Origin of the sequence: Saccharopolyspora sp. NPDC047091, assembly GCF_040643635.1 — a bacterium.
Lineage (GTDB): Bacteria > Actinomycetota > Actinomycetes > Mycobacteriales > Pseudonocardiaceae > Saccharopolyspora_C.
Genome location: NZ_JBEYUS010000001.1, coordinates 177457 through 284960, shown reverse-complemented (window position 1 = coordinate 284960; position 107504 = coordinate 177457). Strand labels below are relative to the sequence as shown.

At 71.5% G+C, this 107504-nt stretch carries 96 protein-coding genes and 1 pseudogene; 29 read left to right on the top strand and 68 right to left on the bottom strand.

Translation table 11 applies throughout. From position 1 onward, the window contains the following. The 10 genes and pseudogenes from ABZ805_RS01405 to ABZ805_RS01360 form a co-directional block, all read right to left on the bottom strand. Nucleotides 1-1392 (bottom strand): annotated as a pseudogene (locus ABZ805_RS01405) (TIGR02680 family protein); the annotation flags it as partial. Further along, nucleotides 1389-2591, bottom strand: coding sequence for a TIGR02678 family protein (locus ABZ805_RS01400; protein ID WP_358432701.1), 1203 nt, complete (start codon nucleotides 2589-2591; stop codon nucleotides 1389-1391). The pseudogene ABZ805_RS01405 and the gene ABZ805_RS01400, both read right to left, overlap by 4 nt. Further along, a complete protein-coding gene (locus ABZ805_RS01395; protein ID WP_358432699.1) occupies nucleotides 2588-4096 on the bottom strand; it encodes a TIGR02677 family protein in 1509 nt (502 codons plus the stop codon). The genes ABZ805_RS01400 and ABZ805_RS01395 overlap by 4 nt, the downstream gene beginning before the upstream one ends. A gap of 174 nt (nucleotides 4097-4270) precedes the next feature. After that, nucleotides 4271-4444 carry a hypothetical protein gene (locus ABZ805_RS01390; RefSeq protein ID WP_358432697.1) on the bottom strand — a complete coding sequence of 58 codons (174 nt, stop codon included), beginning with the start codon at nucleotides 4442-4444 and terminating at the stop codon, nucleotides 4271-4273. A gap of 404 nt (nucleotides 4445-4848) precedes the next feature. Beyond that, nucleotides 4849-5097 carry a hypothetical protein gene (locus ABZ805_RS01385; protein WP_358432695.1) on the bottom strand — a complete coding sequence of 83 codons (249 nt, stop codon included), beginning with the start codon at nucleotides 5095-5097 and terminating at the stop codon, nucleotides 4849-4851. Further along, nucleotides 5094-5561: a hypothetical protein gene (locus tag ABZ805_RS01380; RefSeq protein WP_358432693.1), complete on the bottom strand. Its 468-nt coding sequence runs from the start codon at nucleotides 5559-5561 to the stop codon at nucleotides 5094-5096. Before ABZ805_RS01380 ends, ABZ805_RS01385 begins: the two co-directional genes overlap by 4 nt. 1395 nt (nucleotides 5562-6956) lie before the next feature. Further along, complete coding sequence (locus ABZ805_RS01375; protein WP_358432691.1) at nucleotides 6957-7610, bottom strand: ATP/GTP-binding protein; 654 nt, start codon at nucleotides 7608-7610, stop codon at nucleotides 6957-6959. Further along, a complete protein-coding gene (locus tag ABZ805_RS01370; protein ID WP_358432689.1) occupies nucleotides 7591-8406 on the bottom strand; it encodes a DUF742 domain-containing protein in 816 nt (271 codons plus the stop codon). The genes ABZ805_RS01375 and ABZ805_RS01370 overlap by 20 nt, the downstream gene beginning before the upstream one ends. 4 nt (nucleotides 8407-8410) lie before the next feature. Next, nucleotides 8411-8857 (bottom strand): roadblock/LC7 domain-containing protein, encoded by a 447-nt coding sequence (locus ABZ805_RS01365; RefSeq protein ID WP_358432686.1) that lies wholly within the window; start codon nucleotides 8855-8857, stop codon nucleotides 8411-8413. A 168-nt stretch (nucleotides 8858-9025) separates the two neighbouring features. Continuing rightward, nucleotides 9026-12571: a nitrate- and nitrite sensing domain-containing protein gene (locus tag ABZ805_RS01360; protein ID WP_358432684.1), complete on the bottom strand. Its 3546-nt coding sequence runs from the start codon at nucleotides 12569-12571 to the stop codon at nucleotides 9026-9028. A 727-nt stretch (nucleotides 12572-13298) separates the two neighbouring features. Between ABZ805_RS01360 and ABZ805_RS01355 the strand changes: the two genes are divergently transcribed. The 3 genes from ABZ805_RS01355 (at nucleotide 13299) to ABZ805_RS01345 (ending at nucleotide 16397) form a co-directional block, all read left to right on the top strand. Continuing rightward, nucleotides 13299-13745, top strand: coding sequence for a DUF485 domain-containing protein (locus tag ABZ805_RS01355; RefSeq protein ID WP_358432682.1), 447 nt, complete (start codon nucleotides 13299-13301; stop codon nucleotides 13743-13745). Next, nucleotides 13742-15370: a cation acetate symporter gene (locus tag ABZ805_RS01350; RefSeq protein ID WP_358432680.1), complete on the top strand. Its 1629-nt coding sequence runs from the start codon at nucleotides 13742-13744 to the stop codon at nucleotides 15368-15370. Before ABZ805_RS01355 ends, ABZ805_RS01350 begins: the two co-directional genes overlap by 4 nt. 664 nt (nucleotides 15371-16034) lie before the next feature. Next, nucleotides 16035-16397, top strand: a complete 363-nt coding sequence (locus tag ABZ805_RS01345; RefSeq protein ID WP_358432678.1) for an SH3 domain-containing protein — start codon at nucleotides 16035-16037, stop codon at nucleotides 16395-16397. Nucleotides 16398-17029: 632 nt separating this feature from the next. On the opposite strand, the gene ABZ805_RS01340 is transcribed toward ABZ805_RS01345, so the two are convergent. Further along, entirely contained in the window at nucleotides 17030-18685 is a 1656-nt protein-coding gene (locus ABZ805_RS01340; protein ID WP_358432676.1) for an FAD-binding dehydrogenase, read from the bottom strand. Between the two features lie 246 nt (nucleotides 18686-18931). Here ABZ805_RS01340 and ABZ805_RS01335 point away from each other — a divergent pair, with 246 nt between their 5' ends. From ABZ805_RS01335 to ABZ805_RS01315, 5 genes are all read left to right on the top strand, one after another. Continuing rightward, nucleotides 18932-19960 (top strand): NAD(P)-dependent alcohol dehydrogenase, encoded by a 1029-nt coding sequence (locus ABZ805_RS01335; protein ID WP_258343508.1) that lies wholly within the window; start codon nucleotides 18932-18934, stop codon nucleotides 19958-19960. A gap of 24 nt (nucleotides 19961-19984) precedes the next feature. Then, on the top strand, nucleotides 19985-21037 hold the full coding sequence (locus tag ABZ805_RS01330; RefSeq protein WP_358432674.1) for an amidohydrolase family protein: 1053 nt from the start codon (nucleotides 19985-19987) through the stop codon (nucleotides 21035-21037). Beyond that, nucleotides 21034-21744: an iron-sulfur cluster assembly protein gene (locus ABZ805_RS01325; protein WP_358432672.1), complete on the top strand. Its 711-nt coding sequence runs from the start codon at nucleotides 21034-21036 to the stop codon at nucleotides 21742-21744. Before ABZ805_RS01330 ends, ABZ805_RS01325 begins: the two co-directional genes overlap by 4 nt. A 5-nt stretch (nucleotides 21745-21749) precedes the next feature. Continuing rightward, on the top strand, nucleotides 21750-22571 hold the full coding sequence (locus tag ABZ805_RS01320; protein WP_358432670.1) for an IclR family transcriptional regulator: 822 nt from the start codon (nucleotides 21750-21752) through the stop codon (nucleotides 22569-22571). Nucleotides 22572-22755: 184 nt separating this feature from the next. Continuing rightward, nucleotides 22756-23181, top strand: a complete 426-nt coding sequence (locus tag ABZ805_RS01315) for a peptidase inhibitor family I36 protein (RefSeq protein ID WP_358432668.1) — start codon at nucleotides 22756-22758, stop codon at nucleotides 23179-23181. Here ABZ805_RS01315 and ABZ805_RS01310 read toward each other — a convergent pair. The 5 genes from ABZ805_RS01310 to ABZ805_RS01290 form a co-directional block, all read right to left on the bottom strand. Continuing rightward, nucleotides 23173-24516, bottom strand: a complete 1344-nt coding sequence (locus ABZ805_RS01310) for a glycosyltransferase family 1 protein (protein ID WP_358432666.1) — start codon at nucleotides 24514-24516, stop codon at nucleotides 23173-23175. The genes ABZ805_RS01315 and ABZ805_RS01310 overlap by 9 nt on opposite strands. Beyond that, nucleotides 24513-25448 carry an alpha/beta hydrolase gene (locus tag ABZ805_RS01305; RefSeq protein WP_358432664.1) on the bottom strand — a complete coding sequence of 312 codons (936 nt, stop codon included), beginning with the start codon at nucleotides 25446-25448 and terminating at the stop codon, nucleotides 24513-24515. Before ABZ805_RS01305 ends, ABZ805_RS01310 begins: the two co-directional genes overlap by 4 nt. Nucleotides 25449-25523: 75 nt before the next feature. Then, nucleotides 25524-26762 carry a glycosyltransferase gene (locus tag ABZ805_RS01300; protein WP_358432662.1) on the bottom strand — a complete coding sequence of 413 codons (1239 nt, stop codon included), beginning with the start codon at nucleotides 26760-26762 and terminating at the stop codon, nucleotides 25524-25526. Continuing rightward, complete coding sequence (locus tag ABZ805_RS01295) at nucleotides 26759-27694, bottom strand: hypothetical protein (protein ID WP_358432660.1); 936 nt, start codon at nucleotides 27692-27694, stop codon at nucleotides 26759-26761. The genes ABZ805_RS01300 and ABZ805_RS01295 overlap by 4 nt, the downstream gene beginning before the upstream one ends. Then, nucleotides 27691-27879, bottom strand: a complete 189-nt coding sequence (locus tag ABZ805_RS01290; protein WP_358432658.1) for a hypothetical protein — start codon at nucleotides 27877-27879, stop codon at nucleotides 27691-27693. The genes ABZ805_RS01295 and ABZ805_RS01290 overlap by 4 nt, the downstream gene beginning before the upstream one ends. Before the next feature lie 811 nt (nucleotides 27880-28690). On the opposite strand from ABZ805_RS01290, the gene ABZ805_RS01285 reads away from it, so the two are divergent. After that, complete coding sequence (locus ABZ805_RS01285) at nucleotides 28691-29785, top strand: CopD family protein (RefSeq protein WP_358432656.1); 1095 nt, start codon at nucleotides 28691-28693, stop codon at nucleotides 29783-29785. A 68-nt stretch (nucleotides 29786-29853) separates the two neighbouring features. Here ABZ805_RS01285 and ABZ805_RS01280 read toward each other — a convergent pair whose 3' ends face one another. After that, entirely contained in the window at nucleotides 29854-30645 is a 792-nt protein-coding gene (locus ABZ805_RS01280) for a GH25 family lysozyme (protein ID WP_358432654.1), read from the bottom strand. Between the two features lie 485 nt (nucleotides 30646-31130). Between ABZ805_RS01280 and ABZ805_RS01275 the strand changes: the two genes are divergently transcribed. From ABZ805_RS01275 to ABZ805_RS01230, 10 genes are all read left to right on the top strand, one after another. After that, complete coding sequence (locus ABZ805_RS01275; RefSeq protein ID WP_358432652.1) at nucleotides 31131-31835, top strand: DUF4232 domain-containing protein; 705 nt, start codon at nucleotides 31131-31133, stop codon at nucleotides 31833-31835. 132 nt (nucleotides 31836-31967) lie between these two features. Continuing rightward, nucleotides 31968-32771 carry a lysophospholipase gene (locus ABZ805_RS01270; protein WP_358432650.1) on the top strand — a complete coding sequence of 268 codons (804 nt, stop codon included), beginning with the start codon at nucleotides 31968-31970 and terminating at the stop codon, nucleotides 32769-32771. 253 nt (nucleotides 32772-33024) lie between these two features. Further along, a complete protein-coding gene (locus ABZ805_RS01265; protein ID WP_358432648.1) occupies nucleotides 33025-34059 on the top strand; it encodes a PRC and DUF2382 domain-containing protein in 1035 nt (344 codons plus the stop codon). A gap of 216 nt (nucleotides 34060-34275) precedes the next feature. Beyond that, nucleotides 34276-35118 (top strand): hypothetical protein, encoded by an 843-nt coding sequence (locus ABZ805_RS01260; protein ID WP_358432646.1) that lies wholly within the window; start codon nucleotides 34276-34278, stop codon nucleotides 35116-35118. Nucleotides 35119-35296: 178 nt separating this feature from the next. Beyond that, nucleotides 35297-35557, top strand: coding sequence for a hypothetical protein (locus tag ABZ805_RS01255; RefSeq protein WP_224956612.1), 261 nt, complete (start codon nucleotides 35297-35299; stop codon nucleotides 35555-35557). Nucleotide 35558: 1 nt separating this feature from the next. Then, nucleotides 35559-35810: a hypothetical protein gene (locus ABZ805_RS01250; protein WP_358432644.1), complete on the top strand. Its 252-nt coding sequence runs from the start codon at nucleotides 35559-35561 to the stop codon at nucleotides 35808-35810. 138 nt (nucleotides 35811-35948) lie between these two features. Beyond that, nucleotides 35949-38741: an FtsK/SpoIIIE domain-containing protein gene (locus ABZ805_RS01245; protein ID WP_358432643.1), complete on the top strand. Its 2793-nt coding sequence runs from the start codon at nucleotides 35949-35951 to the stop codon at nucleotides 38739-38741. Further along, entirely contained in the window at nucleotides 38738-39124 is a 387-nt protein-coding gene (locus ABZ805_RS01240) for a hypothetical protein (protein ID WP_358432641.1), read from the top strand. Before ABZ805_RS01245 ends, ABZ805_RS01240 begins: the two co-directional genes overlap by 4 nt. Before the next feature lie 187 nt (nucleotides 39125-39311). Then, nucleotides 39312-40343: an NADP-dependent oxidoreductase gene (locus tag ABZ805_RS01235; RefSeq protein WP_358432639.1), complete on the top strand. Its 1032-nt coding sequence runs from the start codon at nucleotides 39312-39314 to the stop codon at nucleotides 40341-40343. 347 nt (nucleotides 40344-40690) lie between these two features. Continuing rightward, the gene (locus ABZ805_RS01230; RefSeq protein ID WP_358432637.1) at nucleotides 40691-41638 is read left to right on the top strand and encodes a zinc-binding dehydrogenase; all 948 of its coding nucleotides are present in this window, start codon (nucleotides 40691-40693) and stop codon (nucleotides 41636-41638) included. Nucleotides 41639-41653: 15 nt separating this feature from the next. On the opposite strand, the gene ABZ805_RS01225 is transcribed toward ABZ805_RS01230, so the two are convergent. Next, nucleotides 41654-43312, bottom strand: a complete 1659-nt coding sequence (locus ABZ805_RS01225) for an FAD-binding oxidoreductase (protein WP_358432635.1) — start codon at nucleotides 43310-43312, stop codon at nucleotides 41654-41656. A 16-nt stretch (nucleotides 43313-43328) separates the two neighbouring features. On the opposite strand from ABZ805_RS01225, the gene ABZ805_RS01220 reads away from it, so the two are divergent. The 4 genes from ABZ805_RS01220 to ABZ805_RS01205 all read left to right on the top strand — a co-directional run bounded on the left by ABZ805_RS01220 (nucleotide 43329) and on the right by ABZ805_RS01205 (nucleotide 47739). Next, on the top strand, nucleotides 43329-43985 hold the full coding sequence (locus ABZ805_RS01220) for a TetR/AcrR family transcriptional regulator (protein WP_358432633.1): 657 nt from the start codon (nucleotides 43329-43331) through the stop codon (nucleotides 43983-43985). Next, the gene (locus ABZ805_RS01215) at nucleotides 43982-45550 is read left to right on the top strand and encodes an FAD-dependent oxidoreductase (RefSeq protein WP_358432631.1); all 1569 of its coding nucleotides are present in this window, start codon (nucleotides 43982-43984) and stop codon (nucleotides 45548-45550) included. The genes ABZ805_RS01220 and ABZ805_RS01215 overlap by 4 nt, the downstream gene beginning before the upstream one ends. Before the next feature lie 93 nt (nucleotides 45551-45643). Then, nucleotides 45644-46555 carry an ATP-binding cassette domain-containing protein gene (locus ABZ805_RS01210; protein WP_358432629.1) on the top strand — a complete coding sequence of 304 codons (912 nt, stop codon included), beginning with the start codon at nucleotides 45644-45646 and terminating at the stop codon, nucleotides 46553-46555. Then, on the top strand, nucleotides 46552-47739 hold the full coding sequence (locus ABZ805_RS01205) for an ABC transporter permease (protein WP_358432627.1): 1188 nt from the start codon (nucleotides 46552-46554) through the stop codon (nucleotides 47737-47739). The genes ABZ805_RS01210 and ABZ805_RS01205 overlap by 4 nt, the downstream gene beginning before the upstream one ends. Before the next feature lie 67 nt (nucleotides 47740-47806). On the opposite strand, the gene ABZ805_RS01200 is transcribed toward ABZ805_RS01205, so the two are convergent. From ABZ805_RS01200 to infA, 8 genes are all read right to left on the bottom strand, one after another. Next, complete coding sequence (locus ABZ805_RS01200; protein ID WP_358432729.1) at nucleotides 47807-48637, bottom strand: tRNA pseudouridine synthase A; 831 nt, start codon at nucleotides 48635-48637, stop codon at nucleotides 47807-47809. A gap of 68 nt (nucleotides 48638-48705) precedes the next feature. Beyond that, on the bottom strand, nucleotides 48706-49251 hold the full coding sequence (gene rplQ / locus ABZ805_RS01195; protein WP_358432625.1) for a 50S ribosomal protein L17: 546 nt from the start codon (nucleotides 49249-49251) through the stop codon (nucleotides 48706-48708). A 50-nt stretch (nucleotides 49252-49301) separates the two neighbouring features. Then, entirely contained in the window at nucleotides 49302-50384 is a 1083-nt protein-coding gene (locus ABZ805_RS01190) for a DNA-directed RNA polymerase subunit alpha (RefSeq protein WP_224956624.1), read from the bottom strand. Between the two features lie 143 nt (nucleotides 50385-50527). Next, entirely contained in the window at nucleotides 50528-51133 is a 606-nt protein-coding gene (gene rpsD, locus ABZ805_RS01185; RefSeq protein ID WP_224956626.1) for a 30S ribosomal protein S4, read from the bottom strand. Between the two features lie 23 nt (nucleotides 51134-51156). After that, nucleotides 51157-51561: a 30S ribosomal protein S11 gene (gene rpsK / locus ABZ805_RS01180; RefSeq protein WP_224956627.1), complete on the bottom strand. Its 405-nt coding sequence runs from the start codon at nucleotides 51559-51561 to the stop codon at nucleotides 51157-51159. A gap of 25 nt (nucleotides 51562-51586) precedes the next feature. Continuing rightward, a complete protein-coding gene (rpsM, locus tag ABZ805_RS01175) occupies nucleotides 51587-51967 on the bottom strand; it encodes a 30S ribosomal protein S13 (protein WP_358432622.1) in 381 nt (126 codons plus the stop codon). A gap of 174 nt (nucleotides 51968-52141) precedes the next feature. Next, nucleotides 52142-52255 (bottom strand): 50S ribosomal protein L36, encoded by a 114-nt coding sequence (rpmJ, locus tag ABZ805_RS01170; protein ID WP_184476415.1) that lies wholly within the window; start codon nucleotides 52253-52255, stop codon nucleotides 52142-52144. Between the two features lie 53 nt (nucleotides 52256-52308). After that, nucleotides 52309-52530 (bottom strand): translation initiation factor IF-1, encoded by a 222-nt coding sequence (gene infA, locus ABZ805_RS01165; RefSeq protein WP_009948665.1) that lies wholly within the window; start codon nucleotides 52528-52530, stop codon nucleotides 52309-52311. A 564-nt stretch (nucleotides 52531-53094) separates the two neighbouring features. Between infA and ABZ805_RS01160 the strand changes: the two genes are divergently transcribed. After that, complete coding sequence (locus ABZ805_RS01160; RefSeq protein ID WP_358432619.1) at nucleotides 53095-53736, top strand: methyltransferase domain-containing protein; 642 nt, start codon at nucleotides 53095-53097, stop codon at nucleotides 53734-53736. Between the two features lie 115 nt (nucleotides 53737-53851). Continuing rightward, nucleotides 53852-54454, top strand: coding sequence for a methyltransferase domain-containing protein (locus tag ABZ805_RS01155; RefSeq protein ID WP_358432617.1), 603 nt, complete (start codon nucleotides 53852-53854; stop codon nucleotides 54452-54454). 103 nt (nucleotides 54455-54557) lie between these two features. On the opposite strand, the gene map is transcribed toward ABZ805_RS01155, so the two are convergent. The 38 genes from map to ABZ805_RS00965 all read right to left on the bottom strand — a co-directional run bounded on the left by map (nucleotide 54558) and on the right by ABZ805_RS00965 (nucleotide 90944). Beyond that, nucleotides 54558-55349 carry a type I methionyl aminopeptidase gene (map, locus tag ABZ805_RS01150; protein ID WP_358432615.1) on the bottom strand — a complete coding sequence of 264 codons (792 nt, stop codon included), beginning with the start codon at nucleotides 55347-55349 and terminating at the stop codon, nucleotides 54558-54560. A 33-nt stretch (nucleotides 55350-55382) separates the two neighbouring features. Further along, complete coding sequence (locus ABZ805_RS01145) at nucleotides 55383-55937, bottom strand: adenylate kinase (RefSeq protein ID WP_358432613.1); 555 nt, start codon at nucleotides 55935-55937, stop codon at nucleotides 55383-55385. Between the two features lie 258 nt (nucleotides 55938-56195). Continuing rightward, on the bottom strand, nucleotides 56196-57500 hold the full coding sequence (gene secY / locus ABZ805_RS01140) for a preprotein translocase subunit SecY (protein WP_358432611.1): 1305 nt from the start codon (nucleotides 57498-57500) through the stop codon (nucleotides 56196-56198). A 506-nt stretch (nucleotides 57501-58006) separates the two neighbouring features. Then, on the bottom strand, nucleotides 58007-58603 hold the full coding sequence (locus tag ABZ805_RS01135; RefSeq protein ID WP_358432609.1) for a hypothetical protein: 597 nt from the start codon (nucleotides 58601-58603) through the stop codon (nucleotides 58007-58009). A 214-nt stretch (nucleotides 58604-58817) separates the two neighbouring features. Next, a complete protein-coding gene (locus tag ABZ805_RS01130) occupies nucleotides 58818-59423 on the bottom strand; it encodes a hypothetical protein (protein ID WP_358432607.1) in 606 nt (201 codons plus the stop codon). A gap of 89 nt (nucleotides 59424-59512) precedes the next feature. Beyond that, entirely contained in the window at nucleotides 59513-60013 is a 501-nt protein-coding gene (locus ABZ805_RS01125) for a hypothetical protein (protein ID WP_358432605.1), read from the bottom strand. 548 nt (nucleotides 60014-60561) lie between these two features. Continuing rightward, the gene (rplO, locus tag ABZ805_RS01120; protein ID WP_358432603.1) at nucleotides 60562-61011 is read right to left on the bottom strand and encodes a 50S ribosomal protein L15; all 450 of its coding nucleotides are present in this window, start codon (nucleotides 61009-61011) and stop codon (nucleotides 60562-60564) included. A 2-nt stretch (nucleotides 61012-61013) separates the two neighbouring features. After that, a complete protein-coding gene (gene rpmD, locus ABZ805_RS01115; protein ID WP_224956643.1) occupies nucleotides 61014-61196 on the bottom strand; it encodes a 50S ribosomal protein L30 in 183 nt (60 codons plus the stop codon). Between the two features lies 1 nt (nucleotide 61197). Further along, the gene (gene rpsE, locus ABZ805_RS01110) at nucleotides 61198-61809 is read right to left on the bottom strand and encodes a 30S ribosomal protein S5 (protein ID WP_184476393.1); all 612 of its coding nucleotides are present in this window, start codon (nucleotides 61807-61809) and stop codon (nucleotides 61198-61200) included. Between the two features lie 42 nt (nucleotides 61810-61851). Beyond that, nucleotides 61852-62262, bottom strand: coding sequence for a 50S ribosomal protein L18 (rplR, locus tag ABZ805_RS01105; RefSeq protein ID WP_224956645.1), 411 nt, complete (start codon nucleotides 62260-62262; stop codon nucleotides 61852-61854). After that, nucleotides 62259-62798: a 50S ribosomal protein L6 gene (rplF, locus tag ABZ805_RS01100; protein WP_224956647.1), complete on the bottom strand. Its 540-nt coding sequence runs from the start codon at nucleotides 62796-62798 to the stop codon at nucleotides 62259-62261. Before rplF ends, rplR begins: the two co-directional genes overlap by 4 nt. A 12-nt stretch (nucleotides 62799-62810) precedes the next feature. Further along, nucleotides 62811-63209, bottom strand: coding sequence for a 30S ribosomal protein S8 (gene rpsH, locus ABZ805_RS01095; RefSeq protein WP_358432727.1), 399 nt, complete (start codon nucleotides 63207-63209; stop codon nucleotides 62811-62813). 221 nt (nucleotides 63210-63430) lie between these two features. Continuing rightward, nucleotides 63431-63616, bottom strand: a complete 186-nt coding sequence (locus tag ABZ805_RS01090; RefSeq protein ID WP_184476381.1) for a type Z 30S ribosomal protein S14 — start codon at nucleotides 63614-63616, stop codon at nucleotides 63431-63433. Between the two features lie 42 nt (nucleotides 63617-63658). Beyond that, entirely contained in the window at nucleotides 63659-64222 is a 564-nt protein-coding gene (gene rplE, locus ABZ805_RS01085) for a 50S ribosomal protein L5 (protein WP_224956649.1), read from the bottom strand. Nucleotides 64223-64224: 2 nt separating this feature from the next. Continuing rightward, nucleotides 64225-64539 carry a 50S ribosomal protein L24 gene (gene rplX / locus ABZ805_RS01080; RefSeq protein ID WP_224956651.1) on the bottom strand — a complete coding sequence of 105 codons (315 nt, stop codon included), beginning with the start codon at nucleotides 64537-64539 and terminating at the stop codon, nucleotides 64225-64227. After that, nucleotides 64539-64907 (bottom strand): 50S ribosomal protein L14, encoded by a 369-nt coding sequence (gene rplN, locus ABZ805_RS01075; RefSeq protein WP_224956653.1) that lies wholly within the window; start codon nucleotides 64905-64907, stop codon nucleotides 64539-64541. Before rplN ends, rplX begins: the two co-directional genes overlap by 1 nt. Before the next feature lie 140 nt (nucleotides 64908-65047). Further along, nucleotides 65048-65329 (bottom strand): 30S ribosomal protein S17, encoded by a 282-nt coding sequence (gene rpsQ / locus ABZ805_RS01070; RefSeq protein WP_358432598.1) that lies wholly within the window; start codon nucleotides 65327-65329, stop codon nucleotides 65048-65050. Continuing rightward, nucleotides 65326-65568, bottom strand: coding sequence for a 50S ribosomal protein L29 (gene rpmC / locus ABZ805_RS01065; RefSeq protein WP_358432596.1), 243 nt, complete (start codon nucleotides 65566-65568; stop codon nucleotides 65326-65328). The genes rpsQ and rpmC overlap by 4 nt, the downstream gene beginning before the upstream one ends. After that, nucleotides 65568-65987, bottom strand: a complete 420-nt coding sequence (rplP, locus tag ABZ805_RS01060; protein WP_224956659.1) for a 50S ribosomal protein L16 — start codon at nucleotides 65985-65987, stop codon at nucleotides 65568-65570. The genes rpmC and rplP overlap by 1 nt, the downstream gene beginning before the upstream one ends. Nucleotides 65988-65990: 3 nt before the next feature. After that, entirely contained in the window at nucleotides 65991-66890 is a 900-nt protein-coding gene (gene rpsC, locus ABZ805_RS01055; RefSeq protein WP_358432594.1) for a 30S ribosomal protein S3, read from the bottom strand. Then, complete coding sequence (gene rplV / locus ABZ805_RS01050) at nucleotides 66890-67303, bottom strand: 50S ribosomal protein L22 (RefSeq protein WP_224956661.1); 414 nt, start codon at nucleotides 67301-67303, stop codon at nucleotides 66890-66892. Before rplV ends, rpsC begins: the two co-directional genes overlap by 1 nt. Nucleotides 67304-67335: 32 nt before the next feature. Continuing rightward, a complete protein-coding gene (gene rpsS / locus ABZ805_RS01045) occupies nucleotides 67336-67617 on the bottom strand; it encodes a 30S ribosomal protein S19 (RefSeq protein WP_184476345.1) in 282 nt (93 codons plus the stop codon). Between the two features lie 18 nt (nucleotides 67618-67635). Further along, on the bottom strand, nucleotides 67636-68469 hold the full coding sequence (gene rplB / locus ABZ805_RS01040; RefSeq protein ID WP_224956663.1) for a 50S ribosomal protein L2: 834 nt from the start codon (nucleotides 68467-68469) through the stop codon (nucleotides 67636-67638). 32 nt (nucleotides 68470-68501) lie between these two features. Continuing rightward, nucleotides 68502-68801 carry a 50S ribosomal protein L23 gene (gene rplW / locus ABZ805_RS01035; RefSeq protein WP_358432591.1) on the bottom strand — a complete coding sequence of 100 codons (300 nt, stop codon included), beginning with the start codon at nucleotides 68799-68801 and terminating at the stop codon, nucleotides 68502-68504. Further along, entirely contained in the window at nucleotides 68798-69469 is a 672-nt protein-coding gene (gene rplD, locus ABZ805_RS01030) for a 50S ribosomal protein L4 (protein ID WP_358432589.1), read from the bottom strand. Before rplD ends, rplW begins: the two co-directional genes overlap by 4 nt. After that, nucleotides 69469-70119: a 50S ribosomal protein L3 gene (gene rplC / locus ABZ805_RS01025; protein ID WP_358432587.1), complete on the bottom strand. Its 651-nt coding sequence runs from the start codon at nucleotides 70117-70119 to the stop codon at nucleotides 69469-69471. The genes rplD and rplC overlap by 1 nt, the downstream gene beginning before the upstream one ends. A gap of 63 nt (nucleotides 70120-70182) precedes the next feature. Further along, nucleotides 70183-70488 (bottom strand): 30S ribosomal protein S10, encoded by a 306-nt coding sequence (gene rpsJ, locus ABZ805_RS01020; protein ID WP_009948626.1) that lies wholly within the window; start codon nucleotides 70486-70488, stop codon nucleotides 70183-70185. 614 nt (nucleotides 70489-71102) lie between these two features. Continuing rightward, nucleotides 71103-72296: an elongation factor Tu gene (gene tuf, locus ABZ805_RS01015; protein ID WP_358432585.1), complete on the bottom strand. Its 1194-nt coding sequence runs from the start codon at nucleotides 72294-72296 to the stop codon at nucleotides 71103-71105. Nucleotides 72297-72458: 162 nt separating this feature from the next. Beyond that, nucleotides 72459-74561 carry an elongation factor G gene (gene fusA / locus ABZ805_RS01010; protein ID WP_358432583.1) on the bottom strand — a complete coding sequence of 701 codons (2103 nt, stop codon included), beginning with the start codon at nucleotides 74559-74561 and terminating at the stop codon, nucleotides 72459-72461. 76 nt (nucleotides 74562-74637) lie between these two features. Next, the gene (rpsG, locus tag ABZ805_RS01005; RefSeq protein WP_358432581.1) at nucleotides 74638-75108 is read right to left on the bottom strand and encodes a 30S ribosomal protein S7; all 471 of its coding nucleotides are present in this window, start codon (nucleotides 75106-75108) and stop codon (nucleotides 74638-74640) included. Beyond that, nucleotides 75108-75482 carry a 30S ribosomal protein S12 gene (rpsL, locus tag ABZ805_RS01000; RefSeq protein ID WP_009948619.1) on the bottom strand — a complete coding sequence of 125 codons (375 nt, stop codon included), beginning with the start codon at nucleotides 75480-75482 and terminating at the stop codon, nucleotides 75108-75110. Before rpsL ends, rpsG begins: the two co-directional genes overlap by 1 nt. 525 nt (nucleotides 75483-76007) lie before the next feature. Next, the gene (locus ABZ805_RS00995; RefSeq protein WP_358432579.1) at nucleotides 76008-77636 is read right to left on the bottom strand and encodes a TNT domain-containing protein; all 1629 of its coding nucleotides are present in this window, start codon (nucleotides 77634-77636) and stop codon (nucleotides 76008-76010) included. A gap of 60 nt (nucleotides 77637-77696) precedes the next feature. After that, nucleotides 77697-78998: an ADP-ribosylglycohydrolase family protein gene (locus ABZ805_RS00990; RefSeq protein WP_358432577.1), complete on the bottom strand. Its 1302-nt coding sequence runs from the start codon at nucleotides 78996-78998 to the stop codon at nucleotides 77697-77699. A gap of 50 nt (nucleotides 78999-79048) precedes the next feature. Then, nucleotides 79049-84673: a hypothetical protein gene (locus ABZ805_RS00985; protein WP_358432575.1), complete on the bottom strand. Its 5625-nt coding sequence runs from the start codon at nucleotides 84671-84673 to the stop codon at nucleotides 79049-79051. After that, a complete protein-coding gene (locus ABZ805_RS00980) occupies nucleotides 84670-84978 on the bottom strand; it encodes a type VII secretion target (RefSeq protein ID WP_358432573.1) in 309 nt (102 codons plus the stop codon). Before ABZ805_RS00980 ends, ABZ805_RS00985 begins: the two co-directional genes overlap by 4 nt. 15 nt (nucleotides 84979-84993) lie before the next feature. Further along, nucleotides 84994-85533 (bottom strand): YbaB/EbfC family nucleoid-associated protein, encoded by a 540-nt coding sequence (locus ABZ805_RS00975; protein WP_358432571.1) that lies wholly within the window; start codon nucleotides 85531-85533, stop codon nucleotides 84994-84996. A gap of 141 nt (nucleotides 85534-85674) precedes the next feature. Beyond that, nucleotides 85675-89571: an ADP-ribosylglycohydrolase family protein gene (locus tag ABZ805_RS00970; protein ID WP_358432569.1), complete on the bottom strand. Its 3897-nt coding sequence runs from the start codon at nucleotides 89569-89571 to the stop codon at nucleotides 85675-85677. A gap of 272 nt (nucleotides 89572-89843) precedes the next feature. Beyond that, a complete protein-coding gene (locus ABZ805_RS00965; RefSeq protein WP_358432567.1) occupies nucleotides 89844-90944 on the bottom strand; it encodes an ADP-ribosylglycohydrolase family protein in 1101 nt (366 codons plus the stop codon). Between the two features lie 298 nt (nucleotides 90945-91242). Between ABZ805_RS00965 and ABZ805_RS00960 the strand changes: the two genes are divergently transcribed. After that, entirely contained in the window at nucleotides 91243-92646 is a 1404-nt protein-coding gene (locus tag ABZ805_RS00960; protein ID WP_358432565.1) for a PLP-dependent aminotransferase family protein, read from the top strand. 123 nt (nucleotides 92647-92769) lie between these two features. After that, nucleotides 92770-93273, top strand: coding sequence for a DUF6319 family protein (locus ABZ805_RS00955; protein WP_358432563.1), 504 nt, complete (start codon nucleotides 92770-92772; stop codon nucleotides 93271-93273). Nucleotides 93274-93364: 91 nt separating this feature from the next. Here ABZ805_RS00955 and ABZ805_RS00950 read toward each other — a convergent pair whose 3' ends face one another. Continuing rightward, the gene (locus ABZ805_RS00950) at nucleotides 93365-94303 is read right to left on the bottom strand and encodes an NADP-dependent oxidoreductase (RefSeq protein ID WP_358432561.1); all 939 of its coding nucleotides are present in this window, start codon (nucleotides 94301-94303) and stop codon (nucleotides 93365-93367) included. Nucleotides 94304-94400: 97 nt separating this feature from the next. On the opposite strand from ABZ805_RS00950, the gene ABZ805_RS00945 reads away from it, so the two are divergent. Then, nucleotides 94401-94892, top strand: coding sequence for a hypothetical protein (locus ABZ805_RS00945; protein ID WP_358432559.1), 492 nt, complete (start codon nucleotides 94401-94403; stop codon nucleotides 94890-94892). A gap of 161 nt (nucleotides 94893-95053) precedes the next feature. Here the strand turns inward: ABZ805_RS00945 and ABZ805_RS00940 are convergent, their stop codons facing one another. Together ABZ805_RS00940 and rpoB are read right to left on the bottom strand one after the other, a co-directional pair. After that, the gene (locus ABZ805_RS00940; protein WP_358432557.1) at nucleotides 95054-98965 is read right to left on the bottom strand and encodes a DNA-directed RNA polymerase subunit beta'; all 3912 of its coding nucleotides are present in this window, start codon (nucleotides 98963-98965) and stop codon (nucleotides 95054-95056) included. A gap of 111 nt (nucleotides 98966-99076) precedes the next feature. After that, the gene (gene rpoB, locus ABZ805_RS00935) at nucleotides 99077-102559 is read right to left on the bottom strand and encodes a DNA-directed RNA polymerase subunit beta (protein ID WP_358432555.1); all 3483 of its coding nucleotides are present in this window, start codon (nucleotides 102557-102559) and stop codon (nucleotides 99077-99079) included. 747 nt (nucleotides 102560-103306) lie between these two features. On the opposite strand from rpoB, the gene ABZ805_RS00930 reads away from it, so the two are divergent. Continuing rightward, nucleotides 103307-106534 (top strand): CHAT domain-containing protein, encoded by a 3228-nt coding sequence (locus ABZ805_RS00930; RefSeq protein ID WP_358432553.1) that lies wholly within the window; start codon nucleotides 103307-103309, stop codon nucleotides 106532-106534. 60 nt (nucleotides 106535-106594) lie between these two features. Here ABZ805_RS00930 and ABZ805_RS00925 read toward each other — a convergent pair. Next, nucleotides 106595-107504, bottom strand: a 910-nt coding sequence (locus ABZ805_RS00925; RefSeq protein WP_358432551.1) for a hypothetical protein, incomplete at its 5' end; no start/stop codon positions are given.

Genomic DNA, 107504 nt, shown 5'->3' with positions numbered 1-107504 from the left:
TTCGACACCGGCAGTGCGGAACCCGATGACGACATCGGCGTGGTCGGTGCCCTCGGCTCGCTGCCGCGCGAGGTGCTCGCCGCCTCCGTCGGCGTCGATGCGGTCGTGCTCGCTGCGCGCGGCGGCGCGCAGCAGGAGCCGGGCGCGCCGCCGGTCCGCGGTGCCCGCGGCCTCGTGGAACGCCCCGGCGAGGCCGACGGGTTCGGCGTGCCTGCGCGCGTCCCGCTCGGCGCGCACGGCCCGTTCGGCGGCCGCGGCGGCACGGGATTCGGCGGCGGCGCCGCGTTCCTCGTCCGCGTCGGCTTCGGCGGTGCGCCGGTCGGCCCGGTCGCGCACCGCGGCGGCGGTGCGCTCGGCGGCGGCGGTCTCGGCGCGCAGCCGGTCGAGCTCGGCGGCTTCGTGGTGGCCTTCGGCGAGCCCGGCGATGCGGGCCCGGGCGCGGGCGGCCTCCCGGTCCAGTTCACCGCGCTGCGCCAGGATCTCGTCCCGTTCGGCGGCGGCCTGCTCGTGGCGGCGCGCGCCGTCGGCCGCGGTGTCGGCGGCCCGGTCCAGTTCGGCGTTCGCCGCGAGCAGGTCGGTGGCGGCGGCCCGCAGCACCCGCTGCGCGTAGCCGCGCTGCCGGTCGGCGACGGTCTCCGCGGCCCGCACCTGCTCGTCGAGCCGCGCCAGCTGTTCGCGGCGCCGGTCGAGGCGTTCGAAACCCTCGGCCAGCTCGGAGATCTCGGCGGCACCCAGCGGCGGCAGCGCCCGGGACAGCAGGGTGGACAGCAGGTTCGGGTCCAGCCGTTCGGACAGCTTCGGCGTGCGCAGCTGCAGCAGCGCTGTGATGAGGGCTTCGTAGCGCGGTTCGCTGAACTCCGGGAACAGCGCCGCGCGCACCGCGTCCCGGTGCGCGGCGGGGGTGTCGTGCACGGTGCCGCGCTCGCCGAGCGCCTCCTCCAGCGCGGTCCTCGTCAGCGGCTGCCCGTTGCCGTTGACCAGCCGCAGGTCCGCGCCGACGCGCCGGGAGGTGGTGAAGAAGTCCGCGCGCACCTCGGCGGTGTGCCTGCTGGCCTGCAACCGGGCGCCGCAGGTGAACCACCCGTCGCCGCAGCGGAATTCCAGCCACGCGTAGCCGACGCGGGTGACCCCGGACGCGCCCGCTCCCATCAGGTTCCAGTGCATGGTGCGTTCCGCGCTGCCGAACGTGGACAGCCGGTTCGCCCGCAGGTCGGCGTCGAACAGGAACGGCAGCAGCAGCTCCAGCGCCTTCGACTTCCCGGTTCCGTTCGGGCCGCGGAGCAGCAACCGTCCGTTGTGGAATTCGAAGACCTCGTCGTAGTAGCGCCACACGTTGAGGATTCCGGCGCGCGACGGGCGCCAGCGGGCCGCGGCGGGTTCGAGGGCCGTCACGACGGGTTTCCTCCAGCGGAGTCGGGGGAACCGGACACGATGGTGTAGCGGGCGGCGGCGGGCAGCGCGACGATCCGCTCCCCGCTGCGGCGGGCCAGGCCGAAGTCCACGAGCACCGACACCGCATCCGCGACCAGCCGCGCCGGGCCGTCGGAATACCGGTAGGTGCGGGCCGATCCGGGCGAGCGGTCCAGCACCGATTCCGCGTCCTCCCGCAGCTGTTCGGCGGTGAGCCCCGCGCGGGAGGCGCCCAGCGAGTCCAGCAGGTGCAGCGCGGCGACCTTCGCGTTGTCCCCGTCGTCGGGGAACCTGCCGTCGGTGGCGAGGGATTCCGGGTCGACCAGCAGCATTCCCTCGGCGCGCTCCTCCAGCGCGAATCCGCCCTGTTCGGCGGCTTTCCGGATGATTCCGCGGCCGGTGCGGGAGGTCGCGTACCCGCGCTGCTCCGCGGTCAGGTCCGCCCAGTACACGACCGGGTCGTCGAACAGCTTGCGCAGCACCGAATGCCGCAGCCACAGCGCGCGCTGCACGTCGGTCCCGCCCGCACCGCCGTAGCGCGGTTCGGCGAGCAACCCGGCGAGCCGGTCCCCGTCCGGCGACCGCGAGGGCCCGTTCGGCGCGGCCAGCAGCCGCATCAGCAGCGCCGCGTCCACCCGGTACAGCACCTTCGCCCCGGCGGAGTCCGCGAAGTCCTCGGTGCTGCCGTCGACCGGTTCCAGCGCACCGAAGCCCTCCAGCGCGCGCAGCACGTCCACGAACGCCATCCGCTCGGCGCGCAGCGCCGGATCGAACCCGGGCAGCACCGGATCGGCCGCGGTGGCCTGCGCGACCCGGTCCGCGAGCAGCCCGACGGTGGTGGCGGGACCGGCGAGCAGTTCCGCCGCGGCCACGCAGAACAGCGCGTAGCGCCGCCGGTCGAACGGTGCCCTGCTGCCGCGGTCCCGCCGCGCCGGGCGGGAGGAGTCCGGGTCGGAGCGCACCTTCGCGAGCCGCGCGTAGCCGCGCCGCGGCTCCACCACCAGCGACCAGCCGCAGTGGTAGTCGAACCAGCCGGCGAGGGTGTCGGCGCGCCGCCGCACCAGGTCGAACGCGTCCGGGTCGGTGGCAGCGCGGATCAGCGGGCTGCCCAGCAGCAGCCTGATGCCGCGGGCGAGGTCGGCGCGTTCCGCGATGACCAGCTGGTTGGCCAGGTTGCTCATCCGCCCGCCTCCACCGCGCGGTCGGCGACGAGCCGCACGTGCACCGCGAAGTCGGGGCCGCGCAGCGCTCCGCGCGAGGTGCGCAGTTCTGCGGTGCGCCCGTCGGCCGGGTCGGACAGCTCGATCTCCACCCGTCCGTCGCCGGTGCAGGCGCGGCGCACGCCCGCGTCGTCGGCGCGGCTCGCCAGCGCACGTCCCAGCAGGTCCAGCAGCCGGTCGAACACGCCGGGTTCGAGCTCGGCGAACGAGGAGAGCCGGACCGCACCGCCGGTGGCGACGCGCTGCCAGGCGGCGTCCAGCTCGGTGCGCTCCTGCCTGGCCCGAGCGGCGCGCAGCGCGGCGAGCTGCGCGACGTCCCGCACCTTCCCGGTGCTGCCGAACTTCTCGACGCGTCCGCCGCTGCGCAGCAGCGCCGAGACCCGCACCCGCGGGGCCTGCGCCCACGGCGTCGCGGGCGCCACCAGTTCGGGGTCCTCGTGCGCGAGGTGCGCGTGCCGCGCGGGGCCGAGACCGAACGCGGCGGACCAGAGGCGGTGCAGGTCCTCGTCCCGGTCGGCGGTGGTGAACCAGCGGGCCAGTTCGCGGAAGTCGGCTGCGGCGCTGGACGATCCGCTGCGGTGCTCGGTGATCCGCTCCAGGTCGCGCAGCAGCGCGACGACGGATTCGCGGGTGGTGGCGCGGAGGAGTTCGATGCGCGGTTCCGGCGGCCGGAACCACTCGTGCAGCGTCCGCCAGTGCGCCGCCCGCTGCTCCAGCCAGTGCCGATCGTCCGCGGTGGGCGGCAGGTCGGCGCCGCGCAGCGCACGCCGGTGCAGGTCGGCGGTGCCGTGCGCGTCGACCTCGGCGAGCGCGGCGGAGATCGCGGGCGCGCACCGGTCGAGGTCGGTGCTGAACTCCTGCAGGTGCGCGACGGTCGCGGCCCGCACCTCGTCGAAACCGCCGGTGCCGTCGGCGCACACCGTCTTCCGGAGTTCGGCGTGGAAGCGCGCGGTGCCGGTGCGCAACGATTCCAGGTGCCCTTCCAGTTCGCGGACCGCGGCGAACAGCCGCCGGTCCGCCGAGCCCGGATCGGCGAGCAGCGCGGCGATCTCGGCCAGCCGGTCGGCGATCCCGTCGAGCACCGCGGTCTGCAGCGCGCCGGTCTCGTCGAAGGCGGCCTGCGCGTGCCGCAGCCCCGCCCAGGCTGCCGCACCCGCCGTGGTCAACGCGTAGTGCAGGTTCCGCCGCTCGTACTCGGCGGCGGTGCGGTAGTCCTCCGCGTGCTGCTGGACGGCTTCGAGCAGCCCCCACTCGGCGAGTTTCTTGAGCCGTTCCGCCAGGTCTCCGTCACCGAGGGCGTCGAGCCCGCCGCTCGCGCGCACCCGTTCCTGCACGTCGTCGATGCCGAGCGAGCCCTCCCACCGCTCCGCCGCGTCGGCGAACGCGCGCAAGATCGCCGAGTACGACTCGGCCTGAGCGCCGACCGCGAAGCGGAACACGTCCGACGGGACCCGCTGCGTCGCCACTCGCGGCCTCCTCCCGGCGGGGAACCAACCACTCCACGGTAGTGGACCGCGGCCTCCGGGCGAACGGGTAGCCGGGGGCGGATTCGCCCCGGTCTCCCGGCTGCGGCCGGGAATTCCCGTCCGAGCACGGAAAATCCGGCCGGTGCCGCGCGGGCACCGGCCGGGTCGGTTCCATCACAGGACGTGCCGCGCCCCGGCGCCGAGACCGCGGCAGGACCAGCACTCCTCCGCGGAGTCGAGCGCCGGGCCGGCCGGGTCGGGTTCGGGCAGGCCCGTTCCCGAGCAGTCCGGGCACCAGGACCACTCGGCGGGCAGTTCCGCGGCGGGCGCGGGCGGCAGGACGTTCACCGCGCACCTCCTGTTCTGCCGGGTTCCGCGGGGGTTTCCGGCTCCGTGGGCGGGGCCTCCGGGTGCGGAGGCCCCGCCCACAGGTCTACCCCGCGCGCTCCGACCGGCGGGGTCGCGCGGGTAACGGCTCGCGAAATTCGGGAGCCGGCACCGCGCGGACCGCGTCCCTGGTGGCTCGCGCGCCCCGCGGGAACCACGGCCGGGCCGTCGGCGCGGGGATCGCGCTCGCGCGGGCGTCCGGCGCGTCCGCGCGCTCGGGACGTCGCGGCGGGATCGTGCGCCGCGGGAACTCCACCGCTCCCGGCCGGTCGAATGCGCGGCGCGCGTTCCGGGCGGGAATCGGCGGTTCGGAATTAATCGAATGGCACCCCGGCCGGGAATGCGCATTGCGACGAGCGGCGCATTCATCGCACTCCACGTCCCGCGTTGACCCTGATCCATTTGCGGGCCTGCACCCGCACGTCCTGGTCGTCTATCCAGTCGATGCCGACCTGCACGCAATCGACGAGGTTGTCGTCGCTGTGCGAACCGCGCGCGTCCCCCCGGTGCACGGTGATCATCCCGGAGCCGCGGCCCCAGCGGAACGTGTAGGACTCGCGCGCGGATATTCGTTCGAAGTGCCAGGTCATCGGCAGGCTCTTCTTCCCGTTCATCGGCCACCTCCGAGGTGGCGGGATCCGTGCGGGGCGCCCGGTCGCGGCCCGCAGCCACCGCAGCGGGGCTGCGGGATGCGGGAGAGCACGTCGACCGGCGCACCGCCCGGCATCCCCGGATCGGGCGGGCCGCCGCGCGGGCGCCGCCTGCGCGGAATGCCGAAGTGCACCGGGAATCCGCCGGACATGGGGGAACCGCGGGCCCCGTGCGCGGGGAGCGCGAGCAACGCCTGCACCACCTCGTCCACCGGTCCGTCCCGCCGCCACAACGCGGGAGGATCGGGAAGTTCCAGGTCGGAGACTCGATACCGGGCCGCGACGGCGTCGTCGGCCGCATAGGCGAGGAACGTGTCCATCACGCCGTTCTGCACCCGGAAGCCCTGCAGCACGAACTCGTCCTCGCGCCCGGTCGGCAGGTGCCGGAATCGGAACCCCTCGTGGACGCTGGCTCGAATCGCCGCCAAGTGCGAATGGAAGAGCGCGTCGAAGTCCACAGTGGCCACCTTTCATCAGATCGCCTTGCATGACTGGGAAAACCACCTGGCACGACGAATCCCGCCAACCAAGAAGATCTTGGTCGGACAGCCGAGCCCGTGCGTTTCAGGTGATCTTGAGAAGTGGAAGTAGTCGACCACTGGCCGCTATAAAAGAATGCTAGCCGCACGATAACGATCCGCGCACTCTTTCAATTGGGTGAATATCCGAAGCCCCGAACCGAACCGACTTCCGCTCTTTCGTCCACAGCGGACGGTATTCGACAAGTGCGCTAACCAGCCCGAATCGGCGTCGGACCACTTGAAAAGTCGCGCTATGGCAGCGAAAACGCGATCACACCGTTCGGCGGCACCCGCCGCCGGGTCGTGCCGAGGGCGGTGGCGCGCCGCCACCTCCGGCCGGACCGCGTCGAAGATCCACTAGTCAAGGTGGACAGTCCTGCCGCACCAGCGCACCGGACACCGGAAAACCCCGCCGCAGCGCGGGAATCCGCTCGAACCCGCGGCGCCGCGACAGCGGATCGCAGGCCCGGACACCGCTCGTGCGCACCGGATGAGCTCCCAGCGGTCCGCGTGCCGATCCGCACCTCCGCGCGGCCTGGACCCACCGCGTTCCGGCGAACCCCGAGCGGGCCGTCCGTCGCCCCCGTCCGGAACTCCCGCCCGACGCCCCGCCGGACCGAACCGCGCCCAGATCCGGTCCCCGGGCTCCGCGCCACGTTCCCCGCCACCCCGAAAACCGGCTGAGATCCCCGCAGCCGCCTCAGCACGCCGCTTCCGCCGCAACTTCCCCCGGCGCCGGAACTCGGCCCCGCTGCGCGGAACTCGGGCCCGAGAACGGAACCCGGGTCCTCCGGCGGACTCGGGCCATCCCGCGGAACCCGGTCCCTCCGGCGGAACTCGGCTCCCACCGACGGAGTCCGGACCCCTCCGGCGGAACTCAGACCCCGCTCGCAGGACCTGGCCTCGGCTCCCGGAACTCGGCCCCCTCCCGCGAACTGGACCCCTCCTCGCACAACTCGGCCCCAGCTCGCGGAACTCAGGCACCTCCCGCGGAACCAGACCACACCCCCAGACCCCGGTCTCAGCTCGCGGAACCAAGGCCCCGCGGAACCGGGCCTCCGCCCCCAGGACTCGGCCGCAGCTCGCCGAACTCGACCTCTCCCGCGGAACCCGAGCCCCGCGGAACTCGGGCCGCTCCCCGGAAAACCGCCGCCGACCGCACCCGCGCAGCAGTGAGCGCGCCGTGGAACGGACGTCCGTTCCGCCGGCGCGCTCGGCTGCACTGCTCCAGTTGTCGGACCACCACCCGCGATCGCCGAGGACAACCCGGTCCTCGACCTGCGGGCCGATCCGCCGCGGGGCTCACCGCGCGATCTGCTGACCGCCCTGCTGCCCCGGCTGGCCCTGCTGCTGCCAGTGCCGCATCGCGTGCTGCACCAAGGCGATCAGCGCCTGCTTGGTGGACTGCTGGTCCCGGGCGTCGCACGGTCCGATCGGCACGTGCGGTCCGATCGCCATCGCTTCCCGGATCTCCTCCATGCGGTGCTGCAGTTCGCCGTTGAAGCAGTTCACCGCGATCAGGTAGGGCAGCCCGCGGTCCTCGAAGAAGTCCACTGCGGAGAACGAATCCGCCAGCCTCCGGGTGTCGACCAGCACCACCGCGCCGATCGCGCCCTTGACCAGGTCATCCCACATGAACCAGAAGCGCTGCTGCCCGGGCGTGCCGAACAGGTACAGGATCAGGTCCGAATCCAGCGAGATGCGGCCGAAGTCCATCGCGACCGTGGTGCTTCTCTTGTCCGGTGTGGCCGCGAGGTCGTCCACGCCCGCGCTGGCCTCCGTCATCACCGCCTCGGTGGTCAGCGGGACGATCTCGGAGACGGAACCGACGAACGTCGTCTTCCCGACCCCGAAGCCGCCCGCGACGACGATCTTCGCCGAGGTGGTGGCACCGCGCTGGGGAGCAACCGGCCCCCGAGCGCCTCCTTGGGGAGCTCTATAGCCGACGGAGTCCACTCAATACCCTTTCCATCAACAACAGGTGTGGTGCGCTACCGCTTTCGGTCACCGTCTGGTGCACGGTGACCATCCCCAGTTCCGCCATGTCGGCCAGCAACACCCTAGCCACCCCGATCGGAACGGAGAGCAGCGCTCCGACTTCGGCCACCGACCTGGGATGCCGGCACATTTCAGCGATCGACTCGTGTTCCATCCGCCCCGCCGAGCCAGGCCGGTAGGCCTCGCTCGTGGACACGAGCGTCTCCAGTTGCAGCTCGTAGTTCGACCTGGTCCGGCCACCGGTCCAGGTGTACGAGCGAATGGCGGCGGGAACCTCGGCCTGCGGCTCCGGTTCACGCCCCGGTGCGCCGAACGCCCCCCTGGACTGCTCGGGCACCGGTTCACCACCCCCCGGTCGGCCCGCGGGCTGTCTCCCGACCGTCCACGGAGCCGATTCCGCCGTCCCCGAACCGGATTCCGAGGTCCCTCCCCAGGTCTCGTCCGGTTCGCGGTACGTCGGGCCTTGCGTTTCCCACTCCAGCGGAGTTTCGAACGGATCGCGCCGGTCGAACGGATCCGCTGGAGGCCGAGCGGTGGGTCGCCGGGAGTGCGGCTGCCCCGACTGGGGTTGCGGCGCACCCGCGTCTCCCGCGCCCTGATCGGCGGCCGAGCCCTCCGCCTGGTCCGCCTTCTTCCGGCGGCCGCGCCTGCCGCGGCCGCTGTCGAAGGTGAACCCGTTCATCACGTCGGCGAAGGTGTTCTCGTCCGGCTCGTCCCGTCTTCGGTCCTGCTCGCCGAACTCCGGCTCGCTCATCGCGTCACCTCACCGCGGCCGGGCGGGAGAACGGATTTCTCGCGCCCTGCAGCTGGTGCCGCAGCTCCGGGGTGAGCATCTGGCCGACGCGCTCCACCAGCATCGCCATCTCGTAGGCGATCAGGCCCATGTCGCACTGCGGTGCGGCCAGCGCGGTCAGGCAGGATCCGTCGCTGATGCCCATCTGGATCAGCGTGCCGTACTGCATCTCCACGATGGTCTCGGTGACCTCGCCCGCCTCGAAGCACTTCGCGGCGCCGTTGGTCAGGCTCAGCAGACCGGACGAGACCGCGGCGAGCTGTTCCGCGCGGTCCCTCGGCAGGTTCGCCGAACTGGTCAGCAGCAGTCCGTCCGCGGACACCACGATCGTGTGTGCCACACCGGCGACGCGCTGGGTGAAGTCCGTCACCAGCCACCCGAACCGCCGGGACATCGTCTCCTGGGGAGTCATGCAACCTCCTGGCTTGTGGTCGTGGAATCGCCGAGGGATGTCCGAACGACTCCATGTTGCCGAATCGGTGGAACCGGACGCGGGTGTTCCGCGCCCTCAGTGGCCTGGCTAGCGCTCCTTCTTCCGGTGGGGGCCATGAACAGCGTTCGAGTTCCGCACGCGCCCTCCCTACGACTCGTCCGGCGCCCGGTGCCTGCCGCGCTCGACACCGGATTGGAAGCTGGACAGCCTGCCGCGCAGCGCGTTCGCGTCGCGTTCGAACCGCTGGCCTTCCGGCCGAGTCGACGTGACCTGCGCGCTGCCCGGGGCCAGCTGCGCCTTCGGGGTGCGCCGGGGCAGACCGGAGTCGGTGAAGGACGTCGGGTTCATGCTCGTGACGGCTTCGGCCTGGCGCCACGACTCGTCGGTCGCGAAGCTCCAGCCGCCGTCGCCGTTCCCGTTCGACGCCGGGGCGGCCTCGCCGCCGGCCCAGCCGGAGTTCCCGCCCGCGGCGTCCTGCGCGGGCTCCTCGGCGGGACCGTCCTGCGACGACGAGGTCATGGCGCCGTTCCTCCCGAAGCGCAGGCCGCCTTGCAGGTCGGCCAGTCTGCGGCTCAACTCCTGCGGGCTGCGCTCCGCCGAGGTGCTCGGAGCGGCGGCCGCGGTCTCGCCGGCCCCGTCCTGCTCGAGCTCGCCGATGCCGAGCGGGTCGTCCTCGTCGACGTGCACCGCCGATGCCCCGGCGGGACCGCTGCCGTTGCGCCGCGGCAGGCCGGACCCGGTCGAGCCGGACTCGCCGGAACCGGACTCGCGGAAACCGGTCTCCCCGAACCCGGAGTCGCCGACGCCGCCGTCGCCGTATCCGGAGTCGCTGCGGCCGTTGTCGCCGAACCCGGAGTCGCCGGGACCGGACCGGCTGAAACCCGAGTCGTCGGGACCGGAGCCCGGGAATCCGGACGTGGCGAACTCCGACTCGGCGGCGGTGCCCCCGCCGGTGGTGTCCGCCGCTTCGGCGCCGGCTTCGGCCTCCGCCGCGGAATCCGCGCTGAACGACCAGGAACCGGTGTCCATGATGGACGTCGCCTGCTCGTCACCGGGCCATTGCCGGCCCTGCTCCTGCGCGCGTTCCTGCTCCTGCTCGCGGGCGTACTCGTCGAGGTCCTCGTCCGTGATGGGCTGGAACCACTGGGTGGAGACCTCTTCGAAGATCGGCGACTGCGCGTCGGACGCGGCCGAGGTCTCCTCGGGTGCGGGCGGCCACGCCAGGTCCGAGGACGTCCAGTCCGCGGAGAAGTCGTGGGAATCGGCCTGCTCCGGGATGTCCACCGGGGTGAACAGGCTGCCGAGGTCGCCCGCCGGTTCCTGCTGCGAGGGGCCGACGAGACCGGCCGCCGGCTCCCGCTTGGGCAGCGGGGAGTTCGACTCGGCGGGCGTGAGGAAGCCGGTGTTGAACGTGTTCCGATCGGCGTCCGGTTCCGCGGTGCTGAACCCGGTCTCGGCCGGGTCCGCGCCGCCGAAGCCGAAGCTCGTCCCGGCGGGCTCGGATGCGGTGCCGAACCCGGTTTCGGCGGCGAAGCCGGTGCCGGTGCTGAACCCGGTCTCGCTCTCCGCCGTGCCGAAGCCGCCGTCCGCGGTGCTGAACCCGGTGTCGCCGCCCGCGCTCCACACGAACCCGGTGTCGTCGTGCTGCGACCCGGATTCGGTGCCGGAGGCGGTCGGCTGCGGCCCGGTCCCGAAGGTGCCGGAGGTCGGCAGGTCGTGGTGCGCCACGCCGTTGCGCTGCCCGCCGGTCGCGGGGCTGGTCTGCTGCGGGACGGCCGAACCCGCGACCACGTGCTCCGCGGGGATGTTCACTGTGGCCCGCACACCGTCCACATCGGGGCCGCCGTGCAGCCGCACGGTGACGCCGTGGCGCAGCGCGAGCCGGGAGACCACGAACAGGCCCATCCGGCGCGAGGTCGCCAGGTCGTTCTCGTCGACCCGGGACATCCGCTCGTTCGCGGCGGCCAGTTCCTGGTCGCCCATGCCGATGCCCTCGTCGAGCACGTCCACGGTGATCGACCCGTCGCCCGCCTGGTAGCTGGAGACGGTGACCGAGGTGTCCGGCGCGGAGAAGTTCGCCGCGTTGTCCATCAGCTCGGCCATCAGCCGCACCAGGTCGCTGGCCGCGTGGCCCAGCAGCCGCACCTGGGGCGGCGGCTGCACGACGACGCGCGGGTACTGCTCGATCTCGGAGACCGCGGCGCGCAGCATGTCGCCGAGTTCGGTGGGCCGGACGAACCGCCGCGCCAGGTCGCTGCCGGAGAGCACCATCAGGTTCTCGTTGTTGCGGCGCATCCGAGTCGCGAGGTGGTCCAGCTGGAACAACCGGGACAGCTGGTCCGGGTCCTCTTCGTCCTGCTCGAGCTGCTCGAACAGCCGCAGCTGGCGTTCCAGCAGGCCCTGGCTCCGCCGGGAGACGCCGACGAACGATTCGCTGTAGCCGTGCCGCAGCGAGGCCTGTTCGGCGGCGAGCCGCAGCGCCTGCTCCTGCACCTGGTCGAAGGCGCGGGCCACCTGGCCGACCTCTTCGGTGGTCTGCACCGGCAGCGGCCGCAGCTCTTGCGCCTCTTCACCGGACCGGATGCCGGCGACCGCGTCGGGGAGCCCGTGCTGGGCGGCGTCGAGCGCGCCCTGCCGGAGCAGGCGCAGCGAACCGATCAGCTGGCGGCTGATCATCGTGATGACGGCGGCGGCGATGATGAGCGCCGCCAGCAGCAGCGCCGAGTCCCACCCGGCCGCGTTGCCCGCGTCCTCGCGGAGCGTGTTCGCCCCGGCCCGGACCTCGTCGGCGAGGTCGTTGTGGCCGTCGTCGATGAGTTCGACCACCTGGTCGGAGACGCCGTTCCACTGCTCGGTGCTCACCGGGAGCTCGCCGCCGCTCATCCCGGCCATCAGGACCTGGGTGAGCATCGCGTTCCGCTGGATGATCTCCGGGCCCTGGGTGGTGGCGTCCAGCCGCTCCTGCCAGTGGCGGGCGACGGTGGCGCGCGCGTCGGCGATCTTGGAGACGAGGCGGGCGCGGGAGCCCTGCAGCGCGTCACCGGACTGCGGGGCCAGCTGGCCCTGGGACAGCCCGCTGAGCACCCAGGCCTGCTGCAGCCGGACCTCTTCCATCATGGCGAGCATGTCCTGCAGCGCCGAGGCGGTCGCGGCCAGCGACGGCTCGGACACGGTGCTGGTGAGCGCGCGGTCCAGCGACAGCACCGAGGTGATGGCGGCGCTGTAGGCGTTGATGGTGTCGGGGGTGGACAGCGATTCGCGGCGGACCGCTTCGCGCGCGGACCGGAGCTGATCGAGCGCGGCGTGCACCTCGTGGTGGCGGTCGTCGACGATCTGGCCGTAGTCGATCTCGCCGGGACCGGCCGATTGCTCGAACTCCTCGTCGACGGCGGCGAACGCGGCGTCCACTTCGGCGATCCGTAGGTCGAGCTCTTCGGCGTTGTTGGACAGGACCGCGGCGTTGCGCTCGTCCTGCAGGGCGGCGACGAGGGGCTCGACCTTCTGCGCGCCGTCCAGCACGTGCGCGACGCGCTCGTACTCGGTGGCCTGGGCGACCTGCCAGCGGATCTGGGAGATGCCCAGACCGACGGCGAAGACGACCGGGACCAGCACGACGGCGGCGAACTTGACCGGGAGGCTCCAGTTGCGCCACTGGCCTAACAGGGCCCGCTTGCGCGGGGTGGGCGCCGTCACGAGCACCACCCCGGCATCGGCCGGGCGGCCCGGCTCGGCAGGCGATCTCGTTCGAGTGAACTTGGCGTCGGGGAACGGCGCATGCGTGTGATCCCGCAATCGTCGTCTGGGTTGTCGGGGGGAAAGCGGTCCGGCGGCGGGCAGGCTCGCAGTCGGCGGGGCGAACTTCCAGCACAGAACCGTATCGGTGCGGCGGCGCCAGCGAGACCGAGCGTTACCGAACCGATCGCTACGGGCTGTGCCAGGACTGACGGCATTCCGGACACGGACACCTAACCGGGGCGAAGGAAGAGGAGGCGGTCTGCTTTCGGGTGCCTGCACTATAAACCCTGCCCCCAGGAAACAGCGGAGGGCGTTTTCGACTCAATCGACTCCGCGGAAGACCGCACGTCACGTGTTCCCGCGGCAGCTCCGCACGTACCGGAACGAGGAATTTTTCACTGCGCGGAAGCACGATCGGGCGCGTCCGATCGCTGCCGGGCCGCCTGGAAAACCTTCGCCGCGGCGTGCAGCCGCGTGGTCGAAGTTCAACCGGACGTGTCACGAGGCGACTGAGACACCCCCGTTCGTCACGCTAAGTGATTGACTCGTCATCCTGTGTGGCGACATCTCTTCCCAATTGCGTCGGAGAGGTGGTTAACTTCGCCGCCGCTGAGCTTCGACATCGCATCCACCGGGTCCCCCGAGTTCCGACCGACCCGAACTAGAGAACTTCCGGGAAGGAAGCATGAGCGACGCCTCTCAAACCCTAATCCGCGTGTACCCCCAACACCGCGTCCGGCGACAAACCCCGAAACCCTTCGCCGGAATCGAGCGCACCACCACCATCGCGCAGCGAACCGGCCCCGATTATCGGGCTATCGCGGCGAGCGCCGAATTCCACGCCCTGCGCCGCAGGGTGGTCCGGTTCGTATTTCCGATGACCGCGTTATTCCTACTCTGGTATCTCGGATACGTCCTGCTCGCGGCCTACCAGACCGAGCTGATGGCCACCCCCGTGCTCGGCTTGATCAACATCGGACTGCTGCTCGGAATCGGGCAATTCGTGTCCACAGTGCTCATCACCACCGCTTACGTCCGGTTCGCCGAGCGGTCCATCGACCCCCTCGTCGAGGAACTCCGCGCCGAAGTGGACGCCTCCCCCGCCTCCGCAACGGACGGTGACCGGCGATGAACCACGCCTTCGTCCTCGCCGCCCGCGAGTCCTCCGACGACTCGCTGCTGCCCGCCGACGGCCCCGCCGTGAACACCGCGATCTTCGCCGGGTTCGTGCTGATCACGCTGTTCCTCGTCTACCGCGTCAGCAGCAGGCGCAGCACCACCGCCGACTACTTCGCCGCAGGTGGCTCGTTCACCGGCGCGCAGAACGGCATGGCGCTGTCCGGCGACTTCCTCTCCGCCGCCTCGTTCCTCGGCATCGCCGGTGCCATCGCGGTGCACGGCTACGACGGCTTCCTGTACTCGATCGGCTTCCTGGTCGCCTGGCTGATCAACCTGCTGCTCATCGCCGAGCGGATGCGCAACACGGGCCGGTTCACCATGGGCGACGTGCTCAGCTTCCGGATGCGCAAGCGCCCGGTGCGGGCCGCGGCCGCCGTCTCCACGCTGGCCATCACCTTCGTCTACATGATCGCGCAGATGGCCGGGGCCGGCGGCCTCGTCGCCCTGTTGCTCGACGTGCACAGCACCGGCGGCCAGGCGATCGTGATCGCCGTCGTCGGCGTCATCATGGTGCTGTACGTGCTGGTCGGCGGCATGAAGGGCACCACCTGGGTGCAGATCGTGAAGGCCGGGCTGCTGTTCCTCTGCGTCGGGATGATGACGATCTTCCTGATCGGGAAGTTCGGCTACAACCCGTCGAAGCTGCTGGTCTACGCCGCCGAGAACAACCCGAACGGGCGGGACATCTTCGCCCCGGGCGTGCAGTACGGGCTGTCCGCCATGACCAGGCTGGACTTCGTCTCGCTGTCGCTGGCCCTGGTGCTGGGCGTGGGCGGGCTGCCGCACGTGCTGATGCGCTTCTACACGGTCCCGAACGCGAAGGAGGCCCGCCGCTCGGTGGTGTGGGCGGTGTGGACGATGTCCGCGTTCTACCTGTGCACCCTGATCATCGGGTTCGGCGCCGCCGCGCTGGTCGGCACCCCGACCATCCTGGACGCCCCCGGCGGCGAGAACTCCGCGGCGCCGCTGCTGGCGTACGAGGTGGGCGGCACCTTCCTGCTCGGCATCGTGGCCGCCGTCGCGTTCGCGACCATCCTCGCCGTGGTCGCCGGGCTCACCCTGACCGCGTCGGCCTCGTTCGCGCACGACATCTACGCGAACCTGATCAAGGACGGCAACGCCGACTCCGACCGGGTCGTGCGGGTCGCGCGCTACACGGCGCTGGGCATCGGCGGGGTGTCCATCCTGGGCGGCATCGCCGTCAACGGGCAGAACATCGCGTTCCTGGTAGGGCTGGCCTTCGCGTTCGCGGCCTCGGCGAACCTGTCCACGCTGCTGTACTCGCTGTTCTGGCGGCGGTTCAACACCGCGGGAACGCTGTGGGGGATCTACAGCGGACTGGCGTCCTGCCTGGTGCTGGTCGTGCTGTCCCCGGTGGTCTCGGGAGCCCCGGACTCGATCTTCCCGGGGATGGACTTCGCGCTGTTCCCGCTGCGCAACCCCGGCATCGTGTCCATCCCGATCTCGTTCCTGTTCGCCGCGATCGGCACGCTGCTCAGCACCGAGAAACCGGACGCGGACAAGCAGGACGAGATGGAGGTCCGCGCGCTCACCGGGATCGGCGCGGACAAGGGCTGATGCGCTGGCGCGGACGCGTCCGGAGGTGCGGCTCCGGGAGCGTCCGCGCCGCTCGGAGCCCCGGGTTTTCCCCCGGAGCGGTCGTCAGGCGCCCGCGCGGGGTTCGAATCCGACGCATTCCGCGACCGGCAGCCCCGGATAGCGGGGAATCCGCTCATCCCATCCGGCGCGGGTGCACCGCATGTACGTGACACCGCGTCGCGTCCGGTTCAGCGACGGGTGCTCGCAGTACCGGCACAACCCCGCGGGAACGGCCAAACCGTCCCAGGGATCCGCATCCGCCATCGATTCCTCCGGTCCACTCCGATCCGGCGGCACCGGTTCCGCGCTGGCCCGCCGGAATGCCGCCGCTTTCGCGGGCAGCTTAACCGCCGGCCCGAGTTGGTGACTCAGCGGTGAACCGCGCGCTTCACTTCACCGGATCGTGGACACTGATGCAGCAATCGCGATCGCGCACCGATGTCCGGGCGCGAATTCTTTTCGGAATTCGGCGCACGGCCGGACCATTCCCCGAAGCACACGATCGGACACTCCCGGCACCCCCGCCGCGGCCGATAAGATGAACGGCGCGTTGATTGTTCGACCAAGGGGAAACGTCGGAACGATCTGTTCGCGAAACTCCCGCCCGGAGTTCGACCCGGCCGCGGGAGCCAGGGGGAAAATCATGCACACGATCCGGAACGCCGTGCTGGCGGGAATCGCCGCAATGGTGCTGCAAGTGCACGGACTGGGCGCCGGGGTCGCGCACTTCGTGTTCGAATTCGGCCACCGGCTGGCCGAGCTCAGCAGGGACGCCGGGACCGACCGCGCCGAGGACTTCCGAGTCCCCGGGGTGAACCTGCGGGCCGGTCCCGGCACTTCCTCGGTGGTGCTCGGCGTCGGCAACCCGGGCGACCGGCTGGTGCAGCGCCGCGAAGTCGACGGCGAGCGGGTGACCTGCCCGGACGGCGGCGCGCAGCACACGTGGTGGCAGGTGCTGGACCGGCGCACCCGGGTCACCGGGTACGTCAGCTCCTGCTTCCTGTGACGGCCGAGCGGCTTCGGTCGCGCCGCGGCCGCCCGATCCGGCGACCACCCGCGCAGAGCCCGGTCGGGCCGCCACCTGCGCGGAAGGCCCCGGGCCGGCTATCACCTGCACGAACGGTCCTGGCTCGGCGACCACCTGCGCGAACGGTCCTGGCCGGGCGACCACTTGTCCGGATGGTCCTGGGCGGGCTGTCACCTGGCGCGAAGAGTCCTGGTCGGACGGCCACCGGCACGAACGGTCCCGGTGTCGGGCGGCCTACCCGCGGGACGGTCGTGGTCGGACGGCCACCGGCACGAACGGTCCCGGCGTCGGGCGGCCCCACCCGGGGACGCTCCGGGTGTCGGGCGGCCACCCGCGCGTCCTCGTCAGGCTGTCACCTGCGCGGCCGGCCCCAGCCTGGAGGGCACCCGCGGTGACCGGCTTGATCGGATCACTCGCGTGGACCGGCCTGGTCGGGCGGCCCCACGCCGGCGCCCTGCCCAGGCCGATCGCGGGCGCGGACAGGCTACGTCGGACGTCCGCTCGCGCGGGCGCGGCCGCCGGGCCACCACTCGCAGGAACGGCACCGGTCAGGCGGCCCACCGGTCAGGCGGCCCACCGGTCAAGCGGTCGCCCGGTCAGGCGGTACCCGGTCAAGCGGTCGCCCGCGCGGCCGCCCGTCCGGCGGCGCGCCCCGAGAACAGGCAGCCGCCGAGGAAGGTCCCCTCCAGCGAGCGGTACCCGTGCATGCCACCACCGCCGAACCCGGCCACCTCACCGGCCGCGTACAGCCCCGGCAGCGGCGCACCGCCCGCGCCGAGCACCCGCGCGTCCAGGTCCGTCTCGACCCCGCCGAGGGTCTTGCGGGTCAGCAGCGACAGCCGCACCGCCACCAGCGGCCCGGCCGCCGGGTCCAGCAGCCGGTGCGGCGGGGCGACCCGGACCAGCCGGTCCACGCTGTAGTGCCGGGCCGCGCGGATCAGCGACACCTGCGCGTCCTTGCCGAGCCCGGAGGTGACCTGCCGGTCCCGGGCCACGATGTCGCGTTCCAGCTGCTCGGCGTCGATCAGGTCGGTACCGGTCAGCTCGTTCATGCCGCGCACCAGCTCGGGCAGCGTGCGGCGGGTGACGAAGTCGGCGCCGCGCTTGACGAACTCGGCGACCGGGCCCGGTGTCACCTCGCCGCCGCGGGCGAGCACCTCGCCGATGCTGCGGCCGGTGAGGTCGGGGTTCTGCTCCGAACCGGACAGCGCGAACTCGCGGCTGATGATGCGCCGGTTGAGCACGAACCAGGTGTGGTCGTGGCCGGTGGAACCGATGTGCGCCAAGGTCGCCAGCGTGTCCGCGCCGGGGAACAGCGGCGGCGGCAACCTGCGGCCGAGCGCGTCGATCCAGAACGACGACGGTCCCGGGAGGATGCGGATGCCGTGGTCGGTCCACACCGGATCGTAGTTGCGGATTCCTTCGGTGTAGTGCCACATCCGGTCGGAGTTGATGATGCGGCCACCGCTGTCCCCGACGACCTCCAGCATCCGCCCGTCCACGTGGTCGGGCACTCCGGCGATCATCTTCGCGGGGGCGGGGCCGAGCCGCGCGGGCCAGTTGCGCCGCACCAGGTCCAGGTTCGCGCCGATGCCGCCGGAGGTGACCACGACGGCCTGCGCGCGCAGGTCGAACTCGCCGATCGCGGTCCGGGAGCTGCGCTGGCCGCGGGAGACCCCGCTGGGTTCCAGCACCTCGCCGCGCACCCCGTCCACCGCACCTCCGGTGGTGGTCAGCCCGGTGACGCGGTGCCGGAAGCGCACTTCCACCCGGCCGCGCTCCTCGGCGGCGCGCACCCGGCGCAGGAACGGCTCCAGCACGCCGGGCCCGGTCCCCCAGGTGACGTGGAAGCGCGGCACCGAGTTGCCGTGCCCGGTGGCCAGCGATCCGCCGCGCTCGGCCCACTGCACCAGCGGGAACAGCGACAACCCCTGCTCGCGCAGCCAGGACCGCTTCTCCCCGGCAGCGAAGTCCACGTACGCCTCGGCCCAGCGGCGCGGCCAGTGGTCGTCGTCGCGGTCGAACCCGGCGGTGCCCTGCCAGTCCTGCCAGGCCAGTTCGTGCGAGTCCCGCACGCCGAGCCTGCGCTGCTCCGGGGAGTCCACCAGGAACAGGCCGCCGAACGACCAGTGCGCCTGCCCGCCCAGCGAGGCCGCCGGCTCCTGGTCGAGCAGCAGCACGCGGCGACCTGCGTCGGCCAGCTCCGCGGTCGCGACCAGGCCGGCGAGCCCGGCCCCCACCACGATGACATCGGCGTCGAACGCCACCAGCGACTCCTCTGCTCACTCGGTCGGAAGCTCTGCGAACTATAGGCCGCCGGGCCGCCCCCGACGCCAGTCCGCGGAGGCCCGCTCTCGCATTCGGCGGCCGCGATTGCGCTGAACCGCTCAAGGACCTTCCCCCGCCGGGTCGGACGCATGCGGTTATCAGCATCTGACAACGGCTCTTCCACGCGGCGGGACGCTCCGGCAAGCCTGTGAACCAGGACACAGCTCAACGGAGAGGAGTCCGCGTTGCGAGCGGTCAGAGTGCACGCCTACGGCGAGAGACCCGTGGTCGAATCGGTTCCCGATCCGGCCGTGCGGGAACCGCTGGACGTGCTGGTCGAAGTCGGGGCGGCGGGTGTGTGCCGCACCGACCTGCACATCATCGAAGGGCAGTGGGCCGACAAGAGCGGCGTCGCGCTGCCCTACGTCATCGGGCACGAGAACGCGGGCACCGTCCGCGAGGTCGGCAGCGCGGTGAGCAACGTCCGCCCCGGCGACAAGGTCATCCTGCACCCGCTGGTGACCTGCGGGCTGTGCCGCCCGTGCCGCGGCGGGGACGACGTGCACTGCGAGAACTCGCTGTTCCCCGGCATCGACACGGACGGGGGCATGGCGGAGCTGCTGCGCACGAACGCCCGCTCGGTGGTGAAGCTCGACGACGGGCTGGAACCCGCCGAGGTGGCGGCGCTCGCCGACGCCGGGCTCACCGCGTACCACGCGGTGCGCAAGGCGGTGCCGCTGCTGCACCCCGGCGCCCACGTGGTCGTGATCGGGGCGGGCGGGCTCGGCCACATCGGGCTGCAGTCCCTGGTGGCGCTGACCCCCGCCGAGATCACCGTGGTGGACCGCTCCCCGGAGGCGCTGCGGCTGGCCGAGCAGCTCGGCGCGCACCACGCGGTCCGGGCCGACGGCGGCCAGGTCGACGCGGTCCGCGACATCACCGGCGGGAAGGGCGCCGAGGTGGTGCTCGACTTCGTCGGCGAGAACGGCACCGAGGCGGACGGCATCGCGATGACCCGGGACGCCGGTTCGTACTTCGTCATCGGCTACGGCGGCAGGCTCGACGTGCCGACCATCGACGTCATCTCCCGCGAGATCAACGTGGTCGGCAACCTCGTCGGCTCGTACCTGGACCTCGACGAGCTGATGACGCTCACCGCGCAGGGCAAGGTCTCGCTGCGCACCCGCACCTACCCGCTGGACGCCGCGCTGGACGCGCTCGACGACCTCGATTCGGGCCGCATCCCCGGCGGCCGCGCCATCCTCGTCCCCTGACCCGCCCCACCACGGAGGTTCGCCATGTATGAGAAGGACGGAACGAAGTACTTCATCGTCGACAGCCACATCCACGCGTGGGACGGGACGCCGGCCAACCAGGCCAACCGCTACGGCGAGGGCTTCCTGAACTGCTTCTTCGACTACCACCGGAACCTGAGCCCGGAGTCGGAGATCTGGACGCACGAGCAGTTCCAGAAGCAGAGCGAGGAGAAGATCCTCCACGACCTGTTCGAGGTCGGGTACGTCGACAAGGCCATCTTCCAGCCGACCTACCTCACCGACTTCTTCGTCAACGGCTTCAACACCACCGAGCAGGACGGCGCGCTCGCGGAGAAGCACCCGGACAAGTTCATCGTGAACGGCGGCTGGGACCCGCGGGACGGCGAGGCCGGTCTGGGCGCGCTGGAACGGCTCGCGGAGCGCTGGCAGCTCAAGGGCACCAAGCTCTACACCGCGGAGTGGAAGGGCGAGTCCAAGGGATGGAAGCTGACCGACCCGTGGGCCTACCGCTACCTGGAGAAGTGCCAGGAGCTGGGCATCCGCAACATCCACATCCACAAGGGACCGACGATCTACCCGCTGAACCGGGACGCGTTCGACGTGGCCGACGTCGACGACGTGGCCTCGGCGTTCCCGGAGCTGAACTTCATCGTGGAGCACGTGGGGCTGCCGCGGCTGGAGGACTTCTGCTGGATCGCCACCCAGGAGCCCAACGTCTACGGCGGACTCGCGGTGGCGATGGCGTTCATGCACCACCGGCCGCGCTACTTCGCGCAGATCATCGGTGAACTGCTGTTCTGGCTGGACGAGAACCGGATCACCTTCTCCAGCGACTACGCGATCTGGACGCCGAAGTGGCTGGTGGAGCAGTTCGTGGACTTCCAGATCCCGGAGGACATGCAGGACGAGTACGGGGTCCTGACCACCGACGCGAAGCGCAAGATCCTCGGCCTGAACGCGGCGCGGCTCTACGACATCGAGGTGCCCGCGGAGATGCGCGCCGCCGAGCCCCAGGTCCCGGCCGGCCGCGAACCGGTGGCCTCCGAGCTGAACCAGGAGGTGATGTCGTCATGACCGCGGCCGTGGACCTGGAGACCGAGGTGTGGCGGGCGCTGGACGCGGTGCTCGACCCGGAGCTGGACCAGCCGGTCACCGAGCTGGAGTTCGTGTCGCGGGTGGCGGTGGACCGCGCGGACGTGCAGGTCGACCTGCGGTTGCCGACCTACTTCTGCGCACCGAACTTCGCCTATTTGATGGTCGCCGACGCGCACGACGCGGTGGCCGAGCTGCCCTGGGTGCGGCGGGTGCGGGTGCGGCTGCTGGACCACTTCGCGTCCGAGGAGATCAACGCGGGAGTGGCGGCCGGGGACGGTTTCGACGCCGCGTTCCCCGGGCTGGCCGCCGGTGAGCTGGAGGAGCTGCGCAGCACGTTCCTGCGCAAGGCGCACCTGGCCTACCAGGAGCAGGTGGCCCAGCAGCTGCTGCGTTCGGGCACGGAGCTGGAGCAGCTGGTGCGGGTCCGGATCGGCGAGCTGCCGCCGAGCCCCGCGCTGGACCGGTTGCGCAGGCGGCGGGGCCAGCTGGGCCTGCCGTCCGGACCGGAGGCTCCGCTGCTCGTCGACGACGAGGGTGCTCCGGTGCCCGTCGAGGGGTTGTCGGCGCGGCTGCGGTTCGCCCGCACCACGCGGGTCAGCATCGAGGGCAACGCCGGCTGGTGTCGTGGCCTGCTCGACACCCGGTACGGGCCAGGCGGGGAAACCGCCCGGCCTCGCCTACATTGAGGAGCATGGACGCGCTGCCCACCGGCGGGCGGAACCCGCAGCACAACGGCGCCAAGGCGCCGACGGGGACGTTGCAGTCGGTGGGCCGTGCGCTGCGGGTGCTGGAGGCGATCGCGGATTCCCCGTGCGGGGTGAGCGCGAAGTCCCTCGCCGCTCAGCTGGACCTGACCCTGCCGACGACGTACCACCTGCTGACGACACTGGTGGAGGCCGGTCACGTGGTGCACCTGACCGAGCAGAAGGTGTTCGCGCTGGGCTACAAGGCGCGCTTCCTCGGGCAGGCGCTGTCCCGGCAGCTCGCGGTGCCGCCGGAGATCGCCGGGGCGATCCGCCGGTTGCACCAGCACGCGGACGCCGCCGCGTACTACGCGATCTACCGGGACACCGAAGTGGTCATCGCGCACGTGGAGGACTCGGACCGGCGTCCGCGGGTGCAGCCGCTGGACGTGGGGTTCCACCAGGCCTCGCACGCCACCGCCTTCGGCAAGATCATGCTGGCGGCGATGGAGCAGCAGCAGCGCGGGCGCTACCTGGAGCAGGCCGGGATGACGCCGTGCACGCCGTCCACGATCCGCACCAGGGAGGCGCTGGAAGAGCACCTCGCGCACGTGCGGCAGTCGCAGATCGCCTTGGAGATCGCGGAGTTCCAGCCGGGGTTGGCGTGCATGGCCTCGCCGGTGTTCGACCCGGCGGGCTGCGTGACCGCGTCGGTGGCGATCTCGTTGCCGATCGCGGAGTTCCGCGCTCGGCGCTGGGCGGTTGAGCGCGCGGTGCGGCAGGGCGCGGTGCGGGTGACGCGCGCGCTGGTGAGCCGGCCGCGCGGGTGAGCGGGATCTTCCGGCCTGCCGTGCTTTCCGGGCGGCAGGCCGGAAATCCACTCGGTCGGGGTGTATCCAGCTGAAGTGCTGGCGCTCTGATCGCGGTTTCGGGAATCTGGGTTCAGTCCGGGCCACGTCTTGGGCCGACAGGACGCCTCTTCCGATTTTCCCTTGCCGTGAAAGGAGATCCAGCATGTCCGCTGCCGCCACCACGATCTCGGAGCCGCGTCGCCGAAACCGTCCACTGTGGACCAGGGCGCGTTCCGCGCTGACCCCGCTCCTCGCGCTCGGCATCGCGCTCGGCGGGCTCGGCGGAGCCGCGAACGCGGGGCCCGCGACACCGATCCCCTGCCAGGACGGCGCGTTCTGCGCCTACCCGCACGTCGAACTCCAGGGCGAACCACACCGCGCCGAGCTGCGCGCGACCGCCGTGGAGGAGTGCGTCGCGCTCCCGGCCGAACCGGAGGTGAAGTCCTTCGCCAACCAGACCGGGAAACCCGTCACGGTGTACCAGGACCCGGACTGCGACACGCACGCCGACTTCGCGACCTACCCGTCCGGTTCGCACGCGCCGCGGTCCGACTACGTGCCGCGGGCGATCAAGATCTGGTCACGCTGACCCGGTGTCGGCGGGCGCACCGCCCGCCGACCCGGCCGCCCCCGCCGCACCCGGCACCAGCACGCGCAGCAACCGCCGCGCCGACCGGTCCCAGGTGAACAGGGCGGCCTGCTCGCAGCCGCCGCGCACCAGCTCGGCGCGCTGCTCCGGATCGTCCACCTCGCGCACCGCCGCGGCGAAGGCCGCGACGTCCCCCACCGGGAAGAACCGCGCGTGACCACCGGTCACCTCGCGGAAGATCTCCAGATCGCTGCACACGACAGGAGTTCCGGCATGCATCGCCTCGATGATCGGCAACCCGAAGCCCTCGTCCCGCGAGGCCGTCACCAGCGCCGCCGCCCCGCGCAGCAGCGTCCGGTACGCGTCCTCGTCGATGCCGTTCCAGAACACCACGTCCGAACCGGCGGGTACCAGCGCGCGCAGCTCCGCCTCCCTGGCGGGCGCGATCCGGCTCAGCAGGTGCAGTCGGTACCCGGGCAGCGAACCCATCCCCGCGATCAGCGTCTCGACGTCCTTGTAGGGCATGAACGAGCCCATGTAGACGAGTTCGCGGACCTGGCCGGCCGGGACGTGCTCGGCATCGACGGGTTCCGGCAGGCCGGACGGCGCGTTCGGCACCACCGTCACCGGTCGCCGGGTGAGGCGGTGGCGGCGGATGAGCCGCGCGGTCGTCTCGCTGACCGTGACGACCGAGTCCGCCCGGTTCAGCAGCAGCCGCTGCGGCCAGTAGGCGCGGTGGTACAGCCGCCAGATCGCCCGCACCGGCAGCGGCAGGAAACCGGGCGGTTCCGGGTGCCGGTAGTAGATGAGGTCGTGCAGCGTGAGCACCAGCCGGTACCGGCGGCCGAACCCGCCGATCACCTGCATGGGGCTGAACACCACGTCCGCGCCCAGCGCGTGCAGCCTGCTCGCCAGGGACAGCTCGCGCACCGAGAACGGACTGTTGATCTTGACGTGCGGCACCTCCGCGGGCAGCAGCGCGAGCTGGCGCCGGTCGTGGATCAGCATCGTCACCGGGTGCAGGGCGTGCAGCGCGCGGATCAGCTCGGCGCCGAACCGGCTGATCCCGTCGTGCGCGTCGACGCGGGTCCACCGGGCGTCCACGAACACCCGCGCGGGCCGCCCGCCTGCGGGCTCCGCCGGTTCGCGGGACTCGTCGGAGCGGACGTGGCCTAACGAACCGGTCGTCCCGGTGGCGGTGTCGGTGGTGCCGGTGTCGGTGGTGCCGGATTCGGCGGTGCCGGATTCGGCGGTGCCGGGTTCGGCGGTCCCGGCCGGTTCGGCGGTCTCCGCCGGGCCGGTCGGCTCCGCCGGATCGGTAGGACGGGCGGTCATGGCTCTCCCAGGAAGCGATCGATCGCGGCCGCGGCGGCGGCGGGCGTCTCGTAGTGCACGAGGTGCCCGACCTCGGGGATCACCACCAGCTCCGCGTCCGGCAGGCCCGCGACGAGTTCGCGCTGCCCGGCCAGCGGGGCGATGTCGTCGGTCTCCCCCGCGATCAGCAGCGTCGGCATCGCCAGCGCTGCGCGGTAGTCGGCCACCGTGCCGGTCACCGAGGCCTCGTAGGTCTCGGCGAGCAGCGCCGGGCTGTGGAAGCGGGAGAAGTGGCGCCGGTGGCTGTCGTGCACGAACCGCCGCACCTCCGGGTCGCGGCTGCGCAGCATCACCAGCCCGGTGCCCCACACCACCAGCCGGTTCGCCAGCAGCGCTCGCCCCAGCCGCGACGGCAGCGCCGTGCCCAGGGCGTAGTACAGCGAGGTCAGCTTGGACAGCACCACCCGCGGCCCCCGCAGCGCGGGAGTCGAGATCGGGTTGACCAGCACCAACCGTTCCACCAATTCCGGATCACGGGAGGCGACGTGCGCAGCCACCACCGAACCGAAGGAGTGCCCGAGCAGCACCACCGGCCGCTCACGGCCACCGAGGTGCTCGATGAGCTCGATGATCGCGTCGGCGTAGCCGGGCACGTCGTGCGCGCGCCCGGTCATCGGCCCGGAGTCGCCGAACCCCGGCAGATCGGGGACGACGGCGGTGCCGCGGTGCAGCCGGGCCACGATCGGCTCCAGCCCGTGGTGGGTGCCGCGCAGGCCGTGCACCAGCACGACCAGCGGATCGGCTCCTGCATCCACCGAGCCCGCGGGCTGCTCGGAGCCCTCCTGCTGTTCAGAGCCCTGCTGCTCCGGGTCTTCCGGCTGCCCCGGCACATCGCCGGGAGTGCGCGATCGGTAGGTCCAGAAGCGCAGGTCGGAACCCTGGATCCGCGCCACCTGCGACTCGGACCGCGGTTCCGGTTCGGACGGCCCCGTTCTCGCCGGCGATGGTCTGCTGTTCACGGCGGTGCCTCAGCTGGCCAGCTCGGCGGGCAGCTCCACCGGAGTCGCCCCGTCGTCGTGCGCGAGCGCGTGCCGGTAGATCGATTCGAAGCGGGCCAGCACCGCGTCGATGTCGTGCTTGCCGCTGACCAGCCGCTCCCCCGCGGCGCCCATCCGGTCGATGGTGGCACGATCCGCGAGCACGTCGTCGATGGCGTGCGCCAAAGCGTGCACGTCCCGCGGCGGGTACAGCCAGCCGTTCTCGCCCGCCTCGACCAGGTGCGGCAGCGCCATCGCGTCGGCCAGCACCACCGGAGTGACCGCGGACATCGCCTCCATCGTGGCGAGGCTCTGCAGTTCGGCGATGCTCGGCATGCAGAACAGGTCCGCCCTGGCGTAGGCGTCGAGCAGCTCCTCCTCGTCGACCAGGCCGGCGAAGTGGACCCGGTCGGCGATGCCGAGCTCGGCCGCGAGTTCGGCCAGCGGCTCGCGGCAGCTGCCGTCCCCGACGATCTCCAGCCGGGTGGCGTGCTCGGTCTTGAGCAGCGCCATCGCCCGCAGCAGGTCGTCGATGTGCTTCTCCTCGTCGAGCCTGCCGACGAACAGCACGGTGCGGGTAGCGGGGTCCGGGTCCTGCTTGCGCAGCTCCTGCGCCCGGCGGCGGTACCGGCCCACGTCGATCCCGCAGGACACCGGCACCGCAGTGCGGGAGAACCCGTTGTCCTGCAGCAGCTGCACCGCGCGCGGCGTGGGCGCGGTGACCAGCTGCGCCTTGCCGTAGTGCTTGATCAGGTTGTGCCAGAGCAGCCACGCACCGGCCTTCTGCAGGGCCCGCGGGATGCGCACGTAGCCGAAGATGTTCTCCGGCATGAAGTGGTTGGTGGCGATCAGCCCGATGCCCTGGCGGCGCGCCGCGTTGATCAGGCCGCGCCCGATGAAGAAGTGCGACTGGACGTGCACGATGTCCGGCTGGATCTCGCGCAGCAACCGGTCGGCGACCGACGAGGCCTGCCACGGCGGGCAGGCCCGGAACGTCGGGTGCGCCGGCGTGCGGTAGGACGCGACCCGGTGCACCGTCACGCCGTCCTCGACGCAGGTGCTCTCGTTGCGGTCCACCGAGTGGCAGATCACGTGCACGTCGTGGCCGCGGCGGGCCAGCCCGGTCGCGAGCCGGTGGCCGAAGTTCGCCGCACCGTTCACCTCGGGCGGGTACATCACCGCGCCGATCACGATGCGCAGCCGATCTCCGCCGAACGGTTGCGAAGTCAAGTTGAACTCCCGTCAGAACGTATCCGCCGAACGTCGGCCTCGCCGTCGCCGGCCGCGGTTGCTTGCACTCGCCGATCTTGGGTGTCCGGGTGGTGCCGCGCGAGCGCGAACACGCCTGCGCAGGCGATCGCGGCGCACAGCAGCTCACCGATCGCGGTCGCACCGTCCACGGCGTCGGCCTCACCCAGCAGCCCGATGCCCAGGCCCACCGCCACCAACGGGTCGATCACGGTCAGGCAGGCCACCACCAGATCGGGCGGGCCGCTCGCGTACCCGTGCTGCAGCAGCCAGCCGCCCACGACCATCGCCACCACGATCACGACCAGCGGCAGCGGGTTGATGTTCAGCAGCGGTTCGCTGCCGAACTGCTGGACCAGCGCCCGCACCAGCAGCGAGACCAACCCGTACGCGACGGCGCAGCCCGCGGCGTACGCCATGCAGCGAACCTTCGACCTGGTGAGCAGGCCGACCACTCCCAGCGCCAGCACCGCGCCCGCCACCAGCTGGGTGGCGAGCAGCTGGTCGTCCGGGAGCACCGGCGTGGAGGTCGCGCTGCCCGCCGCGAGGAACACGAACGCCGCGACGCCACCGGTCGCGGCCAGCACCGAGAGCACCACGTGCACGTTGAGGTCGCGGGTGCGGATGCCCTGCTGGCGCGCGTTGAGCAGCACGGTGATCGGCAGCGCCAGCACCCCGACCGGCTGCACCACGCTCAGCGGCGCCAGTCCCAGCGCGCAGGCGTGCAGCAGCGCTCCGCTGCCCAGCGCCAGCAGCCCCAGCAGCCATCGGTGGTTGCGCAGCAACCGCACCTGGCTGCGCACCTTCAGCCCGTCGTCGCCGATCGCGTCCTGCACCGCGCCGTGCTGCAGCCGGGCGCCGACGGCGTATCCGCACGCGCCCAGCGCGGCCAGCGCCACCGCGAGTGTGTTCACCGCGCACCCCGCTCCACGAAGCTCACCTGCCGGTCATCGCCCGCGCAGGCCCCCGGCGCGAACTCGGCGGGTCCATCGCGGTGCGCGACGAGGCGCGCACCGCCGGTGACGCCGCCCGCGAGCGGACGGCCACCGGTTCCGCCCCTGGTCGCTGCCGCCGCAGGCAGCCCGTGCTGTTCGTCCACGCCGCTCAATCTCGCGCATCGCGGGCTCGCCCCGCATCGGGGCACACCCTCAATTTCCCTGATCCGGTTCGCCCGGCGGACCGGGCCCGCTCGGCCCCGCCATTCCGGACCCGACCACCCCATGATGGCCCCGGCCCGCTCGCACCCGGGCGCACTTCCGCCGATTCGGCCGGTTCGTCCTGGACAGCGGGCCCCGATTCGTCCGAACGCCGCAACAACGGGCGCTCCACCCCGGCGCCACCCGTTCCGGGCAAGGGATCACCCGGAGCACCCCGGCCCGCGGCGCCCGGCCGCTCGATAAGACTTCCAGCTCCCCGAGAACCCGCGGGGAAACAATCGGCGAATAGCCGCGAACGGCCCGCGCGCGGGAAACGCGCGGGCGCCCCGCGGAAGCCTCGAACCGGATATTGAGAATGCGTGCCGTGAACGGATGAACGCAGGCAGTGCTCGTTCCGGCACGCCGCCCCGCGCGCCTCCGGTGAATCCGCGGGCACGAGCAGCGGCGGGGTACGCGCCACATACCCCGCCCACTCATTACCGCCCGCTAGATCCACGTGCACGACTGTAGAACAAGACCCCTGAGACGCTTGTCAGCAACACAACGAACAGCGGTTTCCCCCGCGGCCGCCAGGGCGCGTCCGAACCGCGCAAATCGTTACGCCGTAGGAATAAACGCACGCCAGCGGGCGACGATCAAGCATTCAAGATCAACTATTCCGGCGGGGAATCGTGATCGGACCAACACGCTGAACCGTTCCCGGCGAGCCTCGGACCGCACCGCGGACGCCACCGGGGGTGGGACGATGCTGCGATGCCCGCCGACACCGGAACCGATCCCGAACGCGATTCCACGGGTCGCGCGTCCGCACCGGCCCGCCGCGCGGGCACCGGCCTCCGCCGCTGGGCGAGCAGCACGCCGACGCTGCTCGTGACCCCCGCGCTGGTGGCCGCGGCCGCCGCATGGGCGGCGACGGTGCACATCGGATCCGGCGAGGTCCCCGGACTGGTGGATCCCGCAGTGCGCTACGGCGCCCCGGTCGTCCGGGCGCTGCTGGACGTCGCCTCCGTCGCCACCGTCGGGCTGGTCCTGCTGCCCCGGCTGGTGCCGGATCGCGGCGCCCACGCGCGCAGGCTGTTCGCGCTGACCCGGCGGATCTCCGTGATCACCGCGCTGAGCTGGCTGGCGTGCTCGCTGCTGCTGCTAGGGCTGTACACCGCCGAGCTCTCCGGGGGCACCCCGACCGCGGAGGACGTGGCCGGGTACGTCACCGGAGTTCCGGCCGGGGCCGCGCTGGCGTTGAGCGCCGCCTGCGCCGCGGGCTGCGCGGCGCTCGGCCTCACCGGAGTCGTCCGCGATGCCCGCGGGAGCGGTGCCGACCGGCTCACCGACGACCTGGGCGCGGTGCTCGCGCTGCTCGGCCTGCTGCCGATGCCGCTGACCGGGCACGCCGTCGACTGGGAGTACCACAACCTGAGCATGGTCTCGGTGCAGCTGCACGTGCTCGCCGCCGCCGTGTGGGCGGGCGGGCTGGCCGCGATCACCGCGTTCGTCGCCCCGCGCCGCGGTCTGCTGGCGACCACGCTGCCGCGCTATTCGAAGCTGGCCACCGGCGCGATCGCGCTGGTCGCGGTGTCCGGGGTGTTCAACGGGATCACCGAGCTGACCGCGGCGGGCGTCGGGCTGGACGGCCTGACCGGCACCGGGTACGGCCGGATCGTGCTGCTCAAGGCGGTGCTGCTGGGGCTGCTGGCCGCGCTGGGCGGGCACGCCCGGTTCCGGCTGCTGCCGCTCGTCGAACGCCACCGGCGCACCGCGCTGATCACCTGGACCGCGGTGGAGCTGGGCGTGATGGGCGTGGCCTACGGGCTGGGCGCGGTGCTGGCCCGCGCCCCCGTCCTCACCTGACCGCGCGCAGGAGAACGGCCCGCCCGACCAGCCAACGCAGGTCGAACGGGCCGTGCACCCGAGGTGGATCAGCGCGGGATGCGCAGCACCTGGCCGACGTAGATCAGGTTCGGGTCGGTGATCCCGTTGGCCTGGGCGATCGACTGCCAGCCCACGCCGACCTTCGCGCCGATCCCGGACAGCGTGTCCCCCGGCTGCACCACGTAGGTCTCGGGCGCGGGCGGCGCGGGCGGGGCGGGCGGCGCCTCGGCGCCACCGGTCAGCACCGGCAGGTCCACCAGCGACACGTTCAGGTCGGTGTCCCCGGCGATGCCCGGCACCTTGCCGTCCGAGGCGTGCTGGTGGATCGCGACCCGGTCGGTGAGGAAGCCCGGCTGCCCGGCGGGACGGCCGTAGTGCGCGACCCACAGGAACACCCCGGGGTCGACCCACGAGTCGGTGGCCAGCTTGTCGCTGAACCACGTGGACGAGGCGTAGACGACGACCTCGTTGCGGCCGGTGTGCCCGCGCAGCGCGTCGACGAAGCCCTTGATCCACGCGCCGAGGTCGGCGGCCTCGGTCTCCATGTCCAAGCACGGCGGCAGGTTCCCCGGGCCCGCCGCGCCGGTGCGGGCCAGCTGACCTGCGAAGTCCGCGGCCTCGGCCTGCGGCGAGTTCGTGTCCGGCCGGGCGAAGTGGTACAGCCCGGTCACCAGGCCTGCCCCGCGGGCTCCGCCGAGTTGCGAATCCAGCGTCGGGCTCACATAGCCGACGCCTTCGGTCGCCTTGATGTAGGTGAAGGCGAATCCGGCGCCGCGCACCGCGGCCCAGTCCGGTTCTCCTTGATATCGCGCGACATCGATTCCTGGAATGCTCGCCATCCCCGAACCCCCTCACTTCACCGGATGCGGCCCGGTGCGCGAGTCGCGGCGCACGAACCGGATCGGCGGTCTCGTCTCGGTCTTCGGTCTGTTCCGCCGACCCCGGTGCCGGCATTTCTTCCGAAAGCGAGGAACGATCTTCGCTGCCGGCCGGGGACAGTTCTCACAGCCAACGTATCGAAGGTCAACGATCATCGAGTTCCGCCGTTCAGGTCAAGAGCTCCACCCGATCGGTCCTGTTTTCGCCAAAGCGATCATGTCGGCTGCGCACGGCCCCAGAATTCGATCATGCTCGGGCGCGCGGGTCGCGGACCCGACCGGGTGGCGGCAGAGTGGGAGCGGCTCGCACGGCGGCACCCTCCATCCGGGGGAACTCCGGCCGGACCGGGCAAGACGTGCAACCACCCGTGGCGCCGAACGTCTTCAGAACAGCGGACCGGATACGACGACGGGCCGTACGAGGCGGCCGATGGAGGTGGGCGACCATGTTCTCGCAACGACTGGACACCAGGAAGCCGGGCGTGGTGACCCGGGCGGGCCTGAAGATCGGGCCGCTGGCGGCCGTGGCCCTGGGCGCGGCGCTGCTCAGCGGTTGCGGTGCACCGGGCGGGCAGGTGGCGTCGACCGCGGACGCCCCGGCTTCGACCATTCCGCAGCCGACCCCGTCGGAGGCGCAGCCCGCCCCCGCGGAGACCACCGACGCCGACCCGTCGGCCGCCGCCAACAGCCGGCCCGACTCCTCCGGCCAGGCCGCGGCGGAACCGCGCAGCCAGGTGGAGCGCTGCCACACCTCGCAGCTGTCCGGCGCGGTCGGCGACGGCGACGCCGGCGCGGGCCAGCGGTACGCGGAGCTGAAGCTGACCAACACCAGCGGCGAGACCTGCACGCTCTACGGCTACGGCGGCATGCAGCTGCTCGGCGCGGGCGGCGAGGAACTGCCGACGAAGCTGGAGCGCACCCCGAACCCCGGCCCGCAGGTGGTGCGGCTGGCTCCCGGCGAGTCGGCGAGCTCCACGCTGCACTGGACCGCGGTCCCGCACGAGGGCGAGTCCGAGCAGGGCCCGTGCCAGCCGGAACCGGCGCGCGCCCTGGTCACCCCGCCCGACGAGGAGGACCCGCTGACGATCAGCTGGGGCATGGGTTCCGTGTGCGGGTTCGGCTCGATCGGCAACAGCGCGTACCACGCCTGATCCCCCGTCCCCGAACTCGGGACGGACGGAGTGCCCGGTGCCGCAGGCGCCGGGCACTGTCGCGGAACGAGCAGGTGACAGGCTCATCGCGGGTGCTGGTCTTGCCGGAGCGGTTGTGCTGGGGTGGGAACCATGATCGAGGCTATTCAGCGGTCCGTCGGGGGTTCGCAGGGCGAGCTGTTCGTGCGCGAGTGGTCGGGGCGCGCCCCCGGCTGGATCGCGCTGCTGGTGCACGGCTACGGCGAGCATTCCGGCCGGTACCAGTGGCTCGCCGAGCAGCTGGTGGCGGCGCGGGCGCTGGTGGTGGCACCGGACCTGGTGGGGCACGGCGAATCCCCCGGTGAGCGGGTGCTGATCGGCGATGCCGACCAGGTGGTCGCCGACGTGGAGGCGGTGCGCCGCGAGGTCTCCGACCGGTACCCGGAGCTGCCGGTGGTGCTGGTCGGGCACTCGCTGGGCGGGTTGTTCGCGGTGCGGTTCGCGCAGGAGCACCAGGACGAGCTGGCCGCGGTGGTGCTGTCCAGCCCGGTGCTCGGCACGTGGCACGTGCTGGACCTGTTGGAGTGCGACGAGATCCCGCAGGCGCCGATCGACCCGTCGACGCTGTCCCGCGACCCGGAGGTGGGCCGGGCCTACGAGGCGGATCCGCTGGTGTGGCACGGCTCGTTCAAGCGCGGCACGTTGAACATGATCGACCGCTGCCTGGAGGCGGTGAACGACGGTCCGGTGCTGCGGGTGCCGACGCTGTGGGTGCACGGCGAGGAGGACGAGCTGGTGCCGGAGGCCGACACGCGCACCGGCGTCGACCGGGTGCGCGGGCAGGACTTCCACGAGCACATCTACCCGGGCGCGCGGCACGAGCTGTTCAACGAGACCAATCGCGCCGAGGTCGTGGACGAGGTGCTGACCTTCGTGGGTCGCGAGCTCAACACCTGAACCGGCGATCACTCGTCAGCCTGACTGCTACTACTCCCTCGCACGCACCGCTACGACGAACCGCGCCATCACCCGGCCGAGCCTCACCCGATGCTCACCCACATGAGCGAAGTGGGCAGCCGCGCCGATTGCGGACGAATCGAGCAGGGCACCACGGGTGTACGCGGCACCGCACGAAGGCCGGGCTGCGCGACGTCCCGGCCGAAGCGACGAGCCCGGGCTGCGATCCCAGCAGACGAGTGAGGCGGTAGTCATGAAGGACGTCAAGCGTGCACAGGACCTCATCGGCAGCGAGGTGTACGACCGGGAAGGCGACCGGATCGGCCGGGTCGGCAACGTTTACGTCGACGACGCCGACCACCAGCCGGAGTGGGTGACGGTCCGCACCGGTCTGTTCGGCACGAAGGAGAGCTTCGTCCCGCTGTCCGGCGCCGAACGCGGCGAGAAGGGCATCAACGTCGGGGTGACCAAGGAGAAGGTGCGCGACGCTCCGCGCGTCGACGCCGAGCAGGGCCACCTGTCCGACAAGGAGGGGCACGACCTCTACGACTACTACGGGCTCGCCCGCGGGTCGGCCTCGCCGCAGCAGCGGGACGTGCCGCACCAGCAGAGCGGCACCACCGAGTCCGGCACGACCGAGACCGGCTCCGGCGGGTCCGGCTCGGCGGCGGGTGGCATGGCGGCCGGCGGCGCTGCCGCGGGCGGCGCGGCGATGGCCGGGGGCCGCACCGCGACCGGCGCCACCGAGCAGGACACCACCAAGACCGGCACGACGACCTCCGGTTCCGGCAAGGGCGGCACGGCCACGACGGGTTCGAGCGGCCGGACCGCGTCCGGCTCGGCCACGGCGGGCGCGGCGGGGGACGCGGCGGGCATGACGTCGATGACCCGCTCCGAGGAGCGGCTGCGCGTCGACACCGAGCAGATCGAGACCGGCCGGGTCCGGGTCCGCAAGTACGTGGTGACCGAGCAGCAGACCGTCACGGTGCCGATCAGCCACGAGGAGGTGCGCATCGAGCGGGAGCCGATCGCCGAGTCGGATCGCGGCTCGATGGGCAAGTCCGGTTCGCTCGGTGAGGACGAGCAGGAGGTCGTGCTGCACGAGGACCGCCCGATGGTCAGCAAGGAGACGGTGCCGGTGGAGCGGCTGCGGCTGCGCACCGAGCTGGTCACCGAGGAGCGCACGGTGCAGGACGAGGTGCGCCGGGAGCGGTTCGACGTGCAGGACCGCACCGGCGGCGGCAAGCACGAGCGCTCCGACGAGAAGGGCGGTTCGGGCGACCGCTGACGCCCCACCGCACGCACCGGCCCTGCCGTCCTCCTCGGGCGGCGGGGCCGTCGTCCGTCCGGGCGGGTGCGAACGGACGCCCCGGCCACCCGTCCGGACGGTTCGGCGGCCGCCGTCCGGGTCGGCCGGGCCGCCACCGGATGAGCCGGACGGCGACGTGGTTCACCTGATCAACCCTTCGTCCCGGGGTGCCGGATGCGGGAGAATGCCCCGGCGATGGTTGAGAACTCCGGGCTAGAACTGCTCATCACCGTTGTCGTGGGCGCCGACGACGACCGTTCCGCACGCGACGCGTGCCGCGGGCTGCTGCGCCGGGTCGGTGGCCGGATCGTGGAATCCGGGGACTGCTCCGACGAGGAGCCGGGCTGCTGGTCGGTGACGATCGGGCGCTCCGCAGGGGAGCCGGGCGAGTCGCCCGGTCCGGCGGCGCTGGCGCGCGCGGTGCGGAACTTCCTGCGCGAGCTGGGGCCCGGCTACACCGGGCTGCGGGTGGCGTGCGAGCCGCCGACGGCGTGGACGGTGCTGGACGAGCCCGAGCTGCTCGCCGACCTGGTGGCCGGTGGCGAGCGGGTGCTGGTGGAGGCGTGGGCCGGTTCGGTGCTGCCCGGAGCCGGTTTCGGCCCGGCGGCGGACGATCCGGACGAACCCGCGCCGGAACCGGAACCGGTCCTGGACGCGCTGGACGAGCACGGCAGGCCGCGGCCGCGGCTGGAGCTGCTGGTGGACGTGGTCACCGAGCGGAAGTCGGGCGCGGAGTGGCCGGCCCGCGCGCTGGCGAGCCGGTTGTCCCGGACGTCGACGATCGTGGACTGGACGGAACGACCACCGATGGTGCGGATCGTGCTCGACCTCGGCCCGGCGCTGGGCGAGCCCGCCGACATCGTGCGGGACGCGGTGCGCGTGCTGGGCGGTGGCGGCTGGTCCAGGTTGCAGGTGCGTGAACGGTCGGCGAACTCCCGGTGGTCGGCGGCTCCGACCCCGCCGTCGGGGATCGCCGCGGTGGAGCTGAGCGCGGTCGTACCGGTTCCCGGTGCGGCGGAGCGGCAGCCCGCGGGATGACCGGGTGGAGATCGTCCGGGGAGGTCCGCCGCCGTCGCCGCGGCGCCGCGCGGAGGGTCTTCGGTGCGGTCGCCGCCTCTGATCAACATCGTCCGCCCTGCCCGCGAACGGGCTAGTGGCGGGCGCTAACTTGTGGATCGACGTACCCCGATCAGCTCCCTCCGGAGGTTGGCTGCAGATGGCGAGCGTGGACGATGTTCGCAGTGGAGTTGCTCATGCCAAGCAGAAGGCCGACGAGGCGATAGGCGCGCTCCAGCAGGCCCATTCCGCGTTGGACGAGGCGCAGAACATGCTGACCCAGGCCATCCAGGGCAGCGGGCAGGACGAGATCCTGATGGCCCGCAACATGCTGGTGGAGGCGACGGAGAACCTGCGGATGGTGGGCGGCACGATTCGCAGCAGCATCGACTCGGCCGAGAGCTGGGCTGGGCGGTTGTGACGTGTCGTCGCTGACCGAACTGCTCGCCGCGGTGCGCGCCACCGAGGCGAAGCTGGACGAGGCGCGGCGGCAGCTGTCCACGGGCAGGCGTTCGCTGTCGGAGACGCAGGCGGCGCTGGCCCGGCTGGATCCGGACAACCCGGAGACGGTGGTGCCCCCGGACCTGCGCCGCGCCGACGACGGGCTGGAACGCACGCTGGAGTCGATCACGCACGTGGTCGAGGCGTTGCGCGCGTTCGCGATGCGGCTGTGAGCCGGCTGCCGAGCGGGCCGCCCCCGGCCGGTCGCCGCGGGGGCGGGATGCGGTGTCCCGCGCCACCGCGCGCCGTTGACCACACATTCCGAGTGGTAGTTTCCTCACGGTCTGTAACACCAGGTGCCGAGGTGGGGTGTGCGCAAACGCAACGAGCGGCGTAGCAGCATCGAGACGGCTTTCGGGCACCTGCGCAGTACCGTCGCGACCGCTCTCGGCGCCGCCGAGAACGAACTCGAACGGGTCCGGGCCTCCTACGCCCAGCGGGAGTTCGCCCAGCGCATCGCCGCGGTCGGCCTGTCCCGGGTGGAGCGCGAGCCGTCCCTGGTCTGCGAGGCCCGCGACCTCGCGTTCGACGGCGCGATGCAGGAGGCCCGCTCCGAGCGCGAGCAGATCTTCACCGAGTGGAGCGGGTACGGCCCGGACCGGCTGGCGGCGCTGGTCGCCGAGGCCGCCCCGGGCACCGCTGGACGCCCCTGGCAGGACTGGCTCGGCGAGCCGGGCACCGCCGAGGCGAGCTCGCTGCCGCCGCAGCTGTGGCACATCGGCTCCGGCCACGTGCCCGGCTCCCCCGATCCGCGCCCGTTCCCGGTGGCGGTGCCGATGATCGACGAGGCGCACCTGCGGATCACCTCGAACCGGCAGAGCCTGGAAGCCCGCGAAGCGCTGGTGCAGAACCTGGTGCTGCGGATGCTCAGCCACTACAAGCCCGGCCTGGTCCGGGTGCACGTGTGGGACGTGGCGCAGCTGACCGGGACGCTGCCGGGCCTGTACCCGCTGACGAACGCGGGGCTGCTCACCGCGCACGATCCGACGCGGCTCGGCGAGATGCTGGAGGAGCTGTCCGACCACATCCGCCGGATCCACACCAGCGCGCTCAACGGCGGGCACATCTCGCTGCGCGCGCTGGCGGAGGACACCGGGCAGCGGGACGAGCCGTGGCGGATCGCGGTGCTGTTCGGCGACGGCGAACCGCTGCGCGAGGAACAGCAGCAGCAGTTGCAGCGGGTCGCGCGCAACGGCCTGGCCTGTGGCATCCAGCTGATCGTGGCGGACCTGCCGATGACGGTGAACAGCTCCGTCGAGTCGGTGACGCTGCACGCCGAGGACGCGCGCACCAGCATGACCGGCCCGGAGGCGGTGGTGCGGCTGGACGCCCCGCCGTCGCGGGAGCTGGTGACGAAGGCCTGCTCGGCGATCGCCACCGAGTTCGTGACGCGCCGCTCGCGGGTGCGCACCTTCGCGGACCTGGTGCCGGAGACGCTGTGGGTGCAGCGCTCCGCATCCGGGTTGCAGGCCCCGGCGGGCTTCCACGAGGGCGAGCCGGTGAAGGTGACGCTCGGTGACGCGAGCCCGCACACGCTGATCGGCGGCCCGAGCGGGTCCGGCAAGACGAACTTCCTGTACTCGATGCTCGGCGGCATGGTGGCCCGGTACTCGCCGGACGAGCTGGAGCTGTACCTCCTGGACTTCAAGGAGGGCGTGTCGTTCGCGCAGTTCACCCCGGGCCGCCGCGACCCGACCTGGCTGCCGCACGCGCAGCTGGTCGGCGTGAACGTGAACGAGGACCGCGAGTTCGGCTTGGCGCTGCTGCGGTTCCTGGCGACCGAGATGCGCCGCCGCGCGGACGCGGCGAAGCAGCACGAGGTCACCAAGCTGGAGGAGCTGCGGGCGGAGAACCCGTCCGGGCGCTGGCCGCGGATCGTGGCGGTGATCGACGAGTTCCAGTACCTGTTCGCCGAGCGGGACACGGTGTCCGCGCAGGCCACCTCGCTGCTGGAGGACGTGGCGCGGCGCGGCCGCTCGCAGGGCATCCACCTGGTGCTGGCCAGCCAGGACGTGTCGGGCATCGAGGCGTTCTGGGGCAAGCCGGCGATCTTCGAGCAGTTCATCCTGCGGATCGCGCTGCCGAAGGCGCGCCGGGTGCTGGCGGACCAGAACGAGGCGGCGCTCGCGCTGCCCCGCTGGCACGCGGTGATCAACCACGAGTCGGGCGTCAAGCACGGCAACGAGGTCGCGCGCATCCCGGACGCCACCGCGAAGGGCACCTTCGACGAGCTGCAGCGCCGGTTGTGGGAGCGGCGGCAGGAGGGTGCGGCACCGCCGCGGTTGTTCGACGGGTCGCTGCTGCCCGCGCTGTCCGAGCTGCCGGACTTCACCGGGCTGACGACGGTCGAGGAGTCGCCGGTCGCGCTGCTCGGGCAGGTCATCGACGTGAACGGCACGGCGGCGGCGATGCGGATGGAGCGCTCGCCGGGCCGGAACCTGGCGGTGATCGGATCGGTGCGGGTGGACGCGGTGAGCGTGCTGGGGGCGGCGGCGTTGTCGCTGGCGCGGCAGCACGAGCCCGGTCGAGCCCGGTTCACGCTGCTGGGCCTGGTCGAGGAGGTCGCGCCGGACGTCGAGCAGCTCAAGGACAAGCTCAATGCTCTCGACCAGCAGGTGGACGTGCGACACGGCGTGGACGCGGCCGTGGAGGTCGTCGGTGAGTTCGCCCGCAAGATCGATGAGCGTTCCGGTTCCATCGAGAACGCCGCCGCCCCGGAGTACGTCCTCTTCTTCGGCGTCGACGCCGCGCACTCCGCGATGGAGAAGAAGAACGCCGACTTCACCAGCGGCCTCGACCACCTGCGCAAGCTGCTCAAGCAGGGTCCGGAGCAGCGGGTGCACGTGCTGGGCTGGTGGCGCAGCGCGCAGCGGGTGAAGACGACGCTGATGGGTCCGGTGGACGAGATCGGCGCCTGGGTGGCGTTCGACGTGCACGGCCAGGAGTTGTCGAGCTTCGCCGCCGGGCAGCTGGTGCACTGGTCGCCGCGGGCGCGGCGCGGCCTGTTCTTCGACCGCTCGGTGCACTCCCAGCCCGAGGTGGTGCTGCCGTTCGACCTGGCGGGCGCGCTGGCCGCGGATGCCCCGGAGGAGGACGCGGAATGAGCGAGGTCCCGGCTTCGGCCCGCTACAAGGAGATCATCGCGACGGCGACCGGCGCGGCGGAGCGGATGCGCGAGCACGAGCGGGAGAAGTCGGCCCGGCTGGCGCAGGAGGTGGCGGTCGCCGGGCAGCGGATCGCGGCGGCGGAGGAGGCCCGCGAGGAGGTCGTGGCGGGCGTGGAGCTGCGCTGGAAGCACGCGATGGAGGCGCTGTGGGACGAGCGCTGGATGCGGGTGACGCCGATGCCGCACCCGGACCACCGGGTGGCGCCGGGCCGCGCGGCGGACTTGATCGCCTCGGTGCAGTCGGCGTACCTGGTGCTCCGGCGCTCGTTGGAGAAGTCCCGCTGGTCGCCGTCGCGGCGCCGCGGGACGCCGCCGGAATGATGTTGCCAAGGTTCTTCGAACCTGGTTCGATTTCGTTAGCGATACCACTGCCGCGGCAGGAATAGGTCCACCTCGGAGCGGGGTTCCTCCCAGCGGGGCGTCGTCGGCGCGCACGCGCGGCACCGCCGCCCCACCATGAGTGCACCCTCAGTGCGCACTATTTCCGACACGAACCAGTTTCGTATATATGGAGGCCAGCGTGACGAACCAGGGACTTCCGGACACCGGCGTCGAGATCCGGCTCGCGAGCCGCCCGCAGGGCTTCCCCACCCACGAGAACTTCGAGACCGTCGAAGCCCCGGTCGCCGCGCCCGAAGAAGGCCGGATCCTGGTCCGCAACGTCGTGATGAGCGTCGACCCCTCGATGCGCGGCCGGATGAACGACACCAAGTCGTACGTGCCTCCGTTCCAGCTCGGCAAGGCCTTGGAAGGCGGCGCGGTCGGCGAGGTCATCGCCTCCGCATCGCCGCTGCTCCAGGTCGGCCAGCACGTGCTGCACTACGGCGGCTGGCGCGAGTACGCGTCGGTGAAGGCCGAGCGCGCCGTCCCGGTCGACCCCGACGCCGCGCCGCTGAACGCCTACCTCGGCGTGCTGGGCATGCCAGGCTGGACCGCCTACGTGGGCTTGTTCGAGATCGCGAAGTTCAAGGCGGGCGACACCGTGTTCGTCTCCGGCGCGGCGGGCGCGGTCGGCTCGCTGGCCGGTCAGCTGGCGAAGCTCAACGGCGCGGCGAAGGTGATCGGCAGCGCCGGTTCCGCGGAGAAGGTCCGGCACATCACCGAGGACCTCGGCTTCGACGCGGCGTTCAACTACAAGGACGGGTCGATCCGCGAGCAGCTCGCGCAGGCCGCGCCGGACGGCATCGACGTGTACTTCGACAACGTCGGCGGCGATCACCTGGAAGCGGCGATCGACCAGCTCAACGACTTCGGCCGGGTCGCCGCCTGCGGCGCCATCTCGGTCTACAACGACACCGAGCCCGCGCCGGGTCCGCGGAACCTGTTCAAGATCGTGAAGAAGCGGCTGAGCATCCGCGGGTTCATCGTGATCGACCACGAGGACCTGCGGGAGAAGTTCCAGGCCGACGTGGCGCCGCTGGTCCGCGACGGGAAGATCCACTACACCGAGACGGTGCTGGAGGGCCTGCGCAACGCGCCGGACGCGCTCATCGGCCAGCTGCGCGGCGAGAACACCGGGAAGATGCTCGTGACGATCTGATCGGCTCCGCCCGCGGACGGGTCGTGCCGCGGGACCTCGGCGGCCCCCTCGCCGCGGGATCGATGCCACCGGTGGCCCCGCCGCCGGAGACGTCGCCGCCCTCGCGAGGGGGCCGCCGAGAACCCGCCGGTGCTCCCGCCGGCGCTCCCGCCGCACGCGTCGTCGCCGCGCAGCATCGCCGCCGCGCAGCGGCTTCGCCGCCGACGGGAAGAACGACCCGCCCGCCGTGCACGTCCAGGGCAGGAGCAGGCGGTGCGCCGCGAGCCGTCGGGACGGACCCCTCTTCTGCCACTGATAGCCTGATGCCACTCAGTGGCACATCAGTCGGTGGCAAACCAGGAGGCGTCATGCTCGCGATCACCGTGCCGACGTTCGGCGGACCAGACGTGCTCCGGGCCGCGGAGCTCCCCGTCCCCGCACCAGGGCCGGGCCAGGTGCTCATCGCGGTCGAATCCGCCGGCGTCGGCTACGTCGACGTGATGGCCCGCGCGGGCGACTACGCGCCGCTCGCCGAACCCGGATTCGTCCCCGGCCTCGAAGCCGCGGGCACCGTCACCGCCACCGGCGACGACGTGGACCCGGCCTGGACCGGGCGGCGCGTCTACGCCCTCACCTGGCGCGGTGCCTACGCCGAGCAGGTCGTCGCCGACCTGGCCGGTGTGGTCCCGCTGCCGACGGGCGTCGACGCGGAGACCGCCGTCGCGCTCGGGGTGAACGCGCTCGTCGCCCGCACCGGGCTGCGGCGAGCGGGCGTGCAGGCCGGGGAACGGGTGCTGGTCCGGGGCGCGGGCGGCGGAATCGGCGTGCACGCCGTGCAGCTCGCCGCCGCCGCCGGCTCCGAGGTCACCGCCGTCACGTCCTCCGCCGAACGCGGCGCGCGGCTCCGCGAACTCGGCGCCGCGCACGTCCAGGACCGCGCCACCGCTCGGGAGTCGGCGGACGCCTACGACGTCGTCGTCGACACCGTCGCCGGGCCCGAACTCGGCCACCACCTCGGCAGGCTGCGGGCCAACGGCCGGTACGTGCTGTGCGGTGGCGCCGGTGGCGCGCCGTCGGCGGACGCCTTCGACGCGATCATGACCGGGTTCCACCGCTCGCCGACGCTGATCGCGCTCAGCCTCAACTCGCTCGGCGCCGCGGAGCTGGCGGCCGCGGCGGCCGAGCTGTTCGCACCGGCCACCACCGGCGAGCTGCGCGGCATCGTCGACGAGCGGTTCCCCCTCGCCGATGCCCACCGCGCCCACGAACGCCTCGAAGCCACCCCGGTCTTCGGCAGGCTCACCCTGCACCCGTGACCCGGCGGCGGGCGGTCACCGGCCGACGAGCTTGCCGGGGTTCAGGATTCCGGTGGGGTCCACGGCCTGCTTGACCGCGGCGAGCACCGAGGTGCCGATGCCGCCGATCTCGGCCTCCAGCCACGGCAGGTGGTCGGTGCCCACCGCGTGGTGGTGGGTGAGCGTCCCGCGCCCCAGCGCGTGGCCCGGCACCCGCTCGGTGATGGCACCGGTGGCGGCCTCCTTCGCGCGCCGCCACTGGTCGATCGGGTCCGCGCCGCGCGCCGCCAGCACCGTGAAGTACAGCGAGGCGCCCGTCTCGTAGGCGTGCGACAGGTGGCACATCACGATCGGCGGCTGCCCGTCCCGGTCCAGCTCGCGCACCAGCGCCGCCCGCACCGCGGACCGCAGCTCGCTCAGCCTCGACCAGCAGGTCGCCGTCTCCAGCGTCTCCACGCACACGCCCACGTCGAGCAGCGCGTCCCGCTGCCGCGGGCCCGCGAACCTGGCCGCGTGCCAGGCCTCCCCGCCGCGCGGCCCCAGCCGCAGCGAGCGGAACCCGTGCAGCGCCCGCAGCGTCGCCCCGCGGCGCTGCTTGAGCTCCGCCGCCGACGCCGCCTCCCAGCCCAGCACCAGCAGGCACGGCTCGTCGATCCGGCTGCCCAGCAGCAAGGTGCGCAGCGCCCGGGACTTCACGCCGCCGGAGAGCTCCAGCTGCACCGCCGTCTCGTCCACATCGGACAGCCGGGTGACGTCGGCGAGGACCCGCTGCTGCGCCAGCGAGCGCACCGCGTCCGCGGCCGCCTGCCAGCCGTCCAGCACCAGCGCCTCGTAGCGCATCTCGGTGGGCTTCGGGCGCACCCGCACCGCCACCTCGGTGATCACGCCCAGCGCGCCCTCCCCGCCGATGGCGAGCTGGCGCAGATCCGGGCCCGCGGCCGAAGCGGGCGCGGCGCCGAGCCGCCACTCCCCCACCGGCGTCGCCACCCGCACGCCCTCGACCATGTCCGCGAACCGCCCGTACCCGGCGGAGGCCTGACCGGCGGAGCGGGTCGCCGCGAACCCGCCGATCGTGGCGCGCTCGAAGGACTGCGGGAAGTGGCCCAGGGTGAACCCGTGCGCGGCCAGCAGCGACTCCGCCTCCGGCGCCCGCACCCCGGCCTGCAGCACCGCGATCCGCGACACCGGGTCGACCGACACCAGCCGGTCCAGCCGGGCCAGGTCCAGCGCCACCACGGCCCGCTTCGCCCCGCGCAGCGCGGTCACCCCGCCGACCACCGAGGTCCCGCCGCCGAAGGGCACCACCGCCACGTCGTGGCGCACGCACAGCTCCAGCACCCGCTGCACCTGCTCCGGATCGGCCGGCAGCAGCACCGCGTCCGGCACGGCCAGGTCGACACCGTCGCGGCGGCGCAGCAGATCGCTGTAGGACAGGCCGCCCGCTCGTCCCAGCCGCGCGGTCGCGCCGGTCTGCACCTGGTGCTCGCCGAGCAGCTCCACGAGCTCCGCCCGGGCCTCCGCGGGCAGCGCGCCGTCCGGCACCTCCAGAAGCGAAGGGGGCGCGGCGGGCGTGCTGGCGCCGTCGAGGCCGAGGCGCCCGGACAGCCAGCGCAGCGCATGGGTGGGCAGCGGTGCGGCACCGGCCCCGGAGGGCGTCCAGCCACCGCGCAGGGTGTGGTCGATCAACTCGCTCACCAGTACAGTGTTACACATGGCGTCGCAACGTCACAGCGCCGCGGGCTGGCCGGGCCTTCCCACCCGGACCGCGGCGAACCGGGTCGAGGACACCGCGATCCTGCGCGCCGCGCGGGACAGCGTCCTCGCGCACGGGGTGCGGCGCACCACCCTCACCGACGTCGCCCGCCGCGCCCGGATCAGCCGGATGACGTTGTACCGGCGGTTCCCCGACGCCTCCGCACTGGTCGGGACCCTGGTGGCCTGCGAGTTCTCCGCCGTGCTGCGTTGCGCCCGGGCGCAGGAGGGCGGCGGGAACGCCCGCGAGCGGCTCGTCGCCGTCGTGCTCGACGTCGTCGCGCGACTGCAGGGCTCGGCGCTGCTGCGCCGCATCCTCGACACCGACCCCGACCTGCTGCTGCCGTACCTCGTGGACCGGCTCGGCAGCACCCAGCTCACCGCGGAGGCCTTTCTGCTCGGCTACCTCGACGAAGGACGCGCGGACGGTTCGGTGCGCCGCGCCGAACCCGCCGTGCAGGCCAGGGCGCTGCTGCTGCTCCTGCAATCCTTCGTGATCTCCGCCCGGCCGGGCACCACCGGCACCGACCCCGACGCGCTGCACCGCGAACTGGGCGCACTGCTCGACGCGGCGCTGCGGCCCGCACCCCGACCGACCGCACCGGAGGCCCCATGAGCACCACGCCGCTGCCCGCGGGCTCGCTGCGCGCCACCTCGCTGAACGCGGCGCGGCGCGCCACCGAGCTCACCGCGGCCGCCGAGGACGTGCTGGACCTGCTGGTGGTCGGCGGCGGCGTCACCGGCAGCGGCATCGCGCTGGACGCGGCCTCCCGCGGGTTGCGGGTCGCCCTGGTCGAAGCCGACGACCTCGGCCGCGGCGCCACCCGCTGGTGCGGCGAGGCCGTGCACGGCGGACCGCGCGGCCTCGCCCCCGGCGACCTGGCGCTGGCCCGGGAGAACGCGGTGGGGCGCGACGTGCTCATGACGCGCACGGCACCGCACCTGGTGCGCACCCTGCCGCAGCTCATCCCGCTGCACGACGGCACCACCCGCCGCGCCGAGGCCGTGCTGACCGCCGGGATGCACGCGGCCGACGCGCTGCGCCGCACCGCCCGCACCCCGTCCGCGCTGCTGCCCCCACCGCGCCGGGTGCCCGCAGCCGAAGCGGGCGCGCTGGTGCCGGGACTGCGCGGCGACGGGCTCCGCGGTGGGCTGCTGGGCTACGACGGGCAGCTCCTCGACGACGCGCGGCTCGTCGTCGCGCTCGCCCGCACCGCCGCCGGATTCGGCGCCCGCGTGCTCACCCGGGTGCGCGCCACCGCGCTGGACCGGCACGGCGCGGACGCCGTCGACGAGCGCACCGGGCAGCGGCTGCGGCTCTCCGCGCGGGCCGTGGTGAACGCGACCGGGGCGCGCGCCGCGGAACTCGACCCGGAGGTGCGGCTGCGCACCGTCCGCGCCGCGCACCTGGTGGTGGACGCCGACGCCGCCGGGATCACCGCCACCGGGCTCGTGCTGCCCACCGAATCCGGACGCTGCACCGCGCTGCTGCCGCAGGCCGACGGCACCGCGCTGCTCGGGCTGGCCGCCGAACCCGCCACCGGGCCGGTCGCCGCCGAGGTTCCCGAGTCCGATGTGGACGCACTGCTGGACGCGGTCCGCGACGCGCTGGACGTGCCGCTGCGCCGGGAGCACGTGCTCGGTTCGTTCGCCGCGCTGCGCCCGCGGTACGACGACTCGGCGGGCAACCGCCAGGACTCCGCCGACCTGTTCCGCAAGCACGCCATCCGCACCTCGCCGGACGGCGTCGTCACCGTCGTCGGCGGCCGCACCACCGGCTACCGGCGGCAGGCCGCCGAAGCCGTCGACACCGCCGTCCGCGCCGCCGGACTGCCCGCGGGCCCGTCTCGCACCACCGCGGTGCCGCTGGTCGGCGCCGCCGAACGGGCGCGGCTGAACCAGATCGACGGGCCGCAACGGCTCGTCGCGCGCCACGGCACCGAAGCCGCGCGGGTCGCCGCGCTCGCCGAACTCGACCCCGAGCTCGCCGACCCCGTCGCATCCGGCACCGAGCTCACCGCCGCCGAAGTGCTGTGGGCGGTGCGGCACGAAGGCGCCCTCGACGCCGACGACGTGCTCGACCGCCGCAGCCGCCTCGGCATGCACCCCGCCCTGCGCGCTCGGGCCGCGCCCGCGGTGACCGCGCTGGTCGACAAGGCCCTGCACGGGCTGCTCGGCTGATCCGGCCGGAAAAATCCCACAGCCCGCCCGCTCCCCCACCCCCATCAGGCACGATGATCCGAGTCGGCACCCGACCGGAGGAGGCGTTTGCACGTGGCGGACAGCGGTCTGGAGATCGACCGCATCTCCAAGCGCTACGGCGAGACCACCGCCCTGCGCGACATGGCGTTCACCGTGGGAGCGGGCGAGCTGTTCGGCTTCGTCGGCAGCAACGGCGCGGGCAAGACGACCACCATGCGCATCGCGCTCGGCGTGCTCGCCGCCGACTCCGGTGAGGTCCGCTTCCGCGGCCGACCGCTCGACCTCGACGTGCGCAGGCGCTTCGGCTACATGCCGGAGGAACGCGGGCTCTACCCGAAGATGAAGGTCGCCGAACAGCTCGCCTACCTCGGCGAACTGCACGGCATGGGCCGCCCCGGCGCCCGCGCCGCCGCCGAGCGCTGGACCGACCGGCTCGGCCTGCGGGACCGCCGCGACGAGCAGGTGCAGCGGCTCAGCCTCGGCAACCAGCAGCGCGTGCAGCTGGCCGCTGCCCTGGTGCACGACCCCGAGGTGCTGGTGCTCGACGAGCCGTTCTCCGGCCTCGACCCCGTCGCCGTCGAGGTGATGGGCGAAGTGCTGCGCGAAACCCGCGACCGCGGCGTGCCGGTGCTGTTCTCCAGCCACCAGCTCGACCTGGTGCAACGGCTCTGCGACCGGGTCGGCATCGTCCGCGGCGGCAGCATGATCGCCTGCGGCGGGGTGGACGAGCTGCGCGAGCAGGGCCCCGCCCGCCTCGTGGTGCACGCCCCGCGAGCCGCGCCCGGCTGGACCGACGGTCTCCCCGGAGTCCGCGTCCTCCGGCAGCAGGAGGGCCGCAGCACCCTCGAACTCGCCGACGGCACCGACGACCAGGTGGTGCTGCGCGCCGCGCTCGCCACCGGACCGGTGCACGAGTTCCACCGGGTCCGCCCCGACCTCACCGACCTGTTCCGCGCCGTCGTCACCGAGGAAGGTGCCGCGTGAGCCCCGCCCGCACCGTGTGGACCGTCGCCCGCCGCGAGGTCAACACGCGCATCCGCACCAGGTCGTTCCTGCTCAGCACGGTCGCGATCCTGGTGATCCTGGTCGGCTACGCGGGCCTGATGTTCTTCATCGGGCAGCAGAGCGGCAACGCGAAGATCGGGTTCACCGGGCAGGCCACCGCCGTCGCCGCCCCGCTGCGGAGCACCGCGGCCCGGCTCGGCACCACCGTGGACACCACCCGCATCCCCGACCAGGCCACCGGGGAACGGCTCGTCGCCGACGGCGAGCTGGACGGCCTGGTCACCGGTGCTCCGGACGCGTTGAACCTGGTGGTCCGCACCGAGCCGGACGCGGCGGTGCGCACCGCGCTCGACGAGGTGGTGCGCCAGCAGGCCCTCGACGCCCAGCTCGCGATGGCCGGGCTGGAACCCGCCGAGGTGCACGAGGTGCTGGCCGGCGCGCACGTGGACGTGCGGAGCCTGGAACCGGCCGATCCGCAGCGCGGCCAGCGGCTCGGCGTGGCCGTCGGCGCCGGGATGCTGCTGTACTTCTTCCTGATCATGTTCGGGCAGGCCGTGGCGCAAGGCGTCGTGGAGGAGAAGACCAGCCGGGTCGTGGAGATCCTGCTGTCCACCATCCGCCCCACCCAGCTGCTCGCCGGGAAGGTGCTGGGCATCGGCCTCGCCGGGCTGGCGCAGTTCGTGCTGATCGGCGGGATCGGGCTGGCCGCCGCCATCGGGTCCGGGGTGCTCGCGCTGCCGTCCGCGGCGCTGCTCGGGACGTTGCTGTGGACGCTGGTGTGGTTCCTGCTCGGCTTCTTCCTGTACGCCACGGTCCTCGCGGCCGCCGCCTCGCTGGTCTCGCGGCAGGAGGACCTGCAGAGCGTCGTCAGCCCGGTGATCATGGTGCTGGTGGTGCCGTTCCTGGTCGGCATCACCGTGCTGCCGGACGATCCGAACAGCGGGCTGGGCGCGGTGCTGTCCCTGGTGCCCGGGTTCTCGCCGGTGCTGATGCCGATGCGGACCGCGCTGGGCGTCGCCGAACCGTGGGAGTGCGTGGTGTCGGTGGTGCTGGGCGTCGCCGCGCTGCTCGTGCTGCTGCGGCTCGGCGGGCGGATCTACGCGAACGCGGTGCTGCGCACCGGGGCCCGGGTGAAGCTCACCGACGCGCTGCGCCGCACCTGACGCGGGAACGGCCCGCACGGAACCCCGATGGGCCGCGCAACAGCCCTGCTGCGCTGCGGTTCTCCCCTCAGCCGAGCGAGCGCAGCCCGCGCGTCCGCTCGGCCCGCACCGCCAGTTCCGCCGCCTCCGGGTAGTCCACGCCGAGCAGGGTGAGCCCGTGCGCGGGCGCCACCGCGCTGGTGCGCTCCCCGGCTCCGGCGAGCTCCGCGGGCCAGCCGCCACCGCGCCGCCCGTCCCCGACGAGCAGCAGCGCCCCCACCAGGCTGCGCACCATCGAATGGCAGAACGCGTCCGCGCTCACCCGCGCCACGATCAGGTGCTCGGCGACCCGCTCCCACTCGAAGCGCTGCAGCTCCCGCACCGTCGTCGCGCCCTCCCGCGGCTTGCAGAACGCCGCGAAGTCCCGCAGTCCCAGCAGGTCGAGCGAGGCCGCGTTCAGCGCCGCCACGTCCACCGGGCGGTTCCACGCCAAGGTGTCCCGCCGCCGCAGCGGGTCCACGCCCCACGACGCGTCCGAGACCTGGTAGCGGTAGTGCCGCCGCAATGCCGAGAACCGGGCGTCGAAACCGGCGGGCGCCACCTGCGCGTCCAGCACCCGCACGTCGCCCGGCAGGATCCGGTTCCACCGGTGCCGCATCCGCTCCAGGTCCGGGATCCCCGCGTCGTCCAGCGGGATCCGCACGTTCGCGCCGCTCTCGAACGGCACCACGTCCACGTGCACCACCTGGCCGGTGGCGTGCACCCCGGCGTCGGTGCGCCCGGCCACCACCACCGAGCGCGGGATCTCGCGGCCCGGCGGCTGCTTGGCCAGCGCGTCCTCCAGCAGGCCCTGCACGGTGCGCCTGCCGGGCTGCTTGGCCCAGCCGGAGAAGTCGGTGCCCTCGTAGGACACGTCCAGGCGGAGACGAACGAGCCCGCCGTCCCCGTGGGGAGCGGCGGGCTCGTTCGCGGCGTCGTCGACCCGAATCAGGACTCGTCCTTCTTCGCGGTCTCCTCGGCCCCTGCCTCTGCGGCGTCGTCGGCCTTGGCCTCGACGGCGTCGTCGGCCTTGGTCTCCTCGGCCTCGACCGCGGGAGTCTCCTCCGCAGCCGGGGTGGCCTCGGCGTCCTTGGCGAACTTGGTGCCGCGAGCGGCTTCCGCCTCGGAGGTGACGGTCTTCTCCGTCACCAGGGCGATCACGGCCATCTTGGCGCTGTCACCGCGACGCGGCATCGCCTTGATGATCCGGGTGTAGCCGCCCGGACGCTCCGCGAAGTGCGGACCGATCTCGGCGAAGAGCTTGTGCACGACGTCCTTGTCGCGGATGGTCTTCATGACCTCGCGACGGTTGTGCAGGTCGCCCTTCTTGGCTTTGGTGATCAGGCGCTCGGCGAGCGGACGCAGCCGCTTCGCCTTCGCCTCGGTAGTCGTGATCTTGCCGTGCTCGAACAGCGACGTGGCCAGGTTGGCCAGCATCAGCCGCTCGTGCGCCGGCGACCCGCCGAGACGCGCTCCCTTGGTGGGGGTGGGCATCGCTTGCTCCTCTCAAGGCGCGGATCGGGTGGCCCTCCCGCGCAACACAGCTACAGCTGCTCTGTCTCCGCGTAGTCCTGACCGTCGTCGTAGCCGTTGTCCTCGGCCACCGACAAGGAGCCCAGCGGGGTGTCGTCGTCCGCCGACCAGCCCTCCGAGGCGTACTCGGCGGCAGCGGCCGACGGGTCGAACCCGGGCGGGCTGTCCTTGAGGGACAGGCCCAGGCCCACCAGCTTCAGCTTGACCTCGTCGATGGACTTCGCACCGAAGTTGCGAATGTCCAGCAGGTCGGCCTCGCTGCGCGACACCAGCTCACCGACGGTGTGAATCCCTTCCCGCTTGAGGCAGTTGTAGGAACGCACCGTCAGGTCCAGGTCCTCGATCGGCATCGCGTAGGCCGCGATGGTGTCGGCCTCCGCAGGCGACGGCCCGATCTCGATGCCCTCGGCGTCCACGTTGAGCTCGCGCGCCAACCCGAACAGCTCGACCAGGGTCCGACCGGCCGACGCGACCGCATCGCGCGGCGTGATCGACGGCTTGGTCTCGACGTCCAGGATCAGCTTGTCGAAGTCGGTGCGCTGCTCGACGCGGGTCGCCTCGACCTTGTACGTCACCTTCAGCACCGGCGAGTAGATCGAGTCGACCGGGATGCGGCCGATCTCGGCGCCGGTCTGCTTGTTCTGCACCGCCGGGACGTAGCCGCGACCGCGCTCGACGACGAGCTCGATCTCCAGCTTGCCCTTGCCGTTGAGCGTGGCGATGTGCAGATCCGGGTTGTGCACGGTGACCCCGGCCGGCGGCACGATGTCGGCCGCGGTGACCTCACCGGGGCCCTGCTTGCGCAGGTACATCGTGACCGGCTCGTCCTCCTCGGAACTCGTGACGAGCTCCTTGAGGTTCAGGATGACGTCGGTGACGTCCTCCTTCACGCCCGGGATGGTGGTGAACTCGTGCAGCACACCGTCGATCCGCAGGCTGGTGACGGCCGCACCGGGAATCGAGGACAGCAGGGTGCGGCGCAGCGAGTTGCCGAGGGTGTAGCCGAAACCGGGCTCCAGCGGCTCGATGACGAACCGGGAGCGGGTCTCGGTCACGGCCTCTTCGGCCAGTGAGGGTCGCTGGGAGATGAGCATGTGAGTTTCCTTTGCCTACGACGCCCGCTATTTGACGTCGGTGGAATGGCTGCCCGCGGCGAACCGCGGGCGGACGGCGGAATCCGGCTCCGCCGCCCGGACGGCCACCGCCGGCGACCTGGTGGGGCCGCCGGCGGGAAGCATCACTTCGAGTAGTACTCGACGATGAGCTGCTCGGTGACCGGGGTGTCGATCTGCGCGCGCTCCGGGAGCTGGTGCACCAGGACGCGGAGGTTCGACGGGACGACCTGCAGCCATGCCGGCACCGGCCGCTCGCCCAAGGTCTCCTTGGCGATGATGAACGGCGTGGTGTTGATCGACTTCGGCTTCACGTCGATGATGTCGAACTTCGAGACCTGGAAGCTCGGAACGTTCACCTTGGTGCCGTTGACCACGAAGTGGCCGTGGCTGACCAGCTGCCGCGCCATCCGCCGGGTGCGGGCCAGGCCCGACCGGTAGATCACGTTGTCCAGGCGGGACTCCAGCAGCTGCAGGAGGTTCTCGCCGGTACGGCCGGTGCGGCGGTTGGCTTCCTCGTAGTACGAGCGGAACTGGCGCTCGAGGATGCCGTAGGTGAAACGAGCCTTCTGCTTCTCCTGGAGCTGCAGCAGGTACTCGGTTTCCTTGATGCGCGCGCGCCCGTGCTGACCCGGCGGGTACGGACGACGCTCGAACGCCTGGTCCCCACCGATGAGGTCAACCTTCAGACGGCGGGACTTGCGGGTCGCGGGACCGGTGTAACGTGCCATCTTCTTCTACTCCTCTCCCGCGATCAGACCCGGCGCCGCTTGGGCGGCCGGCAGCCGTTGTGCGGCTGCGGGGTCACGTCCTGGATCGTGCCGACCTCGAGGCCGGCGGCCTGCAGCGAGCGGATCGCCGTCTCGCGGCCCGAACCCGGGCCCTTCACGAAGACGTCGACCTTCTTCATGCCGTGCTCGGCGGCCTTGCGGGCAGCGTTCTCAGCGGCCATCTGCGCGGCGTACGGGGTGGACTTGCGAGAGCCCTTGAACCCGACGTGGCCCGCGGAGGCCCAGCTGATCACAGCACCGGTCGGGTCCGTGATGGACACGATGGTGTTGTTGAAGGTGCTCTTGATGTGCGCCTGTCCGTGCGCGACATTCTTCTTTTCCTTGCGCCGCACCTTCTTGACGGCGCCGGTGCGAGACTTGGGTGGCATAGCTGTCGTGGTCTCCTAGCGACGCTTACTTCTTCCCGGCCTTCTTCTTGCCGGCGACCGTCTTCTTCGGCCCCTTGCGGGTACGGGCGTTGGTCTTCGTCCGCTGCCCGTTCAACGGGAGGTGGCGGCGGTGCCGCGTCCCCTCGTAGCAACCGATCTCGATCTTCCGGCGGATGTCGGCCGCGACCTCACGGCGCAGGTCACCCTCGACCCGAAAATTGTTCTCGATGTACTCGCGGAGCTTCGCGAGCTGCTCGTCGTCGAGATCCTTCGCGCGGGCGTCGAACGAGATGTCCGTCGCCTTCAGGATCTCCTGGGAACGGCTGCGGCCGATCCCGAAGATGTAGGTCAGCGCGACCTCCATGCGCTTGTCACGCGGGAGGTCGACACCGGTGATCCGTGCCATTGCGGCAGGTCTCCTTCGTGTCGTTCCAGGTCTGCAACCCCAGCCACCTCCGCACCTCGATCGGCGCGAAGCCCCGGCCTGGAACCGGGGGTGGACCGGCTCACCTCGCGAGCCGGCAGGTCAGGGGAGTTCCCTTGGATTGTCTGTGCAGCTACCCGTCTGCGACGGAAGCGATCAGCCCTGGCGCTGCTTGTGGCGCTGGTTGTCGCAAATGACCAGGACCCGCCCGTGACGGCGGATGATCTGGCACTTGTCGCAGATCTTCTTCACACTCGGTTGGACCTTCACGGCCTGTGCTCTCCTGCTCGGACGCGTGCCCGGTCTCCCGGACACCGTGGAGGTCACTTGTAGCGGTAGACGATGCGCCCACGGGAAAGGTCGTAGGGCGAGAGCTCCACGACGACCCGGTCCTCGGGCAGGATGCGGATGTAGTGCTGACGCATCTTGCCACTGATGTGCGCGAGGACCTTGTGCCCGTTCTCCAACTCGACGCGGAACATCGCGTTGGGGAGCGGCTCGATCACGCGACCCTCGACCTCAATGGCCCCGTCTTTTTTGCCCATGTCCTCCGCGTTTCGTGACGGTGACGGTTGGTAAGGCTTGCGCCTTCGGCCACCTGACCAGGAGACTTCCCCCTAGTGCCGGTGACAGGCGCGCTGCGGCCGGTCCGGACGCCCTGAGCCCTGCGGCGTGAACCGCGGGACACCCCTGGGGCGACTTGGCCAGCGGGTCGGAACCGACCCCCTGCACGTGCTCCCTGCGAGCAGGACGCACGACGAACCGGCGCGATGAGTGCGCCGTTGCTCCACTGTACGCGCACGCGGATCGCGCCTTCACCCGGGGCCCGGGCAACACCCCAGGTCGGCGGGCCCGAGCGGCTCGACGGCCCGACGTCCGGGCCTGCCGCGGCTCCGGACCGCCCACTCGGGCGGTTGCGGTGCCGCTCGCGGGCTGTCTACGTTCGATCTCACCTGGCAGTGCGACGACGACGTCGCCCGGCGCCACGGGCACTCCGGCCACCGGCTCGCCCGAGGCGCCCGGCCGGGGACGTCGCGAGGCCGCCCGGTCCGCGCATCGGCGCCCACCGCAATCCCGCTCCGACCACCGAACTCGCTTCGAGGAGAGCAGTGACCGCCCAACAGGACCGCCCCGCAGGCACCCGCCCGTCCGGCCTGCCCGGCAAGCTCGGCGAATACCGCACCTTCCTCGCCGGGGCCGTGCGCCACCCGCACCGGGTCGGCGCGGCCACCCCCACCTCGACGGCGGTCGCCGCGGTCGTCGCCCAGGTGGTCCCCACCACCGGCAGCCCGGTGGTGCTGGAACTCGGCCCCGGCACCGGGTCGCTCAGCGGCGGCATCCGGGACCGGCTGCCCGCCGGGGCGCGGCACGTCGGCATCGAGCTGGTGGACGAGATGGTGCACCACCTCCAGGCGCACGCGCCGTGGATGGAGCTGGTGCACGGCGACGCGGGCGATCTGGTGCCGCTGCTGGCCGAGCGCGGCATCGACCAGGTCGACGCGGTGATCAGCAGCATCCCGTGGTCGCTGCTCCCCGAGTTCGATCAGGACCGGATACTCGGCGAGGTCACCAAGGTCCTCGCCCCGCACGGCGCGTTCACCGCGCTGACCTACCTGCCCGCCGAGCACAACTCCGGCGGCCGACGGTTCCGGCAGCGGCTCGGCGAGACCTTCGACGAGGTGCTCACGCACACCACGTGGCGCAACTTCCCGCCGATCCTGCACTACATCTGCCGCCGACCGCTGCACTGATCGGACGGACCGCCCAGCGATCGCAATTCCCCCGTGCGGCGGCGTCACCGCCCGGCGGCGGCTCCCCGGTCGCTACCGTTCGGCACGGACCGCCCGACCGATCCAGGAGCGCCGAGTGAGCAAGCAAGCCAAGCTGCACGAGTACCGCACCTTCGTCACCCGCGCCGTGCGGCAACCCGGAACGGTGGGCGCCGTGCTGCCCACCTCGGAGCACGTGGCCCGTGCCGTCGCCGAGGTCGTGCCGGTGCACGGCACGCCGACGGTCCTCGAACTGGGCCCCGGCACGGGGGCGCTGAGCGGCGCGCTGCACGAACGGCTGCCCGCGGGCGCCGACCACTTCGCGGTGGAGATCGACTCGGAGATGGTGCGCTACCTCGCCTCGACCAAGCCGTGGCTGGAGGTCATCGAAGGCAACGCCCGCCACCTCGGCGACCTGCTGCGCACCGCGAACCGCAGCCAGGTCGACGCAGTGATCAGCAGCATCCCGTGGACCCTGCTGCCCGCCGACGAGCAGCGCGCACTGCTCGCGGAGGTCTCGAAGGCACTGACCCCGGGCGGCGTGTTCACCACCGTCACCTACGTGACGACGCTGTGGCGGCGGAACACGATCGCCTTCACCGAACTGCTGCGGGAGACCTTCGAGGAGGTGCTGCCGCGCAGCACCGTGTGGCGCAACGTCCCACCCGCCCGCGTCTACGTCTGCCGCCGGCCGCGCTGACGGCTCGCGATGCCGGCCGCGACCCGGTGAGCGCAGCGGAACGCCCCGCCCACCAGGTCGGCGAGCGGGGCGTTCCGCGAACGTTCGTCCGGTCGGAGCCGGATCAGCTCTCCGGGGCGGTGAGCACCCAGGGGCCGTTCTCGGTGATCGCGACGGTGTGCTCCCAGTGGGCCGCGCGGGAACCGTCGACGGTCACCACGGTCCACTCGTCGTCGAGCTCCTCGGTCTCCGCGGATCCCAGCGTCAGCATCGGCTCCACCGCCAGCGCCATGCCGACCCGCAGCTTGGGGCCGCGTCCCGGCTTGCCGAGGTTCGGCAGGAACGGCTCCATGTGCATCTCGGTGCCGATGCCGTGGCCGCCGTACTCGGCGATGATCCCGTACTGGTTGCCGTCGGCCTTGGCCGCGGCCTGCGCGGCGCTCTGCACCGCGTGCGAGATGTCGGTGAGGTGCGCACCGGCCTGGGCGCGCTGCAGCCCGGCCCACATCGCCTTGCGGGTGGCGTCGGACAGCGCCTGGTCCCGGGCACCGACGGTGCCGATGGACAGCGTGACCGCGGAGTCCCCGTGCCAGCCCTCCAGGATCGCGCCGCAGTCCACCGAGAGCAGGTCGCCGTCGGCGAGCACCTCGGACTTCGACGGGATGCCGTGCACGACCTTCTCGTTCAGCGACGCGCAGATCGACGCCGGGAACCCGTGGTAGCCCTGGAAGGACGGGACCGCGCCCGCGTCCCGGATCACCTGCTCGGCGAGCTCGTCGAGCTCACCGGTGCTGACGCCCGGTTCCGCCTTCGCCGTCACCGCGGCGAGCGCGTCGGCGACGACCAGCCCAGCGGCCCGCATGGCCTCGATCTCGCCGGTCGATTTGAGCTCGATGCCCTTGCTTCGCCGAAACACCCGTACTCCCCGTCCGTTCCTCGGTGTCGTCCGTCAGGCCTTCTGGCCCAGCGCGTCCAGCGCGCGGTCGGTGATCTCCTCGACCGAGCCGAGCGCGTCGATCTTGACGACCTTGGGGCGGTAGTAGTCCAGCAGCGGCTCGGTCTCCGAGTGGTAGACGGCGAGCCTGCGCCGGATCACGTCTTCGGTGTCGTCCGAGCGGCCGCGGGCGAGCATGCGGCTCACCAGCTCCTCCTCCGGCACGTCGAACTGGAGGACCGCGGAGAGCTCCATGCCGTTCTCGGCCAGGATCTCGCCGAGCACGTCGGCCTGCGGCGTGGTGCGCGGGAACCCGTCGAGCAGGAAGCCGTTCTGCGCATCCGGCTCCGCGAGGCGCTGCCGCACCATCTCGTTGGTGACCTCGTCGGGCACCAGTTCACCGGCGTCCATGTAGGACTTGGCCTTCTGCCCGAGCGGCGTGGAGTTGCCGATGTTCGCCCGGAACAGGTCGCCGGTGGAGATGTGCGGAACGGCGAGCCGTTCGCCCAGCACGGCCGCTTGGGTGCCCTTGCCCGCACCCGGCGGGCCGACGAGAACCAATCGCACCAAGGGTCTGCCTCCGAATCAATCCGGTGGTCTGCCACCACCTTCGTCGAGCGCTCCGCACTCACCCCGTGGAGTGCGGATGCTGATCACCGCGCGCGTTGCCCGATGTTCCGGCGACCCCGCGGTGCGCCTGGAACCAGCCCAGGCGGGCACCGCGTCGGGCGTCGCCACGGACGGACACCCTAGTGCACGCGCTGCGCAGAACGCCGATGAGCTTCCGCGATGCGAAACGTCGTGTCCGGTATCCGTTAGCCGACGAGTTTACCGGAGGAAACCCTCGTAGTTCCGCTGCGTGAGCTGGCTCTCGATCTGCTTCACCGTGTCCAGGCCGACGTTGACCATGATCAACACGGCGGTGCCGCCGAACGGGAAGTTCTGGTTCCCGCCCTGGCCGGTCAGGCCCAGGAAGAAGTTCGGCAGGATCGCGATGATGCCCAGGTACAGCGAACCGGGCAGCGTGATCCGGGAGAGCACGAAGCTCAGGTATTCAGCGGTCGGCCTGCCGGGCCGGATGCCGGGGATGAACCCGCCGAACTTCTTCATCTCGTCCGCCCGCTCTTCCGGGTTGAACGTGATCGAGACGTAGAAGTAGGCGAAGAAGATGATCATCGCCATGTACAGCAGGATGTGCACCCAGCTGGACGGGTCGACGATGTAGGTCTGGATGAACCGCGCCCACCAGGAGTCCTGGTTGCCGGCGAGCTGCCCGAGCAGCTGCGGCAGGTACAGCAGCGAGGAACCGAAGATCACCGGGATGACACCGGCCTGGTTCACCTTCAGCGGCAGGTAGGTCGAGGTGCCGCCGTACATCCGGCGCCCGATCATGCGCTTCGCGTACTGCACCGGGATGCGGCGCTGCGCCTGCTCGATGAAGACCACCGTCGCGATGATCGCGACCGCGAACACCAGGATCACCGCGAACACCAGGCCGCCGTGCGTCTGCAGGATCTGGCCGCCCTCGGCGGGGATCCGAGCCGCGATCGAGGTGAAGATGAGCAGCGACATGCCGTTGCCGATACCGCGCTCGGTGATCAGCTCGCCCATCCACATCAGCAGCGAGGCGCCCGCCGTCATCACGACCACGATCGTGATGAGGTTCAGCACCGAGCTGTCCGGGATGACGTCCGCGCTGCAGTTCGGGAACAGCTGGCCGCGCTCGGCGAGCGCGACGATGCCCGTCGCCTGCAGGACCGCGAGCGCGATCGCCAGGTACCGGGTGTACTGCGTCAGCTTCGCCTGGCCGGACTGGCCTTCCTTCTTCAGCTGCTCGAAGCGTGGAATGACCACCTGGAGCAGCTGCACGATGATGCTCGCGGTGATGTAGGGCATGATGCCCAGCGACAACACCGACAACTGCAACAACGCGCCACCGCTGAACAGGTTCAACAGCGAGAAGACGCTCTGACTGCCCTGCAACTCCTGGTAGCACTGCTGGACGTTCGGGTACGAGACCCCCGGAGAGGGAATCGTGGCGCCGAGCCGGTACAGCACGACCATGCCCAGAGTGAACAGGATCTTGCGGCGCAGGTCCGGCGTCGCCAGAGCCGAGCGGAAGGCGCCGAGCACGCGAACCTCCTGGTGCGCAAGCCGGGGGTACCGGCCGAACGATGGCCGGCTTCCCAATTCCTCGTACACGGGGCCGGCACGGCTGGAAAATCCACAGCACCGTGCTCGGCACGGTGCTGCCTGGGCGACTCTAGCAGGTCGCCGAACGCGTCCCGCCGGTCGGCGGTGATCCGCCGCACCTCGAATCGTTCCCGTTCGGCGAACACGGCTGGGAACGACCCGATCCACGCGCGGTGACCACCCGCGCCGGAACGCCCGCACAACACCGGAAATCCCCGCACAGCGCGAATTCGAACGCGCACAGCGAGTCGCGCCGGCTTCTCGTCGGCGGCGAAGCCGATGAGCAGCCGACCACCTGATCAACCGGCACCGCCGCGGGTTCTCAGCGGGATTCTCGCGAGGACAGCGCCTTCTCCTGTGGCAGAGCCACCGGAGAAAACGATCCCGCAGCGAGAATCCCGCTGACGTTCCGCCACCTCACCCGCTCGTAATCCGAGCGGACACGATCACCCGCAATTCGCGGCGTGCTCTTCTTCCGTCATGGGGCTGGTGTCCTGGACGACGGTGCTCTGCTGGTCCTCGGCGGGACCGGTGACCTCCATCGGCACGTACCAGATGTAGTGGTCGTAGAACTTGTCCTCGAAGTGCAGCTCGTAAGTGCCGTGCACCTTCTGCATCTTCGGTCCGTAGTAGACGCGCCCGGCGTCGCCCGGGTTCACGTCGATGTTCGTCGTCTGGCTCTCGGTGTGGGATTCCTTCCACTCGTGGCCGTAGCTGGCCTTGAAGGTCACCTTGAACACCTCGCCGAACGAGGTCGACATGGACAGCCCGAGGCTGTTGCTCTCCGAGGTGGTGTCGGACCAGCTGACGCCCATCCGCTGCGGCAGCTCGGTGCAGTTGAACGTGGGGCTGCCGACCTGCTCGGAGGTGTTCTGGAAGTACTCGGGTTCGCCTTCGGGGTGGAACACGCAGCTGTCGGTGCCGTTGTCGCACTTCTCCAGCAGCTCGCGGGCGGTGGGCTCGTCCGCAGCGGAGGCGGGCGGGGCGATCAGGAGTCCGGCGGCGGCGGTCGCGGCCGCGGCGGTGGCGATGCGTCGGATCATCGGGAGGCCTCTTCTCGGTAGGGCCGCGAGCTCGGCGCGGGCCGGGATTTCGCTGCGGGCGCCGGGCGCGCCACGGGCGCTGACCGCGTCACGGGCACCGGACGCATCACGAGCACCGGACGCATCGCGGACACTGCGCACGTCATGGGCACTGGGCGCACCACGAGCACTGGGCGCATCACGGGCACTGCGCACGTCACGGGCACTGCGCACCTCACGGGCACTGGGAGATCTCCTCCTCCGTCATGTCCCGCACGTGCTGGCTGACCGCGCTCGTCGGGTCCGGGGCCGGACCGGTGACCTCCATCGGCACGTACCAGATGTAGTGGTCGTGGAACTTGTCGCCGAAGTGCAGCTCGTAGGTGCCCTGCACCTTCTGCATCTGCGCGGCGCGCTCCACGGAACCCACCTGGTTCGGTTCGGTGTCCACGTAGGTCGTCTGGGATTCGGTGTGCGACTCCTCCCAGGTGTGCTCGTAGCTCTGCTCGTAGGCGACGGCGAAGACCTTCCCGAACCCGGCTTCGGTGGTCATGGACAGGCCGACGCTGTTGCTCTGCGAGGTGGTGTCCGACCACTCCACGGAGAACCGCTGCAGACCGTCGGTGCAGTTGTAGACCGGGTCGCCGACGACGTGCCGGTCCTCGGTGTAGTACTCCGGCTGCCCTTCCGGGTGGAACACGCAGCTGTCGGTGCCGTTGTCGCACTGCTCCATGAGCTCGCGGGTGGTCGGTTCGTCGGCGGCCGAGGCCGCGGGGGCGAAGGCCAGCGAGGCCAGCGAGAACGCGGAGACGAGCACCGCGCTGGTCCGGCGTGGGGACATGGCTTCTCCTCGTTGAGAGCGGGGCCCGCGGCGAAACTCGGTGCGGGGCGGCCGGATCGCGCCGCGGGGAGATCCGGCCGCCCGCTCGCTCAGCTCAGCCCGACCGATTGGGTGCGGTCGTTCATCAGGTCGCCGACGTAGGCGGTGTTCTCCTTGAACGGCCCGTCGCGGTCGCCGCCGAGGTCCGGCTCCGGGTACAGCCAGATCCAGCAGTTCCCCCACGGCTGCACCGAGGTGACCCGGTCCTTCCAGTCGTCCGGCAGGTCGATCTGGTAGTCGACCCAGCCGTCCTTCTCGCACAGGCCGGTGCCGTAGATGGTGAAGCTGTCGCCGCCGTAGTTCTCCTCGTCGAACAGCGTGCCCTGGACGACCTCACCGTCCCGGGTGTCCGCGGCGGCCGCGCGGGCGCTGCCGGTGGCCTCGGCGAGGGTGTCGAAGCAGTGCTGCCGCCCGGTGTCGGCGTGGAAGGCGCAGTGCCGCGCGGGGGCGACGTCCGCGGTCCCGGCCGCGGTGGCGACTCCGGGGACGGCGGCCGCCAGCAGCGACATCGCCACCAGCGGGAGTCCGGCGCGCAGGGTTCGATGCCGCATGGTCCGCTCCTCAGGTCTTCGTTGATCGGAGGTGTGCTTCGGGGCACTTCTCCGATCAAGGTAGAGCGGCCCGCGATTGGTCTGCACCAGCAAATGGGAGGCACGCATTCGGCGGAACGGCGGCGCGCACTCACACTTTTCGCGGCGGCCGTTCAGCGCATCGCGATTGCTCCGGCGACGCTGCGTGCCCGTCCGACCACCGGCCTCCGCGAGGCGTCACCGCAGCGCAGCAAGGCCCTCCGGCATCCGGACGGCGGTACGGGAGCCCGCGGCGCGATCCGGCGGCGACCGCGGAGCGCGACGGCCGCGGACCGCTGCCGTTCACCGCGGCGGCACGGCGCGTTCACCGCGGGAGCGCGGTCCCCGCCGGGCAAGATGCCTCTCGACCGGACCACGTGGCGTCACCGCAGGTCAGCGAATTGCGTCCGCTGGGCGGAGCAGCTGAGAACCAGGAAATCACCAGAACCTCGGTGTTCCGCCCTCGGACATGCGAAAGGGCCGGCCGACCCGAAGGTCGACCGGCCCTCACGACCGGATCACCGCGTCGTTCAGCTGTCCAGCTTGGTCGCCGAACCGCCCGCGGCAGTGATCTTCTCCTGCGCGCTGCCGGTGAAGGCGTGCGCGGTGACGTCCAGCTTGACGCCCTCCAGCTCGCCGCCACCGAGGACCTTCACCAGTTCGCCCTTGTTGGCGAGACCGGCGGAGATCAGCTCGTCGAGACCGACGGTGCCGCCGTTCGGGAACGCAGCGGCCAGCCGGCCGAGGTTCACGCCCTGGTACTCCACGCGGTTGCGGTTCTTGAAGCCGCGAAGCTTCGGGAGCCGCATGTGGATCGGCATCTGCCCGCCCTCGAAGCGCGGGGAGACGGTCTTGCGAGCCTTGGTGCCCTTGGTACCGCGGCCCGCGGTCTTGCCCTTGGAACCCTCACCACGGCCGACCCGGATCTTGTCCCGGTTCGAACCCGGCGCGGGCCGCAGGTCATGGATCTTGATGACCATGATCAGTCGACCTCCTCAACCGTCACCAGGTGGTGCACGGCCTTGATCAGGCCACGCGTGTTCGCGTCGTCCGGGCGAACAACCGACTGGCGGATCTTGCGCAGCCCGAGGGTGCGCATGCTGTCCCGCTGGTTGCTCTTGGTGCCCACCAGACCACGCGTCTGAGTGATCTTCAGCTGTGCCACGTCACGCCCCCTGACCGGCACGGGCACGCAGCATGAACGCGGGAGCCACGTCTTCCAGCGGCAGACCGCGGCGGGCCGCGACCTCCTCCGGACGCTGCAGGCTCTTCAGCGCCGCCACGGTGGCGTGCACGATGTTGATCGGGTTGTCGCTGCCCAGCGACTTGCTCAGCACGTCGTGCACGCCGGCGCCTTCCAGCACCGCGCGCACCGGACCACCGGCGATGACACCGGTACCGGCGCTGGCCGGACGCAGCATGACGACGCCTGCGGCGTCCTCGCCCTGCACCGGGTGCGTGATCGTGCCGCCGAGGCGGGGGACGCGGAAGAAGTTCTTCTTCGCCTCCTCCACGCCCTTGGCGATCGCCGCGGGCACTTCCTTGGCCTTGCCGTAGCCGACACCGACCATGCCGTCGGTGTCACCGACGACCACGAGCGCGGTGAAGCTGAACCGCCGGCCGCCCTTGACGACCTTCGCGACGCGGTTGATCGTCACGACACGCTCGAACTGCATGCTCTTCTCTTGGGCCGCCCCGCCACGGCCACCGTCGCGGCGGTCCCGGCGGTCTTTGCCGCCGGACTCCGAACCGCCGTCACGCCGAGTGCGTCCAGGCATCAGGCGTCCCTCTCGATCGTTGTCATCTCAGTCGTACGCATGTCAGAACTCCAGGCCGCCCTCGCGAGCGGCATCGGCCAGCGCCGCGACGCGGCCGTGGTAGGCGTTGCCACCTCGGTCGAACACGACCTTCTCGACCCCGGCGTCCTTGGCGCGAGCCGCAACGAGCTCGCCCACCTTGGTCGCCTTGGCCTTCTTGTCGCCCTCGAGGGTGCGCAGGTCGGCTTCCATGCTGGAGGCCGACGCCAGCGTGTGACCCGCGACGTCGTCGATGACCTGCGCGACGATGTGCCGCGTGGACCGGGTCACGACCAGGCGCGGACGCGCAGGCGTGCCGCTGATCTTCTTGCGAAGCCGGAAGTGGCGGTTGGCGCGGGCGATCCGACGCACGGTCGAGATGTCCTTGCCCACGGGCTTGCGCTTCGTAGCAGTGGTTGTCTCGCTCATGGTCACTTACCCGTCTTCCCGACCTTGCGGCGGATGGTCTCGCCGGCGTACCGGACGCCCTTGCCCTTGTACGGGTCGGGGCGGCGCAGCTTGCGGATCCTGGCGGCGACCTCGCCGACCAGCTGCTTGTCGATGCCCTTGACCGACAGCTTGGTCGCGCCGTCAACGGCGAACTCGATGCCCTGCGGCGGCTCGATCACGATGGGGTGGCTGTAGCCCAGGGAGAACTCGAGGTTCGATCCCTTGAGCAGCACGCGGTAGCCCACGCCGTGGATCTCGAGGTTCTTCTGGTAGCCCTGGCTGACGCCGAGCACCATGTTGTTGACCAGGCTGCGCGACAGACCGTGCAGCGAGCGGCTCTCCCGCTCATCGTCCGGCCGCTTGACCAGGACTGACCCGTCGTCATCCTTCTCGACGATGATCGGCTCGGCGATGTTCTGCTCCAGGGTGCCCTTGGGCCCCTTGACCGTCACCGCCTGCCCGTCGATGGTGACCTCGACACCGGAGGGCACGGTGATCGGAAGCTTCCCGATGCGCGACATGCTCCTCCTCCCTTACCACACGTAGGCGAGGACTTCCCCGCCCACGCCTTGCTTGATGGCCTGCCGGTCGGTCACCAGACCACCCGACGTGGAAATGATCGCGATGCCCAGACCGCCGAGAACCTTCGGCAGGTTGGTGGACTTCGCGTAGACCCGCAGGCCGGGCTTCGAGACCCGTCGCAGGCCGGCGATGCTGCGCTCCCGGTTCGGGCCGTACTTGAGCTCGACGACCAGGTTCTGGCCCTTCTCGCCCTGCTCGGCGCGGGAACCCATCACGTAACCCTCGCGCTTGAGGATCTCGGCGATGTTCGCCTTGAGCTTCGAATGCGGCATCACGACCTCGTCGTGATAAGCCGAGCTTCCATTCCGCAGACGCGTCAGCATGTCTGCGATGGGATCGGTCATCGTCATGGTGACCTGGTCCACCTTTCTCACCCGGTTCCGACGGACCCGGACGCGCCCCGCGGTGCGGGAGGTCTGGATCCTGGCCTAGGCGAAGTCGGATCACACCTGCTCGATCGGCAGGTTCATGTCAGCGGCACGCACGCGCGCCAGCCCGCCGAAGCGGGCAAAAGACCTGGTGGTGCCCGCCGAGCGTACCCGTCACCGGGTGGCGCTCGACGGGCGGGCACTCACCAGGAAGACTTGCTCACGCCCGGCAGCTCGCCGGCGTGCGCCATCTCGCGGAAGCACACGCGGCACAGGCCGAACTTGCGGAAGACCGACCGCGGACGCCCGCAGCGCTGGCAGCGGGTGTAACCGCGCACCTTGAACTTGGGCTTGCGAGCGGCCTTGTTGATCAGCGCCTTCTTGGCCATCGGCTCAGTTCTCCTTGTTTCGACGCCCAGCGATACCCGACATCACTGCTCCTTGAACGGGAAGCCCAGGTGGCGCAGCAGCCGCCGGCCTTCCTCATTGGTGGTGGCCGTGGTCACCACGGTGATGTCCATACCGCGCGGACGGTCGATCGAGTCGGGGTCGATCTCGTGGAACATCGACTGCTCGTTGAGCCCGAAGGTGTAGTTGCCGTTGCCGTCGAACTGCTTCGGCGACAGGCCGCGGAAGTCACGGATGCGCGGCAGCGCGATGGTGACCAGGCGGTCGACGAACTCCCACATGCGGTCGCCGCGCAGCGTGACGCGCGCACCGATCGGCATGCCTTCGCGCAGCTTGAACTGAGCGATGGACTTGCGGGCCCGGCGGATCTCGGGGCGCTGACCGGTGATGATGGTCAGGTCGCGGACCGCGCCTTCGATGAGCTTGCTGTCCCGGGCGGCGTCGCCGACACCCATGTTGACGACGACCTTGACGACGCCGGGCACCAGCATGGGGTTCGCGTACTCGAACTCCTGCTGCAGGGCCGGGCGGATCTCGTCGCGGTACCGGGTCTTCAGCCGGGGGACGATCTTCTCTGCAGTGGTCATGCTCAGATGTCCTTCCCGTTGCGGCGAGAGACGCGGACCTTCTTGCCGTCCTCGCCGATCCGGTAGCCCACGCGAGTGGGGTTGCCGTCGGAGTCGACCACCATCACGTTGCTCACGTGGATGGCCGCTTCCTGGGTGACGATGCCGCCGGACTGCGCACCACGTTCGGTCCGGGAGACCTTGGTGTGCTTCTTGATCCGGTTGACGCCCTCGACGAGGACGCGCTCGCGCTGCGGGTAGGCCGCGATGACCTTGCCCCGGGCACCCTTGTCCTTGCCGGAGATCACGACGACCGTGTCGCCCTTCTTGATCTTCATCACAGCACCTCCGGCGCGAGCGAAATGATCTTCATGTACTTCTTGTCGCGCAGCTCGCGGCCGACGGGGCCGAAGATGCGGGTCCCACGGGGACCACCGTCCGGCTTGATCAGCACCGCGGCGTTCTCGTCGAACCGGATGTACGAGCCATCCGCGCGGCGCTTTTCCTTCTTCTGGCGGACGATGACGGCCTTGACCACATCGCCCTTCTTCACGCCGGCACCCGGAATGGCTTCCTTCACGGTGGCGACGATGACGTCACCGATACCCGCGTAGCGCCGACCGGAACCACCGAGGACGCGGATCGTGAGGATCTCCTTGGCCCCAGTGTTGTCGGCGACGCGAAGTCGCGACTCCTGCTGGATCACGTATGACTCCTGACCCTAAGTGCCCGCACCCTGCGTGCGAACACACTCTGGCGCGCCAAATTTCCGACCTGACGCGCGCGGTCATCACCTGAAGAAGGCCGGACGCCGACATACCGGCGACCGGCCCGCTTCCGATGTCCTTACTTGGCCCGTTCCACGACCTCGACGAGGCGCCAGCGCTTCGTCGCGGACAGCGGCCGGGTCTCCATCAGGAGAACGCGGTCGCCGACACCGGCCGTGTTGGCCTCGTCGTGCGCCTTGACCTTGGTCGTCTGGCGCATGACCTTGCCGTAGAGGGCGTGCTTCTTGCGGTCCTCCAGCGACACCACGATCGTCTTGTCCATCTTGTCGGACACGACGTATCCCTCGCGGGTCTTGCGGTAGTTCCGCGCCACGCTCTGTTCTTCTGCCTGGCTGCTCATGCCGCGCCCTCCTCGGTCGCGTCAGGGGACACCGTCAGGCCGAGCTCGCGCTCGCGCATGATGGTGTAGATCCGGGCGATGTCCCTGCGGACCACGCGCAACCGGCGGTTGTTCTCCAACTGCCCGGTCGCCATCTGGAACCGAAGGTTGAACAGCTCTTCCTTCGACTCGCGGACGCGCGACAGCAGTTCCTCGTCGCCCAGCTCCCGGAGCTCACCAGCGGTGACACCAGCCGCCATCAGAAGTCACCACCCTCGCGGGACACGATCTTGCACTTCATCGGCAGCTTGTGCGCCGCACGGGTCAGCGCCTCCACAGCCGTCTTCTTGTTCGGGAAGTTCAGCTCGAACATGACGCGGCCGGGCTTGACGTTCGCGACCCAGGACTCGGGCGAACCCTTACCGGAACCCTGACGGGTTTCGGCCGGCTTCTTCGTCAGCGGGCGGTCCGGGAAGATGTTGATCCAGACCTTGCCGCCACGCTTGACGTGCCGGGTGATGGCGATACGGGCCGACTCGATCTGCCGGTTGGTCACGTAGCCGTGCTCGATCGCCTGGATGCCGTATTCGCCGAAGTTGATCCGGGTGCCGCCCTTGGCGAAGCCCTTGCGCTTCGGTGCGTGGCTCTTGCGCCACTTCACCCTGCGTGGGACCAGCACTGCTCAGCCCTCCGTCTTCTGATCGGCCTGCGGCTCGGCCACGGCCGGGGCGTTGGCGGTCGCCGCGTCGCCCGCGGTCTGCGCCTGCTCCGGGCTCTCCGCCGTACCGCCCTTGGCTGCGGCGCGGCCGGCCTCGGTGCCACCGGCACCAGTGGTGCCGGAAGCGCCGGAGCGACGGCGGCCACCGCGCTCGGAACGGCCACCGCGCTCATTGCGGCCGCCGCCCTCGCCACGAGGCGCGCGCACCTCGGACTGCTCCTGCTTCTGCTTCAGGCCGCCGACCAGCTCGCCCTTGTAGATCCACACCTTGACGCCGATGCGACCGAACGTGGTGCGGGCCTCGAAGAAGCCGTAGTCGATGTCCGCGCGCAGCGTGTGCAGCGGGACGCGACCCTCGCGGTAGAACTCGGAACGGGACATCTCGGCCCCGCCCAGCCGGCCACCGCACTGCACCCGGATGCCCTTGACCTGCGGCGAGCGCATGGCCGACTGGATGGCCTTGCGCATCGCGCGCCGGAAGGACACGCGGTTGGACAGCTGCTCGGCCACGCCCTGCGCGACGAGCTGCGCGTCGGCCTCGGAGTTCTTGACCTCGAGGATGTTGAGCTGGACCTGCTTGCCGGTCAGCTTCTCCAGCGAACCGCGGATGCGGTCCGCCTCGGCACCGCGACGGCCGATGACGATGCCCGGCCGGGCGGTGTGAATGTCCACCCGGACCCGCTCGCGGGTGCGCTCGATCTCCACCTTGGAGATCCCTGCGCGCTCCATACCGCGAGAGAGCCGACGGCGGATCTTGACGTCCTCCGCAACGTATTCCGCGTACTGCTTGTCGGCGTACCACCGGGACTTCCAGTCCGTGGTGATGCCGAGTCGGAAGCCGTGCGGGTTGATCTTCTGACCCACTACCGGGCACTCCCCTTCTGGCTCTTCGTCTTACCGGCCGCCTTCGGCCGCGACTCCACCTCGATGGTGATGTGCGCGGTCCGCTTGCGAATCCGGTACGCACGGCCCTGGGCACGGGGCTGGAACCGCTTCAGCGTCGGTCCCTCGTCCACGTACGCCCGGTGCACCCACAGGGTGTCGGGGTCGAGCGACTGGTTGTTCTCCGCGTTGGCGACGGCACTGGCGAGCACCTTCGACACCGGACCGCTGGCGGCCTGCGGCGCGAACTGGAGCACTGCCAGGGCTTCGCTGGCGCTACGGCCCTTGATGAGCTCGACCACGCGACGGGCCTTCATCGGCGTCACGCGGACGAAGCGGGCCCGCGCCACCGCGCGGGTGTCAGCCGCAGCGGTGTCGTCGGAACGGGCTGTCATCCTGCTACCCCTTGCTCTTGGTTCGCCCCCGCTCAGCGGCGGCGCGACTTCCGGTCATCCTTGACGTGGCCCTTGAAGGTCCTCGTCGGCGCGAACTCGCCCAGCTTGTGTCCGACCATCGACTCGGTGACGAACACCGGGATGTGCTTGCGACCGTCGTGCACCGCGAAGGTGTGGCCGAGCATGTCCGGGATGATCGTGGACCGGCGGGACCAGGTCTTGATCACGGTCTTCTTGCCCGACTCGTTCAGCGCGTCCACCTTTTTGAGCAGGTGGTCGTCCACGAACGGGCCCTTCTTAAGGCTGCGTGGCATGTGCTTCTACCTCCCTGCTCAGCGCTTCTTGCCGGTGCGACGGCGCCGGACGATGAGCTTGTCACTGGGCTTGTTGCGGCGGGTACGACCCTCGGGGCGGCCCTTGGGGTTGACCGGGTGGCGACCACCGGAGGTCTTGCCCTCACCACCACCGTGCGGGTGGTCCACCGGGTTCATGACGACACCGCGGACGGTCGGGCGCTTGCCCTTCCACCGCATGCGGCCCGCCTTGCCCCAGTTGATGTTCGAGTGCTCGGAGTTGCCGACCTCGCCGACGGTGGCCCGGCACCGCGCGTCCACGTTGCGGATCTCGCCCGAGGGCATCCGCAGCTGGGCGTACGGGCCGTCCTTGGCCACCAGCTGGACTCGGGCACCGGCGGAACGCGCGATCTTGGCGCCGCCACCGGGGCGGAGCTCGATCGCGTGGATCACGGTACCGGTCGGGATGTTGCGCAGCGGGAGGTTGTTGCCGGGCTTGATGTCAGCCCGCGGCCCGCTTTCGACCCGGTCGCCCTGCCCGATGCCGTTCGGCGCGATGATGTAGCGCTTCTCGCCATCCAGGTAGTGCAGCAGCGCGATGCGAGCGCTGCGGTTCGGGTCGTACTCGATGTGCGCGACCTTGGCCGGCACACCGTCCTTGTCGTTGCGGCGGAAGTCGATGATGCGGTAGGCCCGCTTGTGGCCACCGCCCTGGTGCCGCGTAGTGATCTTGCCGTGCGCGTTGCGGCCGCCGCGGCCGTGCAACGGACGCACCAGCGACTTCTCCGGCTCCGACCGGGTGATCTCGGCGAAGTCGGACACGCTGGAGCCGCGACGGCCCGGCGTCGTCGGCTTGTGCTTGCGAATGCCCATCTCTCTAGAAACCTCGTCCTAATCAGCGCCGGTCAGGCGGCCGGTCCGCCGAAGATCTCGATCGGCTTGCTCTCCGGGGACAGCGTCACGATCGCCCGCTTGGTGTCCTTGCGCTTGCCGTACCCGGTGCGGGTGCGCTTGCGCTTGCCGTTGCGGTTGATCGTGTTCACGTTGGTGACCTTGACATCGAAGATCTTCTCAACGGCGATCTTGATCTCGGTCTTGTTCGAGCCGGGGCGCACCACGAAGGTGTACTGGCCTTCCTCCAAGAGCCCGTAGCTCTTCTCGGAGACGACCGGCGCCAGGATGATGTCTCGCGGGTCGGGGATCACTGCTGTGCCTCCTCAGCGCTCGCGGCCGTGGCGACCTGCGCAGGCCCGGCGACGAACCGCTCGAACGCGGCCTTGGTGAACACCACGTCGTCGTTGACCAGCACGTCGTAGGTGTTGAGCTGACCCGGCGTGATCAGGTGCACGTTCGTCAGGTTCCGCAGGCTCAGCCAGGAGTTGGCCTCCTCCGCGTTGTTCAGCACGACCAGCACGCGCTTCGCCTGGGTCCAGGTGCGGACCGCGGCCTTGGCGGCCTTGGTCGACGGCGTCTCGCCACCGACCACGTGCGTCACGACGTGCAGCTGGCCGGCGCGAACGCGGTCGGACAGCGCACCGCGCAGCGCGGCGGCCTTCATCTTCTTGGGGGTGCGCTGGGTGTAGTCCCGCGGCTGCGGGCCGTGCACCGTGCCACCACCGGTGAACTGGGGAGCCCGGATCGAACCCTGGCGGGCGTTACCGGTGCCCTTCTGCCGGTACGGCTTCTTGCCGCCACCGGAGACCTGGCCGCGAGTCTTCGTGGCGTGCGTGCCCTGGCGAGCGGCGGCCAGCTGGGCCGTCACCACCTGGTGCATCAGGGCCAAGTTGGCCTGCACGTCGAAGATCTCGGCGGGCAGCGTCACGCTGCCGTCGGTCGCGCCGTCCGGGGTACGGACGTCCAGCGTCGCGCTCATCACGCACCACCCTTCGCGGGGCTCTTGACCAGAACCAGGCCGCCCTTGGGGCCGGGAACGGCACCCTTGATCAGCAACAGGCCGGAGTCACCTTCGACCCGGTGCACCTTGAGGTTCTGGGTGGTCACGCGGTTGGAGCCCATCCGGCCCGCCATCCGCATGCCCTTGAAGACACGACCCGGGGTGGCGCAGCCACCGATCGAGCCGGGCTTGCGGTGCACGGCCTGCGCACCGTGGCTCATCGGCTGCCGGTGGAACCCGTGCCGCTTGATCGTGCCGGCGAAGCCCTTGCCCTTGCTGGTGCCGACCACGTCGACGACCGCACCGGACTCGAACACCTCAGCGGTGATCTCCTGGCCGACTTCGTACTCACCGGCGTCGTTCGTGCGCAGCTCCACGAGGTGGCGGCGCGGCGTGACCCCGGCCTTGGTGAAGTGGCCGGTGCGCGGCCTGTTCACCTTGCGGGGGTCGATGGCGCCGAACGCCAGCTGCACGGCCGAATAGCCGTCCTTGTCGGGGGTACGGATCTGGGTGACCACGTTCGGCCCGGCCTGCACGACGGTCACCGGGACGATCCGGTTGTTCTCGTCGAAGACCTGGGTCATGCCGAGCTTGGTGCCCAGAATCCCCTTGATCTGCCTGTCAGACATCAGTCTCGTTCTCTCCGCACTACGGCCGGCCCGCGGACGGACCGTCTCAAGATGGGCCGACCCTTACTGGATGTTCACGTCGACGCTGGCCGGCAGATCGATGCGCATCAGCGCGTCCACCGTCTTCGGCGTCGGTTCGAGGATGTCGATGAGCCGCTTGTGCGTCCGCATCTCGAAGTGCTCCCGCGAGTCCTTGTACTTGTGCGGAGAGCGGATGACGCAGTAGACGTTCTTCTCCGTCGGCAGCGGCACCGGCCCGACGACCCGAGCGCCGGTGCGCGTCACGGTCTCGACGATCTTGCGCGCGGACGCGTCGATCGCCTCGTGGTCGTAGGCCTTGAGCCGGATGCGGATCTTCTGTCCCGCCATAGTGGCTTGCCGTTCCTCTAGTCTCGTGCCGCCAGTGGTCGGCGCTGTGGCGGTCCTCAGCTCGATGCTGACGACGGCGCCTGCGCCCATGGGCTTCGGGTGCCCGTCGCGGCCTGGGCCGTGAGCTCTCGGCGAGATGACTCCCGCTCGGAGGGCTCGACCCTCGGTCCGCCCCTGTTCAGGTTGCTGGTGCCCGGTACACGCGGTCGGGCGTGTCGCCCACTGCGCACAGACCGGTCCCACCGAACTTCGCCGTTGGGATGGATCCGAGAGCTTCTCGAAAGACACCCTCGAAGACCCGTACACCTAGTTCTTTGCACCCTGCCGGACGGCGACGCGGGAAGAATCCCGTCGCAGCGCCCAGGCCCGGCCGAAACCGGTCCTGCTCCGAAACTCCAGGGCGCGGGGCTTCTCGCGGCGGAGCGGCCGGGACTTCCACCGACAGGTGATGAACACCCGGGAAACCGGCCGCTCCGAACGAGCAACCCATACAGGATGACACACGCCGGATGCCAGCCCGAATCGGGGGGTGGTTTCCAGGCCCGAGCCGCGGCACGACCCCGGAAACCAGCGAGGGCCTGCTCCCTGGAAAGGAAGCAGGCCCTCGCGGTGGATCACTTGATGATCTTGGTGACGCGACCCGCGCCGACCGTACGACCACCCTCGCGGATCGCGAAGCGGAGGCCGTCCTCCATCGCGATCGGCTGGATCAGCTGCACCGACATCTCGACGTTGTCGCCCGGCATGACCATCTCGGTGCCCTCGGGGAGGGTCACGACGCCGGTCACGTCGGTGGTGCGGAAGTAGAACTGCGGCCGGTAGTTGTTGAAGAACGGGGTGTGACGGCCACCGTCCTCCTTCGACCGGATGTAGACCTGGCACTCGAACTCGGTGTGCGGGGTCGTGGTCTTCGGCTTGACGACCACCATGCCGCGCTCGACGTCCTCGCGCTTGATACCGCGCACGAGCAGACCGACGTTGTCACCGGCCTGGCCCTCGTCCAGCAGCTTGCGGAACATCTCGACGCCGGTGACCGTGGTCTTCAGCGCGGTGTCCTTGATGCCGACGAGCTCGACCTCTTCGTTGACCTTGACGATGCCGCGCTCGATGCGACCGGTCACCACGGTGCCGCGGCCGGTGATCGAGAAGACGTCCTCGACCGGCATCAGGAAGGGCTTGTCGGTCTCGCGCTCCGGGTCCGGAACGTTCTCGTCGACCGCGTCGAGCAGCTCGACGATCTTGTTCGACCACTCCGGGTCGCCCTCGAGCGCCTTCAGCGCGGAGACGCGGATGACCGGGGCGTCGTCGCCGTCGTAGTCCTCGCCGGACAGCAGCTCGCGCACCTCCATCTCCACGAGCTCCATGATCTCCTCGTCGTCGACCATGTCGGCCTTGTTCAGCGCGACGAGGATGTAGGGCACGCCGACCTGGCGAGCCAGCAGCACGTGCTCACGCGTCTGCGGCATCGGACCGTCGGTGGCGGCGACGACCAGGATCGCCCCGTCCATCTGGGCGGCACCCGTGATCATGTTCTTCACGTAGTCGGCGTGACCGGGGGCGTCGACGTGCGCGTAGTGACGCTTCTCGGTCTGGTACTCGACGTGCGCGATCTGGATCGTGATGCCGCGCTGCTTTTCCTCGGGAGCCTTGTCGATCTCGTCGAACGGCGTGAAGGGGTTCAGCTCCGGGTACTTCTCGTGCAGCACCTTGGTGATGGCCGCGGTGAGCGTGGTCTTGCCGTGGTCAACGTGACCGATGGTCCCGATGTTGACGTGCGGCTTGTCCCTCTCGAACTTCGCCTTAGCCACTGGATTGTCCTCCTGGACTTGGTTCTCTTTCCGCCGTACGACTAGCCAGTCCCCGCGAAACCGCGAAGATTCAGTGCCAGGCGGAGTCCTGTCGGGTTTGGCAGCGGAGTGCTCCGGTCCTCCCGCGGAGGCCGGAGCCACCCGCCGCCGAACTACAGGGAATTACTCGCCCGTAGCCTTCGCGATGATCTCCTTCGCCACGTTCGCGGGAACCTCGGCGTAGGAGTCGAACACCATCGAGTAGTTCGCGCGGCCCTGCGTCTTGGAACGCAGGTCGCCGACATACCCGAACATCTCGGACAGCGGCACCTGCGCCTTGACGACGCGCGCACCGCTGCGCTCCTCCATGGCCTGGATCTGGCCACGGCGGGAGTTGAGGTCGCCGATGACATCGCCCATGTAGTCCTCGGGCGTGATCACCTCGACCGCCATCACCGGTTCGAGGATCGCCGGGGAAGCCTTCTGCGCGGCCTCCTTCAGAGCGATGGAACCGGCGACCTTGAACGCCATTTCCGACGAGTCGACCTCGTGGTACTGGCCGTCGAGCAGGGTCACCTTGACGCCCACCAGCGGGTAGCCGGCCAGCACGCCGTACTGCATGGCGTCCTGCGCGCCTTGGTCCACCGACGGGATGTACTCGCGCGGAACGCGACCACCGGTGACCTTGTTCTCGAACTCGTACGTCGCACTGTCCGCAGTCTGCTCGATCGGCGCGAGCGCGATGATGACGCGGGCGAACTGCCCGGACCCACCGGTCTGCTTCTTGTGCGTGTACTCGTACTTCTCGACCGGCTTGCGAATGGTCTCCCGGTAGGCCACCTGCGGCTTACCGATGTTCGCCTCGACCTTGAAGTCCGACTTCATCCGGTTGACCAGGACTTCCAGGTGCAGCTCGCCCATGCCGGAGAGGACCGTCTGACCGGTCTCCTCGTCGTGGTGGACGCGGAAGGTCGGGTCCTCCTCGGCGAGCTTCTGGATCGCCGTGGACAGCTTCTCCTGGTCGGCCTTCGTCTTCGGCTCGACGGCCACGTCGATGACCGGCTCCGGGAACGTCATCGATTCCAGGACGATCGGGTTCTGCGGGTCGGACAGGGTGTCACCGGTGGTGGTGTCCTTCAGTCCGACGACCGCGTAGATGTGACCGGCCTGGGCCTCGTCGACCGGGTTCTCCTTGTTGGAGTGCATCTGGAAGAGCTTCCCGATGCGCTCCTTGCGCTCGCGGGTCGAGTTCATGACCTGCGAACCGGAGGCGAGCTTGCCGGAGTAGACGCGGATGTACGTCAGCTTCCCGTAGAACGGGTGCACCGCGATCTTGGAGACCAGCGCGGCGAACGGCTCCTGCGTGCTGGGCTTGCGCTCGGCGGCGGTCTCGCCGTCCAGCAGCAGGCCCTGCACCGGCGGCACGTCCAGCGGCGCGGGCAGGTAGTCGACGACCGCGTCGAGCATGGGCTGCACGCCCTTGTTCTTGAACGCGGTACCGCACAGGACCGGGAACGCGGTGCGCTCGACGGTCAGCTTGCGGATGCCGGCCTTGATCTGCTCGGTGGTCAGCTCCTCGCCGCCGAAGTAGGCCTCCATGAGGGCCTCATCGGTCTCGGCGACGGCCTCGATCAGCTGCTCGCGGTAGGACGCGGCGGCCTCGGCGAGGTCGGCCGGGATCTCCTCGATCTCGTACTGCTCGCCCTTCTTCACGTCACCGCGCCAGGTCAGCGCCTTCATGCTGACCAGGTCGACGATGCCCTCGAAGTCGGACTCGCTGCCGATCGGGAGCTGGATGACCAGCGGAGTGGCGTGCAGCCGCTCGCGGATGGTCTTCACGGTGAAGTAGAAGTCCGCGCCCAGCTTGTCCATCTTGTTGACGAAGCAGATGCGGGGGACGTCGTACTTGTCCGCCTGCCGCCAGACCTGCTCGGACTGCGGCTCGACACCTTCCTTGCCGTCGAAAACCGCGACGGCGCCGTCCAGGACGCGCAGCGAGCGCTCCACCTCGACCGTGAAGTCGACGTGCCCGGGGGTGTCGATGATGTTGATCTGGTAGTCGCCCCAGAAGGTCGTGGTGGCAGCCGAGGTGATCGTGATACCCCGCTTCTGCTCCTCTTCCATCCAGTCCATCGTCGAGGCGCCGTCGTGCGTCTCGCCGAGCTTGTGGTTGATCCCGGTGTAGTACAGGATCCGCTCGGTCGTGGTGGTCTTGCCCGCGTCGATGTGGGCCATGATGCCGATGTTGCGGACCTTCGTGAGGTCCGTCAGCACGTCGCGTGCCACGAGTTTCTTCCCCGTTCCTACAGCAGATGCAAGCCGTCGAATCGGTGTGCCGAGGCGGGCAGGAGCCGACCCGACGTCACCAGCGGTAGTGCGCGAAGGCCTTGTTGGACTCCGCCATCTTGTGCGTGTCTTCGCGCTTCTTGACGCTCGCGCCGAGGCCGTTGCTGGCGTCGAGCAGTTCGTTCATGAGGCGCTCGACCATGGTCTTCTCCCGGCGCTGCCGCGAGTAGGTGATCAGCCAGCGCATCGCCAGCGTGGTGGAGCGGCCGGCGCGGACCTCGATCGGCACCTGGTAGGTCGCGCCACCCACGCGGCGGCTGCGGACCTCCAGGGTCGGCTTCACGTTGTCCAGCGCACGCTTGAGCGTGACCACCGGGTCGGTGCCGTTCTTCTCCCGAGCGCCTTCGAGCGCCGCGTACACGATCTTCTCGGCCAGCGAGCGCTTGCCGTCGACGAGGACCTTGTTCACCAGCTGGGTGACCAGCGGGGACGCGTACACGGGATCGGCGTTGAGCGGCCGCTTCGGGGCCGGACCCTTGCGGGGCATCAGCTCTTCTCCTTCTTCGCGCCGTAGCGGCTGCGAGCCTGCTTGCGGTTCTTCACACCCTGCGTGTCGGCCGACCCGCGGATGATCTTGTACCGCACGCCGGGGAGGTCCTTCACACGGCCGCCGCGAACCAGCACGATCGAGTGCTCCTGGAGGTTGTGCCCCTCACCCGGGATGTAGGCCGTGACCTCGATGCCGCTGGTGAGCTTGACACGAGCGACCTTGCGCAGTGCCGAGTTGGGCTTCTTCGGGGTGGTGGTGTACACGCGGGTGCACACGCCACGCCGCTGCGGGCTCCCCTTGAGCGCCGCGGTCTTGGTCTTGGCGACCTTGTCCTGGCGGCCCTTACGGACCAGCTGCTGGATGGTGGGCATGGACCGGCTTTCTCTTGAGCGTTCGCGTCTTCGTGGTTGCTCTCGCCCGGCGGCGCTCGCACACGTCGGCGTCCGGGCACGTGCCCTGGCGCCGAGCACCTGGCAGGCACTGTTTACTTGGGACTCCCCCGCACCACGAGGTCGGGCGTGTCGCCCACTCCCCGGCCTTGCGGCGCTGGTGGTGCCCGCGGGAGCGCACCGACAGGAACGAACCCGATGGTTGTCAGGAGAGTTCCGCACGGCCCATGTCCGCGATCACGACCACCGGAGTGGTCACTGCTCACGCACGGGCATACGGACCGACCCGATAGCTTTCGGGTCCGATAAGCAAAGATACCCGCCCCGTTCTGAGGGGGTCAAAACGGGGTCCCCAAGACCTGCTCGATCTTCCCCGAAGCGCCGCGGATCGAGCTAGTGGTGTGGTGTTGCCCGCGACCTTACCGCCGCGGGCAAGAGCCGCCAGCGGGCGTGGCGCCCGTCCCACGACTCGGGCGCACCGGTGCCCGACCAGGCACGAGGCGTCGCTCACACCTCGGCCAGCCAGCCGCCCGCGACGAGCTCCCCCACCGGCTGCGGCAGCAGGTGGGCGGTGCCGCCGCCGACCTGCCCGTGGTCCGGAGCGGCCACCGCGGTGAGCACCTCGAAGCTCCGCACCACCCGGTACCGCCGGTACTCGCCCGGCTCCCGCCCCGGCGGCAGCGAGCGCTGCGGCAGCGTGGTGCCCGCGACGAAGACCGTGTTCCCGTCGGGCGTGCCGAACCGGTCCACTTCGGCCCCGTCCGGCAGCATCGCGTGCCGCCGCTCCCCGTACGCCGACAGCGGCAGGTCCGGGCCGAGCGGCACGATCCGGCACTCGTACTCGGCCAGCGGCTCGTCCGGTTCGCGCTGCATCGAGCTCCGGTTCAGCGCCACCGCGCCGATCAGGTGCGCGGCCGCGGCGTGCGCCTCCGGGAAGCGGGAGTGGTTGCGGACCTCCCCGCCGTCCACGCAGAACACCGACCACCAGCCGTCCGCCTCGCGCAGCATGCTCCAGCCGGCCTCGACCGGTTCGGCGAAGTTGTAGCGGCGGCGGCTCACGCCCAGCGCCGCGATGAAGCGGCGCGCCAAGTCGATCGCGCCCGCGGTCCGCTCCGCGTCGAACTCGTCCGCATCGGACCCCAGCACCAGCGCCTTGGCCTGCTCCACCGCGTGGTCCGCGACGAGCTCCGGCAGCCGGTGCGCCCGAGCCCGGACGTGGTCCAGGAAGTCGCGCGGCGGGGCGATGTCGTGCACGTCCAGGTAGTAGGCCATCGACAGCGGCCACACCCAGGAGCCGTCGGTGTGGAAGCGCTTCGGCACCTCCGCCGGACGGCTCGGGTCGACCTCGTCCGCCGACGTGCTGCGGGCGGCCAGCACCACCGCGCCACCCGACAGGTAGTCCACCAGCAGCCGCTTCTCCACCCACGGCAGCACCGGCCGGTACGCGAACGGGCGGCCCTCCGCGTCCGCGCCGTCGAAGAGCCGCGCCATCCGCACCGGGCCCGCCCCGCCCGCCGCGCGGTGCTGCTCGTAGTGCCGCCACGCCGGCCCCAGCAACCACTCCGGTGCCTGCGGGCGCGGGAAGTGGCGGAGCTCGTCGAACGCGTCCTGCGGAGCCACCTCCGCGGGCCGGTCGTGTCCGAACTCGACGACCGGTGCACCGCCGGGCGCCGCGGTGCAACGGGCCGTCGTCCACGCACCGGACTCCGGGCGGTACTCGACGACGCGGGCGCGGCGCAGCGCGTCCAGCACCTCCTGCGGCGGGATCCAGGCGTGCTCACCGCTATCGGTCGTGGCCGTCCCGGAGACCTCGACGCGGGTGCCGAGCGCCGTGCACTCGACGCCGACGCCCCGCGCCCCCGCTGGCACCGCAGCCCGCAGCGCCGCACCCAGCTCCGCGCGCGCGTCCGGGCGCAGCGCGGGCTCGGTCGGCGCGCCGTGCGCGGCCGGAGCCGGGAACGCCCGCCCCGGCTCGGGCGGCTCGCCCTGCACCACGACGACGGACCCGATCCGCTCCACCGGCACCGGCGCCTCGAATCCCGCCAGCACCGCGGACCCGTCCCGCGACTCCGACCACCCGTGCCACCGGCCGTCCACCAAGGCCAACGTCCCCGCCACCGGCGTCCCGACGATCACCCTGCACTCCCCCTCGTCACCGACCGGCCCCGATCATTCCGCCCCGCACCGACCCAGCCCTCACCAACCCGGGTAGCGCTGGAACCAGGTGGGGTCGGTGGGGGGTTCGTCGAACTCGGTCACCGCGTCGTGGGCGAGGGTGGTGATGGTGTCCTTCAGCTCGAGGCGCTCGTGCGGCCAGTACGGGAGCTGGTGGTCCCCGTAGGCGGCTCCGGTGAGCGCGCCGACCACGAACCCGCTGCCTGCGGAATCGCCGGACTGGTTCACCGCGAACAAGATCCCCTCGCGCGTGTAGTCGCTCAGCGCGGCCGCCCACAGCCCGTACCCCAGGACCTCGGCCCCGCTGCGGCCCGGACCGAACCACTCCTCGGCGCGCGCGGGCGGGACTTCGCCCTCCTCGCTCGGCGCGGTGCGGACGACGTCGAGCACCCGCTTCGTCTCCTCGTGGCCGCCCCACTGGACCAGGTACTCGTATGCCGCCTCGACGCTCTCCGCGAACGGCACCTCGTAGTAGAGGGAGTTCAGCACCGACGCGAACACGCCCGCGGGCAGGCAATCATCGGACGAGGAATGGGTCAGCATCGCCACCCGCACCGCCTCGTCGAACACCCGTTGCGGATCGTGCGGGGCCAGCGCCACCGCCGAGGCCCCGGCGAGTGCGTGCGGACCCCGTGCCGTGCGTACCGGGTTGTCCAGCGCGCCGCGAACACCGCTGCTCGCGAACTGCAGCGCGGAATCCACGACCACCCCGGAATCGCCGCGCCGGGAGAACAACCGCCCCTCCCGCACCAGCCACCCGTCCGGCTCCGCGAACCGCCCGTACGGTCCGGCCGCCTGCTGCCACGGGACACCTTGGGTGCAAGCCCACCGCTGCGCACCGTGCTGCGCCGCCGACAGCACGTCCGCGACACCCGTCCCGTTCAGGCGCGCACCCACCCGCGCCCGGATCGACGATTCCCAGGCGAACAGGGCGAGCTGCGTGTGCTCTGTGAAGGCGAACTCCGGTTCCGCCATGAACCCGAGTTCGAAGACCAGGTTCTTCCCGAACCGCTGCCGGATCGCATCGATCTCATCGGCGCGGACCCTCGCGCCCAGGGCATCGCCGATGGCGCCGCCGAGAAGGCTGCCTGCCACTCGCGCCCCGAAAACCGGGAAGAGGTTCGGCCGCACCTTGCCGAGCGGGTGCTGCTGCATCGCCTCGTGACAGACCATCTCGTATTCCAGCCCGCCCTTGCTGGCGGGTTCCACGTCGACGTAGTGCAGGTTGTAATCGGAGTCTTCGGGGCGCGTCTCCGGGCGGAACGGCGTCGACGACTTGCGACGCTGCACCCACTGGTAGTGCAACTCGCCGATCTTGTTCATTCGCCGGTTACCCTGCCTAGCAGGCCATCCTTTGATCGGACGCGGTTCACTCACAGCACCTTGACCGCTTTCCATAAGATTCCCTTCTCCCCCATCAGGATCCACTTGCCCATGAACATCTGGTCCTTGGTGGATCCGTCTTCCGCGCCGGTGGGCCGCCCCAGCTCGCTGATCTCCTTCGGCTTGGGGTAACCGGTCGAACCGATCTCGAACTGCTGCATGTCATCGAGAATGCTCTCAGCCTGCCTGATCAACATGCGGTGGTCCCCCATCCGCTTGGACAGCGCGTATTCGTCCAGCGAAGAGGAACCGCTGCTCAACTCCTCCATGCGACGCCGCTCCATCGCGATCGCCTGGTGGATCCGCGGAACGATCTGCTCCCGCACGTTCTGCTCATTGCGGAACTCGTAACCGTGCCTCGCCCACGCGTAGCTGCCCACGTCGATGTTCGCGTCGAGCTCGACCCGGTGCACTTTGGATTCCTTGTACCAGTCTTCCATTGACTTGTTGAAGGCCTCCGCGAAACCCTGCCCCTGAACGCGCGAATCGAGCACGAGACGTTCGTGGTGCACCCACAACTCACCGGTTCGGCCGTCCGAGTGGAACACCCGGGAGAACTCGCCGATCTGGACGCCGTCCGCACCCGAGATCCCGCCCCGGACTACGACGTAGTTCTGATTCACGGACACATCCGACACCGAGGTGTCGAAATCTCCGTAATTGCCCTCGACCGCGTGCGTGAACTCCTGGCGAATGCGCGCTTTCTCCGCATCCCCGATGAACTCCTCCGTCGGGATCAAGTCGCGCAGCGAAGTACGATCCCGTTCCTCGTATTCGGTGTTGCGCTCGGGTCGTTCGGCGGCGTTCTCCCCAGTACCGGCGTCGTCGGAATGCGCGGTGTCCGGTTCGGGAGCACCGTCGCCCCGGTCCGGCCCGGACGAATCCGCGGCTCGCGCGTCATCGGCCGCATCCGGCAGGTCGCGATCCGCAGCACGCGGCGCGTCGGCGTCGTGCGGTGCCACGTCGAGCGGCTTCGCATCCGGGCGTGCACGGTCCGGCGCCCAGCGCGGGTCGGACGGCTGCTCAGCTGCCGCACGTCGTGCCGCTCCGTCCCGTTCACCGGGGCCGCGCTGCGGCTCCCCGGATGCGCGGTTCGGCGCAGCGGGGTCCTGCGGAGACCGCCCGCTCGGATCGGGCCGGACGGGCGAGCTCTGCTGCCCGTGCTGTGCCGGCTGCGGACGCTGAGCGCCCTCGTGCGGCGCTTCCTGCCGCTGCGCGCGCATGTCCCGGCCCTGCTGGTACTGGCGACCCGGCGGTCCTTGGTGCTGCGCCGAACCCGGGGCTTCCTGCGGGGACTGCTGGCGCGGCGCGCCCGCGTGCTGCGGGGGGCGCGGCGCTGCGGGCGGAGGTTGCTGCACGCCGCTGTCCACGTGCCGCCGGCGGGCCGGCGGAGCGGCCTGCTGCCCGGGAGGGTTCCCGCGCTGCGCTTCGGGGCCCGGGCGCCGCTCGGGCTGCGAGGCCTGGCCGTGGCGCGGCGGTTGCCCGCCGTCCTGCCGACGCGGGCCAGCCGGAGCCTGCTGCTCGGGGCTCCGGTGTCCCGCAGCGCGATCCGGCGCCTCGGGCTGGATCCGGCCGCCTCGGAGCGGATGCCCGCCCTGCGGCGGGGGTCCGCCTTGGACGGGCTGACCGCTGCGAGCCGGGGCTCCACCACCCTGCGAGTGGGGTGGCGGAGTGGGCCGGGCCGGGGGCGGTGGGGGCTGTTGGCCGCGGGCCTGGCCGCCGGGCTGCTGTTCGATCGGGCCCTGCTGCACGCGTCCCTGCGCCGGGCCCGGTGCCGGCGGATTTCCCTGCTGCTGCGGGAATCCGGGCTGCTGCGGGTTGCCGGACTGCTGGGGGTTGCCGGGCTGTTGCGGGTTGCCGGGCTGCTGGACCGGGTCCTGCTGCACGGGCCGCTGCGGCTGCGCCGGACCCGGTGCGTGTGCGTTCCCCTGCTGCTGGGGTCCCGGTTGCTGGGGCCCAGGCTGCTGGGGTCCCGGTTGCTGGGGTCCCGGTTGCTGGGGGTTATGGGGCTGCTGCGGGAACGCCTGCTGCACGCGTCCTGGCGGCTGTGCCGGTCCTGGTGCTTGCGGATTCCCGGGCTGCTGCGCGTCTCCGGTCGACTGCGGGCGACCGGGCTGCTGCGGATATCCGGGCTGCTGCGGGTGTCCCTGGGCTGGCGGGTAGCCCTGCGGGTATTCCTGTGGCAGCAGGTGCCCCTGGTGCTGCCACGGCGTCCTGGAGTCCGGCCACATCTGCTGATGCCCGGGTGGCGGGCTCGGATCTCGGGGCCGGAAGCCGAAGAACTCGGCCAGCTTGCGCAGCAGGCCCCGCTGCTCGGCGTCGTCGGCGAGTCTGCCGTTGCGGACCCACTCCGGTTCGTGGCCGGGCGGGTAGGGGCTGTCGTGGACGGCGGTGGTGCCGTCGGGGCGGAACGCGGTCCACCGGCCGGGCTCGTCGAAGCGGGGCTGCGGGGCTCCGGAGGCGTCGGGTTCGAAGGAGGCGCGGTCCCTGCTGGCGTAGACGTTGCCGTAGTTGTCGACCCAGGCGTCCGTGGACGGCGCCACGACCTCGGCGTCCAGTTCCTTCGCCAGCTGCTGCGCGAAGTTCGGGGTGCCGTCGCCGGTGTCGGCGCCGGTGCGGCAGGAGATCAGGCGGACCGGTTCGCCGGGGCGGTAGCCGGGCGCGGCCTTGATGACCTCGGCGAGCTCCTTCGCGTCGAGGTCGCGGTCGCCGAGCCGAACCCGGTCCGGTCCACCGTGGATTTCGACGGTGAAGCGCTTCGGGTCGACGGCCGCGCCGGGTGGCGGTTCGACGCCGGAACCGCTGCGCACCATCGAGATGCCGGAGTCCGTCGGCCTGATGTCGTGGGCGTCGTCGCCGAGCTTCGCGCGCAGCTCCGGGGACAGGTCGAGCTCGGCAGGCCCGTCACCGGGGCGGTTCCAGGCGTGCTGGACCTGCTCGTGCCGCGGCACCGGACGTTCGGCGGCCATCGATTCGGCGGTCGACCGCTCCGGGGCGCGCTGCGGCTGCGCGTCGGGGTGGCTCCGGTGGCCCGTGCCCCACTGCGCGGCCGAGTTCGGGGCGAGGTGGGCGAAGTCCGACCCGTCGAGCCGCGACCACGGGCGCTCGTCCGGGAACCTCGGCTGCGGCGCGGCGGGGCGCGGCGCGGACGCGTGGTGCCGCGCTCCGGGCGACTCCGGGCCGGGGGCGTGCGGCGTGCCGGGGCCGTTCGGTCGGGGCGAGGGTGCTGCGGGCGCGTCTCCTCGCGGCGGTACCGGCGGATCCGTCCGAGGCGGTACCGGCGCGTCGGGTCGAGGCGGCACCGGGGCGTCTACACGAGGCGGAGTCGGCGCATCCGCCCGCGAAGGGATGGGCCCATCCGCCCGCGGCGACACCGGCGCGTCGGCCCGAGGCGGCACCAGGGCGTCCGCGCGAGGCGGAATCGACCCATCCGCTCGGGGCGGCTCCGGCCCATCCGCCCGAGGCGGAGTCGACACATCCGCCCGAGGCGGCACCGGCCCATCCGCCCGAGGCGGAGTCGACACATCCGCTCGGGGCGGCACCGGCCCATCCGTCCGAGGCGGAGTCGGCGCATCCGCCCGCGACCGCACCGGGGCATCCGCCCGCGAAGGCATCGGCGCATCCGTCCGAGGGAACACCGGCCCGTCCGACCGCGGCGGAGTCGGCGCATCGCCCCTCGGCGGAGCGCTCGGTGCTTGCGGCGCATCCGCTCGCGGTGCCGCGACGCGCGGATTCCCGGGCTGCTGCGGCGAATTCCCCTGGCCGGGCGCATCCCGGTGCGCGTGCGCCGCTCGTTCCGGCGCCGTGCGGGGGCCGTCCGGCGCATGCGGTGCGCGAGGCCCGCTCGGCAGGTGGGCGGCACCGGGGCTCCCCGGGGTACCGGTCCAGCCGGCCGGCCGGGCGCCGCGAGGACCGGGCGCGCCCGGCGCACCCGCCTGCGGAGCTCCTCCGGCGGGGCCACCGCCTGCGGACGACCCGCTGGAGGGAGCGGCACCCGGCTGGTCCGGCTGGCGCGGTGGTGTCGGCGCGGCGGCGGGCGCGTCCGCGTTCGGCGGGCGCACCGGGGCGTCGACCGCGGCGGACATCGTCGCCGCGGGCCTGCTCGGCACGTCGGCGTGCCCGGCGGACGAGCCCGGCAGGTGCCCACCGGCACCACCACCGTCCGATGTGGACGGCACGGGTCCGCCGGTGGGCGCCTCGCCGCTCTGCGCGGCGAACCGGCCCTCAGCCGAACCGGCCCGCTCGCCCGGCGCGGCGCCGACCGAGCTCCCGGCGTCCGAGCCGCCACCTGCGCGCCCGCTCGCGTCGGCCGGGGCGCCGCGCACCTCGGATGGAGTGCTCTCCGGCGCGTGCCCGGCCGAGCCGCCGCCCGCGTCCGAGCGGAACGAGGGACCACCGGACGAGTGCCCGCCGGACGTGGAACCTCCGTCGGCCGAACCACCCGCGTCCGCGCGCCCGGGAGCCGCTTCCCCCGCGGACCGGGTCGAAGTGCCCGCGTCCGCCCGCCCCTCGGGCCCGTCCGCAGTCGACCTGCTCGCGGCCAACTCCGCCTCGGGCCCGTCCGCGCTCGACCTGCTCGCGGCCGCCCGCACCTCCGGCCCGTCCGCGCTCGACGTGCGCGCGTCCGCGGCGGGTTCGGTCCCACCGCCACCGTCGGTGCCCGAACCCCCGGCCTCGACGTCACCGAACTTGGCGTGGTGCCTGCCCGCCACGTCGGTGCCGAAGACGTCGTCGAGCTTGCTCCAGGCCTTGTCCGCGGCCTTGTCCGCGATCTTCCCGGAGACGTCGAGCTTGTCGGCGACCTTCGAGGCGAACTTCCCGGTCTCAGCGACCTTCTCCGCGGAGAACTTCGCGCCCTTGCCGAGCATCTTCATCAGGTCGCCGAAGACCTCGACCATCCGCGCCATCTTCGGCCCGACGTTGCCGATGGTCTTGAGCAGCTTCCCGACGATGTCGGCGATCCTGGTGACGGTCCGGGCGATGAACGCCACCGCCTGCGGCACGACCCAGGCGAGGGAGACAACGGGCGGTGCGAGCGCTTCCAGCGCGTAGGTGATGAGCCGGGAGATGCAGTCGGCGACGATGTCCCGGACGGTGTCGCGGACGAAGGACACGACCATGCCCATCGTGCCCACGACCGTGGCGAGGGTGCCCGCCAGCTCACCGGCCCCGGTCAGCGCCGTCGCCCGCGCGGCGGCGTGCCGCCGGTAGGCGTCGCCCGCCGCACCCGTCCAGTACGCGGTGTCGGCCTGCACGGAGTCGCGGTACTGCGTCGCGGCCGCACCGACCGAGGTCGCGACCTGCTGCCACTGCTCGGAGTAGGCCTGCACCCCGTCGGGGTCACCGGCGAACCAGTCGAGGGCTTCCTGCAGCGGCTGGATGTGCTCGATCAGCCACGCCACTCCGTAGGACAGCAGGGTGCCGACCGGGTCGACGGCCATGCTGACCGCTTCCATCGCGAGCCCGCCGTAGGCGAACCCGCTCTCCAGCCAGGTCGACTCGTCGTTGAGGCTGGTGACGTCGTGCCAGGACTCGGCGATGCCGATGCCCGTGATGCCGTCCGGCGGTTCCGAGGGGTCGGCGGCGTTCTGCGCGTTGACGAGCGGGTTGCTCACGCCTGCAACCCGTCGAAGTTCCGGCTGTTCCCGTCGTCGGCGGCCTGGTACTCCTCAGCGGCGGCGCGCACGTCGGCGGCGGTCCCCCGGACGGCCTCGGCCGCGTGCTGGAGGGTGTCGATGCCGTGCTGCTCGGCCTGGTCGACCATCCACGCGAAGGGGCGGCACAGGATCCCGTAGGCGTCGTTGTCCATCGCCACGGCCCGCGAGGCGCCGACGGCGGCGTCCAGCGCCTCCGCCACTCCGTCCACTTTGGACGCATGGGCGCGGAGGTCCTCGATGACGACGTTCATGTCTTCGGACATCGGTTCTCCCCGTCGTCAGCGCAGGAACGAGCCGCGGCTGAAGTCCTCGTCGTCGAAGTCGTCCGGGCCGGATCGGTGCGGCGGCCGGGCCGGGCGGCTCGGCTCCCGCTGCTGCGCACCGGCGTCCTCGGGTCCGGAACGGCGCTCCTGCGCGCCGGGGTGCCGCGACGGCTCCTCGGCCTCCTCCGGCGGTTCGGGGAAGAAGCGCTTGGCCTGCCCCAGCATGTGGCGCACGGCTTCGTCGCCCTCGCCGACGGTGCTCGCCGCGGCCTCCTGCATGCGCTCCGGCAGCTTCGACTGGGCCAGCTGCACCGTGCGCATGATCTCGCCCGCGAGCTTCGCCATCGGGCGGTTCCCGGCGCTCTCCGCGAGCATCAGGTCCTCGATCATGCCGCTGGAGCCGACCGTCACCCGCACCGCGCCGTCGCGGGAGGATTCGGTGACCGAGATCTGCTCGATCTGAGCCTGCATGCGGCCGAACTTCTCGGCCTTCTCGGTCGCGCGTTCCTGCCACTCGCGGACCATCCGCTCAGTCGCGCTGATGTCGTCAGGCACTCCGCCCCCGAACGTGTGCGGCGGTCGTGTCCGCGCAGCGGCGCGGCGGACCGATCCGGTCTTCTCGTGCGGCGGGAACGCTACCAACACGCCTCGACGCCCCGGGGCGGATCACACCGCCTGCGATGTATCCCTGATCACTCAGCCTTCGCCGTCGTAGGCGGGCTGCGGACCTTGGATGCGGCGCGGCGACGGCTTCGGCGCCGGGAACGCCGCCAGCGGCTCCGGTTCCGGCTGGGCGGGCGGTTCCGGGGCCTGCTCCGGCGGGGCTGCCCCGACGGCGGGCAGCAACGCGGTGGGCGGGTCCCCGGGATCGTCCGCGCGTGCCTCGGGCGAGTCCGGGTACGTCGAACGGTCCGGCTGCGCGGGCGGCTCCGGGTGCGCCGCCGAATCCGAGTGCGCCGCCGAGTTCGAGTGCGCTGCCGAGTTCGGATGCGCTGCCGAGTTCGGATGCGGCGCCGAGTCGGAGTGCGCCGGATCCGGGTACGCCGAATCCGGGTGCACGGGCGGCTGCGGCTGCGCCGGTGCATCCGGGTGCACCGCCGAATCCGGCTGCGCGAGCGGAGCCGCATCGGTGGTGACCGGCAGCCTGCGCACCGGGTAGCGCTCGTCCCACTCCTCGTCGGCGGGACGCTCGCTCGCGAGCGGCTCGGGCGCATCCGGGTCGCGGGACAGCGAGTCGCCGAACTCGGCCACGCAGTCCAGCGCGATCTGCTCCACGACGTCGCGCAGCTCCAGGTCCGCCAGCCAGCTCACCGGCAACCCGCTCAGCCCGATCAGCGCGCCCACGATGTTGCCGCAGATCGCCCCGGTCGAGTCGCTGTCGCCGTCGTGGTGCACCGCGATGCGCAGCGCCTTCGCCACGTCGTCGCCACCGGCCAGCGCACCGCACACCGCGATCGCCAGCGCCTGCTCGCCGACCCAGCCGCCGCCGAGCGTCCCGGCGATGTCCTCCGGCGTCGGATCGCCGCGCTCCGCCAGCTCCACGGCCTGCTTGAGCAGCGCGCTCGTCTCCTCGTGGCCCTCCCAGGTCTCCAGCACCTGCAGCGCCAGCCACACCCCGTCGTCGAGGGTCTGGCCGAGCAGCGCCTGCTGCACGATCACCGCCAGCGCACCCGCCGACAGGTAACCGGACGGGTGGCTGTGGGTCAGCGCGGCGGCCCGCGCGGCCAGCTCGAACGCCACCGGCGGGTCCGGCGAGTACAGCGCCATCGGCGCCGACCGCATCACCCCGCCGCAGCCCTTCGAGTCGTTGATCGGCTCGGTGATCGACCCGGCCGCGTAGCCGTCGCCGAACCGGGCCAGCGCGCGGAAGATCGTCTTGCCGGGAGAGCGGGTGGAGAACAGCCCCGGTACCTCCACCAGCCAGCCGTCCGGCTCCGGGTACACGGCGCGGAACGCACCGGCCGCGAACTCCCACTCGACGCCCTGCGTGTGCAGCCAGCGCTGGTAGGCCAGCTGGATCTCCGGCAGCGGGTCGGTGCTGCCGAGGGTGCGGCGCGCGATGCCGCCGCGGATCAGGCCTTCCGCGCTGAACAAGGTCATCTGGGTGTCGTCGGTGATCGCGCCCTGCACGCCGTAGGCCTCCCGGAGGCCCTGCGGACCGCCCCGGCCGAACCGCTCGGTGATCTGCTCGGCGGTGATGAACTCCAGGTCGGAGCCCAGCGCGTCCCCGAGCGCGCCGCCGAGGAAGCAGCCCAGCACCCGCTCGGTCAGCGCGGGCGCCACCTCGTCGGTGGTCTCCGACTTGGCGTGCCCGCCCGAGCCGGGGGACTTGGCCGGCCTGGTGTCGGCGGGCGAGTCCGCCTCCGCGGCGTGGTGCGCGGGTTCCTCGCGGTCGGCGGTGAAGCCCCGGTCCACCGGCTCGGCCTGCTCCTGGTGCGGTTCGGCGTCGTCGGGATCGGCCCACTGGTCGGGGGCCGCCTCGGCGGCGGCGAACTCCGCCGTCTCGGGCTCGGCCTGCGCGTACCGGTCGTCCTGCTCCGGGGCGGGGAGCGGTTCCTCGTGCGGCGCCTCGGCGTGGTGCGCGGGTTCGGCGTGCTCGTGGTCGTGCGGTTCGTCGTGGCGGGAGGCGTCGTCGGAGCCGTCGTAGGACGAGGAGGCCTCGGCGTGGTGCGCGGACTCCGGCCGGCTCGGGGACTGGTGCCGGTCCGCAGTCTCGGCGTAGCGCGCGGACTCGGCGTGGTGCGGTTCGGGTTCCGCGGCGGGGTCCGGGTGCTGAGGCGGTTCCGGGCGCGGGGCCGGTTCTTGACGCGGGGCCGGTTCCTCGCGCGGGATCCGGCCGGCCTCCTCCGGCCGGATCGACACCAGCTTCGCCAGCCGGGCCAGCTCTTCGCGATCGGTGCGATCCGTGGACAGCTGGAAGCCGCCCGCTCCGAAGTCCGGCATCGGCCGCGCCTCGTCGGCGTCCTCGGTCTGCGGCCGGCGCCCGGTGAGCATCGACAGGTCGGTGCGGTCGGTGGTCTGGGTGAACGCGTTGACCGGCTCGTGTTCCGGCTCGGACCTCGGCTGCTCGAACGGGGACTGGGGTTCGGCCCAGGACTGCGACTCGGGACGGGACTGCGACTCGGGGCGGGCCGGTGCCTCGGACCGGGACGCGGCCTCGGACCGCCGGATCTCCTCCCGCGGCTGGGATTCCGGCCGGGAGCGCGGCTCGAGCTCCGGCGCGGCCTCCGCGGCCGGATCGCCGAACTCGGGTGCGTCCGGGTGGGAGTTCAACCGGCCCAAGTCGATGATCATCGTCTCTTCGTTGCTGCCGTCCACCGGCCGCACCGGCTCCGGGCCCCGGCCGCTGTCGACCGTGGTCGTCAGCGGCGCGCTCAGCTCCCGCGGGCCGGACGAACCGCGCGGGTCGCCCACGTAGCGCTGCGCCCACTTCGGCAGCGGCGGCGGAGGCGGCGGCGGGGCGAACGCCTCGGCGGCGTCGGCGCACAACGTCTCGATGATGTCGCCGAGCTCCAGCTCATCGCGCCACCGCGGCGGAATCGCGTCCGGCCCGTGCAGGGCTCCGGCGAGCTGCCCGGCCATCGCGCCGGTGACGCTGCTGTCCGCCGACACGTTCACCGCCATCAGCACGGCCTCGGCGAAGCTCCCGGTGGCCGCGACCGCGGCCAGCGCGGTCCCCAGCTCCCCCGGCTTGTGCTCGGTGTCGAACTCGGCATCCAGCTCGGCGGGCCGCGGGCGGCGGCCGTCGCGGGTCGCGAACATCGCCGCGTGCACCGCCCTGCGCACCGCGGCCGGTCCGTCCGCCCCGCTGTGCAGCGAGCTCAACCGGGCATCGGTGAGCCCCACGGCCTCCCACAGCCCGATGTCGCCCTGGATCAGCTGGGTCAGCACGTCCGCGTGGAACCCGGCAGCGCCCTGCACGTTCACGTCGTCGGTGAGCAGCCGGGCCACGTCGGCTCCCGCCGCGAACACCCGCTCCTCCGAGGTGCTCCACACCATCGTCGGCGCCGCCCACACCGCGCAGTCGGCGAAACCGGGGCGCACGACCGGGCCGGACCGCGGGTCCGGGGTCTGCTGCGCCGGCGGCTGCGCGGCGAGCCTGCCCAGCCCGGACAGCGCCCCGCCCGCCGGATTGCGGGTGGAGAACAGCTGCGGCGTCTCCAGCAGCCAGCCGCTCGGCTCCGGGTGGGTCTGCAGGTAGCCGGACATCGCGAACTCCCACGGCACCCCCTGCGTGTACAGCCAGCGCAGGTGGTTCGTGCGGATCACCGGAGTCGGCAGCCAGTCCACCGACTCGCCGTTCACCGCTCGCGCCCGCAGCAGCGCCTCCAGGGTGAACACGGCCAGCTGCGTCAGCTCCGTGACGCCACCGCGCCGCCCGAACACCGGTAGGTAGTCGGTCACGCCCTGCGCGCCGAACCAGTGCTGGATGTCCCACGCCGATCTGGTGCGCACCCCCGCGCCCAGCGCGTCGCCCACGGCGCCGCCGAGCAGCGCGCCGCGGAATCGGTCCGACCAGCTCAGCACGCGCGGCTCTCGCCGCGACACGGCCGAACCGTGCGTGTTCGCGAACCACGAGGTGTCACCGGTCATCCCCAGTCTCCTGTCGGGTCACCGTGCGGGGCACCGCCCACGACCACCGGTCGCGGACGTCGGTCGCAGGGCCGCCGCTTCGCCGCGGCGGACGTCCGGGAGCTATCCCGGCTCCGGCGGAGCACCGCCGATCCCTTGGACCGCACCCCGTCAATGTTGCCCCACTTGGCCGACGCCACGGCCGACTCCCCCGGGTGATCCAACGACCGGGTGGCGTGCTGCGGGTCGATCAGCGGTGGCCACGGCGGGTGCCGCGGTGATCGAGAGAATGCTCACCACGCGGGATAGCGCCTGCTCCACGCGGCGTCCGCGGGCGGGGTCGGGCTGAACTCGGCGAGCGCGTCCCGGGACAGCTCGGTCACCACGTCGCGCAGCTCCAGCACGTCCAGCCACTCCGGTGGCAGCGCGCGGAGCCCGTGCAGCGCGCCGACGACGTTCCCGCACACCATCCCGGTCGAATCCGAATCGCCCGAGTGGTTCACCGACAGCAGCAGCGCCTGTCGCACGTCCGGCACCGCGAGCGCCGCGTACAGCCCGATGGCCAGGGCTTCCTCGCCCACCCAGCCGCCGCCGAGCCGTTCCGCGAGCTGCTCCGGCGACACCGCGTCCTGCTCCGCCAGTTCCACCGCCGCGTCCAGCAGCCGCAGCTGCTCCTCGTGGCCGCGCCACCGCAGCAGCAGGTCCCGAGCCAGCCGCACCGCCTCCGGCAGCGGCACCTCCCGGATCAGCTGGTGCACCACCACCGCCAGCACGCCCGCCGACAGGTAGCCGGACGGGTGACCGTGGGTCAGCGCCGCCGTGCCCACCGCTGCGTGGAACACCTCGGCCGGATCGTGCGACCACACCGCCACCGGCGCCGCCCGCATCACCCCGCCGCAGCCCTTCGAGTCGTTCGCCGCGTTCTCCGGGGTCGCCTGCCGGTGGGTGTGGCCGAACGCGAGCAGCGCCTGCATGCAGGTGTTGCCCGGGGCGCGGACCTCGAACAGCTCGCGCCGCGCGATCAGCCAGCCGTCCGGTTCCGCCAGGTGCACCGCGTACGGACCTGCCGCTTCCGCCCAGCTGCGGTTCTGGGTGTGCAGCCAGCGCTGGTAGGCGTGCTGGACCTCCGGGAGCGGGTCGTTGTCCACCGGCTGCATCCGGCGCGCCACGTGCGCGCGCACCAGGCCTTCCAAGGTGAACAGCATCATCTGCGTGTCGTCGGAGATCTGCGCCAGGCCGTCCGCGAGCACCGGGCCGGTCACGCCGTCCGGCCCGTACCGCTCGCGGATCTTGTCGATCTGGCGGAACTCGACGGCGAAACCCAGCGCGTCGCCCAACGCTCCGCCGAGCATGCTGCCGAGGAAACGCTCGTGGGAATCCGGCCCCTGCTGCACTCGTCCGCCCCCTCCTCGCGACCCGGCGAAGATTAGCAATGCCGCACCCCCGCCCGGGCCGGTTTCGCCCCGTTCGCCCACCCGCCGTCCTTCCTGTCAGCGGCGAAGCCGCTGAGCTAGCGACCACCTGAGCAACAGGACCACCCGCGGGTTCCCAGCGGGATGCCGGCGAGGACACCGTTTTCGCATGTGGCGGAACCGCCTGCGAAAACGATCCCGCAGTGAGAAACCCGCCGAGGTTCCGCCACCCGCCCGCTCGCGACGAGGGCCGACAGACCCGACCAGTAAGCTCGCGGCCGTGAACCGCGAACGTTCCGGTTCCCTCGAATCCGGCCTGGACCTGCACCTGGACTGGTCGGGACGACCGGACAGCAGCACCCTCGCGGAGGCGTTGCGCGCGGCGATCCGCGACGGCCGCCTCGCCGCGGGGAGCCGCGTGCCCTCCACCCGCGCCCTCGCCCACGACCTCGGCATCGCCCGCGGGACCGTGACCAGGGCTTACGCGCAGCTCGGCACCGAAGGCTTCCTGCTGTCCCGGCAAGGCGCGCCCACCACCGTCGCCGACCGGCTCCGCAGCGGCGAACGCCCCGCCTCCCCGGCGCCCCGGCCTGCGGACCGCGCGCCGCGCTGGGACTTCCGGCCGGGCAGGCCGAACCTGAGCGCCTTCCCGCGCAAGGACTGGCTGGCCGCGAGCCGCCGGGTGCTGCGCACCATGCCCGCCGACGAGCTGGACTACGGCGACCCGCAGGGGCCGCTCGCGCTGCGCGAAGCGCTCACCGACTACCTGCGGCGGGCCCGCGCCGTGCACACCACCCCTGAGCGGCTGATCATCTGCAACGGCTACAGCGAGGCGCTCTCGCTGATCAGCAGGGTCCTGCGCGCCGAGGGCGGGTCTTCGATCGACTTCGAGGACCCGTCGCTGCCGCACTTCCGGGACATCGCCGCCGACGACGGGATGACCGTGCGCGGCATCCCGGTCGACGAGGGCGGCATCGACGTGGCCGCGCTGCGCAGCCCGGCCGTCGTCGTCACGCCCGCGCACCAGTTCCCGCTCGGCGTCACCATGCGGGCGCAGCGCCGCGCCGAGCTGATCCGCAACGCGAAGGCCGACGGCAGGCTCGTCGTCGAGGACGACTACGACGGGGAGTTCCGCTTCGACCGCAACCCCGTCGGCTCGCTGCAGGGCATGGCCCCGGACGCGGTGATCTACGCGGGGACGGCGAGCAAGACGCTCGCTCCCGCGCTGCGCATCGCGTGGCTGGCGCTGCCCGCCCGGCTCGTAGAACCGGTGCGGACGATGCGCACCCACGGGCGGTTCGGGCCGGTGTTCGACCAGCTCGCGCTGGGGGAACTGCTGCGCTCCGGCGCCTACGACCAGCACGTGCGCCGATCCCGGTCGGTGTACCGGACGCGGCGGGAGCAGCTGCTGCACGGCCTGGACGGGTTGCGCGCCCGGCACCGGCGCTACCCGGCGGGCATCGCCGCCGGACTGCACCTGACGCTGCGGCTCGACCCCGACGGACCCGGCGAGCAGGAGGTCCTCGCGCGGGCGCGCGCCCGCGGCGTCGAACTCGACGTGCTCGGCCCGTGGTGGGTGCGGCCCGGCGAGCACCCCGCGGGCGTGGTGATCGGCTACGCCGCACCCGCCGAGCACGCGTTCCGCCCCGCCCTGGCGGCATTGCTCGACACGCTCGACCCATGACCGCCACCGCCGCGCGGGCTCCCGCTACAGTGCCCACGCGCGCCGGTCCCCGCCCGCCGACACGGCGCAGGGGAACTGGTGTTCTATCCTGGGTCACCGACCGGCGCACAGCAAGGAGAATCCGTGGGCGAGCAGGAAGCAGACCAGGTGACCAGCGAAGAGACCCAAGCCGAGCAGGCTTCGGCGCAGCCGGAGAACAGCACCGCCCAGGTCGAGGCGGACACCGCGCAGGCCGAGGCGACGCCCTCCGAGCCCGCCGCGGCGGACGCGCCCCCGGCCGACGCCGCTCCGGCGGACGCGACCGCGGAGCCCGCGCCGAAGAAGACCCGCGCCCGCAAGCAGAGCACCGCCAAGAAGACCCGCACCGTCGAGCTCACGCTGACCGTGACCGGCACCGCGGAAGGCGAGTGGCAGGCCGAGCTGATGCACGCCGGCAAGCGCGTCGTGCAGGGGCTGCCGGTCCCGGCGGCCGCGGTCTCCAAGGCGGCGGCGGAACTCCACCAGGACATCTCCGAAGCCATCGAAGAGGTCCTGAGCGCCGCGCGCGAGCAGCACGAGGCGAAGCTCGCCGAGCTCGAAGCCGAGGTCGAGCGGGTCCGCAAGGCCCTGCTGGAGCTCGAGGGCTGACGACCGCACCGGTCGGCCGAGCCCCCGGACGCCACCGCCCCCGAACCGGGGCGGCCGCGTCCGGGGCGCCCGGTCCGCGCGGCCGCGCCGATCAGAACTCCAGCACCAACCGGCCCCGCACGCCGCCCGCCGCCAGGGCTCGGTGCGCCTCCGCCGCTTCCGCCGCCGGGTAGGTCCGAGCCAACCGCAGGTCCAGCACCCCTTCGTCCACTTGGGACCGCAGCCGGTCCAGTTTTTCCCACTCCTGCGCGTACTCCCGCACGCTCACCGGCCGGTAGCTGATGCCGCGCTCCGCGTCGGCGGTGAAGAACCGCGTGGTCGAGATCCGCCCGCCGTCCCGCACCGCGGGCAGCAGGCGGTCGTTGAGCAGCGCCCCGTCCGCGATCGCGGGCACCCCGTCCGGTTCGACCTCGCGGATGCGCGCCGCCACGTCGTCCCCGCGCGGCACGACGACGTCTGCGCCCAGCGACCGGACGAGCTCCCGGTCCCGGTCGGCCGCGTCCGCGATGACTCGCAGCCCGTCGGCCTTCGCCAGCTGGATCGTGCAGCCGCCGAACGCTCCCGCCGCACCGGTGACCGCGATCGTCTCGCCCGGCGCGAGTTCCAGCAGGTCCAGCGCCTGGCGCGCCGTCATCGCGTTCATCGGCAACGTCGCCGCCGCCGGGTGATCCGCCCCGGCCGGGGCGCGCACCACCGAGCGGGCCGGGAGAACCAGGCTCTCCGAGTAGCCGCCGTGGGACCCGTGCGGGACGACGATCGCGACCACCCGGTCGCCGACGGCGAGACCGGTGTCGACGCCCTCGCCGACCTCGTCCAGCTCCCCCGCCACGTCCATGCCCGGGACGTACGGCGGTGGCACGTCCCGCAGCCGCTCGGCCTGCGCGCCGCTGCGCAGCAGGGTGTCGGTCGGGTTGACCGCGGCCGCGCGCACCCGCACGCGGACCTCACCCGGGCCCGCGTGCCGTGGTGGGACTTGGAATTCGCGCAGCACGTCGGGACCACCGAACTCGGAAACGCCGATCACTCGCATACCCGGTGCAACCCCGCCCCGGACGCCGGATATTCCGGTTCAGGACCACCCGCTCGTGTAGTGGCGAACGCGTGTTCGAGTCCGGATGATCGGATTCATGGACCCCAGAACCCGCACCCACCGCAGGCTGCACCTCGTGCCCGGGACGCCCGGCCGCTCCCCCGGGAACGCCGGTCGACCGCCGGGCGAGCCGGTGCCCGCCGAACCCCCGTACGCCCAGTCCCCGTACGCCCAGTCCCCGTTCGCCGAGCCCCCGTTGACCGAGTCCCCGTCGACCCAGCAGCCCCCGTCCGCCGGGACCGGGGCCGCCGATCTCCCGGCCACCGACCCCGCGGCCACCGCCTCCGCACCGAGCCGTCCCCAACCCGGATCGCCCGCCGAACCGTCCTGGTCCGCGGCCGATCCACTCACCGACCACCACGCCGCGGGGTGCACGGACGCCGGGCTGGTCGCCGAGATCCGCGCGTGCGAGGCGTCGCGGCACCGCCTGCTGCACGACCAGCTGATCCTGCTCACCGAAGCCCGCCGCCGGGGCATCCGGCTGCCCGCGGGCCCGTCCTCAGAGCTGACCGGAGGAACCCCGACATGATCGTCGAACTGCTGCGCAGCGCCGTCCGCGGCTGCGCCGCCCCGGTTCGCGCGCTCGTCCGCGGCACCGCGCCGCAGACCCCCGAACAGCGGAAGGTCCCCGCTCGAACCCGAGCGGGGACCTCCCGTGCACTGCTCCGCGACCTGCGGCCGCCTACCGGATCACCGGTAGTCGCGACCGAAGTCGTAGTCGTCCAGCGGCACCGCGGCACCGGTGCCCGCGCCGAACACGTCCGGCGTGTAGTAGCCGTCGTCGTAGGACGGGATCGCGTACGCCGCGGCCCGCGCCTCCTCGGTCGGCTGCACCTGGATGTTGCGGTAGCGGTTGATGCCGGTACCGGCCGGGATCAACTTACCGATGATCACGTTCTCCTTCAGGCCGACCAGCTTGTCACTCGCGCCCTCGATCGCGGCGTTCGTGAGGATGCGGGTCGTCTCCTGGAAGGAGGCCGCCGACAGCCAGGACTCCGTGGCCAGCGAGGCCTTGGTGATGCCCATCAGCACCGGGCGGCCCGAAGCCGGGTCCCCGCCCTCGGCCACCACGCGGCGGTTCTCGCCCTCGAACTGCGAGCGCTCCACCGGCGAACCGGGCAGGAACTCGGTCGCACCCGAGTCGATGATGATGACGCGCCGCAGCATCTGCCGGACGATGACTTCCACGTGCTTGTCGTGGATGCCCACGCCCTGGGAACGGTAGACCTCCTGGACCTCGCGGACCAGGTGCAGCTGGGCCTCGCGGGGCCCCATCACGCGCAGGACCTCGTGCGGGTCGACGGCGCCTTCCAGCAGCTGCTGGCCGACGTCGACGTGGTCGCCGTCCGCGATCTGCCGCTCGCTGCCGTCCACCGAGATCGTCGCGAGCCGCTGCCGCTTGGACAGCTTGTCGTAGACGATCTCCTCGCTGCCGTCGTCCGGGATGACCGTGATCTTCCAGTACCGGTCGTTGTCCTCCATCCGGATCCGCCCGGGGGCGTCGGCGATCGGCGCCTTGCCCTTCGGGACCCGGGCTTCGAACAGCTCCGTGACACGCGGCAGACCGGTGGTGATGTCGTCACCGGCGACACCGCCCTGGTGGAAGGTACGCATCGTCAGCTGCGTGCCGGGCTCACCGATGGACTGGGCGGCGACGATGCCGACGGCCTCGCCGACGTCCACCAGCTTGCCGGTGGCCATCGAGCGGCCGTAGCAGACCGCGCAGACGCCGACGCCGGACTCGCAGGTCAGCACGCTGCGGACCTTGACCTTGGAGATCTTGGCCGCGAGCAGCTTCTCGATCGCCGGGTCACCCAGGTCGGAACCGCGGGTGAGCACGATGTTGCCGTCCGAGTCCGTGACGTCCTCGGCGGTCGTGCGGGCGTAGATGCTGGTCTCGACGTGCGCGTCGCGCAGCACCGTGCCGTCCGGCAGCACCTCGGCGATCGGCATCTTGATGCCGCGCTCGGTACCGCAGTCGGTCTCCCGCACGATGACGTCCTGCGAGACGTCCACCAGACGACGGGTCAGGTAACCCGAGTCGGCGGTACGCAGCGCCGTGTCGGCCAGACCCTTGCGGGCACCGTGGTTGGAGATGAAGTACTCCAGCACGGACAGGCCTTCGCGGTAGTTCGCCTTGATCGGGCGCGGGATGTACTCGCCCTTCGGGTTCGACACCAGACCACGCATGCCGGCCAGCTGCACGACCTGGGTCATGTTGCCCGCCGCCCCGGACTTCACGATCATGCTGATCGAGTTGTCCTCGGGGAAGTTCTTCTCCATGGCCTCGGCGACCTCGTCCTTGGCCGCCGTCCAGACCTTGACGAGCTCCGCGTTCCGCTCCTGGTAGGAGAGCGCACCGCGGCGGTAGCGCTTCTCCACCTGCTCGGCGCGCTGCTCGTAGGAGTCGAGGATCTCGCTCTTCTGCGGCGGGACGACCACGTCGGAGATCGACACGGTCACACCGGAGCGGGTGGCCCAGTGGAAGCCCGCGTCCTTCAGCTTGTCCAGCGTCTGGGCGACGGTGACCATCGGGTACCGCTCGGCGAGGTCGTTGACGATCGCCGCCTGCCGCTTCTTCGGCAGCAGGTCGTTGACGAACGGGTAGTCCTCGGGCAGCAGCTCGTTGAAGAACACCCGGCCCAGCGTGGTGTCGGCGAGCCACGGCTTGCCCGGCTCCCAGTCCTCCGGAGTGGCGTCCTTGGCGGGCACCACGTCGCGGAGCCGGATCCGGATCTTCGCCTGCAGCGAGAGCCCGCCGCGGTCGAAGGCCATGATGGCCTCGCCCACGGAGGAGTACGCCTGGCCCTCGCCCGGCGCGCCCTCGACCAGCCTGGTCAGGTGGTACAGGCCGGTGACCATGTCCAGACGCGGCATCGCCAGCGGGCGACCCGACGCGGGCGAGAGGATGTTGTTGCTGGACAGCATCAAGATCCGGGCCTCGGCCTGCGCCTCGGCCGACAGCGGCAGGTGCACCGCCATCTGGTCGCCGTCGAAGTCGGCGTTGAACGCCTCGCACACCAGCGGGTGCAGCTGGATGGCCTTGCCCTCGACCAGCTGCGGCTCGAAGGCCTGGATGCCCAGGCGGTGCAGCGTGGGAGCACGGTTCAGCAGCACCGGGTGCTCGGCGATGACCTCTTCCAGCACGTCCCACACCTGCGGGCGCTGGCGCTCCACCATCCGCTTCGCGGACTTGATGTTCTGCGCGTGGTTGAGGTCGACCAGCCGCTTCATGACGAACGGCTTGAACAGCTCGACCGCCATCTCCTTCGGCAGGCCGCACTGGTGCAGCTTCAGCTGCGGGCCGACGACGATGACCGAACGGCCGGAGTAGTCGACGCGCTTGCCGAGCAGGTTCTGGCGGAACCGGCCCTGCTTGCCCTTGAGCAGGTCGGACAGCGACTTCAGCGGCCGGTTGCCGGGGCCGGTGACCGGGCGCCCGCGACGGCCGTTGTCGAACAGCGCGTCCACGGACTCCTGCAGCATCCGCTTCTCGTTGTTGACGATGATCTCGGGCGCGCCGAGGTCGATCAGTCGCTTGAGGCGGTTGTTGCGGTTGATGACCCGGCGGTACAGGTCGTTCAGGTCCGAGGTGGCGAAGCGGCCACCGTCGAGCTGGACCATCGGACGCAGGTCCGGCGGGATCACCGGCACGCAGTTGAGCACCATGCCGCCGGGGTTGTTCCCGGTGGCCTGGAACGCGGCGACGACCTTGAGCCGCTTGAGCGCGCGCAGCTTCTTCTGCCCCTTGCCGGAGCGGATCGTCTCGCGCAGCAGCTCGGCCTCGGCACCGATGTCGAAGTCCTGCAGCAGCGCCTGGATGGACTCGGCGCCCATGCCGCCGGTGAAGTACTCGCCGTACCGGTCGTAGAGCTCGCGGTAGAGCATCTCGTCCGAGATCAGCTGGCGGGTGTCCAGCTTGGTGAAGGTCTCCCAGATCTCGTCGAGCCTGTCGATGTCGCGCTGCGTGCGGTCGCGCAGCTGCCGCATCTCGCGCTCGCCGCCCTCCTTGACCTTGCGGCGCACATCGCTCTTCGCACCCTCGGCCTCGAGCTCGGCCAGGTCGGCCTCGAGCTTCTGGGCACGGGCTTCGAGGTCCGCGTCGCGCTGGTCGGAGACCCGCTTGCGCTCGACCGCCATCTCGTTCTCGAGCGTGGACAGGTCGTTGTGCCGCATCTCGGTGTTCACCGAGGTGATCACGTAGGCGGCGAAGTAGATGATCTTCTCGAGGTCCTTGGGAGCCAGGTCGAGCAGGTAGCCCAGCCGGCTCGGAACGCCCTTGAAGTACCAGATGTGCGTCACCGAAGCGGCGAGCTCGATGTGCCCCATCCGCTCGCGGCGCACCTTGGCCCGGGTCACCTCGACGCCGCAGCGCTCACAGATGATGCCCTTGAAGCGGACCCGCTTGTACTTGCCGCAGTAGCATTCCCAGTCGCGGGTCGGACCGAAGATCTTCTCGCAGAAGAGCCCGTCCTTCTCCGGCTTCAGGGTTCGGTAGTTGATCGTCTCGGGCTTCTTGACCTCGCCGAACGACCACTGGCGGATGTCGTCGGCCGTGGCGAGGCCGATGCGGAGTTCATCGAAGAAGTTGACGTCCAGCACGTCGGGTCTTCTCCCTTAGTCGAAAGGTCCGGCCGGCTACCGGCCGGGAATGCCAGGTTGGGTCGAAGGCCGGTCCGCGGGCAGGCACATGCCCGCGGACCGGCGGCGAGGTCACTGAACGACGTCGTCCACCGAGGGGGACTCGTTCCGGGACAGGTTGATGCCGAGGTTCGCCGCGGCACGCTCCAGGTCCTCGTCGTCTCCGTCGCGCATCTCGATGGCAGCACCGTCCGTGGAGAGCACCTCCACGTTCAAGCACAGCGACTGCAGCTCCTTGAGGAGCACCTTGAACGACTCCGGGATACCCGGGTCAGGGATGTTCTCGCCCTTGACGATGGCCTCGTAGACCTTCACGCGGCCGATGACGTCGTCGGACTTGATCGTCAGCAGTTCCTGCAGGGTGTACGCGGCGCCGTAGGCCTGCATGGCCCAGCACTCCATCTCACCGAAGCGCTGGCCACCGAACTGCGCCTTACCACCCAGCGGCTGCTGGGTGATCATCGAGTACGGGCCGGTCGACCGGGCGTGGATCTTGTCGTCCACCAGGTGCGACAGCTTCAGGATGTACATGTAGCCGAGGGCCACCGGGTACGGGTACGGCTCCCCGCTGCGGCCGTCGAACAGCTGCGCCTTGCCGTTGGCCTTGACCATCCGCTCGCCGTCGCGGTTCGGCAGGGTGGAGCCGAGCAGGCCGGTGATCTCTTCCTCGCGGGCACCGTCGAAGACCGGGCTGGCCGTGTTGGTGCCGGCCTCGACCTCGTAGAGGTCCGCGGGCAGGCGCCTGGCCCAGTCCGGGTCGCCGTCGATGGACCAGCCCTGCGAGGCGATCCACCCGAGGTGGGTCTCCAGCACCTGGCCGATGTTCATCCGTCGCGGCACACCGTGGGTGTTCAGGATGATGTCGACCGGGGCGCCGTCCTCGGTGAACGGCATGTCCTCGATCGGCAGGATCTTGCCGATGACGCCCTTGTTGCCGTGCCGGCCGGCGAGCTTGTCGCCGTCCTGGATCTTGCGCTTCTGCGCCACGTAGACGCGGACCAGCTCGTTGACGCCCGGGGGCAGCTCGTCGTCCTCGTCGCGGTTGAACACGCGGACGCCGATGACCTTGCCGGTCTCGCCGTGCGGCACCTTCAGCGAGGTGTCGCGGACTTCGCGGGCCTTCTCGCCGAAGATCGCGCGCAGCAGCCGCTCCTCCGGGGTCAGCTCGGTCTCGCCCTTCGGCGTGACCTTGCCGACCAGGATGTCGCCACCCTGGACCTCGGCGCCGATGCGGATGATGCCGCGCTCGTCGAGGTCCGCCAGAACGTCCTCGGAGACGTTCGGGATGTCCCGGGTGATCTCCTCGGCACCGAGCTTGGTGTCGCGGGCGTCGACCTCGTGCTCCTCGATGTGGATCGAGGTGAGCACGTCGTCCTGCACCAGGCGCTGGGACAGGATGATCGCGTCTTCGTAGTTGTGCCCCTCCCACGGCATGATGGCCACGCGCAGGTTCTTGCCCAGCGCCATCTCGCCGTTCTGGGTGCACGGCCCGTCCGCGATGACCTGACCGACCTCGACGCGATCGCCTTCGTTCACGATCGGCTTCTGGTTGGTGCAGGTGCCGTGGTTCGAGCGGTTGAACTTCTGCAGCCGGTAGGTGTGCCGGGTGCCGTCGTCGGCCATCACCGTCACGTAGTCGGCGCAGATCTCCTCGATGACACCGGCCTTGTCGGCGGTCACCACGTCACCGGCGTCGACGGCGGCGCGGAGCTCCATGCCGGTGCCGACCAGCGGGGACTCGCTGCGCAGCAGCGGCACCGCCTGGCGCTGCATGTTCGCGCCCATCAGCGCGCGGTTCGCGTCGTCGTGCTCGAGGAACGGGATCATCGCGGTCGCGGCGGAGACCATCTGCCGCGGCGAGACGTCCATGTAGTCGATCTCGGTCGGGGCGAGGAGCTCGACCTCGCCGCCCTTCCGGCGACCCAGCACGCGGTCGTCGAGGAAGACACCGTCATCGTCGATCGGCGCGTTGGCCTGCGCCTTGACGTAGCGGTCCTCTTCGTCGGCGGTCAGGTAGTCGATCTGGTCGGTGACCCGGCCGTCGACGACCTTGCGGTACGGCGTCTCGATGAAGCCGAACGGGTTGACCCGCGCGAACGTGGCCAGCGAGCCGATCAGGCCGATGTTCGGGCCTTCCGGCGTCTCGATCGGACACATGCGGCCGTAGTGCGATGGGTGGACGTCGCGGACCTCCATGCCCGCGCGCTCCCGGGACAGACCGCCCGGGCCGAGCGCGGAGAGCCGGCGCTTGTGCGTCAGGCCCGCGATCGGGTTCGTCTGGTCCATGAACTGCGACAGCTGCGAGGTGCCGAAGAACTCGCGGATCGCCGCCACCACGGGACGGATGTTGATCAGCGTCTGCGGCGTGATCGCCTCGACGTCCTGGGTGGTCATCCGCTCGCGGACGACGCGCTCCATGCGGGACAGGCCGACGCGGACCTGGTTCTGGATCAGCTCGCCGACGGTGCGCAGGCGGCGGTTGCCGAAGTGGTCGATGTCGTCGACCTCGACCGGCACCTCCAGGTCGCCCTCGCCCATCGAGGTCTCGCCCGCGTGCAGGCGGACCAGGTACTCGATGGTGGTGACGATGTCGTCCTCGGTGAGGACGCCGGAGTCGAACGGCAGCTCCAGGCCGAGCTTCTTGTTGACCTTGTAGCGGCCGACGCGGGCCAGGTCGTAGCGCTTCTCCTTGAAGAACAGGTTCTCCAGGAGGGTCTGCGCGCTCTCCTTGGTCGGCGGCTCGCCCGGGCGCAGCTTGCGGTAGATGTCGAGCAGCGCCTCGTCCTGGCCGGCGGTGTGGTCCTTCTCCAGGGTCGCCATCAGCGTCTCGGAGAAGCCGAACCGCTCGCGGATCGCCTCCGCGCTCCAGCCCAGGGCCTTCAGCAGCACCGTCACCGGCTGGCGGCGCTTGCGGTCGATGCGGACACCGACGGTGTCGCGCTTGTCGACGTCGAACTCCAGCCACGCACCGCGGCTGGGAATGATCTTGACGCTGTAGACGTCCTTGTCCGTCGTCTTGTCGACCGAGCTGTCGAAGTAGACGCCGGGCGAGCGCACGAGCTGGGAGACCACGACGCGCTCGGTGCCGTTGATGATGAAGGTGCCCTTGTCGGTCATGACCGGGAAGTCACCCATGAACACCGTCTGGCTCTTGATCTCGCCAGTGGTGTGGTTGGTGAACTCGGCCGTGACGAACAGCGGGGCCGCGTAGGTCATGTCCTTGTCCTTGCACTCGTCAACCGAGGCCTTGACCTCGTCGAAGCGCGGATCCGTAAAGGACAGGGACATCGATCCGGAGAAGTCCTCGATCGGGGAGATCTCACTCAGGACTTCTTCCAGGCCACCGACTGGGCTGTCATCGCCGGCGTCGACCCGGCGCTGGAACCAGGCCTCCTCGCCGACGAGCCATTCGAAGGACTGGACCTGCAGATCGAGCAGATCAGGTACTTCCAACGGTTCGCGGATGTTCGCGAACGAGACCCGCCTGGGTGCCCCAGCGATCCCCGACGTGTAGTTGGAAGCTGCAGAGACCTTGGTCGCGCGGGAGACTGCCAAGATGCGTCCTTCCGGGACTCTGAACTGGCTACAGCCGCGTCAGGAGGCGTTGGCAACCGACTAACACGACTGTCAAGGGTGCAATGGCGCCCACGATCCTAGATCCCGTCATGGGGAGGGCGGAAAGAGGGCAGCGCAAAGTAGCAGTCTAGACGCTACGACGCCACCTGTCGAGGGGCCCGCCGACGAACCGTCCCGGAAGTCGTCTGCGGAGCCGCACCTCGCGAGGCCCTGCCCGTGTTGGGAACCAGAGTGAACCCGCCGCCGCCGACAGTCAAGAGATCACGCTCCGATCACCCTCGTGGCGCAAGACACGATCACTACACGTGATCGCCAAGGGGCCCGTTCTCCCTGGTCATGACTTTACCGCGCGGTAGTTCAGGCGAGTTTCCGCCAGGTCTCGCGGCCGCTGGAACCGACCGCCCCGATCGCACACCGCACCCGGATTCCGCGGTTTCCGCCACCGGGGAGCACCCCGGTTCGCCTATGATCCAGTAAGCCGCCGGCGTTGTCGGCCATCTCACGCCGCAGGCCCCCGCCCGGGTGATCCAGCGGGGGTGCGGCCGGGGAACGCCGCCCGGCTGACCTCGCAGGGAGTCGCGGCTCGTGCACGGAGCGCGTGCCCCGGTCCTCGGCTCCCCGCAGCGAACGCACGGGCTATTCGGTACCGGTGAACATCGGTACGGTGAAACGCCCCGCGACGCCGCGACGCTGATAGTCGTGTGAGCATGCCACAGGAGAATCGGGATGAATGACGATGCGGGTCGGCCGGACGAACTCGCCGACGGGCGAGCGCGTTCGACCGGTGAGCAGCAGGGCGCCGGTGCCGGAGCGTCGTGGTTCAGCGCCCCGGCGGGCGAGGCCGCAGCCGCGGACGGCGGGCCCACCGCCCAAGCCCGCGCCGGCCTCCAGGCCCGAGCCGGTGGTCATGGCCAGTCGAGCAGCCAGAGCCATCCCGGCGGCCAGGCGGACGCCCCGCGCGCGACCGGTCCGGACCGCCCCAGCCCGCAGCAGCGGTACGCCGACGCCATCACGGCGATGAACGGCATCATCTCCACCCTCGACTTCGAACAGCTGCCCTGGGTGACCGAGGTGTTCCGCGCGACCGCGGGCGTGCTCGACGACCGCGACCCGGCGCGGGCGGGCGTGCTGAACAACCTGGGCAGCGCGGCCCAGCTGCGGTACCTGCACAGCAAGCAGGTCGAGGACCTCGAGGACGCGGTCGGCTACTACCGGGACGCCGCGACCAGCGCGCACCAGGACGACCCCGACCTGGTGCTGTACCAGTGCAACCTGGCGCTGGCGCTGACCGAGCTCGCCGTCACCGGGGAGGACGCCTCGCACGCCGCGGAGTCCGTGCGGGCGGCCCGGCTCGCCACCGAGCAGACCCCGCGGCGCGATCCGCGGCGGATCATGACCCTGGTGCGGCTGGCGAACGCGCTGAAGACGCACGCGCGGCTCGCGGGCGACCCGAGCTCGGACGACGAATCGATCGACGTGTTCCGCGAGGCCGCGCGGGCCGCGTCCCGCGGTGGGGGCACCGAGGCCGCCGAGCTGCGGATCAACCTGGGAGCCGCGCTGCTGCGGCGCTACCAGCGCAACGGTTCGGCGCAGGACCTGGACGAGGGCATCACGCACCTGCGGCGCGGGGCGGACGGGCTCGCTGACGGGGAGGCGCGGCGCGGGGCGCTGTGCCACCTGGCGGGTGCGCTCCGGCTGCGCTTCGAGCAGGCCGGCGACCTCGCCGACCTGGAGTCGGGCATCGGTGAGCTGGTCGGCGTGCTGGGCGTCCTGAGCCCGGGACACCCGCTGCTCGGGCGCGCCCTGGTGCTGCTGGCCGAGTCGACGGTCGAGCACGTGGACAGCACCGGTGAACCGGGTCCGCTGCGCCGCACGCTGCGCGCCTACGCCGCCAGCGCCCGGGGCATGGCGGCCGAGGACCCGGAGCGGCCGTTCGCGCTCGCCGGCTACGGGGCCTTGCTGCGCAGGCACTTCCTGCACGGCGCGGAGGCCGACGCGCTGGACACGGCGGTCGCCGCCGGGGAGGCCGCGGCGGAGGGCTCGCTGAACGGCAAGGTGCTGCACTCGCTGGCGCTGAGCCTGCTGACCCGGTACGAGAACACCGCGGACGAGGACGACCTGGACCGCGCCAAGCAGGTGTGCGACCAGGCCGCGACCGCGCCCGAAACCCCGCAGCACCTGGCCTGGGCGCAGCTCGGCGTGATCGCCGCGCACCGGTTCCGCCGCACGACCCGCACCGGCGAGCTGGAAGCGGCCGTGGAGTGGTTCGACCGCGCGCTGGAGGCGATGTCGGCCGACGCGCCGGAGCGGGCCGCGGTCGCCACCCACCTGGGCCGGGCCCTGCAGTCGCTGCACCAGCGCACCGGCCGGCGCCGGTTCTACCGCTGGGCGCGGCGGGTGCTCGCCGAGGCCGCCGCGCAGCCGTCGGCGCCCGCCGATCAGCGGCTGCGGGCCGCGAGCTTGAACGGCAGGCTCGCCGCGGGTGCGCAGCGCTGGTCGGAGGCGGTGGAGTCGTTCACCTCCGCGGTGGAGCTGCTGCCGCTGGTCACCCGGGCGAAGCGGGCGGTGGCCGCCCCCGCGATGCAGCAGCGGTGGGCGCGGATCGCCGCCGACGCGGCCGCGTGCGCCGTGGAGAACGGCGAGCCGGAGCGCGCCGTGGAGCTGCTGGAGCACGGCCACGCCGCGCTGCTGTCGGACTTCCTGCCCGCGGGTGGCGAGCTCGGCGCGCTGCACCGCGACCACCCGGAGCTCGCGGACGAGGCCGTCCGGTTGCGCAGGCTGCTGGACCGGCCGCCGGGCGAGCCCGCGCTGACCGACCCGGCCGAGGGCGGCGCGCTGCGCGCCCGGCTGGTAGACGCGTGGGAGGACCTGCTGCGCGAGGTGCGCTCCGACCCGACGCACGCCGACCACCTGCGGTTACGCCCGTTCGCCGAGCTCGCCGGGGAAGGCGAGGAAGGCTCGGTGGTGCTGGTCAACCTGAGCCGGTACCGCGCGGACGCGCTGGTCCTGGTCGCCGGCCGGGTGCTGACCGTCCCGCTGCCGGGCGCGGGCCCCGATGCCGCCGCGGAGCAGTCCAGGGCCGCGCTGGGCGTGACCGACCAGCGCGATCAGCGCGCGCTGCTGGAAGCGCTGGACTGGGCATGGCACAACGTCACCCGCCCGGTGCTGGACCGGATGGGATACGTGCAGCCGCCCGCGGAGGGCCAGCGCTGGCCGCGCCTGTGGTGGTGCGTGCTGGGCCCGCTGGGATTCCTGCCGCTGCACGCCGCCGCCGCGCGGGACGGGGCGAGCGCGCTGGACCGGGTGGTGTCCTCGTACGTCCCGACGCTGGGCGCGTTGAACGAGACCCGGCACCGGCCGGTCCCGGACCAGGGCCGGGCGCTGGTGGCGGCGGACGCGCTGGAACCGGGGGCGCGGGAGCTGCCGCGGGAGAACCAGATCCTCGCCCGCTACTGGCCGGACGCGGAGGTGCTGTCCCCGGCGACGACCTCGGCCACGGAGATGCAGCAGCTGCTGCCCGGCGCGGCGTGGGTGCACGTGTGCGAACCGAGCGCCCAGTACCCCGCGCAGCCCGCGGCCGGGCTGGTGCTGGACCGGGAACCCCCGCAGCGCGGGCTGGGGCTGGTGGAGCTGGGCCAGCTCGGCCTGCACCAGACGGAGTTCGGCTACCTGGGCCGGTGCTCGACGTTCGTGGACGCGCCGTCCGCGGCGGCGGTCCCGCTGGCGACCGCGCTGGGCTTCGCGGGTTTCGCGCACGTCATCGGCTCGCTGTGGGAAGTCGACGAGGAGTGCGCGCTGGAGGTGCACTCGGAGGTGTACGAGGCGGTGTTTGGCACCGCGGAGTTCGACACCGGCCACGCCTCGCACGCCCTGCACGACGTGTCCCGGCGGCTGCGCGCGGAGTTCCCCGACATGCCGTCGCGCTGGTCCGCGCACCTGCACGTCGGCCCCTGACCTGCGGGCACCGCCCGGATTTCCGGGTTCCCGGGCGGTGCGGCGTCCGCAGGTCGGTGCTCAGTGCTGGCTGATGTTGGCGATCTTCCACTGGTCGCCGTGCCGCTCCGCGCTGATGACGACCTGCGCGGGCCCGACGGACGGCTCGCCGCCGATGTCGGTGCGGGTGGCGTTCTGGTCGACGAACAGCAGCACCTCGGCGCGGTCGCCTTCGAGGCGGTTGACGCTGCTGGCCTTGACCGTGGTGGTGACGACGAGCTTCTGGATCGGCGCCTGCTGCTTGACGGTGGTGAACAGCTGCTCGTACTCGCCGATGGCGCGGCCGACGAGCAGGTCCTTCGCGGCGCGCTCGGTCTTGCCGGTGTCGGCGAAGTCGTAGGAGAAGATCTTCTCGACGCCGTCGGTGATCTGGCCGTTGACCTCGCTGGTGGTGGCCTGGTCGGCGAGCGCCCGGTTGCCGTGGAACGCGCCGTAGGCCTCGACGCCGAACCAGGAGGCGAGTCCGGCGAGCACGACGGTCGCGGCGAGCAGCACCGCGATGAGCCCGGTGCCGCCGGGCCGCTCGGCGGTCTGCTCGGCGGTCTGCTCCGCGGTCTCGCCGCCGTCCTCGCCGGTGGGCTCGGCCGTGCCGCTCGGTGCGGCGGCGGTCGTCCCGGGAGCTGCGGTCTCCTCGGCGGTGGCGTTCTCGTCCTGGGGCAGGTCGGCGACGGCGTGGAAGCGCTGTTCCGCCGCGTCCGGTTCCTGGCGGTCGGCGGTGGCCGCGTCCTCCGCGGTCGTGGACTGCGCGGTCACCGCGTCGGAGCCCTGGTCGGTGGAACCCTGATCCGCGGAGCCCTGGTCAGTCGAGCCCTGGTCGGGGGAGCCCTGATCAGTGGAGTTCTGATCGGCAGCGTCCTGCTCGCTTCCGCCGGCCTGTCCGGCCCCGCTGCCCTGCTCGGAACCCTGCTCGGCACCGGAAGTCCGCTCGGCA

What these genes read in the sequence shown, in the direction of transcription:
- ABZ805_RS01400 (WP_358432701.1), bottom strand. Translation starts at nt 2,591, where the DNA reads ATGAGCAACCTGGCCAACCAGCTGGTCATCGCGGAACGCGCCGACCTC.
- ABZ805_RS01385 (WP_358432695.1), bottom strand. Translation starts at nt 5,097, where the DNA reads ATGAACGGGAAGAAGAGCCTGCCGATGACCTGGCACTTCGAACGAATA.
- ABZ805_RS01370 (WP_358432689.1), bottom strand. Translation starts at nt 8,406, where the DNA reads ATGAGCGAGCCGGAGTTCGGCGAGCAGGACCGAAGACGGGACGAGCCG.
- ABZ805_RS01365 (WP_358432686.1), bottom strand. Translation starts at nt 8,857, where the DNA reads ATGACTCCCCAGGAGACGATGTCCCGGCGGTTCGGGTGGCTGGTGACG.
- ABZ805_RS01355 (WP_358432682.1), top strand. Translation starts at nt 13,299, where the DNA reads ATGAGCGACGCCTCTCAAACCCTAATCCGCGTGTACCCCCAACACCGC.
- ABZ805_RS01350 (WP_358432680.1), top strand. Translation starts at nt 13,742, where the DNA reads ATGAACCACGCCTTCGTCCTCGCCGCCCGCGAGTCCTCCGACGACTCG.
- ABZ805_RS01345 (WP_358432678.1), top strand. Translation starts at nt 16,035, where the DNA reads ATGCACACGATCCGGAACGCCGTGCTGGCGGGAATCGCCGCAATGGTG.
- ABZ805_RS01330 (WP_358432674.1), top strand. Translation starts at nt 19,985, where the DNA reads ATGTATGAGAAGGACGGAACGAAGTACTTCATCGTCGACAGCCACATC.
- ABZ805_RS01325 (WP_358432672.1), top strand. Translation starts at nt 21,034, where the DNA reads ATGACCGCGGCCGTGGACCTGGAGACCGAGGTGTGGCGGGCGCTGGAC.
- ABZ805_RS01320 (WP_358432670.1), top strand. Translation starts at nt 21,750, where the DNA reads ATGGACGCGCTGCCCACCGGCGGGCGGAACCCGCAGCACAACGGCGCC.
- ABZ805_RS01315 (WP_358432668.1), top strand. Translation starts at nt 22,756, where the DNA reads ATGTCCGCTGCCGCCACCACGATCTCGGAGCCGCGTCGCCGAAACCGT.
- ABZ805_RS01310 (WP_358432666.1), bottom strand. Translation starts at nt 24,516, where the DNA reads ATGACCGCCCGTCCTACCGATCCGGCGGAGCCGACCGGCCCGGCGGAG.
- ABZ805_RS01285 (WP_358432656.1), top strand. Translation starts at nt 28,691, where the DNA reads ATGCCCGCCGACACCGGAACCGATCCCGAACGCGATTCCACGGGTCGC.
- ABZ805_RS01280 (WP_358432654.1), bottom strand. Translation starts at nt 30,645, where the DNA reads ATGGCGAGCATTCCAGGAATCGATGTCGCGCGATATCAAGGAGAACCG.
- ABZ805_RS01275 (WP_358432652.1), top strand. Translation starts at nt 31,131, where the DNA reads ATGTTCTCGCAACGACTGGACACCAGGAAGCCGGGCGTGGTGACCCGG.
- ABZ805_RS01270 (WP_358432650.1), top strand. Translation starts at nt 31,968, where the DNA reads ATGATCGAGGCTATTCAGCGGTCCGTCGGGGGTTCGCAGGGCGAGCTG.
- ABZ805_RS01265 (WP_358432648.1), top strand. Translation starts at nt 33,025, where the DNA reads ATGAAGGACGTCAAGCGTGCACAGGACCTCATCGGCAGCGAGGTGTAC.
- ABZ805_RS01260 (WP_358432646.1), top strand. Translation starts at nt 34,276, where the DNA reads ATGGTTGAGAACTCCGGGCTAGAACTGCTCATCACCGTTGTCGTGGGC.
- ABZ805_RS01255 (WP_224956612.1), top strand. Translation starts at nt 35,297, where the DNA reads ATGGCGAGCGTGGACGATGTTCGCAGTGGAGTTGCTCATGCCAAGCAG.
- ABZ805_RS01240 (WP_358432641.1), top strand. Translation starts at nt 38,738, where the DNA reads ATGAGCGAGGTCCCGGCTTCGGCCCGCTACAAGGAGATCATCGCGACG.
- ABZ805_RS01235 (WP_358432639.1), top strand. Translation starts at nt 39,312, where the DNA reads ATGGAGGCCAGCGTGACGAACCAGGGACTTCCGGACACCGGCGTCGAG.
- ABZ805_RS01230 (WP_358432637.1), top strand. Translation starts at nt 40,691, where the DNA reads ATGCTCGCGATCACCGTGCCGACGTTCGGCGGACCAGACGTGCTCCGG.
- ABZ805_RS01220 (WP_358432633.1), top strand. Translation starts at nt 43,329, where the DNA reads ATGGCGTCGCAACGTCACAGCGCCGCGGGCTGGCCGGGCCTTCCCACC.
- ABZ805_RS01215 (WP_358432631.1), top strand. Translation starts at nt 43,982, where the DNA reads ATGAGCACCACGCCGCTGCCCGCGGGCTCGCTGCGCGCCACCTCGCTG.
- rplQ (WP_358432625.1), bottom strand. Translation starts at nt 49,251, where the DNA reads ATGCCCACCCCCACCAAGGGAGCGCGTCTCGGCGGGTCGCCGGCGCAC.
- ABZ805_RS01190 (WP_224956624.1), bottom strand. Translation starts at nt 50,384, where the DNA reads ATGCTCATCTCCCAGCGACCCTCACTGGCCGAAGAGGCCGTGACCGAG.
- rpsD (WP_224956626.1), bottom strand. Translation starts at nt 51,133, where the DNA reads ATGGCACGTTACACCGGTCCCGCGACCCGCAAGTCCCGCCGTCTGAAG.
- rpsK (WP_224956627.1), bottom strand. Translation starts at nt 51,561, where the DNA reads ATGCCACCCAAGTCTCGCACCGGCGCCGTCAAGAAGGTGCGGCGCAAG.
- rpsM (WP_358432622.1), bottom strand. Translation starts at nt 51,967, where the DNA reads ATGGCACGGATCACCGGTGTCGACCTCCCGCGTGACAAGCGCATGGAG.
- infA (WP_009948665.1), bottom strand. Translation starts at nt 52,530, where the DNA reads ATGGGCAAAAAAGACGGGGCCATTGAGGTCGAGGGTCGCGTGATCGAG.
- ABZ805_RS01135 (WP_358432609.1), bottom strand. Translation starts at nt 58,603, where the DNA reads ATGATCCGACGCATCGCCACCGCCGCGGCCGCGACCGCCGCCGCCGGA.
- ABZ805_RS01130 (WP_358432607.1), bottom strand. Translation starts at nt 59,423, where the DNA reads ATGTCCCCACGCCGGACCAGCGCGGTGCTCGTCTCCGCGTTCTCGCTG.
- ABZ805_RS01125 (WP_358432605.1), bottom strand. Translation starts at nt 60,013, where the DNA reads ATGCGGCATCGAACCCTGCGCGCCGGACTCCCGCTGGTGGCGATGTCG.
- rplO (WP_358432603.1), bottom strand. Translation starts at nt 61,011, where the DNA reads ATGGTCATCAAGATCCATGACCTGCGGCCCGCGCCGGGTTCGAACCGG.
- rpsE (WP_184476393.1), bottom strand. Translation starts at nt 61,809, where the DNA reads ATGCCTGGACGCACTCGGCGTGACGGCGGTTCGGAGTCCGGCGGCAAA.
- rplF (WP_224956647.1), bottom strand. Translation starts at nt 62,798, where the DNA reads ATGTCGCGCATCGGGAAGCTTCCGATCACCGTGCCCTCCGGTGTCGAG.
- rpsH (WP_358432727.1), bottom strand. Translation starts at nt 63,209, where the DNA reads ATGACGATGACCGATCCCATCGCAGACATGCTGACGCGTCTGCGGAAT.
- ABZ805_RS01090 (WP_184476381.1), bottom strand. Translation starts at nt 63,616, where the DNA reads ATGGCCAAGAAGGCGCTGATCAACAAGGCCGCTCGCAAGCCCAAGTTC.
- rplE (WP_224956649.1), bottom strand. Translation starts at nt 64,222, where the DNA reads ATGACCACTGCAGAGAAGATCGTCCCCCGGCTGAAGACCCGGTACCGC.
- rplX (WP_224956651.1), bottom strand. Translation starts at nt 64,539, where the DNA reads ATGAAGATCAAGAAGGGCGACACGGTCGTCGTGATCTCCGGCAAGGAC.
- rpsQ (WP_358432598.1), bottom strand. Translation starts at nt 65,329, where the DNA reads ATGAGCAGCCAGGCAGAAGAACAGAGCGTGGCGCGGAACTACCGCAAG.
- rpmC (WP_358432596.1), bottom strand. Translation starts at nt 65,568, where the DNA reads ATGGCGGCTGGTGTCACCGCTGGTGAGCTCCGGGAGCTGGGCGACGAG.
- rplV (WP_224956661.1), bottom strand. Translation starts at nt 67,303, where the DNA reads ATGACAGCCCGTTCCGACGACACCGCTGCGGCTGACACCCGCGCGGTG.
- rpsS (WP_184476345.1), bottom strand. Translation starts at nt 67,617, where the DNA reads ATGCCACGCAGCCTTAAGAAGGGCCCGTTCGTGGACGACCACCTGCTC.
- rplB (WP_224956663.1), bottom strand. Translation starts at nt 68,469, where the DNA reads ATGGGCATTCGCAAGCACAAGCCGACGACGCCGGGCCGTCGCGGCTCC.
- rplD (WP_358432589.1), bottom strand. Translation starts at nt 69,469, where the DNA reads ATGAGCGCGACGCTGGACGTCCGTACCCCGGACGGCGCGACCGACGGC.
- rplC (WP_358432587.1), bottom strand. Translation starts at nt 70,119, where the DNA reads ATGTCTGACAGGCAGATCAAGGGGATTCTGGGCACCAAGCTCGGCATG.
- rpsJ (WP_009948626.1), bottom strand. Translation starts at nt 70,488, where the DNA reads ATGGCGGGACAGAAGATCCGCATCCGGCTCAAGGCCTACGACCACGAG.
- rpsG (WP_358432581.1), bottom strand. Translation starts at nt 75,108, where the DNA reads ATGCCCCGCAAGGGTCCGGCCCCGAAGCGGCCGCTCAACGCCGATCCC.
- rpsL (WP_009948619.1), bottom strand. Translation starts at nt 75,482, where the DNA reads ATGCCCACCATCCAGCAGCTGGTCCGTAAGGGCCGCCAGGACAAGGTC.
- ABZ805_RS00990 (WP_358432577.1), bottom strand. Translation starts at nt 78,998, where the DNA reads ATGAACAAGATCGGCGAGTTGCACTACCAGTGGGTGCAGCGTCGCAAG.
- ABZ805_RS00980 (WP_358432573.1), bottom strand. Translation starts at nt 84,978, where the DNA reads ATGTCCGAAGACATGAACGTCGTCATCGAGGACCTCCGCGCCCATGCG.
- ABZ805_RS00970 (WP_358432569.1), bottom strand. Translation starts at nt 89,571, where the DNA reads ATGACCGGTGACACCTCGTGGTTCGCGAACACGCACGGTTCGGCCGTG.
- ABZ805_RS00950 (WP_358432561.1), bottom strand. Translation starts at nt 94,303, where the DNA reads ATGCGAGTGATCGGCGTTTCCGAGTTCGGTGGTCCCGACGTGCTGCGC.
- ABZ805_RS00945 (WP_358432559.1), top strand. Translation starts at nt 94,401, where the DNA reads ATGGACCCCAGAACCCGCACCCACCGCAGGCTGCACCTCGTGCCCGGG.
- ABZ805_RS00930 (WP_358432553.1), top strand. Translation starts at nt 103,307, where the DNA reads ATGAATGACGATGCGGGTCGGCCGGACGAACTCGCCGACGGGCGAGCG.